This is a genomic window from Streptococcus sanguinis (assembly GCF_019929145.1).
Lineage (GTDB): Bacteria > Bacillota > Bacilli > Lactobacillales > Streptococcaceae > Streptococcus > Streptococcus sanguinis_U.
Genome location: NZ_JAHZOW010000004.1, coordinates 57,672 through 164,019, shown reverse-complemented (window position 1 = coordinate 164,019; position 106,348 = coordinate 57,672). Strand labels below are relative to the sequence as shown.

Annotated in this window: 103 protein-coding genes and 4 pseudogenes (1 of these 107 running past the window's edge); 93 read left to right on the top strand and 14 right to left on the bottom strand. The window is 44.5% G+C overall.

The genetic code is table 11. The annotated features are described in order from the left end of the window. Window positions 1–209: pseudogene (locus K1I94_RS09415) on the bottom strand (IS3 family transposase); the annotation flags it as partial. Between the two features lie 156 nt (window positions 210–365). Between K1I94_RS09415 and K1I94_RS09410 the strand changes: the two are divergent. The 11 genes from K1I94_RS09410 (at window position 366) to purH (ending at window position 14,013) form a co-directional block, all read left to right on the top strand. After that, complete coding sequence (locus tag K1I94_RS09410) at window positions 366–1,538, top strand: pyridoxal phosphate-dependent aminotransferase (protein ID WP_223315160.1); 1,173 nt, start codon at window positions 366–368, stop codon at window positions 1,536–1,538. Continuing rightward, complete coding sequence (gene recO / locus K1I94_RS09405) at window positions 1,531–2,304, top strand: DNA repair protein RecO (protein ID WP_002911323.1); 774 nt, start codon at window positions 1,531–1,533, stop codon at window positions 2,302–2,304. The genes K1I94_RS09410 and recO overlap by 8 nt, the downstream gene beginning before the upstream one ends. A 5-nt stretch (window positions 2,305–2,309) precedes the next feature. Further along, window positions 2,310–3,308, top strand: coding sequence for a phosphate acyltransferase PlsX (plsX, locus tag K1I94_RS09400; protein WP_125357220.1), 999 nt, complete (start codon window positions 2,310–2,312; stop codon window positions 3,306–3,308). A gap of 2 nt (window positions 3,309–3,310) precedes the next feature. Continuing rightward, complete coding sequence (locus K1I94_RS09395; protein ID WP_049547547.1) at window positions 3,311–3,559, top strand: acyl carrier protein; 249 nt, start codon at window positions 3,311–3,313, stop codon at window positions 3,557–3,559. Between the two features lie 153 nt (window positions 3,560–3,712). Continuing rightward, entirely contained in the window at window positions 3,713–4,420 is a 708-nt protein-coding gene (purC, locus tag K1I94_RS09390) for a phosphoribosylaminoimidazolesuccinocarboxamide synthase (RefSeq protein WP_002901941.1), read from the top strand. 19 nt (window positions 4,421–4,439) lie between these two features. Continuing rightward, window positions 4,440–8,174, top strand: coding sequence for a phosphoribosylformylglycinamidine synthase (locus K1I94_RS09385; protein ID WP_223315159.1), 3,735 nt, complete (start codon window positions 4,440–4,442; stop codon window positions 8,172–8,174). Between the two features lie 97 nt (window positions 8,175–8,271). Further along, window positions 8,272–9,711, top strand: coding sequence for an amidophosphoribosyltransferase (purF, locus tag K1I94_RS09380; protein ID WP_002901944.1), 1,440 nt, complete (start codon window positions 8,272–8,274; stop codon window positions 9,709–9,711). A 59-nt stretch (window positions 9,712–9,770) separates the two neighbouring features. Beyond that, window positions 9,771–10,793, top strand: coding sequence for a phosphoribosylformylglycinamidine cyclo-ligase (gene purM / locus K1I94_RS09375; protein WP_223315158.1), 1,023 nt, complete (start codon window positions 9,771–9,773; stop codon window positions 10,791–10,793). After that, window positions 10,790–11,341 (top strand): phosphoribosylglycinamide formyltransferase, encoded by a 552-nt coding sequence (gene purN / locus K1I94_RS09370; protein ID WP_223315157.1) that lies wholly within the window; start codon window positions 10,790–10,792, stop codon window positions 11,339–11,341. The genes purM and purN overlap by 4 nt, the downstream gene beginning before the upstream one ends. A 49-nt stretch (window positions 11,342–11,390) precedes the next feature. Beyond that, the gene (locus K1I94_RS09365) at window positions 11,391–12,473 is read left to right on the top strand and encodes a restriction endonuclease (protein WP_223315156.1); all 1,083 of its coding nucleotides are present in this window, start codon (window positions 11,391–11,393) and stop codon (window positions 12,471–12,473) included. Further along, window positions 12,466–14,013, top strand: a complete 1,548-nt coding sequence (gene purH / locus K1I94_RS09360) for a bifunctional phosphoribosylaminoimidazolecarboxamide formyltransferase/IMP cyclohydrolase (protein WP_223315155.1) — start codon at window positions 12,466–12,468, stop codon at window positions 14,011–14,013. Before K1I94_RS09365 ends, purH begins: the two co-directional genes overlap by 8 nt. A gap of 135 nt (window positions 14,014–14,148) precedes the next feature. On the opposite strand, the gene K1I94_RS09355 is transcribed toward purH, so the two are convergent. After that, window positions 14,149–16,104 carry a GBS Bsp-like repeat-containing protein gene (locus K1I94_RS09355; RefSeq protein WP_223315154.1) on the bottom strand — a complete coding sequence of 652 codons (1,956 nt, stop codon included), beginning with the start codon at window positions 16,102–16,104 and terminating at the stop codon, window positions 14,149–14,151. 150 nt (window positions 16,105–16,254) lie between these two features. Between K1I94_RS09355 and K1I94_RS09350 the strand changes: the two genes are divergently transcribed. The 13 genes and pseudogenes from K1I94_RS09350 to purB all read left to right on the top strand — a co-directional run bounded on the left by K1I94_RS09350 (window position 16,255) and on the right by purB (window position 26,840). Continuing rightward, window positions 16,255–16,515 carry a type II toxin-antitoxin system RelE family toxin gene (locus K1I94_RS09350; RefSeq protein WP_080556496.1) on the top strand — a complete coding sequence of 87 codons (261 nt, stop codon included), beginning with the start codon at window positions 16,255–16,257 and terminating at the stop codon, window positions 16,513–16,515. A gap of 139 nt (window positions 16,516–16,654) precedes the next feature. Further along, window positions 16,655–17,482 carry a sce7726 family protein gene (locus K1I94_RS09345; protein WP_002907666.1) on the top strand — a complete coding sequence of 276 codons (828 nt, stop codon included), beginning with the start codon at window positions 16,655–16,657 and terminating at the stop codon, window positions 17,480–17,482. A gap of 12 nt (window positions 17,483–17,494) precedes the next feature. Continuing rightward, window positions 17,495–18,436, top strand: a complete 942-nt coding sequence (locus tag K1I94_RS09340) for a sce7725 family protein (protein WP_002907667.1) — start codon at window positions 17,495–17,497, stop codon at window positions 18,434–18,436. A gap of 3 nt (window positions 18,437–18,439) precedes the next feature. After that, a complete protein-coding gene (locus K1I94_RS09335; RefSeq protein ID WP_002907668.1) occupies window positions 18,440–18,658 on the top strand; it encodes a hypothetical protein in 219 nt (72 codons plus the stop codon). A 62-nt stretch (window positions 18,659–18,720) separates the two neighbouring features. Further along, window positions 18,721–19,530 carry an RES domain-containing protein gene (locus tag K1I94_RS09330; RefSeq protein ID WP_223315153.1) on the top strand — a complete coding sequence of 270 codons (810 nt, stop codon included), beginning with the start codon at window positions 18,721–18,723 and terminating at the stop codon, window positions 19,528–19,530. 299 nt (window positions 19,531–19,829) lie between these two features. Beyond that, entirely contained in the window at window positions 19,830–21,092 is a 1,263-nt protein-coding gene (gene purD / locus K1I94_RS09325) for a phosphoribosylamine--glycine ligase (RefSeq protein ID WP_002907671.1), read from the top strand. A 297-nt stretch (window positions 21,093–21,389) separates the two neighbouring features. Continuing rightward, window positions 21,390–21,878, top strand: coding sequence for a 5-(carboxyamino)imidazole ribonucleotide mutase (purE, locus tag K1I94_RS09320; protein ID WP_002907672.1), 489 nt, complete (start codon window positions 21,390–21,392; stop codon window positions 21,876–21,878). Further along, complete coding sequence (gene purK / locus K1I94_RS09315) at window positions 21,865–22,956, top strand: 5-(carboxyamino)imidazole ribonucleotide synthase (protein ID WP_223315152.1); 1,092 nt, start codon at window positions 21,865–21,867, stop codon at window positions 22,954–22,956. Before purE ends, purK begins: the two co-directional genes overlap by 14 nt. 9 nt (window positions 22,957–22,965) lie before the next feature. After that, window positions 22,966–23,712 (top strand): hypothetical protein, encoded by a 747-nt coding sequence (locus K1I94_RS09310; RefSeq protein WP_032912354.1) that lies wholly within the window; start codon window positions 22,966–22,968, stop codon window positions 23,710–23,712. A gap of 46 nt (window positions 23,713–23,758) precedes the next feature. Beyond that, window positions 23,759–23,920 (top strand): annotated as a pseudogene (locus K1I94_RS09305) (phosphoribosylaminoimidazole carboxylase); the annotation flags it as partial. A gap of 3 nt (window positions 23,921–23,923) precedes the next feature. Continuing rightward, window positions 23,924–24,613, top strand: coding sequence for an aspartate/glutamate racemase family protein (locus K1I94_RS09300; protein ID WP_223315151.1), 690 nt, complete (start codon window positions 23,924–23,926; stop codon window positions 24,611–24,613). Window positions 24,614–24,665: 52 nt separating this feature from the next. Then, a complete protein-coding gene (locus tag K1I94_RS09295; RefSeq protein ID WP_223315150.1) occupies window positions 24,666–25,526 on the top strand; it encodes a hypothetical protein in 861 nt (286 codons plus the stop codon). 18 nt (window positions 25,527–25,544) lie between these two features. Further along, complete coding sequence (gene purB / locus K1I94_RS09290) at window positions 25,545–26,840, top strand: adenylosuccinate lyase (protein WP_223315149.1); 1,296 nt, start codon at window positions 25,545–25,547, stop codon at window positions 26,838–26,840. A 43-nt stretch (window positions 26,841–26,883) separates the two neighbouring features. On the opposite strand, the gene K1I94_RS09285 is transcribed toward purB, so the two are convergent. After that, window positions 26,884–27,450: an NAD(P)H-dependent oxidoreductase gene (locus K1I94_RS09285; protein WP_223315148.1), complete on the bottom strand. Its 567-nt coding sequence runs from the start codon at window positions 27,448–27,450 to the stop codon at window positions 26,884–26,886. Then, window positions 27,447–28,043: a TetR/AcrR family transcriptional regulator gene (locus K1I94_RS09280; RefSeq protein ID WP_223315147.1), complete on the bottom strand. Its 597-nt coding sequence runs from the start codon at window positions 28,041–28,043 to the stop codon at window positions 27,447–27,449. Before K1I94_RS09280 ends, K1I94_RS09285 begins: the two co-directional genes overlap by 4 nt. Window positions 28,044–28,259: 216 nt before the next feature. Here K1I94_RS09280 and dhaK point away from each other — a divergent pair, with 216 nt between their 5' ends. From dhaK to dhaM, 3 genes are read left to right on the top strand one after another with little or no spacing between them, the layout of a single operon-like run. Continuing rightward, window positions 28,260–29,249: a dihydroxyacetone kinase subunit DhaK gene (gene dhaK, locus K1I94_RS09275; protein ID WP_223315146.1), complete on the top strand. Its 990-nt coding sequence runs from the start codon at window positions 28,260–28,262 to the stop codon at window positions 29,247–29,249. A gap of 10 nt (window positions 29,250–29,259) precedes the next feature. Continuing rightward, window positions 29,260–29,838 carry a dihydroxyacetone kinase subunit DhaL gene (gene dhaL / locus K1I94_RS09270; protein WP_223315145.1) on the top strand — a complete coding sequence of 193 codons (579 nt, stop codon included), beginning with the start codon at window positions 29,260–29,262 and terminating at the stop codon, window positions 29,836–29,838. Next, window positions 29,838–30,212: a dihydroxyacetone kinase phosphoryl donor subunit DhaM gene (gene dhaM, locus K1I94_RS09265; protein WP_002898815.1), complete on the top strand. Its 375-nt coding sequence runs from the start codon at window positions 29,838–29,840 to the stop codon at window positions 30,210–30,212. The genes dhaL and dhaM overlap by 1 nt, the downstream gene beginning before the upstream one ends. Window positions 30,213–30,538: 326 nt before the next feature. On the opposite strand, the gene K1I94_RS09260 is transcribed toward dhaM, so the two are convergent. Then, entirely contained in the window at window positions 30,539–31,255 is a 717-nt protein-coding gene (locus tag K1I94_RS09260) for a GntR family transcriptional regulator (RefSeq protein WP_002907683.1), read from the bottom strand. Window positions 31,256–31,361: 106 nt separating this feature from the next. On the opposite strand from K1I94_RS09260, the gene K1I94_RS09255 reads away from it, so the two are divergent. From K1I94_RS09255 to K1I94_RS09100, 32 genes and pseudogenes are all read left to right on the top strand, one after another. Next, the gene (locus tag K1I94_RS09255; protein WP_223315144.1) at window positions 31,362–33,182 is read left to right on the top strand and encodes a glycoside hydrolase family 35 protein; all 1,821 of its coding nucleotides are present in this window, start codon (window positions 31,362–31,364) and stop codon (window positions 33,180–33,182) included. Beyond that, window positions 33,179–33,655 carry a PTS system mannose/fructose/N-acetylgalactosamine-transporter subunit IIB gene (locus K1I94_RS09250; RefSeq protein WP_002898809.1) on the top strand — a complete coding sequence of 159 codons (477 nt, stop codon included), beginning with the start codon at window positions 33,179–33,181 and terminating at the stop codon, window positions 33,653–33,655. The genes K1I94_RS09255 and K1I94_RS09250 overlap by 4 nt, the downstream gene beginning before the upstream one ends. A 25-nt stretch (window positions 33,656–33,680) precedes the next feature. Then, a complete protein-coding gene (locus K1I94_RS09245) occupies window positions 33,681–34,586 on the top strand; it encodes a PTS mannose/fructose/sorbose/N-acetylgalactosamine transporter subunit IIC (RefSeq protein WP_223315143.1) in 906 nt (301 codons plus the stop codon). Then, window positions 34,573–35,397, top strand: coding sequence for a PTS system mannose/fructose/sorbose family transporter subunit IID (locus K1I94_RS09240; RefSeq protein ID WP_002914222.1), 825 nt, complete (start codon window positions 34,573–34,575; stop codon window positions 35,395–35,397). The genes K1I94_RS09245 and K1I94_RS09240 overlap by 14 nt, the downstream gene beginning before the upstream one ends. Window positions 35,398–35,408: 11 nt before the next feature. Further along, window positions 35,409–35,813 (top strand): PTS sugar transporter subunit IIA, encoded by a 405-nt coding sequence (locus K1I94_RS09235; RefSeq protein WP_002894390.1) that lies wholly within the window; start codon window positions 35,409–35,411, stop codon window positions 35,811–35,813. A gap of 312 nt (window positions 35,814–36,125) precedes the next feature. After that, window positions 36,126–37,304, top strand: a complete 1,179-nt coding sequence (locus K1I94_RS09230) for an SIS domain-containing protein (protein WP_223315142.1) — start codon at window positions 36,126–36,128, stop codon at window positions 37,302–37,304. A gap of 14 nt (window positions 37,305–37,318) precedes the next feature. Next, the gene (gene lacD, locus K1I94_RS09225; RefSeq protein ID WP_223315141.1) at window positions 37,319–38,356 is read left to right on the top strand and encodes a tagatose-bisphosphate aldolase; all 1,038 of its coding nucleotides are present in this window, start codon (window positions 37,319–37,321) and stop codon (window positions 38,354–38,356) included. 24 nt (window positions 38,357–38,380) lie between these two features. After that, window positions 38,381–39,427 (top strand): aldose epimerase family protein, encoded by a 1,047-nt coding sequence (locus K1I94_RS09220; protein WP_223315140.1) that lies wholly within the window; start codon window positions 38,381–38,383, stop codon window positions 39,425–39,427. A 560-nt stretch (window positions 39,428–39,987) separates the two neighbouring features. Next, window positions 39,988–40,986: a Holliday junction branch migration DNA helicase RuvB gene (gene ruvB, locus K1I94_RS09215; protein ID WP_002907689.1), complete on the top strand. Its 999-nt coding sequence runs from the start codon at window positions 39,988–39,990 to the stop codon at window positions 40,984–40,986. Continuing rightward, window positions 40,983–41,552: pseudogene (locus tag K1I94_RS09210) on the top strand (nucleotidyltransferase family protein). The gene ruvB and the pseudogene K1I94_RS09210 overlap by 4 nt, the downstream one beginning before the upstream one ends. Window positions 41,553–41,827: 275 nt before the next feature. Beyond that, on the top strand, window positions 41,828–42,250 hold the full coding sequence (locus K1I94_RS09205) for a low molecular weight protein-tyrosine-phosphatase (RefSeq protein WP_223315139.1): 423 nt from the start codon (window positions 41,828–41,830) through the stop codon (window positions 42,248–42,250). Continuing rightward, window positions 42,243–42,668, top strand: a complete 426-nt coding sequence (locus tag K1I94_RS09200) for an MORN repeat-containing protein (RefSeq protein ID WP_002901981.1) — start codon at window positions 42,243–42,245, stop codon at window positions 42,666–42,668. The genes K1I94_RS09205 and K1I94_RS09200 overlap by 8 nt, the downstream gene beginning before the upstream one ends. Continuing rightward, on the top strand, window positions 42,658–44,463 hold the full coding sequence (locus K1I94_RS09195; RefSeq protein ID WP_032909467.1) for an acyltransferase family protein: 1,806 nt from the start codon (window positions 42,658–42,660) through the stop codon (window positions 44,461–44,463). Before K1I94_RS09200 ends, K1I94_RS09195 begins: the two co-directional genes overlap by 11 nt. Before the next feature lie 252 nt (window positions 44,464–44,715). Then, a pseudogene (locus K1I94_RS09190) lies at window positions 44,716–45,242 on the top strand (hypothetical protein). Between the two features lie 141 nt (window positions 45,243–45,383). Further along, complete coding sequence (locus K1I94_RS09185; RefSeq protein WP_002898791.1) at window positions 45,384–46,013, top strand: hypothetical protein; 630 nt, start codon at window positions 45,384–45,386, stop codon at window positions 46,011–46,013. Continuing rightward, a complete protein-coding gene (locus K1I94_RS09180) occupies window positions 46,010–46,627 on the top strand; it encodes a hypothetical protein (protein ID WP_223315138.1) in 618 nt (205 codons plus the stop codon). Before K1I94_RS09185 ends, K1I94_RS09180 begins: the two co-directional genes overlap by 4 nt. After that, window positions 46,624–47,250 (top strand): hypothetical protein, encoded by a 627-nt coding sequence (locus tag K1I94_RS09175; RefSeq protein WP_223315137.1) that lies wholly within the window; start codon window positions 46,624–46,626, stop codon window positions 47,248–47,250. Before K1I94_RS09180 ends, K1I94_RS09175 begins: the two co-directional genes overlap by 4 nt. Then, window positions 47,247–47,870, top strand: a complete 624-nt coding sequence (locus K1I94_RS09170) for a hypothetical protein (protein WP_223315136.1) — start codon at window positions 47,247–47,249, stop codon at window positions 47,868–47,870. Before K1I94_RS09175 ends, K1I94_RS09170 begins: the two co-directional genes overlap by 4 nt. Before the next feature lie 353 nt (window positions 47,871–48,223). Further along, window positions 48,224–50,878 (top strand): bifunctional acetaldehyde-CoA/alcohol dehydrogenase, encoded by a 2,655-nt coding sequence (adhE, locus tag K1I94_RS09165; protein ID WP_223315135.1) that lies wholly within the window; start codon window positions 48,224–48,226, stop codon window positions 50,876–50,878. 202 nt (window positions 50,879–51,080) lie between these two features. Beyond that, the gene (locus tag K1I94_RS09160; RefSeq protein ID WP_101772112.1) at window positions 51,081–51,239 is read left to right on the top strand and encodes a shikimate dehydrogenase; all 159 of its coding nucleotides are present in this window, start codon (window positions 51,081–51,083) and stop codon (window positions 51,237–51,239) included. 82 nt (window positions 51,240–51,321) lie between these two features. Then, window positions 51,322–52,002, top strand: coding sequence for a DUF6796 family protein (locus K1I94_RS09155; RefSeq protein ID WP_223315134.1), 681 nt, complete (start codon window positions 51,322–51,324; stop codon window positions 52,000–52,002). 116 nt (window positions 52,003–52,118) lie between these two features. Continuing rightward, window positions 52,119–53,108, top strand: coding sequence for an alpha/beta fold hydrolase (locus K1I94_RS09150; RefSeq protein ID WP_223315133.1), 990 nt, complete (start codon window positions 52,119–52,121; stop codon window positions 53,106–53,108). 390 nt (window positions 53,109–53,498) lie between these two features. After that, window positions 53,499–54,197 carry an N-acetylmannosamine-6-phosphate 2-epimerase gene (locus tag K1I94_RS09145; RefSeq protein WP_002894429.1) on the top strand — a complete coding sequence of 233 codons (699 nt, stop codon included), beginning with the start codon at window positions 53,499–53,501 and terminating at the stop codon, window positions 54,195–54,197. Between the two features lie 13 nt (window positions 54,198–54,210). After that, the gene (locus K1I94_RS09140; protein WP_002905742.1) at window positions 54,211–55,347 is read left to right on the top strand and encodes an ABC transporter ATP-binding protein; all 1,137 of its coding nucleotides are present in this window, start codon (window positions 54,211–54,213) and stop codon (window positions 55,345–55,347) included. 258 nt (window positions 55,348–55,605) lie between these two features. Beyond that, the gene (locus K1I94_RS09135; RefSeq protein ID WP_002922735.1) at window positions 55,606–56,925 is read left to right on the top strand and encodes an ABC transporter substrate-binding protein; all 1,320 of its coding nucleotides are present in this window, start codon (window positions 55,606–55,608) and stop codon (window positions 56,923–56,925) included. Between the two features lie 95 nt (window positions 56,926–57,020). Further along, entirely contained in the window at window positions 57,021–57,908 is an 888-nt protein-coding gene (locus K1I94_RS09130) for a carbohydrate ABC transporter permease (protein WP_032906291.1), read from the top strand. Window positions 57,909–57,924: 16 nt separating this feature from the next. Further along, window positions 57,925–58,755, top strand: coding sequence for a carbohydrate ABC transporter permease (locus K1I94_RS09125; RefSeq protein WP_002905745.1), 831 nt, complete (start codon window positions 57,925–57,927; stop codon window positions 58,753–58,755). A gap of 4 nt (window positions 58,756–58,759) precedes the next feature. Then, window positions 58,760–59,212 (top strand): YhcH/YjgK/YiaL family protein, encoded by a 453-nt coding sequence (locus K1I94_RS09120; protein ID WP_223315132.1) that lies wholly within the window; start codon window positions 58,760–58,762, stop codon window positions 59,210–59,212. A 21-nt stretch (window positions 59,213–59,233) separates the two neighbouring features. Beyond that, on the top strand, window positions 59,234–59,884 hold the full coding sequence (locus K1I94_RS09115) for a DUF624 domain-containing protein (RefSeq protein ID WP_002928728.1): 651 nt from the start codon (window positions 59,234–59,236) through the stop codon (window positions 59,882–59,884). Window positions 59,885–59,918: 34 nt separating this feature from the next. Beyond that, window positions 59,919–60,836, top strand: coding sequence for an N-acetylneuraminate lyase (locus K1I94_RS09110; protein ID WP_223315131.1), 918 nt, complete (start codon window positions 59,919–59,921; stop codon window positions 60,834–60,836). Between the two features lie 33 nt (window positions 60,837–60,869). After that, window positions 60,870–61,754, top strand: a complete 885-nt coding sequence (locus tag K1I94_RS09105; RefSeq protein ID WP_223315130.1) for an ROK family protein — start codon at window positions 60,870–60,872, stop codon at window positions 61,752–61,754. Window positions 61,755–61,799: 45 nt separating this feature from the next. Beyond that, the gene (locus tag K1I94_RS09100) at window positions 61,800–62,129 is read left to right on the top strand and encodes a DNA helicase (protein ID WP_223315129.1); all 330 of its coding nucleotides are present in this window, start codon (window positions 61,800–61,802) and stop codon (window positions 62,127–62,129) included. Window positions 62,130–62,190: 61 nt separating this feature from the next. On the opposite strand, the gene K1I94_RS09095 is transcribed toward K1I94_RS09100, so the two are convergent. Beyond that, complete coding sequence (locus tag K1I94_RS09095; RefSeq protein WP_223315128.1) at window positions 62,191–63,042, bottom strand: MurR/RpiR family transcriptional regulator; 852 nt, start codon at window positions 63,040–63,042, stop codon at window positions 62,191–62,193. A 414-nt stretch (window positions 63,043–63,456) separates the two neighbouring features. Between K1I94_RS09095 and K1I94_RS09090 the strand changes: the two genes are divergently transcribed. The 12 genes from K1I94_RS09090 (at window position 63,457) to thrC (ending at window position 76,068) form a co-directional block, all read left to right on the top strand. Next, window positions 63,457–63,780, top strand: coding sequence for a hypothetical protein (locus K1I94_RS09090; protein WP_223315127.1), 324 nt, complete (start codon window positions 63,457–63,459; stop codon window positions 63,778–63,780). Next, window positions 63,770–65,725 carry a V-type ATP synthase subunit I gene (locus K1I94_RS09085; RefSeq protein ID WP_223315126.1) on the top strand — a complete coding sequence of 652 codons (1,956 nt, stop codon included), beginning with the start codon at window positions 63,770–63,772 and terminating at the stop codon, window positions 65,723–65,725. Before K1I94_RS09090 ends, K1I94_RS09085 begins: the two co-directional genes overlap by 11 nt. Window positions 65,726–65,857: 132 nt before the next feature. Then, entirely contained in the window at window positions 65,858–66,337 is a 480-nt protein-coding gene (locus K1I94_RS09080) for a V-type ATP synthase subunit K (protein ID WP_002898768.1), read from the top strand. A 10-nt stretch (window positions 66,338–66,347) separates the two neighbouring features. Next, window positions 66,348–66,938, top strand: coding sequence for a V-type ATP synthase subunit E family protein (locus K1I94_RS09075; RefSeq protein WP_124765061.1), 591 nt, complete (start codon window positions 66,348–66,350; stop codon window positions 66,936–66,938). A gap of 10 nt (window positions 66,939–66,948) precedes the next feature. Next, window positions 66,949–67,962 carry a V-type ATPase subunit gene (locus K1I94_RS09070; protein WP_223315125.1) on the top strand — a complete coding sequence of 338 codons (1,014 nt, stop codon included), beginning with the start codon at window positions 66,949–66,951 and terminating at the stop codon, window positions 67,960–67,962. Beyond that, window positions 67,949–68,269 carry a V-type ATP synthase subunit F gene (locus tag K1I94_RS09065; protein WP_223315124.1) on the top strand — a complete coding sequence of 107 codons (321 nt, stop codon included), beginning with the start codon at window positions 67,949–67,951 and terminating at the stop codon, window positions 68,267–68,269. Before K1I94_RS09070 ends, K1I94_RS09065 begins: the two co-directional genes overlap by 14 nt. A gap of 7 nt (window positions 68,270–68,276) precedes the next feature. After that, window positions 68,277–68,972 carry a GNAT family N-acetyltransferase gene (locus tag K1I94_RS09060; RefSeq protein WP_223315123.1) on the top strand — a complete coding sequence of 232 codons (696 nt, stop codon included), beginning with the start codon at window positions 68,277–68,279 and terminating at the stop codon, window positions 68,970–68,972. A gap of 172 nt (window positions 68,973–69,144) precedes the next feature. Continuing rightward, on the top strand, window positions 69,145–70,935 hold the full coding sequence (locus K1I94_RS09055) for a V-type ATP synthase subunit A (protein WP_223315122.1): 1,791 nt from the start codon (window positions 69,145–69,147) through the stop codon (window positions 70,933–70,935). Next, a complete protein-coding gene (locus K1I94_RS09050; RefSeq protein WP_002902006.1) occupies window positions 70,922–72,316 on the top strand; it encodes a V-type ATP synthase subunit B in 1,395 nt (464 codons plus the stop codon). Before K1I94_RS09055 ends, K1I94_RS09050 begins: the two co-directional genes overlap by 14 nt. After that, window positions 72,313–72,936, top strand: coding sequence for a V-type ATP synthase subunit D (locus tag K1I94_RS09045; RefSeq protein WP_223315121.1), 624 nt, complete (start codon window positions 72,313–72,315; stop codon window positions 72,934–72,936). Before K1I94_RS09050 ends, K1I94_RS09045 begins: the two co-directional genes overlap by 4 nt. Before the next feature lie 437 nt (window positions 72,937–73,373). Further along, the gene (locus K1I94_RS09040; protein WP_223315162.1) at window positions 73,374–74,471 is read left to right on the top strand and encodes a LysM peptidoglycan-binding domain-containing protein; all 1,098 of its coding nucleotides are present in this window, start codon (window positions 73,374–73,376) and stop codon (window positions 74,469–74,471) included. 112 nt (window positions 74,472–74,583) lie between these two features. Next, window positions 74,584–76,068: a threonine synthase gene (gene thrC, locus K1I94_RS09035; RefSeq protein WP_223315120.1), complete on the top strand. Its 1,485-nt coding sequence runs from the start codon at window positions 74,584–74,586 to the stop codon at window positions 76,066–76,068. Window positions 76,069–76,111: 43 nt separating this feature from the next. Here thrC and pulA read toward each other — a convergent pair whose 3' ends face one another. Both pulA and K1I94_RS09025 read right to left on the bottom strand, forming a co-directional pair. Next, window positions 76,112–78,187 (bottom strand): type I pullulanase, encoded by a 2,076-nt coding sequence (pulA, locus tag K1I94_RS09030; RefSeq protein WP_223315119.1) that lies wholly within the window; start codon window positions 78,185–78,187, stop codon window positions 76,112–76,114. 117 nt (window positions 78,188–78,304) lie between these two features. Further along, complete coding sequence (locus K1I94_RS09025) at window positions 78,305–79,288, bottom strand: LacI family DNA-binding transcriptional regulator (RefSeq protein ID WP_002917860.1); 984 nt, start codon at window positions 79,286–79,288, stop codon at window positions 78,305–78,307. Window positions 79,289–79,723: 435 nt separating this feature from the next. On the opposite strand from K1I94_RS09025, the gene malQ reads away from it, so the two are divergent. From malQ to nrdI, 4 genes are all read left to right on the top strand, one after another. Continuing rightward, entirely contained in the window at window positions 79,724–81,235 is a 1,512-nt protein-coding gene (gene malQ, locus K1I94_RS09020; RefSeq protein ID WP_223315118.1) for a 4-alpha-glucanotransferase, read from the top strand. A 33-nt stretch (window positions 81,236–81,268) separates the two neighbouring features. Next, window positions 81,269–83,530, top strand: a complete 2,262-nt coding sequence (gene glgP, locus K1I94_RS09015) for a glycogen/starch/alpha-glucan family phosphorylase (RefSeq protein ID WP_002899305.1) — start codon at window positions 81,269–81,271, stop codon at window positions 83,528–83,530. Between the two features lie 181 nt (window positions 83,531–83,711). Further along, the gene (locus K1I94_RS09010) at window positions 83,712–84,230 is read left to right on the top strand and encodes an ABC transporter permease (RefSeq protein WP_223315117.1); all 519 of its coding nucleotides are present in this window, start codon (window positions 83,712–83,714) and stop codon (window positions 84,228–84,230) included. A gap of 62 nt (window positions 84,231–84,292) precedes the next feature. Continuing rightward, on the top strand, window positions 84,293–84,781 hold the full coding sequence (nrdI, locus tag K1I94_RS09005; protein WP_002899301.1) for a class Ib ribonucleoside-diphosphate reductase assembly flavoprotein NrdI: 489 nt from the start codon (window positions 84,293–84,295) through the stop codon (window positions 84,779–84,781). A gap of 31 nt (window positions 84,782–84,812) precedes the next feature. Here nrdI and argS read toward each other — a convergent pair whose 3' ends face one another. Then, a complete protein-coding gene (argS, locus tag K1I94_RS09000) occupies window positions 84,813–86,501 on the bottom strand; it encodes an arginine--tRNA ligase (RefSeq protein ID WP_223315116.1) in 1,689 nt (562 codons plus the stop codon). 300 nt (window positions 86,502–86,801) lie between these two features. Here argS and argR point away from each other — a divergent pair, with 300 nt between their 5' ends. Together argR and mutS are read left to right on the top strand one after the other, a co-directional pair. Then, window positions 86,802–87,239 (top strand): arginine repressor, encoded by a 438-nt coding sequence (argR, locus tag K1I94_RS08995; RefSeq protein WP_002894105.1) that lies wholly within the window; start codon window positions 86,802–86,804, stop codon window positions 87,237–87,239. A gap of 78 nt (window positions 87,240–87,317) precedes the next feature. Further along, window positions 87,318–89,867: a DNA mismatch repair protein MutS gene (gene mutS / locus K1I94_RS08990; protein WP_223315115.1), complete on the top strand. Its 2,550-nt coding sequence runs from the start codon at window positions 87,318–87,320 to the stop codon at window positions 89,865–89,867. 48 nt (window positions 89,868–89,915) lie between these two features. Here mutS and K1I94_RS08985 read toward each other — a convergent pair whose 3' ends face one another. Both K1I94_RS08985 and K1I94_RS08980 read right to left on the bottom strand, forming a co-directional pair. Next, complete coding sequence (locus tag K1I94_RS08985) at window positions 89,916–90,386, bottom strand: DUF3021 family protein (protein ID WP_223315114.1); 471 nt, start codon at window positions 90,384–90,386, stop codon at window positions 89,916–89,918. After that, on the bottom strand, window positions 90,383–90,823 hold the full coding sequence (locus K1I94_RS08980) for a LytTR family DNA-binding domain-containing protein (RefSeq protein ID WP_223315113.1): 441 nt from the start codon (window positions 90,821–90,823) through the stop codon (window positions 90,383–90,385). Before K1I94_RS08980 ends, K1I94_RS08985 begins: the two co-directional genes overlap by 4 nt. 183 nt (window positions 90,824–91,006) lie before the next feature. Here K1I94_RS08980 and mutL point away from each other — a divergent pair, with 183 nt between their 5' ends. Then, entirely contained in the window at window positions 91,007–92,950 is a 1,944-nt protein-coding gene (gene mutL, locus K1I94_RS08975; protein ID WP_223315112.1) for a DNA mismatch repair endonuclease MutL, read from the top strand. Window positions 92,951–92,985: 35 nt separating this feature from the next. Here mutL and K1I94_RS08970 read toward each other — a convergent pair whose 3' ends face one another. Together K1I94_RS08970 and K1I94_RS08965 are read right to left on the bottom strand one after the other, a co-directional pair. Further along, window positions 92,986–93,507, bottom strand: coding sequence for an RDD family protein (locus tag K1I94_RS08970; RefSeq protein ID WP_223315111.1), 522 nt, complete (start codon window positions 93,505–93,507; stop codon window positions 92,986–92,988). Beyond that, window positions 93,491–93,997, bottom strand: a complete 507-nt coding sequence (locus K1I94_RS08965; protein ID WP_223315110.1) for a helix-turn-helix domain-containing protein — start codon at window positions 93,995–93,997, stop codon at window positions 93,491–93,493. Before K1I94_RS08965 ends, K1I94_RS08970 begins: the two co-directional genes overlap by 17 nt. 169 nt (window positions 93,998–94,166) lie before the next feature. Here K1I94_RS08965 and ruvA point away from each other — a divergent pair, with 169 nt between their 5' ends. Both ruvA and K1I94_RS08955 read left to right on the top strand, forming a co-directional pair. Next, complete coding sequence (gene ruvA / locus K1I94_RS08960; RefSeq protein WP_011837647.1) at window positions 94,167–94,757, top strand: Holliday junction branch migration protein RuvA; 591 nt, start codon at window positions 94,167–94,169, stop codon at window positions 94,755–94,757. Between the two features lie 9 nt (window positions 94,758–94,766). Next, window positions 94,767–95,321: a DNA-3-methyladenine glycosylase I gene (locus tag K1I94_RS08955; RefSeq protein WP_223315109.1), complete on the top strand. Its 555-nt coding sequence runs from the start codon at window positions 94,767–94,769 to the stop codon at window positions 95,319–95,321. A gap of 186 nt (window positions 95,322–95,507) precedes the next feature. Here the strand turns inward: K1I94_RS08955 and K1I94_RS08950 are convergent, their stop codons facing one another. Continuing rightward, window positions 95,508–95,918 (bottom strand): helix-turn-helix domain-containing protein, encoded by a 411-nt coding sequence (locus K1I94_RS08950; RefSeq protein WP_223312048.1) that lies wholly within the window; start codon window positions 95,916–95,918, stop codon window positions 95,508–95,510. A gap of 270 nt (window positions 95,919–96,188) precedes the next feature. Between K1I94_RS08950 and K1I94_RS08945 the strand changes: the two genes are divergently transcribed. The 13 genes from K1I94_RS08945 to K1I94_RS08885 all read left to right on the top strand — a co-directional run. Then, window positions 96,189–97,445, top strand: a complete 1,257-nt coding sequence (locus K1I94_RS08945) for a competence/damage-inducible protein A (protein ID WP_223315108.1) — start codon at window positions 96,189–96,191, stop codon at window positions 97,443–97,445. Between the two features lie 58 nt (window positions 97,446–97,503). Continuing rightward, a complete protein-coding gene (gene recA / locus K1I94_RS08940; RefSeq protein WP_002894079.1) occupies window positions 97,504–98,652 on the top strand; it encodes a recombinase RecA in 1,149 nt (382 codons plus the stop codon). 85 nt (window positions 98,653–98,737) lie between these two features. Continuing rightward, window positions 98,738–99,136: a transcriptional regulator Spx gene (spx, locus tag K1I94_RS08935; RefSeq protein ID WP_002894078.1), complete on the top strand. Its 399-nt coding sequence runs from the start codon at window positions 98,738–98,740 to the stop codon at window positions 99,134–99,136. Between the two features lie 135 nt (window positions 99,137–99,271). Beyond that, window positions 99,272–99,844: an SP0191 family lipoprotein gene (locus K1I94_RS08930; protein ID WP_223315107.1), complete on the top strand. Its 573-nt coding sequence runs from the start codon at window positions 99,272–99,274 to the stop codon at window positions 99,842–99,844. Between the two features lie 105 nt (window positions 99,845–99,949). Next, the gene (locus K1I94_RS08925) at window positions 99,950–100,492 is read left to right on the top strand and encodes a YehR family protein (protein WP_223315106.1); all 543 of its coding nucleotides are present in this window, start codon (window positions 99,950–99,952) and stop codon (window positions 100,490–100,492) included. A 177-nt stretch (window positions 100,493–100,669) separates the two neighbouring features. Next, window positions 100,670–100,936 carry an IreB family regulatory phosphoprotein gene (locus K1I94_RS08920; protein ID WP_002894075.1) on the top strand — a complete coding sequence of 89 codons (267 nt, stop codon included), beginning with the start codon at window positions 100,670–100,672 and terminating at the stop codon, window positions 100,934–100,936. Next, a complete protein-coding gene (gene ruvX, locus K1I94_RS08915; RefSeq protein ID WP_011837635.1) occupies window positions 100,936–101,355 on the top strand; it encodes a Holliday junction resolvase RuvX in 420 nt (139 codons plus the stop codon). Before K1I94_RS08920 ends, ruvX begins: the two co-directional genes overlap by 1 nt. A gap of 24 nt (window positions 101,356–101,379) precedes the next feature. Continuing rightward, entirely contained in the window at window positions 101,380–101,691 is a 312-nt protein-coding gene (locus tag K1I94_RS08910; protein ID WP_002894073.1) for a DUF1292 domain-containing protein, read from the top strand. 181 nt (window positions 101,692–101,872) lie between these two features. Further along, window positions 101,873–103,105, top strand: a complete 1,233-nt coding sequence (locus K1I94_RS08905; RefSeq protein ID WP_223315105.1) for a bifunctional folylpolyglutamate synthase/dihydrofolate synthase — start codon at window positions 101,873–101,875, stop codon at window positions 103,103–103,105. Window positions 103,106–103,162: 57 nt separating this feature from the next. Next, window positions 103,163–103,642, top strand: coding sequence for an SP_0198 family lipoprotein (locus K1I94_RS08900; protein WP_072074743.1), 480 nt, complete (start codon window positions 103,163–103,165; stop codon window positions 103,640–103,642). Between the two features lie 193 nt (window positions 103,643–103,835). Beyond that, the gene (gene cls, locus K1I94_RS08895; RefSeq protein WP_223315104.1) at window positions 103,836–105,371 is read left to right on the top strand and encodes a cardiolipin synthase; all 1,536 of its coding nucleotides are present in this window, start codon (window positions 103,836–103,838) and stop codon (window positions 105,369–105,371) included. 176 nt (window positions 105,372–105,547) lie between these two features. Continuing rightward, window positions 105,548–105,691, top strand: coding sequence for a hypothetical protein (locus tag K1I94_RS08890; protein ID WP_002899268.1), 144 nt, complete (start codon window positions 105,548–105,550; stop codon window positions 105,689–105,691). A gap of 38 nt (window positions 105,692–105,729) precedes the next feature. Continuing rightward, window positions 105,730–106,348: the beginning of a heme transporter CcmD gene (locus K1I94_RS08885; RefSeq protein ID WP_223315103.1), read on the top strand. 929 nt of this gene lie beyond the right edge of the window; 619 of the gene's 1,548 nt are visible here — the first part of the coding sequence; its start codon is at window positions 105,730–105,732; the stop codon falls past the right edge of the window.

The window sequence follows — 106,348 nt, the reverse complement described above, 5'->3', positions numbered from 1 at the left end:
ACCTTATTGATGATTTCTTGTTTTAATTCAGGAGAGTAATAATAATTCTTTCCTTTTTTGACATTTTCTATTCCGTAACGATCAATCAATCGGATTAAGTACTTAAGATTTGAAAGGTTCATTCCATATTTTTCTGAAAGTCGCTTGAAGCTGATTCCTTGTTTTCTTAGTTCATAGATTTGAACTTTATCCTCATAAGTTAGTTTCATTTAAAAACACCCCAAAAGTTAGATTTTTCTGTCTAACTTTTGGGGTGCGGTTCAGTGCAAGCTTAGTCCTTTTTCTGCATAAGAAATCATGTAATAGCTTTTGCTATGCTTCTGCATTTATAGTATAATAGTTCTATTGAGCGGCTGGAGGTATGTATGGATTTAAGTAAGAAATTTAATAAAAACTTAGAAAAAATAGAAATTTCGCTGATTCGTCAGTTTGACCAATCAATTTCTGCTATTCCGGGAGTTCTTCGGCTAACCTTAGGGGAGCCGGACTTTACAACACCGGATCATATCAAAGAAGCAGCCAAGGCGGCGATTGATGCTAATCAAAGTCACTACACTGGTATGAGCGGTCTCTTGGAGCTGCGTCAGGCGGCCAGCAGCTTTGTGAAAGAAAAGTATAATCTGCACTATCGCCCAGAAGATGAGGTTTTGGTCACAATTGGGGCGACAGAGGCCTTGTCGGCTACGCTGACAGCCATTCTAGAAGAAGGAGACAAGGTCTTGCTGCCAGCTCCTGCTTATCCAGGCTATGAGCCTATTGTCAATCTAGTGGGGGCAGAGATTGTCGAGATTAATACAACGGCCAATAACTTTGTCCTCACTCCAGAGATGCTGGAAGCAGCTATTTTGGAGCAGGGCGAGCAGTTAAAAGCGGTCATTCTTAATTATCCAGCCAATCCGACCGGCGTGACTTATTCGCGGGAGCAGATCAAAGCTCTGGCGGATGTCCTAGGAAAATACCAAGTCTTTGTGGTCTGCGATGAGGTCTATTCTGAGCTGACCTATACAGAGCAGGGGCATGTCTCCATCGCGGAGTATCTGCCAGACCAAACCATCGTTATCAACGGCCTGTCTAAGTCTCATGCCATGACTGGCTGGCGGTTGGGCTTTATCTTTGCTCCAGCAGTTTTCACTGCACAGCTGATTAAGAGCCACCAGTATCTTGTAACAGCGGCCAATACCATGGCTCAGTTTGCCGGTATTGAAGCCCTGACAGTTGGGAAAGATGATGCGGAGCCAATGAAGGCTGAGTATATCCAGCGTCGTGATTACATCATAGAGAAAATGGCAGAGTTAGGCTTTAAGATTATCAAACCAGACGGGGCTTTTTATATCTTTGCTAAGATACCAGATGGTTATAATCAAGATTCTTTCGCCTTTCTGCAGGATTTTGCAGAGAAGAAGGCTGTGGCCTTTATCCCGGGGGCAGCTTTTGGTCAATACGGAGAAGGCTATATCCGTCTGTCCTATGCGGCTAGTATGGAGACGATTCGAGAAGCTCTGAAACGCCTCAAGGACTACATGGAGGACTATGCTTAAATCTCTAACAAGTCAAGGTCTGGTTCTCTATAACCGCAATTTCCGTGAGGATGACAAGCTGGTCAAGATCTTTACGGAACAGGCTGGTAAGCGGATGTTTTTCGTCAAGCATGCTGTTAAATCCAAGCTAGCACCCGTCATTCAGCCTTTGACTGCGGCGAACTTACTGATGAAAATCAATGATGATGGTCTTAGCTATATCGAGGACTATCAGGATGTGGTTACCTACCATCGCATCAATGAGGATTTATTCATCATGGCCTATGCCAGCTATGTGGCGGCCTTGGCAGATGCCAGTCTTCAGGACAATCAGCCGGATCCGGCGCTCTTTGCTTTTCTGCAGAAAACCCTGGAGCTGATGAATGATGGTCTGGACTATGAAGTGCTGACCAATATCTTTGAGATTCAGATTTTGTCACGTTTTGGAGTTTCGCTGAACTTCCATGACTGTGCTTTTTGTCATCGAACGGGTCTGCCTTTTGACTTCTCTTTCAAATATAGCGGAGTGCTTTGCCCTGACCATTATCACCAGGATGAAAGACGATGTCATCTGAATCCCAACCTTCTTTTTCTGCTGGACCAATTTCAGGCGGTCCGCTTTAGCGAATTGGAGACCATTTCTTTGAAGCCAGATATTAAAAAGCAGCTGCGGGATTTTATCGACCTGCTCTATGATGAATATGTCGGCATCCATCTCAAATCCAAAAAATTTATAGATTCTCTGGGGGACTGGGGAAACATTTTAAAAGATAAGAACGAGGAATAAATCTAATGAAAAAAATAGCTGTTGATGCTATGGGAGGGGACAATGCCCCTCAGGCTCTGGTGGAAGGAGCCAATCGAGCGGTACAGGAGTTTGCGGATATTGAAATTCTCCTTTATGGCGATGAAGCGAAAATCAAGCCTTATCTGACTGCTGGTGAGCGGGTCCACATCATCCACACGGAGGAAAAGATTGACTCAGATGACGAGCCGACCAAGGCCATTCGTCAGAAGAAAGAGGCTAGTATGGTGCTAGCAGCCAAGGCTGTGAAGGCAGGGGAAGCAGATGCTATGCTGTCTGCTGGAAATACTGGAGCGCTTTTGGCAGCCGGCTTCTTTATCGTAGGGCGTATCAAGAACATTGACCGACCGGGTCTCTTATCTACTATGCCAACGGTTGGCGGTCAGGGATTTGATATGCTGGATCTGGGAGCCAATGCTGAAAACACAGCCCATCATTTACACCAGTATGCGACTTTGGGTTCTTTCTATGCTGAAAATGTCCGAGGAATCAAGAAGCCGAGGGTGGGTCTCTTGAATAACGGAACAGAAAGCAGTAAGGGCGACCCTCTGCGCAAGGAAGCCTATGAGCTTTTAGCTGGGGATTCGACACTTAACTTTATCGGCAATGTAGAAGCGCGTGATTTGATGGATGATGTGGCAGATGTTGTCGTTGCAGATGGTTTTACTGGCAATGCCGTTCTGAAATCAATCGAAGGAACTGCTATCAGTATTATGGGTCAGCTGAAGAAGTCTATTTTAGGCGGTGGTTTCAAGGCTAAATTGGGAGCTTGGCTGCTCAAGGACAGCCTGCGAGGACTCAAAAATAGTCTGGACTATTCTAGTGCAGGCGGTGCAGTTCTATTCGGTTTGAAAGCGCCTGTTGTCAAAACGCATGGATCTAGCGATGCTAAGGCTGTCTATAGCACGATTCGTCAGATTCGGACCATGCTGGAAACAGATGTTGTTGGTAAATCGGTCGTTGAATTTTCAGATGTAAAGGAGTAAACATGAGCGAAAAAGAAATTTATGCAAAAATTGTCGAAATCATTCAAGAACATGACAGCAGGAAGCTGCATATCACTCCAGAACTGAGCTTGAAAGAGGAGCTGGGAGTGGACTCTGTTGATTTGATGGAATTTATCATCAATCTGGAAGAAGCTTTTGATATTGAGATTCCTGATGAGGATATGGATAACTTCAAAACAATTTCCGATGTGGTGGCTTATATCCATGAGAAACTGAAGAAGCAACATTAAAAATAAAAGATCGGTATCTTCCGGTCTTTTTTCGTATCTTGGAAAGGAAACGATTTCTTTAACTGGATACAGAAAGTTTATACGGAATTTCTTGTAAAATGTATTCAAAGATGATAAAATGAGGGTATAAAACCACGAAAGGCGAATATTAAAATGTCTAATAAGTTGTTATATTCGGGAAAAGCTAAGGATATTTTCTCTACAGATGATGAGCAAGTCATTCTGGCGCGCTACAAGGACCAGGCAACGGCCTTTAATGGAGTCAAGAAGGAGCAGATTGCTGGTAAAGGAGTGCTCAACAACCAGATTTCATCTTTTATTTTTGAGAAACTCAATGCAGCTGGTGTGGCGACGCATTTCATTGAGAAGGTTTCGGATACGGACCAGCTAAATAAAAAAGTAGAGATTATTCCTTTGGAAGTGGTGCTGCGCAACTACACAGCGGGTTCTTTTTCCAAACGTTTTGGAGTAGAAGAGGGCATCGCGCTTGAAACTCCGATTGTGGAATTTTACTACAAAAATGACGATTTGGATGATCCTTTCATCAATGACGAACATGTGAAATTCTTGAAGATTGCCAGCGACGAAGAAATTGCCTTTTTGAAAGAGGAGACTCGCCGGATCAATGAGCTCTTGTCAGACTGGTTCCGCCAAATCGGACTGAAATTGATTGATTTCAAGTTAGAGTTCGGCTTTGACAAAGATGGCAAGATTATTCTGGCAGATGAATTTTCACCAGATAATTGCCGTCTCTGGGATGCGGAAGGCCATCACATGGACAAGGATGTTTTCCGGCGTGGCCTTGGTGAACTGACAGATGTCTATCAGGTTGTTTGGGAAAAATTGCAGGCGATTAAGTAAGGGCAGGGTGTGAAAAATCATGGACAAGCGTATTTTTGTAGAGAAGAAGAGCAACTTCGGTGTGAAATCACAGAGCTTGGTGAGAGAGCTGACGCATAATCTTCAGTTGAAAACATTGTCAGATCTTCGGATGATTCAAGTTTATGATGTCTTTCATCTGGCAGAAGATTTGGTCGCTCGTGCCGAAAAGCATATTTTCTCTGAGCAGGTGACAGATAGATTGCTGACGGAGGAGGAAGTAGAGGCTGCACTTGCAGAGACAGCATTTTTTGCCATAGAAGCGCTGCCGGGTCAGTTTGACCAGCGAGCAGCCAGCTCTCAGGAGGCTCTCTTTTTGCTCGGCGCTGGGACAGATGTTCTGGTGAGAACCGCTCAGCTTTATTTGGTCAATAAAGACATCTCAGACAGCGAGTTGGCAGCAATCAAGAAATACTTGCTGAATCCAGTTGATTCACGCTTTAAAGATATTGAGCAGCCGATCCAGCTGGAGCAGTTCTCCGAGTCCGACAAGACCATTCCGGTTCTGGACTTCTTTAAGGACTATACGGAAGCGGACTTTAAAGCCTACAAGCAGGAGCATGGTCTGGCTATGGAAGTAGCAGATTTGCTCTTTATTCAGGACTATTTCAAGTCGATTGGCCGTTTCCCGACAGAGACCGAGCTCAAGGTTCTGGATACTTACTGGTCTGACCACTGTCGACATACGACCTTTGAGACGGAGTTGAAGAAGATTGATTTTTCGGCTTCTAAGTTTGAAAAGCAGCTGCAGGCTACTTATGATAAATACTTGGCTATGCGTGATGAGCTAGGACGTGGTGACAAACCGCAGACACTTATGGATATGGCGACTATTTTTGGTCGCTATGAGCGAGCCAATGGCCGTCTGGATGACATGGAAGTGTCTGATGAGATCAATGCCTGCTCAGTAGAGATTGAAGTGGATGTGGATGGTGTCAAGGAGCCTTGGCTGCTGATGTTTAAAAATGAAACCCATAACCATCCAACAGAAATTGAACCCTTTGGTGGGGCTGCGACCTGTATCGGCGGAGCCATTCGTGACCCGCTTTCTGGCCGCTCTTATGTTTATCAGGCTATGCGGATTTCAGGTGCGGGCGATATTACTCAGCCGATTGCTGAAACGCGGGCTGGCAAGCTCCCTCAGCAGGTCATTTCAAAAACTGCAGCGCACGGCTATTCTTCTTACGGGAATCAAATTGGTCTAGCAACGACCTATGTCCGTGAGTATTTCCATCCAGGCTTTGTTGCTAAGCGGATGGAGCTGGGTGCGGTTGTCGGTGCGGCTCCTAAGGAAAACGTCGTCCGTGAAAAACCAGCGGCAGGTGATGTGGTCATCTTGCTGGGAGGCAAGACGGGCCGTGATGGTGTTGGTGGAGCTACTGGCTCGTCCAAGGTACAGACAGCTGCGTCTGTGGAGACGGCTGGTGCGGAAGTACAAAAAGGAAATGCTATAGAGGAGCGCAAGATTCAGCGTCTCTTCCGCGATGGCAATGTGACTCGTCTCATCAAGAAATCCAATGACTTTGGGGCTGGCGGAGTCTGCGTAGCTATTGGTGAATTGGCAGACGGGCTGGAAATTGACCTTGACAAGGTACCGCTCAAATACCAAGGACTTAATGGTACAGAAATCGCGATTTCTGAATCGCAGGAGCGGATGGCAGTAGTGGTACGCCCAGAAGATGTGGAACAATTTATCGCTGCAGCAGCTAAGGAAAATCTGCTGGCAGTCGTTGTGGCTAAAGTGACGGAAAAGCCCAATCTGGTCATGCACTGGAACGGGGAAACCATCGTCGATATAGAGCGGAGTTTTCTGGATACCAATGGTGTGCGCGTGGTTGTGGATGCTAAGGTTGTGGATGCCCAAGAAGCATTGCCAGGGCAGACTGTGACTTCTGAAGCGACTTTAGAGCAGGACCTCAAGAACTTGCTCAGCGACCTCAATCATACCAGTCAAAAGGGGCTGCAGACTATCTTTGACAGTTCTGTTGGCCGCTCTACTGTTAATCATCCTATCGGCGGGCGCTACCAAATCACGCCGACTGAGGCTTCTGTGCAGAAACTGCCAGTTGAGCATGGCAAGACTGAGACTGTATCTGTGATGGCGCAGGGCTACAATCCTTATGTGGCAGCTTGGTCGCCTTATCATGGAGCAGCTTATGCAGTGATTGAAGCGACAGCTCGCTTGGTTGCTGCTGGTTCGGACTGGTCCAAGGCTCGCTTCTCTTATCAGGAATACTTCGAGCGGATGGACAAGCAGGCTGAGCGTTTTGGACAGCCAGTCTCTGCTCTGCTTGGTTCGATTGAAGCTCAGATTCAGCTAGGTTTGCCGTCTATTGGTGGCAAAGATTCCATGAGCGGAACCTTTGAAGAATTGACCGTACCGCCGACCTTGGTAGCTTTTGGCGTGACTACTTCTACTGCTGGGCGCATCCTGTCTCCAGAGTTTAAGGCAGCAGGAGAGTCTATCTACTATCTGTCAGGGCAGGTCCTGTCTCAGGATATTGACTTTGACTTAATCAAGAATAACTTTGAAAATTTTGCGGCCATTCAGGCCAAGTATCAGATTACAGCCGCCGCCGCTGTTAAATACGGTGGTCTGGCAGAGAGTCTGGCCTTGATGAGCTTTGGTAATCGCATCGGTGCTCAAGTGGATGTTGCTGATCTGCCTTCCATTTTGCAGGCGCAGTTGGGCGGATTTGTCTTTACAAGTCCGGAGCAGGATATTCCAGGCGCAGTGAAGATTGGTCAGACCAAACCAGACTTTACACTGATTATCAATGGTGTCCAGCTTGAGGGAGCAGGGCTTTTGGCAAGCTTTGAAGGCCGACTAGAGCCTATCTACCCAACAGAATTTAAACAAGAAACAGTTATTGAAGAAGTGCCGGCTCTTGTCTCTGATACAGTTATCAAAGCCAAAGAGACAGTGGCGGAGCCGCTGGTTTACATTCCAGTCTTCCCTGGAACCAACTCAGAATACGACTCGGCCAAAGCTTTTGAAGCAGCTGGAGCCAAGGTCAATCTAGTTCCCTTCGTTACTTTGGATGAAGCAGCTATTGTCAAGTCCGTTGACAGCATGGTTGACAACATTGACAAGGCCAATATCATCTTCTTTGCTGGCGGCTTCTCTGCTGCAGATGAGCCAGATGGGTCAGCTAAGTTTATCGTCAACATCTTGCTAAACGAGAAGGTCAAGAAAGCCATCGATGCTTTCATCGCTCGCGGCGGTCTCATCATTGGTATCTGTAATGGATTCCAGGCTCTGGTAAAATCCGGTCTTCTTCCTTATGGAAACTTTGAAGAAGCAGGAGCTAGCAGTCCAACTCTCTTTTACAATGATGCCAACCAGCACGTGGCCAAGATGGTTGAAACCCGCATTGCCAATACCAACTCGCCTTGGCTAGCTGGTGTGCAAGTGGGAGATATCCATGCCATTCCGGTTTCTCATGGTGAAGGGAAATTTGTCGTGACGGCAGAAGAATTTGCTGAGCTGCGCGATAATGGTCAGATTTGGAGTCAGTATGTAGATTTTGATGGGCAGCCAAGCATGGATAGCAAGTATAATCCAAACGGCTCTCTCTACGCTATCGAAGGGATTATGAGCAAGAACGGTCAAATCATCGGGAAGATGGGCCACTCAGAGCGTTATGAAGACGGCCTTTTCCAAAATATTCCAGGTCAGAAAGACCAGAAATTGTTTGAAAGCGCCGTTCGTTATTTCCAAGCGAGTCACGAATAAAGCTGGATTGCAAGAGCAAGCAATCAAAAAGGAGTCTGCTTGGCCTGGAAGGTCAGGTTTTCTCCCTTTTACAAGACAAAAGAATTTAGGTAAAACAATGACATACGAAGTAAAGTCACTGAATGAAGAGTGCGGTATTTTTGGAATCTGGGGTCATCCACAGGCGGCTCAGGTCACCTATTTCGGACTCCATAGTCTGCAGCACCGAGGTCAGGAAGGAGCAGGCATCCTGTCAAACGACCATGGAAAGCTCAAACGCCACCGCGATTTGGGATTGGTTGCAGAGGTCTTTAAGAACCCAGCAGATTTGGATAATCTGACAGGAGAAGCAGCCATCGGCCATGTCCGTTATGCAACGTCTGGCGGAGCCTCCATCAACAATGTCCAGCCTTTCTTCTTCAGTTTCTATGATATGCAGATGGGCTTGGCGCATAATGGCAATCTGACCAATGCCCATTCACTGAGACGGGAGTTGGAAAAGAAGGGTTCTATCTTTGCCAGCTCGTCTGATACGGAAATTCTCATGCACTTGATTCGCCATAGTAAGCAGGAAAATTTCTTAGACAAGCTCAAAGAGTCCTTGAGACGAGTTCAGGGCGGCTTTGCCTATCTCATCATGAGAGAGGACAAGCTTTACGCTGCGCTGGATCCTAATGGCTTTCGTCCTCTGTCCATCGGCCGCATGAAAAATGGGGCCTGGGTCGTTTCCAGTGAGACCTGTGCTTTTGAAGTGGTGGGTGCCGAATGGGTGCGTGACCTTGAGCCAGGGGAAATCGTGATTATCGATGATGAAGGCGTGACCTACGATAGCTATACGGCAGATACCCAGCTGGCTATTTGCTCAATGGAATATGTCTATTTTGCTCGGCCGGACAGCGTCATTCACGGGGTCAATGTCCATGCAGCCCGCAAGCGGATGGGCCGCAGACTGGCTCAGGAATTCCAGCATGAGGCAGATATCGTTGTCGGTGTGCCTAATTCTTCCCTGTCAGCGGCCTCTGGCTTTTCCGAAGAGTCTGGTCTGCCAAATGAAATGGGTCTGATTAAAAATCAATACATCCAACGGACCTTCATCCAGCCGACGCAGGAGTTGCGAGAGCAAGGAGTTCGTATGAAATTATCTGCTGTTTCCAGCATTGTCAAGGGCAAGCGCGTGGTCATGGTGGATGATTCTATCGTGCGGGGAACGACCAGCCGACGTATTGTCCAGCTCCTACGAGATGCAGGTGCTGCTGAAGTCCATGTGGCTATCGGCAGTCCAGAACTTAAATATCCATGTTTCTATGGCATTGATATTCAGAATCGACGCGAGCTCATCTCGGCTAATCATACGGTTGATGAGGTCTGTGAGATTATAGGAGCTGACAGCTTGACTTACCTGTCTCTGGAAGGTCTCATTGAATCAGTCGGTATTGAGACGGATGCTCCGAATGGCGGACTCTGTGTGGCTTACTTTGACGGTCAGTACCCAACTCCGCTCTATGATTATGAAGAGCGCTATCTGGAAAGCCTGAAGGAAAAGACGAGTTTTTATTAAAACGAGGTCAGCGGTAGTTGTCGCAATCTTTTTCAAAAATAAGAGTAAGGAAGAAAATTATGACAAATAAAAATGCATACGCTCAATCCGGTGTGGATGTTGAAGCAGGTTATGAAGTTGTTGAGCGAATCAAAAAACATGTAGCACGTACAGAGCGGGCTGGCGTCATGGGGGCGCTGGGTGGCTTTGGCGGCATGTTTGACCTGTCTCAGACTGGGGTCAAGGAGCCAGTGCTGATTTCTGGTACGGATGGGGTCGGAACCAAGCTTATGTTGGCCATTCAGTATGACAAGCACGATACCATTGGGCAGGATTGTGTAGCCATGTGTGTCAACGACATCATTGCTGCAGGAGCTGAGCCCCTTTACTTCCTAGACTATATTGCCACTGGGAAAAATGAACCAGCTAAACTCGAACAAGTTGTTGCTGGTGTAGCTGAAGGCTGCGTTCAGTCTGGGGCTGCCTTGATTGGCGGAGAAACCGCTGAAATGCCTGGCATGTACGGTGAAGATGATTATGACCTAGCTGGTTTTGCTGTCGGGGTTGCTGAAAAGTCAGAGATTATTGATGGCTCTAAAGTCGCAGAGGGCGATGTCCTTCTGGGGCTGGCTTCCAGTGGTATCCACTCAAATGGTTATTCGCTTGTCCGCCGTGTCTTTGCTGACTATACGGGTGAGGAAGAACTGCCAGAATTGGAAGGTAAGAAACTCAAGGAAGTGCTGCTTGAGCCGACTCGTATCTATGTCAAGGCTTTGCTGCCGCTGATTAAGGAAAAGCTGGTTCATGGGATTGCCCATATTACTGGTGGCGGTTTTATCGAAAATGTGCCCCGCATGTTTGCTGATGATTTGGCTGCTGAGATTGAAGAAGACAAGATTCCAGTCTTGCCGATTTTTAAAGCCTTAGAAAAATATGGTCACATCAAGCACCAAGAAATGTTTGAAATCTTCAATATGGGGTTAGGGATGATTTTGGCTGTAGCTCCTGAAAATGTGGCTCGTGTCAAAGAACTTCTTGACGAGCCTGTTTATGAAGTCGGCCGGATTGTAAAAAAAGAAAGTGAAAGTGTCCTTATCAAATGAAAAAAATTGCCGTTTTTGCTTCGGGAAATGGATCAAATTTCCAAGTGATTGCTGAGCAGTTTCCTGTTGAATTTGTCTTTTCAGACCATCGAGATGCCTATGTGCTCGAGCGGGCAGATAAGCTAGGTGTCAAAAGCTATGCCTTTGAGCTTAGAGAGTTTGACAGTAAGGTGGCTTACGAGCAAGCTATTGTAGACCTACTAAAAGCGCAGCAAATTGACTTGGTTTGCCTAGCAGGCTATATGAAAATTGTCGGGCCAACCTTATTGGCAGCTTATGAAGGCCGGATTATCAACATTCATCCAGCCTATCTACCCGAGTTTCCAGGAGCTCATGGCATTGAGGATGCTTGGAATGCTGGCGTCTCTGAGAGCGGTGTGACCATTCACTGGGTGGACTCGGGCGTTGACACTGGCAAGATCATCCAGCAAGTGCGCGTGCCGCGACTAGCTGATGATACGATTGAAAGTTTTGAAGAACGCATCCATGCCGCCGAGTATCAGCTCTATCCTCAAGTGCTGGAGAGTTTAGGAGTGGGGAGAAGGTAGTAGGTAACTTATTTGGTGGGAATTCTAATTATAGGAAGGAAAAAATATTATGAAAAAATCACAAGCCAAAGGATATTTATTAGAAATTGTATTGGCTAAGTTATTAAAAGTTAACGGATATGATTTAGTAACAAGCTCTGATAATGAAATCAGGTTCTTGGAAAGGAATGGTTTAAATGTCAAGGGAAGAGGTGGTTATCATCAATTTGACTCTTTAGGAACGTTCCGTATCACGCCACCATTTGTATATCCTATACGTTTATTTTTAGAGGCTAAATTTTATATAAATAATAAGGTTGGCATAGATAGAATTAGAATGGGAATAGGTATTCTACAAGATGTAAATACTAATTATTCCACTGTTGAGATGACAAGTGAAGAGTTAAAGCTACCTAAATATAATTATAATTATGCTATTTTTTCTACATCAGGATTTACAAATGGTGCTCAAAGATTGGCTATCGCTCATAAGATTTACTTAATGGATTTATCGTCTGGTTATTATCAATGGATTAGAGATTTTATAAATCAAATTGTAGATGAATTATTTTTCAGTTACAGTATTAGTGGCGATGATATTAGTAGTGATATTTTTAATGATTTTAAAGAAGAGTTTTCTAGTTGGATTAATAATTTAAGTTATAATCAACTTTATAGATGGTTTGATTCTGACAATCGACAATCAGTTGTGGATGAATTTGTACACCAAATGCAAAATGTTCGTAGTATTTACATAGCGAGTACAAAGAGTTCACAACTCATAGCACTTATACCTGATAATGATGATGAATTTCGTAATTCTCTACTTAGAAACCCACATCAAGAAGTAACTATTACTTGGGAGGAAAATGAGAATAATGTATGGATAATCAGACCGATTGGCAATGATAATCAATATAGTCTTACATTTCAATTACCATCAGTTATTCGAGATTATATTTTTAATAATTCAGTAAATCAATATGAGAGTGCTTATGACGAAAAAAGAAGAAGTTTTGGGATGCTATCGTTTATTGCTTATCTAGATGAGAGAAATCCTACTCTGTGTACACTAAAATTCAATGAAAACGAAACGAGACGTTTGGTAGGTCGCTATAATCAACGATTAAGATTGGAGAATAATAATGACTAAACGCGCCTTAATCAGTGTCTCAGATAAGACAGGCATTGTAGAATTTGCGAAAGAGCTGAAAGCTCTGGGCTGGGATATCATCTCAACTGGCGGTACCAAGGTGGCCCTAGACAATGAAGGAGTGGGCACCATTGCTATAGATGATGTGACTGGTTTTCCAGAGATGATGGATGGCCGTGTCAAGACCCTCCACCCAAACATTCACGGAGGCCTCTTGGCTCGTCGGGATTTGGATAGTCACTTAGAAGCAGCCAAGGACAATAAGATTGAGCTTATCGATCTTGTTGTGGTCAACCTTTACCCATTCAAGGAAACCATTCTCAAAGCAGATGTGACTTATGCTGATGCTGTGGAGAATATTGATATAGGCGGTCCATCAATGCTTCGTTCAGCAGCTAAAAATCATGCCAGCGTGACAGTTGTCGTAGATCCGGCTGATTATACTCTTGTTCTGGAAGAGTTGGCAGCAAATGGCCAAACGACCTATGAAACGCGGCAACGTTTGGCAGCTAAGGTTTTCCGTCACACAGCCGCTTACGATGCTTTAATTGCAGACTATTTCACGAATCAGGTGGGCGAAAGCAAGCCTGAAAAGCTGACCTTGACCTATGAACTCAAGCAGCCCATGCGCTACGGGGAAAACCCCCAGCAGGATGCGGATTTTTATCAGACTGCTTTGCCACTGGGCTATTCCATCGCTTCCGCTAAGCAGCTGAATGGAAAAGAGTTGTCTTTCAACAACATTCGCGATGCTGACGCGGCCATTCGGATTATTCGAGATTTCAAGGATCGGCCAACTGTTGTGGCGCTAAAACACATGAATCCTTGCGGTATTGGTCAGGCGGATGATATCGAGACAGCATGGGACTATGCCTATGAGTCTGATCCAGTTTCCATTTTTGGTGGGATTGTCGTCCTCAACCGTCAGGTAGATGCTGCGACAGCTGAGAAGATGCACGGTATTTTCCTGGAAATTATCATCGCACCGAGCTACACAGCAGAAGCGCTAGCGATTTTGACCAATAAAAAGAAAAATCTGCGGATTTTGGAGTTGGCTTTTGATGCTCAGGTAGCTTCTGGAGCTGAGAAGGAAGTGACCGGTGTTCTGGGTGGTCTCCTCGTGCAAAACCAAGATGTCATCGAGGAAAAACCAGCTGATTGGCAGGTCGTGACCAAGCGCCAGCCGAGTGAGCAGGAGCGTGTGGCTTTGGAATTTGCTTGGAAGTCCGTCAAATATGTCAAATCTAACGGTATCATCATCACCAATGATCGTCAGGTGCTGGGAGTTGGTCCCGGTCAGACCAACCGCGTGGCTTCTGTCAAGATTGCTATTGAGCAAGCCAAAGATTGCCTCGACGGTTCTGCTCTGGCTTCTGACGCCTTCTTCCCCTTTGCGGACAATATCGAAGAAATTGCGGCAGCTGGTATCAAAGCTATCATCCAGCCGGGTGGTTCTGTCCGTGATGAGGAATCCATTATTGCGGCTGACAAGCATGGCTTGACCATGATATTCACTGGCGTACGGCATTTTAGGCATTAAGAAATAGAAAAAATCCTCGGGTTAGCCGAGGATTTTTGAGTAGTCTTATACTCAATGAAATTCATGAATAAACTAAGCAGGAGCAGTCTGCTCAAAGCACTGGTTTGAAGTGGTTTTGAGGAGTGCGAAAGTTACTTATTTAGGGTAGATATAGGTCAGGCGTCCCCAGTAGGAAGCAGTTGGGTCAAACCAGCCACGGAAGTTGCTGATGTACTGCTTGCCGAGGTAGTTAGACTCTTGGATCTGGATGCGGGTATTGGATTCGACATGAGTCACAACACCGACGTGGCCGTAGCCGCCGTCATCCCAGCAGGCGATAGCGCCAACCTCAGGCTTACTGCCGGTACGGAATCCAGCTCTTCTGGCACTAGCTGCCCATTGACCGCCGTTGCCCCAGTAATTTCCTGCCCAAGGAGCTAGAGCCTTGGCTCCCCAAGTGCATTGGCCGACAGGATAAGTTGTCGCATTAGCAGCGGCATAGTTTGGCTGAATATTAGCTGATTGAACGATTGATTTCTCAACCTGATAGCTAGTTCCAGTCAGACCAGTCAGTTGTCCCGCTTTTCTACGATAGACATGGGTATGGAATAGACCGCTCCCCTTGTGTTTCTGAGTGTCTACGGTAAACTTGTATGTTCCATTGCCGACCTTATTGGCAGTATACCATTTGATATCATCTTGCCCATTGACTTCTGACCAAGTTGGCAGAATAATATCGCCATCTCCGTAGGCGTCTGTCACTGTCACCTCATAACGATTAGCCTCAGTTTTCCTGACTGCAACCTTGGCTTGAATTTGGTCGGTAGACATTGAGACTGTATCTGCTGCGTAGCTACGCTCACTGCCGTCCTTATAGGTGACATACACATGGTTGTTATAGGTTCCAGACAAAGCCTGATGATTACGGATATCAAAGGTTGCGCTGAAGGAGCCATCTCCGTTAGGCGTTGCCTTATACCATTTAAGATTGCTCTGATTGCTAGTGCTCCAAATGGGAACTTGGACAGACTTTATGGGTTTAGATAAAGCTGTTTCAGTGATTTTTACAGTATAGGTTCCTTGTTTGGGGTTGATATTTTCTATAGTAAAAAGCGGCTTTTGCTCCTCTTCAGAAGGCAATTTTCCACTATCAATTTGTGCAGTAGTCCCTGAGAGACCTGTTAAGTCTGACTTAACATAACTTTCACCGTAAAGGTGGATATTGTAAGTCCCAGTGTCGTAGTTATGCTTTCTGAGTTCCACCCGAGCGCTGTAGCTGCCATCTGGATTTTTGCTTGCTTCGTACCATTGTAAATCATCTTGCCCTTTCTTATCAGACCAAGTTGGAAGAACAATTCGATGCATGGTGTCAGGTACGTTTTTGACAGTAATTTCCATGATACCGGTCTGAGGGAAGCTGGTCTCAACATTAGGATTAGGTTTTTCTAAATTGAAAGTGGTTCCGTTTAAGCCAATCATCTTACCATCTTTATTTTCATAAGTATGAATGTGATAAGTTCCATAGCCTTTGTGATTTGAAAGTTCAAATTCAGTAATATCTTGTCCTGCATTGTACCATTTGATATCATCTTGTCCATTTTCATCAGACCAAACAGCATGTAAAATATTAGAATTTAGTTGGTCTTTGTTGCGATTAAAGTGAATTTGAGCGGTTTTCCCTAGGATATTAGAAGTGACATTAATGGCTGGTTTATCGAGAGTAAAGGTTGTTCCATTCAGCCCAATTAATTTTCCATAGAGATCAATATAGGTATGAACATGAAAGGTTCCGTAACCTGGATGGTTACTCAGGTCAATGTCAGTGTTAGTAGTTGTTGTTGACGGTGCTTCATACCATTTGATATCATCCTGTCCGTTCTCGTCAGACCAAACAGCATGTAGAATACGATGAGGTTCTTGAGCTTGGGAACGGGTATAACTAATAGAGGCTGTACGATCGTTCACAGTCACATCGACATTGCTGGCACGATCAGTAGGGCCTAGAATTTTGACTTCAGATTCAGGCGTTTCGGTCGCATGAACTGTTGAGTGGCTCGCAAAGAGACCTAGGACAGCTCCGGATAATAAAAACAGTTTTTGATATTTCTTCATAAAACTCCTTTGTGAGAATGGTTTTGGATGGGCCCACCTGTATTATTCGGAAAACTTATTTGAAAATGATAGTAAATTTGAAAAGCCCTGAATATTTTCTGTCTAAAATAGGCATAATCCACTCAAAAAGGAGAAAATAAACAGGCCATACTGAAGAAATTTACCTATGATGTAATCTATACGAAAAAGGCTTTAAAACAGTTAAAAAAACTAGATCCTTATACTCGAACTTCCATTTTGACTTGGATTGACAATCATTTGCAAGACACCGACAATCCCCGCCAGCACGGTAAAGGCCTGACCGCCAATCGCGTAGGTGAATGGCGCTATCGTGTTGGAAACTACCGCATCCTGGCCAATATCCTGGATGATGAAATCATCATTGAAGTCTTTGCGGTTGGGCATGGGTAATAGTTTTTGATAAACCTGCATTTTATGAACCATTGAAAGAAAGATTGTTAAAAGAATTGAGAATAACCACATAAGATAGTTTCTTTAGTAAGTTGAATTATGGTATAATCTTTGTAAGAAATGAGAGGAGGTAACTATAGTGAATGTTAAAACAAACTATTTATTAAATAGATTTTTTTCAAGGGCTACTATAAGTAATCTTCTTAAATATAATAAAGACGAAGTTTTTGAAAGAATATCAAAAGAAGAGACGAGTCATTTAGAAACAATCCAAAGCGTTTATCAAGAATTATCTAAAACATATCGGAACGAATATTTTTATAAGAATACTCTTTTGAATAAACGTTTATTAGGAATACATAGCGTCAATACTACAACAGCTTTAACAGAAATACCTGTCGGTAGAGCGAAACCGGATTTTATTTTAATTAATGGGAAAGCAGTTGTATATGAAATAAAAACAGAATTAGACAATTTTGACAGGCTTGAAAATCAAATCAATGAATATTATAAAGCTTTTAACCATGTTGCCATTATGACATACGAAAAGAACATTGAAACGGCAAAAAGAAAAATTGCTGAGATTAATAAACCTATTGGTCTATATATTCTACAAAAAAACGTAAAAATTAAAACAGTGATGGAACCCAAGGAATACAACAATGATTTAGATAGAGACGTTATTTTTAGTATTCTTCGGAAATACGAATACGAAAGTATTATTGAGAAGCGTTTTGGTTCCTTACCTCAAGTCTCTCAATTTGATTATTACGATGTTTGTAGGCAACTAACTGAAGATATTCCACTGGGGCGATTTTATTCAGATTTTTTAATTGAACTGAAAAAAAGGAATCCAATCAATAAGGAATTATTTACAGCAGTCCCGTACGAACTCAAATTTTTAGTGTATTTCATGAATTTTAAACCAAAAGATTATGATGCACTTGCACAATTTTTACAAAAATAGGAGGAGTAGGGTATGTACTTTCCATATCTAAGAGGTCGGCAGTATGAGCTAATAGCACTCAGAGAGTTGTTAGCCAATAATAAATTGGGCAATAATGTGATTCCAATTATTGAACCAGTGAAATTGTCCCCAACTCTAGTCAGCACTTTGGAAGCATTTGAAACGAAGAAGCAACCGTGCGCTCTCATCATGAATCCAGCGGTAGGGTCCTTTAATGAGGAATACAGCAAAAACGAGAAAAATCGAGCAAACCGCTTAGACGAAGTGATTGAGCAGAGTGAGCATTTGTACTATGCCTCACTGATGAGCAGGGGTTATCAAAAAGATGATAATTTCAAGCAGAATGATGACATGAGCAGGCAAATCATAATATGTAAAGATCCTGATGATTTAAATGGATATGAAGGTAATTATAGTACAGAACTAATAGCCTACAATCTTATTGGGGAAGACAGTAAGTTAAACAGAGAGGTAAGCGGGAGCAAAGTCAAGATTAGTGACAGATTTAAGAAAGCGCCAAGAAATGTAGATTATGCTAAAAAAACAGATGAATTTTTCTCAAAAGATCATAAATATTTTTTAAAGGAAGGGTATAAGGGGTTTTCGGATTACTCTATCGTTGGCGAGAGCTACAGTGATTCAGGATTTGCTCCTACTGCCATAGCCATTCATATCGTTTATTTTAATGAAAAACAAGATTTAAGAATTCATCATTTTGTATCTGATACAAATGAAAATTTGAGAAACCAGGCGGGTAAGTTTGAGGAGGCTCTTGAAAAGTTATTAAACGCTATTGAAGAAGGTAAAATATCACAGACAATGGCGATCAAAGAGTTTCAACGATTGTCCGATACCAAAACATATCCAGGGCTTGGCACCATTAAAAAATTAACCATGATGCATCATATTGAATTGGTTGGTAAATATCTTGATCAAATAAATGGAGACAGATAGTTAATGAAGTTTTGTCAAAAATGCTTTGCAGATGAAATTCTTAAATCTCAAGTAATCATAGCTGGAAGACAGTCTAGCTGTGATTTATGTAGTAATGCGAATGACTTTGTTTATGATACGCAGAAAGATAATTATTTAATTGATTATTTTAGTTCATTTATTTCTATTTTTTCTCCAATAGAAAAAATAGAAAATTTCCAATCTGGGCAGACACGCTATTAAAAACTGAAGTAGCAACAAATTGGAACATATTTACTACTAATGATGAGTATAATGTTTATCAAATGCTTTCAGAAATTTGTAAAGAACTGTTTGAAGAAATTCCAAACTTGTTAAACTCACCTGTTGGAGTAGATAAAATGTATGATCCTATCTATTTACAGGAGCATTCGTTATTCAGTAAGGGTTGGGAATGTTTTGTTGAAGATATTAAATATAACAACCGCTTTCATTCTAACCAGATAAATAGGGCTATTTTAGCAAAGTATTGTGAAGCTATCCAAAAGACTTATTCAGGAGGAGAACAATTCTTTAGATGTAGAATTTCAAAAGATAGAAAACAATTTGAGCCGAAAGAAATAGATGCACCTCCTAAAGGTAAATCTGCTGATGGAAGAGCGAATGCAAGAGGGATTGTGACGTTATATTTGGGTGATACAGAAAAAACAGCGATACATGAAACTAGAACAGGTTTATATGACCATGTCTGCATTGGGACTTTTGAATTAAAGTCTCCTATAATAGTTATTGATTTTAAAAAAATCAATGAAATTAGTCCCTTTCAAGATGGGATTATTGATGATATTGCCGAGTTGGCAATTAATAAAAAGCATCTAAAACAAATTGATTATGAGATGGGGAGAGTAATGAGAAAGTCTGATGATGTTTTAGATTATCTCCCAACTCAATATATAGCTGATTTTGTCAGATCTATAGTCTCAGAAGAATATCCTGAACAATATGCCTTTCAAGGAATTGAATTCCGTAGTGTTATGAATCCAGAAGGTTTCAATTTAGCTATATTCACACCAGAGTGTTTTGATGTAATTGATATAAAGACAAAACAAATAAGCCGTGTTTCATATGAATGGTAGATTTTCTACCTGAAAAAATTAACTATCTTTTGTTTGAGGAATTTTTGCTCTACTTCGCCTATCTTCATGATGAGGCGTTTTTGTTTTGTAAAGATTTCTGGAGCCGCAATCTATTTCGTTTCCCTAAAATTCATCTTATTCTCCCTATTTTTCTCATTAGAATGGAATAAAAATGGAATAAAACGAACGATTATGATATAATTTAGATAAATAATTCGTAAAAATGGCAATAATTTTTACGTGATGTGTTAGTTTGGTGCGTAAGCGCCTGTGATATTGGATATTGAGGTATCTTGGCTATGAAGCTTTTAGTTGTTGGTTCAGGCGGTCGTGAGCATGCGATTGCCAAGAAGTTATTGGAATCTCAGGGTGTGGAGCAGGTGTTTGTCGCTCCTGGAAATGATGGCATGACCTTGGATGGGTTGGATTTAGTAAACATTGGAATTTCCGAACATTCCAAACTAATCGAATTTGCCAAGGAGAATGATATTGCTTGGTCTTTTATCGGTCCGGATGATGCCCTAGCAGCTGGAATTGTAGATGATTTTAACCAAGCTGGACTCAAGGCTTTCGGCCCATCTCGTTTAGCAGCGGAGCTGGAGTGGTCCAAGGATTTTGCCAAGGAAATCATGGTTAAATACGGTGTTCCGACAGCAGCTTATGGCACATTTTCCGACTTTGAGGAAGCCAAAGCTTACATCGAAAAGCAGGGAGCACCTATCGTGGTCAAGGCGGACGGCCTAGCTCTGGGGAAGGGTGTGGTCGTCGCAGAGACCGTGGAGCAGGCAGTCGAAGCAGCTCACGATATGCTCTTGGATAATAAGTTTGGCGACAGCGGTGCACGTGTGGTGATCGAAGAGTTCCTGGACGGCGAGGAGTTCTCCCTATTTGCCTTTGTCAATGGCGACAAGTTTTACATCCTTCCGACAGCACAAGACCACAAGCGGGCCTATGATGGGGACAAGGGGCCCAATACAGGCGGTATGGGAGCCTATGCGCCAGTTCCTCACCTGCCACAAAGCGTGGTGGATCAGTCAGTTGAGACGATTATCAAGCCGGTTCTCAAAGGCATGATAGCTGAGGGCCGACCTTATCTTGGCGTGCTCTACGCTGGGCTGATTCTGACAGCCGATGGCCCCAAGGTTATCGAGTTCAACTCGCGCTTTGGCGACCCAGAGACCCAGATTATCCTGCCGCGCCTTACGTCTGATTTTGCGCAGAACATCACGGACATTTTGGACAAGAAAGAGCCTGCTATCACTTGGCTGGATGAGGGGGTGACACTTGGCGTGGTTGTCGCATCAAATGGCTACCCGCTGGACTATGAGAAAGGCCTGCCTCTGCCAGAGAAGACAGCTGGCGACATCATCACCTACTATGCTGGGGCTAAGTTTGCGGAAAATAGCAGAGCACTGCTGTCAAATGGCGGCCGAGTGTACATGCTGGTCACCACAGCAGATACCGTCTCAGCTGCGCAGGAAAAAATCTACGACCAACTAAAAAAACAGAACACAACAGGCCTCTTTTACCGAACGGATATCGGAAGCAAGGCGGTGAAATAAAACTCTTCGAAAATCTACGATTGACTGTGTTAAAGTTCCTTGAAGAACTTCAGTTCGAACTTTATCGCTTTGCCCAGTCATTCTGAGAATTTATTCGAGCATTTGCAATACTAGCGCTAGCTTAGGCGACGCAGTCGCTAAATACGATATGGTCGCCGTGGTGAAAAGACCAGAACAGTGTATGTTCTGGTCTAGGGAAAATTTGAGACTTTGGGCTCAAATTTTAGGAATGAAACCGAACGTTTGCTTCCGACCTACCACCTAAGACCATTATCAAAAAGAAAAAGGATATTAACAATGAAACCAATTATTTCCATCATCATGGGCTCCAAATCCGACTGGGCCACCATGCAAAAAACTGCCCAAGTTTTAGATCGCTTCGGTGTAGCCTACGAAAAGAAAGTCGTCTCAGCCCACCGCACGCCAGACCTCATGTTTCAGCATGCCGAAGAAGCCCGCAGTCGCGGTATCAAAGTCATTATTGCAGGTGCTGGTGGTGCCGCCCATTTGCCAGGAATGGTAGCGGCTAAAACGACTTTGCCTGTCATCGGTGTACCGGTCAAATCACGCGCGCTCAGCGGTCTGGACTCGCTTTATTCGATTGTTCAGATGCCGGGTGGTGTGCCTGTGGCGACTATGGCAATCGGTGAAGCGGGAGCGACAAACGCTGCCCTGACTGCCCTTCGGATCTTGGCCATTGAAGATCAAGGCCTAGCAGCCGCGCTAGCAGATTTTGCTGAAGAACAAGGAAAAATCGCTGAGGAGTCTACGAATGAGCTCATCTAAAACAATCGGAATCATCGGTGGCGGTCAGCTGGGACAGATGATGGCCATTTCTGCTATCTACATGGGGCATAAGGTCATCGCGCTGGATCCTGCGGCGGACTGCCCAGCCTCTCGCGTGGCAGAGATTATCGTGGCGCCTTATAACGATGTGGATGCTCTGCGTCAGCTGGCTGAGCGTTGCGATGTCCTGACCTATGAGTTTGAAAATGTCGATGCGGACGGTTTGGATGCCGTTATCAAGGATGGTCAGCTCCCTCAAGGGACGGACCTGCTCCGCATTTCTCAAAATCGGATTTTTGAAAAGGACTTTCTCTCAAACAAGGCCCAAGTCACCGTTGCACCCTACAAGGTCGTGACTTCTAGCCAAGACTTGGCGAATATCGACCTGTCGAAAAACTATGTCCTCAAGACTGCGACAGGTGGCTATGACGGACATGGACAAAAGGTTATCCGCTCGGAAGCAGACTTGGAAGAAGCCTATGCGTTAGCTGATTCAGCAGCCTGCGTTTTGGAAGAATTTGTCAACTTTGACCTTGAAATTTCTGTCATCGTGTCTGGTAATGGCAAGGACGTGACAGTTTTCCCAGTTCAGGAAAATATTCACCGCAACAACATTCTCTCTAAAACGATTGTGCCAGCTCGCATTTCAGAAAGTCTAGCTGAAAAAGCTAAAGCCATGGCAGTACGAATCGCAGAACAGCTTAACCTATCTGGAACTCTCTGTGTGGAAATGTTTGCGACAGCTGACGATATCATTGTCAACGAAATTGCACCACGTCCACACAACTCTGGCCACTACTCTATCGAAGCCTGCGACTTCTCGCAGTTTGACACCCATATTCTGGGCGTCCTTGGAGCACCATTGCCAGATATCCACCTGCATGCACCAGCTGTCATGCTCAATGTTCTCGGCCAGCATGTTGAGGCCGCTGAAAAATATGTCACAGAAAATCCAAGCGCCCACCTCCACCTGTATGGTAAAATAGAAGCGAAGCACAACCGTAAAATGGGACACGTGACTTTGTTTAGTAGTGTGCCGGATAGCGTGGTTGAGTTTGGGGAAGGGATTGATTTTTAGGAGGTTGCTTTGGAAATTTTTATTAATTATGTTGTGCCAATTCTAGAATTAATCATGTCATTTATTGGTGTTGTTTTTCTTTTCAAACCATCTACTCCATCGGTAAATATTGATATTGGTGATAAGTATTATTTTACTCAGAATATCAAAGAAAGTAATAATTCTAAATCAACAAATAATAACGATTATGCTCCTCTGATTATAGCTGTTTTGATATTTTTTGGAACTTACCTTTTTTATTCATTGGCAGGAAAGTTAATGATTTTTATAATAATGGTAATTTCTTTGATAAAAATTTTAAGATATTGGAGGTTAGGAATTGACTATAGATTTGAACTGGTTCCTCCAACAGCAAGTATTGTAGTTTTTTATCTTTTAAATTTTTTACCAACCAATGTAAAAGAATTTTGGGAAACAAATACAAAAATTGATTTTAGTAAGTTTTCTGGCTTACAATCAACCATTGAATCAATTTTAGCTCCTATGCCGGAATTTTTAAAGTTATTTACAAATTTTAAAATTGATAGAATCAGAAATATTTCAATTTTTTCTATTTTGACAATGACTTTATTTGTTTTACTTTGTGAAGGAACATCTGTATTTCAGAAAAAGGAAAATCTAAAAATATCATCTAAAAGTTTTGTAGCTTTTTATTGTATATCACTATTCATCTTACTGGGATACGCATTTTATAATATTGAACAAAATCCTGTGAGAATTGTAACAGAAATGATTATTAAATATTTAAATAATTAAGTTGTATAACACTTATATCAATAATTTCTAAGCTATTTAGATCTAATTTGCCAGCGCTGACCATGAAAAAGTAAAAGCCAAATATCAGGAATTAAAGATTCAATATCCAGACAATTATCTGGCTATCTATGATTTGCCATTGGATACAGATCTAAGTAGCTTGCCACACTATCCGTCGGTAGCGATAAGCAAGGAGGAGTTTGATTAGCCTATGAAAACTATTGGCCTGATTGGTGGTATGAGTTGGGAAAGCACCACATCTTACTACCAAATCATTAACGAAACCATCAAAAAAGAGCTGGGTGGTCTGCATTCTGCTAAAATTCTGCTTTACAGTGTTGATTTTGCAGAGATTGAGCATTATCAGGCAGTCGGAGACTGGGAGAAAAGCGGTCAACTGTTGGCAGATGTTGCTCAGCGCTTAGAGCAAGCTGGTGCGGATTTCATCGTTATTTGTACCAACACCATGCACAAGGTTGCTCCGCAGATACAAGAGCAGATTACGATTCCAATCTTGCATATTGCGCAGGCAACTGCGCATGCCTTGTTGGCTGACGGTATTCAAAAAGTCGGTCTCCTAGGGACCAAGTACACCATGACTCAAGATTTTTACAAGGAGAAATTAATAGAGTCTGGGTTAGAAGTACTGATTCCAGACCAAGCTGGCATTACAAAGGTTAATCGAATCATTTATGACGAACTCTGTCTAGGGGACATCAAAGAAAGCTCAAAGCAGACTTATCTTGCCGTTATAGATGATTTGAAAAAAGCAGGCGCTGAAGCTGTTATCTTGGGTTGTACCGAGATAGGTCTCCTCGTCAAGCAATCCGACACTGACCTGCCTCTCTACGACACAACAGTGATCCATGCAGAGAAAGCAGCGGAGTGGGCAGTAGAGTAAAATGTTGGAATGAACAATCATTAAATTTAGATTTAATTTAAAGGAGAATATAATGATACCTGAGTTATTAAAGAGCGTTGAGAATGGATATACTATTGAAACTGATGGCTTAACTATAAAAAATAATGCAATTATCACTAGAAATAATAGCATCCAAATAACAAATTTATCTATGTTAAGCAAAAATGAGTTTAAATCACCAGTTACACTACTAGATATAATCATTTTGATAGTTCTATTTATTATTGGATTAATCCCACCATTTCTAGGTTTAGTATTTTTTGGTCTGTATGCGTGGTATGTTTATAATAAACATCAAAATCATTTGAAGTCAAAATATTATATAGTGTTTAATTTGGGGTCGAGCCGGAATTATTTATTGTATTTTGAAGACGCTAAATTTAGAGATACTGTTTTTAATATTATTACTGAATCTTTTGGTAATAAAGCGGAAAATATATACATCGATATAAAAAATCAAAATATCGAGAATTATGATAGTAAAAATATCTATGAAAAGGAGGTATCTCAAACAAATGTGTCGGGCAATGATAATGTAATTGGAAATAATTTTGGTTCAGAGAATAATGTCGCAATAAAAGGTGATAATAATGTCAATTCAAGCATTATTAAAGATTCTAAAATAGGAAAATCCAGCATAGATGCTAATATTGCCTTCCCTTGGCCAGAACTTTCTCAACAGCTTCAACAGATTATTAGTAATTCTTCTGTTTTATCTGAACAAACTGTTGAAATTTTAAAGAAATTACTTGATGCGGCTAATAAAAATAATGAGACTGAGTTTACTGTAATTGTTAAAGAAAACGCAACGTTTTTTAATCAACAGTTCATTAAAGATATGGTATCAGGTACTTTAGGTAATATTATATCGTCACTACTATTAGGTAGATAAGAATCAAGGAGAAATATCATGATTAACCGTTACTCTCGCCCTGAAATGGCGAACATTTGGACTGAGGAAAATAAGTACAAGGCTTGGCTGGAGGTAGAGATTCTGGCTGATGAGGCCTGGGCTGAGCTGGGTGAGATTCCCAAGGAAGATGTGGCCTTGATTCGTGAGAAGGCAGGCTTTGACATTGACCGCATCTTGGAGATTGAGCAGGAGACGCGCCACGATGTAGTGGCTTTCACGCGGGCGGTTTCTGAGACGCTGGGTGAAGAGCGCAAGTGGGTTCACTATGGCCTGACCTCGACCGATGTGGTGGATACGGCCTACGGCTACCTCTACAAGCAGGCCAATGACATCATCCGTGAGGATCTGCGTCGCTTCACCGACATCATTGCGGAGCGGGCGCGTGAGCACAAGTTCACCATCATGATGGGACGGACCCACGGGGTTCATGCGGAGCCGACGACTTTTGGTCTTAAGCTCGCGACCTGGTACAGCGAAATGAAGCGTAACATTGAGCGTTTTGAGATTGCGGCTGCGGGTGTGGAAGCTGGGAAAATCTCTGGTGCGGTTGGGAACTTTGCCAACATTCCGCCATTTGTGGAAAGCTATGTCTGTGAGAAATTGGGCATCCGTCCACAGGAGATTTCGACCCAAGTTCTGCCACGTGATCTCCACGCTGAATATTTCTCAACTCTAGCCTTGATTGCGACGTCTATCGAGCGCATGGCGACTGAAATTCGCGGTCTGCAAAAGTCTGAGCAGCGCGAGGTCGAAGAGTTCTTTGCCAAGGGGCAAAAGGGTTCATCAGCTATGCCTCACAAACGCAATCCAATCGGATCTGAAAATATGACTGGTCTGGCCCGTGTCATTCGTGGCCACATGGTGACAGCCTTTGAGAATGTCTCTCTCTGGCATGAGCGCGACATTTCCCACTCATCTGCTGAGCGGATTATCGCACCGGACACGACCATTCTTATCGACTACATGCTCAACCGCTTTGGTAATATCGTCAAGAACCTGACCGTCTTCCAAGAAAACATGAAGCGTAACATGAACTCAACCTTTGGTCTTATCTTTAGTCAGCGGGCTATGTTGACCTTGATCGAAAAAGGCATGACGCGGGAGCAGGCTTATGATCTGGTGCAGCCAAAAACTGCCCAGTCTTGGGACAATCAAGTGGACTTCAAGCCTTTGCTCGAAGCGGATCCAGAAGTCACTTCCCGCCTGACTCAAGAAGAAATTGATGAAATCTTCAACCCAGTATACTACACCAAGCGCGTTGATGAAATCTTCAAGCGCGTGGGGCTGGATTAAACAAAAAGATAGGCACTTTGTAAGAAGCGCCTATTTCTTTACCTTAAATTTGACTAGCCAGTTGCCCGATTTTCTTGAGCATTTCTTGGCGTTGTTGGTCTGTTTTGCGTTCTACACTGTTGAGTTCAGTCAGTTTAACTGGAGAAATACCGCAAAGTTTCAGGACTTGATTTTTAAGTACCTTGCCGTAGTCTTGGACGAAAGGCAGAGCAAAACCTGGTGTGTTGTGGCTGACGATAATCCAGCCAGACTTGCCTTGCAGGTGACCTTGCATACCGACTTTCTTATAGGAGTAGGCGAAGTCAGCCGCAAAAACACGGTCGATAAAGCCTTTGAGAATGGCCGGCATACCGCTCCACCAGATAGGGAAAATGAAAATCAGATGGTCTGCCCAAGTAATCAAATCCCTGTATTTGGCCATTTCAGGGTCTTTGTGCAGGTCACGGCGTCTATGTTCTTGGTCAAAGCGCAAAATCGGATCAAAATTTTCAGCATACAAGTCCAAGGTTTTCACTTCGTGGTTCTTAGAAATGTTGCTTTGAACTTCTTTGAGAATAGCAGCATTGAAGCCAGTTGGGCTGGGGTGGGTGTAAATAATCAAGGTTTTCATGATTCTTCTCCTTTGATATAAATGTCAAGCATGTGCTCAATCGTGCTTTGGATGGCTTGAGGATCCAGGTCTTGGCCGATAGGACTGTTGGTCAGAACGGCCAGACCTGTGATAAAGCTCCAAAAGTGAAAAAGACTTTCCGCTTCGCTATTGTTAAACTTTTCCTCCTTGCGAAGCTTTAAAACGAGCTCCTTAAATTTATCAAATCCAGGCAGGTCAGACTCCAAGAGAATGGTGCCCTGCGTCACCTTCATATATTTAAAAGGGAATTTGATAAAAAGAGCTTCGAAAAAATAAGGGTAGGTCTTGGCAAAAATAATGAAATTAAGACCAAGCTGGGTCAGCTGATCACGCGCAGAACCTGTCGCATCAATATTTTCATTGATTTCCTGATTGAGAAACAGCGAAAGCTGGGTCAAAACCACCTTGAGGTAGCCTTCCTTGCTCTCAAAATGTCGATAAGGGCTGCCATGAGTCACACCGCAGGCTTTGGCAACAGTCCTGAGCGAGAGCTGCTCAATCCCATGTTTTCCGATTTCTTCAATCCCTGTTTGGATGAGCTGTTCTTTCAGCTGGGCAGTATTGCGTTTCATTCATCTCCTCCAAAAGTATACGCTGTCTACTTATCTATCTTTAGTATACGCTGTCTACTTTTTCTTGTCAACTAATTTGATGCTTTCTTCTAGTCTAGGATGTGGCGGAATTTGCTTTCGATAAGATAAAATGTTAAAATAACATTAAAATGATAGCGCTTTCTTTTTAGGGCGAATTGCTCATTTTAGAGAAACGCTGAGAAACGGAGGACACCTATGAAGAAAATTATCAATAATCCAACAGCAGTTGTGGACGAGATGCTGGACGGCTTGGCTTATATTCATAGCGATTTGGTTTATCGGGTGGAGGGCTTTGATATCATTGCTCGCAAGAGTGAGAAGACAGGCAAGGTTGGCTTGATTTCTGGCGGTGGCAGTGGTCATGAGCCTTCCCACGCTGGCTTTGTTGGAGAGGGCATGCTGTCAGCCGCTATTTGCGGAGCAGTCTTTACTTCGCCAACACCTGACCAAGTCTTGCAGGCTATCAAGGAAGCAGATGAGGGAGCTGGGGTCTTCATGGTGATCAAGAATTACTCCGGTGACATCATGAACTTTGAAATGGCTCAGGAAATGGCTGAGATGGAAGGGATTGAGGTGACTAGTGTCGTCGTAGATGACGATATCGCAGTGGAAGACAGCCTCTATACGCAAGGTCGCCGTGGAGTGGCAGGTACCATCCTTGTCCATAAGATTCTAGGGGATGCGGCGCGTGCAGGCAAATCTCTGACTGAAATCAAGGCTCTGGCTGATGAGCTAGTCAAAAATATTCACACAGTCGGCTTGGCTCTGAGCGGTGCAACCGTTCCGGAAGTCGGCAAGCCTGGTTTTGTTTTGGCTGATGATGAGATAGAGTTCGGCATTGGTATCCATGGTGAGCCCGGCTATCGCAAGGAAAAGATGCAGCCATCTAAGGACTTAGCCAATGAATTGGTCGAAAAGCTCAGTCAGTCTGTTGAGCTCAAATCTGGTAAGAAAATCGGCATTCTTATCAATGGTATGGGTGCAACACCGCTCATGGAGCAGTATGTCTTCGCGGCCGATGTAGCAAATCTTCTGGCAGATGTTGGAGTCGAAGTTGTCTATAAAAAACTGGGCAATTACATGACCTCCATTGATATGGCAGGGATTTCTCTGACCTTTATCGAGCTGGACCAGCCAGACTGGCTGACAGCTCTCAACAGTCCTGTCACGACAGCCGCTTGGTAAGGAGGTGCTTATGGACGCAGCAAGAGCAAAAAAATGGATGCAGTTGTTCAACGAGAAGATCCAGGAGCAGAAAGCCTATCTGTCTGATCTCGATACTCCTATCGGTGACGGCGATCACGGTGGCAATATGGCCAGGGGAATGGCGGCAGCAGTAGAGAGTCTAGCTGCTAAGGACTTTGCCAGTGCGGCTGAGGTTTTTCAGGCTGTTTCCATGCAACTGATTAGCAAGGTCGGCGGTGCTTCCGGACCTCTCTATGGTTCGGCCTTCATGGGCATGGCCAAGGCTGAAAAAGACGGCAAAGACTTGTCAGAAGTTATCCAAGCTGGACTGGACATGATTCAGAAGAGGGGCAAGGCTGTGCCTGGTGAGAAGACCATGGTGGATGTCTGGTCAGGAATTCCTCTTTCTCTGCAGTCCGGGGATTTGACCCATGAAAAGATTCATTCCCTAGTGGAAGCGACCAAGGATTTGAAGGCGACCAAGGGGCGGGCTTCCTATGTCGGTGAGCGCTCTATCGGTCATATTGATCCCGGTTCGGCTTCATCTGGTCTCCTCTTTGAGGCTCTTTTAGAAACGGAGGCAGGCTGATGGCAGATACTGGCATTCTTATCGTTTCTCATTCCAAAAACCTGGCCCAAGGCTTGTTTGACCTCATTTCGCAGGTGGCGGCAGATGTGGCCATCAGCTATGTGGGCGGCTTGGATGACGGCAGCATCGGGACGAGCTTTGAAGGGATTCAGGCAGCTTTAGATGCCAATGACAAGGATACTATTTTGGCCTTTTTCGATCTAGGCTCGGCTCGGATGAATCTAGAAATGGTCGCAGACTTTTCCGACAAGGAAATCATCATCAATAATGTTCCCTTGGTAGAGGGGGCCTATACGGCTGCTGCTCTTCTTCAGGCCGGGGCAGATTTGCCTAATGTTTTGCTTCAGGTCCGTGAATTAGAAATAAAGAAATAGCAGGTTTTCTAAAGACTTGATAAACGACTTCATTTGCAAAATAAGGAACATTTTATATCAAAAAGCTGGGATTGAATCCAGCTTTTTTGCTTTATCATTGTACTAATTTTCAGGGGAACAGCCAGTGTTTCTTATTTTTTCTTCTTTAAATTGATTAAAAATAGGACGAAATCATAAGTTTCGTTTACTTTTTGACAGAATTCACCTTTTAATGAACAAAAATTACTAGAATGGATTGCAAATTGGTATAGATAGACTTATAATAGATATAAGTACACAAGATGAAAGAAAAAACGACAGCCGATTAGAAGCCATCGTTTTCAATCTTAGTGGTCCCGATTGCAGGAAATGAACTTGATCTTGAAGAAGTCACCGCGTTTGTAAGTTTCGCTGTACTCTAAGATCTGTCCAGTACTTTCCAGCTGGGTAATCTTCACTTGATGAACGGTCGGGAAGTTGGTATCAACTTCCAGTACTTTCGCAACATCTTTTGGTGTTGGGAAGACAATTTCATTGGTCTCTTCAAAATGCTCATCATTCATGTGAATGTGGTAGTCAGTTTTGAAGCGGTTGTAAATGGAGCTGTAGTAGTCCATATCTGGATAGTTAGGATTGATGTACTGCTCAGGGATATAGGTTTGGTGATAGATATAGACTTTATCGCCAGTCCGTCTGATCCGGTCAATCTTATAGTAGAACTGCGTTGGTGCTAGTTCTAGCTTATCCAAGATTTTCAGGTCATTCCCGCGTTTAATGGAGAGAACAGTCACCTTATCTTTTTGGATAGGGAAGGTCTCAACGTCAGAAAATTCCACCAGCTTGTGCTTTCTTGCACGTGAAACGAAGGTTCCCTTGCCTTGCTGGCGGATGATGTAGCCATCATTGGCCAGTTCATTCAAAGCGCGGACAACGGTGATGGAGCTGACATTAAACATCTGAATCAGCTCAGCCTCTGTGTAAAACTTATCGCCATTTTCAAATTTGCCAGAAATGATTTGCTGCTTGAGCTCATCTTTGATTTGTTGGTATTTTGGAATAGCCATTTTGTTCACCTCTCTTTTTTTACTTATCTTACTTAAGATTTTAACATATTTTAAAAAAAAATGTTGACATTTATGCAAAAATTTATTATATTAATATTAATAAGAAATGAAAGCGGTTTTAAACCGAAGGGAACATCAGATGGCAAGATTCAAAATTGGTCATTCCTTCTGTTTGGATAATCGGGAGTTTAAGATTTTATCGGGAGCCATTCACTATTTTCGGGTACAGCCTGAGGACTGGTATCATTCCCTTTATAATCTCAAAGCTCTGGGCTTTAATACAGTGGAGACCTATCTTCCCTGGAATATGCACGAACCTCAAAAAGGTGTCTTTGACTTCCAAGGGATTTTAGATATTGAGGTATTTTTACAGACAGCTCAGGATTTGGGACTTTATGCCATTATCCGCCCTTCGCCTTTTATCTGCGCGGAGTGGGAGTTCGGTGGTCTGCCGGCCTGGCTGCTCAATGAAAATATGCGCATCCGCTCATCAGATGAGGCCTTTCTGCAGGCCGTAGCCAGCTATTATGACGAGCTGCTGCCGCGACTGACTCCAAGGCTTCTGGACAATGGGGGAAATATCCTCATGATGCAGGTGGAAAATGAGTACGGTTCTTATGGGGAAGACAAGGCCTACCTGAGAGCAATCAGACAGCTCATGGAAGAACGAGGTGTAACCTGCCCGCTCTTTACTTCAGACGGACCTTGGCGGGCTACCCTTCAAGCTGGTACGCTGATTGATGATGATGTCTTTGTGACAGGAAATTTCGGCTCAAAAGCAGATTACAATTTTGCCCAAATGCAGGAATTCTTTGACGAGCATGGCAAAAAGTGGCCGCTTATGTGTATGGAGTTCTGGGATGGCTGGTTCAATCGCTGGAAAGAGCCTGTCATCAAGCGAGATCCAGACGAGTTAGCTCAAGCTGTTCACGAAGTGCTCCAGCAGGGTTCAGTCAATCTCTATATGTTTCATGGCGGTACCAACTTTGGCTTTATGAACGGCTGTTCGGCCAGAGGAGTCATTGACCTGCCACAGGTAACTTCCTATGACTATGATGCTCTACTCGATGAGCGTGGCAATCCGACGGATAAGTACTATGCAGTCCAGAGGATGCTGAAAGAGCATTATCCAGAGTATCCACAGATGGAGCCGCTGGTGAAAGAGTCCTTTGAGCTAAGGGATATTCCGCTTAGTCAGAAAGTCAGCCTCTTTGAAACACTGACTGACTTGGCTCAGCCTAGCGAAAGTCTCTATCCGATGAAGATGGAAGAGTTGGGGCAGAATGTCGGCTACCTCCTCTATCGGACGTCAGCTAGCTGGGATGCTGATCAGGAAAGGCTCCGTGTCATTGACGGCCGTGACCGTATGCAGCTCTATGTGGACGGTCAGCACATTGCAACCCAGTACCAGACAGAAATCGGTCAGGACATTATGGTGGATGGCCAGAAAAAGGCGGAGCACCAGCTTGACATTCTGATGGAAAATATGGGCCGGGTCAATTATGGGCACAAACTACTGGCAGATACCCAGCAGAAGGGCATTCGTACCGGTGTCTGTAAGGACCTGCACTTCCTGCTTGACTGGCAGCATTATCCGCTTCCGCTGGACCATCCAGAAAAGATCGACTTTTCAAAAGGGTGGCAGGAAATGCAACCAGCTTTCTACGCTTTTGACTTTAAAATGAAAGCGCTTAAAGATACTTATCTGGATCTGTCCGACTTTGGCAAGGGCGTCGTCTTTGTCAATGGTGTCAGCATTGGCCGCTTCTGGAATGTCGGACCGACCTTATCGCTTTATATCCCGCACAGCCTGCTCAGAGAAGGCGACAATCGCATCATTATCTTTGAGACAGAAGGGATCTACAGCGAAACCATTCACTTAGTTAACCAACCTACATTTAAAACAATAAAGGGGGAAAATCTATGACAATAGTAGGTGCACGTATCGATGGACGTTTGATCCATGGACAGGTAGCCAATCTTTGGACTACCAAGCTCAACATTTCACGCATTATGGTGATTGACGATGAGGTAGCTGAAAATGCTATCGAAAAGAGCGGGCTCAAGCTTGCAACGCCAGCTGGCGTGAAACTCAGTGTTTTGCCGATTGCTAAGGCAGCAGAAAATATCTTGGCCGGCAAGTATGATTCGCAGCGACTCTTGATTGTTGCTCGCAAGCCAGACCGCTTCCTGCGGTTGGTCGAAGCTGGTGTTCCGCTGGAAACGCTGAACGTCGGCAATATGTCTCAGTCAGACGAAACTCGCTCTATTACTCGCTCTATCAATGTGGTAGATGCAGATGTTGAAGCCTTTCACAAGCTTCATGAAAAAGGAGTAAAACTGACAGCGCAAATGGTTCCCAACGATCCGGTTGAGGACTTCATGAAGTTATTAAAATAAGACAAAATTTTAGGAGGACATTGTTATGATACAATGGTGGCAAATTTTACTACTCACTTTGTACTCAGCTTATCAAATCTGTGATGAGTTGACCATCGTTTCGTCAGCAGGATCCCCTGTATTTGCTGGATTCATTACTGGCTTGATTATGGGTGATTTGACGACTGGTTTGTTTATTGGTGGTAGCCTGCAATTGTTCGTTCTTGGTGTAGGGACATTTGGTGGGGCTTCTCGTATTGATGCGACATCAGGTGCTGTTTTGGCGACAGCCTTTTCCGTTGCGCAAGGGTATAAGCCAGAATTAGCTATTGCGACAATCGCAGTACCGGTAGCAACTTTGTTGACTTACTTTGATATCTTAGGTCGTATGACAACGACTTACTTTGCTCACCGTGTGGATGCAGCAATTGAACGCTTTGACTATAAAGGTATTGAACGCAACTATCTCTTGGGTGCACTTCCTTGGGCTTTGTCTCGTGCCCTTCCAGTCTTTCTGGCTCTGGCATTTGGTGGAACATTTGTTGAAGCGATAGTAGATGGTGTTGCTGGTGTGAAATGGTTGGCTGCAGGTTTGACGCTGGCTGGTCGTATGTTACCAGGACTTGGATTTGCTATCTTGCTTCGTTACCTTCCAGTTAAACGTAATCTTCACTACTTAGCTCTTGGTTTTGGCTTGACGGCTATGCTGACTGTTCTTTACTCAAATATTCAAACTTTGGGTGGGGCTGTATCTAGTATTGTTGGAACTCTTCCAAAAGATGCTGCGATCACATTTGCCAACAACTTCAAAGGTTTGTCTATGATTGGTGTAGCTATCTTTGGTATCTTCCTTGCAGTACAGCATTTCAAATACAGCCAAAGAACAGTAGTTGCTGCTCCAGCTGCTAGCACAAACTCAGAAAGTGAGGAAATTGAAGATGACGAACTCTAATTATAAATTAACAAAAGAAGATTTTAAACAAATCAATAAACGCAGCTTGTTCACCTTCCAATTAGGCTGGAACTACGAGCGGATGCAAGGTTCTGGCTATCTCTATATGCTCTTGCCTCAGCTGCGCAAAATGTACGGAGATGGCACTCCAGAATTGCAAGAAATGATGAAATTGCATACGCAATTCTTCAATACATCACCTTTCTTCCACACCATTATTGCAGGTTTTGACCTAGCTATGGAAGAAAAAGACGGTGTTAAATCAAAAGATGCGGTCAATGGTATCAAGACAGGTCTTATGGGACCATTTGCTCCTCTTGGAGACTCTATCTTTGGCTCTCTTGTGCCAGCCATCATGGGATCTATCGCTGCTACCATGGCTATTGCAGGTCAGCCTTGGGGAATTTTCCTTTGGATTGCTGTAGCAGTTGCTTATGACATTTTCCGTTGGAAACAGTTAGAATTCGCCTACAAAGAAGGGGTTAATCTCATCACCAACATGCAAAGTACTTTGACAGCTCTTGTTGAAGCGGCTTCTGTATTGGGTATCTTTATGGTGGGTGGTTTGATTGCTACTATGATCAACTTTGAAGTATCCTGGGTATGGAACATCGGTGAAAAAGCTATTGATTTCCAAGACATGATGAATCTGATTTTCCCACGTTTGATTCCAGCAGTCTTTACAGGCTTTATCTTCTGGCTCTTGGGCAAGAAAGGAATGAACTCTACTAAGGCTATCTTCATTATCATTATCATGGCAGTAAGCTTCTCTGCTATCGGCTACTTCCTGCTGGGACAAGTACCAGAATAATGGAGTGATTTATGAGTAAGAAATTAGTTTTAGTCAGCCATGGTCGCTTTTGTGAAGAGCTGAAAACCACTACGGAAATGATTATGGGGCCTCAGGAGGACATCCATGCAGTAGCACTGCTTCCGGAGGAAGGTCCAGAAGACTTCGCAGCTAAATTCTTAGAAACGGTTAAAGATTTTGAGGATTACTTGGTTTTTGCGGATCTCTTGGGGGGCACTCCTTGTAATGTAGTCAGCCGCTTCATTATGGAAGGACAGGATATCGAGCTTTATGCGGGGGTCAATCTGCCCATGGTCATTGAGTTTATTAACGCTTCTTTGACTGGAGCAGAAGTCAGCTATCCATCCAAGGCAGCAGAGAATATTGTTAAGGTCAATGATGTTCTAGCAGGCCTAATGGATGATGAAGATGAATAAAAGCTTGAACAGCCACTTCTAGTTAGGTCAAGTCCTTGCGCTGTCAGCAGATGGGAGACTGATGATAGGTGAGGATTGACCACAGTGGATGATTCAAGCATACTGGTCTAAGAGGAATTTGGGAGATGCCTCTTAGCCTAGGGAAATGGATGGTTCAGCATTGCAAAATGCAGTCGCTGTCTGGTTTGAAAAAGCTTGTTAAAAGCATAGTTCAAGTCTAGCCATCGTTGCGGGGGTGGGACAGCGAGCCGAAAATCTTGGATTTTCTGGATTTCTGTCCCACTTCCCCTTTTTTTAAAATAATGGAAAGGAATGAGAAAGAGAATGTTAGATTATTCACAGGAAGAATTGCAGCGTCTGGGGGCTGACATCACAACGAGAGAAATCTATCAGCAGCCTGAGGTCTGGCAGGAAGCCTTTGAACATTACAAGGCTCAAGCCGCAGACATCGCTGCTTTTCTGAAAAAAATCGAGGACAAACATGATTACATCAAGGTCATTTTTGCCGGAGCCGGCTCATCAGCCTATGTCGGAGATACCTTGACGCCTTATTTCAGGCAGATTTATGATGAGCGCAAATGGAATTTCAACGCCATTGCAACGACAGATATTGTAGCCAATCCCTTGGTGCATCTGAAGAGAGAAGTGCCGACAGTGTTGGTTTCCTTTGCCCGCAGCGGTAATTCCCCAGAAAGTGTAGCGACTGTGGACTTGGCTAAGCAGTTGGTGGATGACTTGTACCAGATTACCATTACCTGTGCTGCCCAAGGCAAGCTGGCCCAGCAGGCTCAAGGTGATGAAAAGAATCTTTTGCTCCTGCAGCCAGAAGCTTCTAATGATGCTGGCTTTGCCATGACCTCTAGTTTTAGCTCCATGATGCTGACAGCCCTTTTGGTCTTTGACCGAGCTGAGCTAGCCCAAAAGGAAGCCAAGGTTGCGGCTCTAATTCAGCTCAGTCAAGATGTTTTAGAACGTGCTGCAGATGTGCAGCAGCTGGTTGATTTAGATTTCAGTCGGGCCATTTATCTGGGAGCAGAGCCTTTCTTTGGACTGGCGCATGAAGCCCAGCTCAAGATTTTAGAGCTGACAGCCGGCCAAATTGCAACTATGTACGAAAGTCCAGTCGGTTTCCGGCATGGGCCTAAGTCGCTGATTAACCAAGACACAGTCGTTCTGGTCTTTGGTTCGACAGATGGCTATACCAAAGCTTATGATTTGGACTTGGTGCGGGAAGTGGCTGGTGACGGGATTGTCCGCAGACTGGTCTTGCTGACTGACCGGGAGGAGCAGTTGGAAGGAGTCGAGCAAGTGGTGCTAAGTACCCAAGAGCCTCTGGGAGATAGCTATCGCATCTTCCCTTACATCGTTTACGCTCAGCTCTTTGCTCTCTTGTCCTCGCTCAAGGTCAAAAACCGTCCAGATACACCGTCTCCGACAGGCACGGTCAATCGTGTAGTACAAGGAGTTATCATTCACCCTTTTGAGGAGTAAGAGAAGGAAAAGTTATGGAGAAATTACAAATTAGCCACAAAAAAGTGAGCCATCTGAAAAAACTATCAGACGAGCAGGGGATTATCGGGGCTTTGGCCATTGACCAGCGTGGTTCGCTCAAGAAAATGCTGGCCAGCGGAGAAGATGCGCCTTCGGGTGACCAAGCTCTGGTTCAGTTCAAAGAATTAATCTCTAGTCAGCTAACGCCCTATGCCAGCTCTATCCTGCTGGATCCGGAGTTCGGTCTGCCGGCAGCTGAGCTGCGGGATGCGTCCTGTGGGCTGATAGTAGCCTATGAAAAGACTGGCTATGATGCGACAGCCGAGGGCCGCCTGCCGGACTTGCTGCCTAACTGGTCAGCTAGTCGCATCCGAGACATGGGCGCAGATGCCGTCAAGGTCTTGATTTACTATGATGTGGACGACAAACCAGAAATCAACGATATCAAGCAGGCCTGGGTTGAGCGCGTGGGCAGTGAATGCTTAGCTGAGGATATTCCCTATTTTCTGGAGATTCTGACCTATGATGCTAAGAGTGACAGTGTCTTGGATGCTAACTATGCCAAGCTTAAGCCGCATAAGGTCAACGAGGCAGTCAAGCTCTTTTCAAATCCCCGTTATCATGTAGACGTCTTAAAGGTTGAAGTGCCGGTCAATATGAACTTTGTCGAAGGCTTCACCAAAGAAGGAGTTGAGCCAGTCTACAGCGTGACGGAAGCCCGAGATTTCTTTAAAGAACAGTCAGATGCGACGCACTTGCCTTTCATCTTCCTCAGCGCTGGTGTCAGTGCCGAGCTTTTCCAAGAAACGCTGCGGCTAGCCCATGAAGCGGGCTCGCAGTTTAACGGAGTTCTGTGCGGACGGGCTACCTGGAAGGATGCAGTCTCAGTCTTCGCTCAAGAGGGAGCTGCAGCAGCTCAAGAGTGGCTGGACGAGTCAGGCCGTCAGAATATCGAGGATCTTAATCAAGTCTTGCGCCAAACAGCTGTGTCTTGGGTGGACAAGCTTGACCTGCCTTTTGAAGACAGGACTTGGCAAGTTCGTGATTTTTAACAGGATAGATAAAAGAGGTTTGGTATGAAATCTTACCGAGAATCCATTTTTGGAAAGCTGGGCGGTCAGGAGATTCTAGCTTACACTTTTGAAAACGATCAAGGTTATCGTCTAACAGTCATGAACTACGGAGCAACCGTCGTCCAGTATGTTACTCCTGATAAGGATAATCACTTTGACAATATCGTTGTCGGGTTTGATCAGTTTGAGGACTATATTGGGAACAGCCCTAAGCACGGAGCCAGCATTGGTCCAGTTGCTGGACGTATTGCTGGTGCAACATTTGATCTGAATGGTCAGACCTTTCAGCTAGAGGCCAATAATGGCTTAAACTGCAACCATAGTGGCTCCAGCGGCTGGGACAGTAGCGTTTTTGAAGTAGAGGAAGTCAGTAATGACGGACTTACCTTTTATACAGAGCGGACTGACGGAACTGGCGGCTTCCCGGGCAATCTGAAAATCTGGGTTTCCTATACCCTGACAGAGAAGGGCGAGCTGGAAATCTCTTATCAGGTACAGACTGATCAGGATACCTTGGTCAATCCGACCAACCACAGCTATTTCAACCTGTCTGGTCTTTTCAATCAGCCCATTGATGACCATATCCTGCAGCTCAATACTGGTGGTGTCTATCCTATCGCAGCTGACGGCCTTCCTGAAAAAAAGGCTGATGCAGAGCGCGACTTTGTTAAGAAGCTGACCAAGGGCGCTTCCCTTAAAGAAATTTTCGATGCGCCTGATGAGCAAATCCAGCTGGTATCTGGCTTGGATCATCCCTTTGCGTTAAAACCAAGCCGAGACCAGGCAGGCACGCTCTATCATCCAGCATCGGGCCGCCGCCTGACCATTCAGACTCAGGCTCCCTGCCTCGTGATTTATTCAGCGAATTGCGTGGATGATTCTATTCGGTTTGACGGACAGCCTATGATTCAGCATAATGGCTTGGCTCTGGAAGCTCAGGCCCTGCCGGATGCCATTCACAGTAGCCAGCAGTCAGATGTCATTCTCAAGGCCGGTCAGATTTTTACCAGCAGGACAGTGTATTTTGCTGATGTACCAGCAACTTTATAAAGAAACAATCGCGAAAGAGCACAGAAAACGGCAGTACCTCCTTCTGCCGTTTTTCTTTGTCCAGTTTTCAGAGACTATGTTTTCATAAGTGGCTAATCTTAAGCAAGGGAAAAGCCTCCACAATCAAAAGCAAAATCTTTTTTGCTAACTGAATTTTACTTTAAGTTTTTCTTAAGCTAAGGCTGCTATACTTATTTTTATCAAATGAAGCCCCCTAACTTTGTTTGATAATCCTAAACTTTTTCATAATAATCTCCCATAAAGGCCACCCAATCCGGTGGTCTTTTTTTGCTCAAATTTTAGAATAAGACGGGAAGTTTATCGGATTGTAACTCAAATGTTAAATTTTAAAGGATACGTTATACAAAGTTAAGGTTTCTTTAAGTTAGGGGCAGTATACTATGAGTATCAAATGAAGACCTCCTAACTTTATTTGATAGAAATCCTAAACTTTTTCATAATAATCTCCCATAAAGGCCACCCAATCCGGTGGTCTTTTTTTGTGTTCAGACGTTGATTAGATTTGCTTCCTCTGCTTTATTTTCTGCTATAATAGTTCTATGAGTAGAATTTTAGACAATGAATTAATGGGTGATGAGGAATTGGTGGAGCGCACCTTGCGTCCCCAGTATTTGCAGGAGTATATCGGCCAGGACAAGGTCAAGGACCAACTGAAGATTTTTATTGAAGCGGCCAAGCTGAGGGATGAGGCGCTCGACCACACCCTGCTTTTTGGCCCTCCAGGTCTGGGGAAGACGACCATGGCCTTTGTCATTGCCAATGAACTAGGCGTAAATCTCAAGCAGACTTCAGGTCCGGTGATTGAGAAATCTGGTGATTTGGTTGCGATCTTAAATGACCTTGAGCCGGGGGATGTCCTCTTCATAGATGAGATTCACCGCTTGCCAATGGCAGTAGAGGAAGTGCTTTACAGCGCTATGGAAGACTTTTACATCGACATTATGATTGGCTCGGGTGAGACCAGTCGCAGCGTCCATCTGGATTTGCCGCCTTTTACTCTGATTGGGGCGACTACTCGGGCAGGCATGCTGTCCAATCCTCTGCGGGCTCGCTTTGGGATTACCGGTCACATGGAGTATTATGAAGCTGGCGACTTGACGGAAATTGTCGAGCGGACTGCAGAGATTTTTGAGATGGATATCACCCACGAGGCTGCGAAGGAGCTGGCTATGCGTAGCCGAGGCACGCCGCGGATTGCCAACCGTTTGCTCAAACGGGTGCGGGACTACGCGCAGATTATGAGCAATGGCCTGATTGATGATAAGATAACCGACCAGGCTCTCTCCATGCTGGATGTGGACCAAGAGGGGCTGGACTACGTGGACCAGAAGATTTTGAAGACTATGATTGAGGTCTATGGTGGCGGTCCAGTAGGGCTTGGAACCCTCTCAGTCAATATTGCTGAGGAGCGTGAAACAGTGGAGGACATGTATGAGCCTTACCTGATTCAGAAAGGCTTTGTCATGCGAACTCGGACTGGGCGCGTGGCTACCCGTAAAGCTTATGAGCATCTAGGATATGAGTATATGAAGGAATGATGACAGAAAAGGAGATTTTAGACCGACTAGGTCAAGATTCAGACATCCGATCGATTTTGGAAATTATTCGTAGTCTGGAGCTCAAGGATTCTTGGCTAGCGGCTGGATGTGTGAGGAATTTTATCTGGAATATACTATCAGAGCGACCAGGTTTTGATTCAGATACGGATGTAGATGTCATTTTCTTTGATCCGAGTTATGCTGAGGCAGAGACGGTAGATCTGGAAGTCAAGCTCAAGGCAGACTGGCCACAGTATCGATGGGAGCTGAGAAATCAAGCCTATATGCACCGCCATAGTCCTGGAACAGCGCCTTATAAAAATGCTTGCGAAGCTATGAGTAAGTATCCTGAGCGCTGCACGGCTATCGGCCTGCGCTTGCTGGCAAGTGACAAACTGTAACTTTTTGCTCCCTATGGTTTGGAGGATATCTTAAACTTTCAGGTTAGACCGACTCCTCATTTTCTTGAAAATAAGGAGCGCCAGCATGTCTATTCTGAGCGTTTGGCTAAGAAGAATTGGCAGGAACGCTGGCCCCAGCTGGAATATCACTATCCTGATAAATAGGTATAAGCTAAGAGTAAAATGTTTAAGTTATTTTAAGGAAGTTTTAAGGAATGGATATTATACTATAACCAAGTTAAGAAATTAACTTAACTCCTAAAACTTTTTTCTTTTTAAAAAATAATCTCCCTACAAAAAGCCACCAAACGGTGGTTTTTTGCTATTTTCAGGCATGAGAAGGGCAGGGCTTGCCAGTTTTCAACGAGAATCAGGAAACTGTAAACGATTCAGGGCTAGTTTTTGCCATTATTTTGTTATAATAGATAGCGAGGTATTCTATGAAGAAAATTGTATTTGTATGTTTGGGCAATATCTGCCGTAGTCCGATGGCAGAATTCGTCATGAAGAGTTTAACAGACCAACTGAAAATCGAGAGCCGGGCAACTTCAAGCTGGGAGCACGGCAATCCCATTCATCGGGGAACACAGGCTATTTTTAAGAAATATGCCATTGCTTATGATAGGAACAAGACTTCTCAGCAGATTTCGGCAGCGGATTTTGGGGATTTTGACTACATCATCGGTATGGATGAAAGCAATGTCCGAGATTTGAAGCGGATGGCGCCTGAGGATTTTCAGCATAAAATTTATCAGTTTGAAGAAGAAAGTGTGCCAGATCCTTGGTACACAGGGGATTTTGACCAAACCTATGATTTGGTCTTGGCTGGCTGCAAGAAGTGGCTGGAGCGTTTGGATGGATAGGAATATGGATAAAGTAAAAGAATTTTACGCTAAATACAAGGTCTATCTGACCCGGCAGAATTTAGAACTTTTGGCTGTAACGGTCATTGTACTGTCAGCTATTCTGGTTTTTACATCGGGGATTCCTGGTAAGGGCGTTTTAACGCTGGATCAGGGGAAGATCAAGTATGACGGGACCTTGGTTCGCGGGAAGATGAACGGTCAGGGGACTATGACTTTTCAAAATGGAGACAGTTATAGCGGTCAATTTCGCAATGGCATCTTTGACGGCAAAGGAACCTTTACCTCGCAGGCTGGCTGGAAATACGAAGGGGACTTCAGCAAGGGCCAGGCCGATGGACAAGGAAAGCTAACGACAGAAGGCAATGTCGTTTATGAAGGAACGTTTAAACAAGGAATTTATCAAAATGCGCATTAAATGGTTTTCGCTCGTCAGAATCACGGGGCTGCTTCTAGTTCTGCTTTATCATTACTTCCAGGGCGTTTTCCCTGGCGGTTTTATTGGCGTGGATATCTTCTTTACCTTTTCTGGCTTCTTGATTACCGCTCTGCTTATTGACGAGTTTGCTAAGAAGAAAGAAATCGATATCCAAGGCTTTTTCAAACGGCGTTTTTATCGGATTGTACCCCCTCTGGTCTTTATGATTTTGGTCGTTATGCCCTTTACTCTCTTGATACGTAAGGATTTTGTGGCTGGGATTGGGACACAGATTGCGGCTGCTTTGGGCTTTGTGACAAACTTTTATGAAATGCTCTCAGGCGGCAGTTATGAGAGTCAGTTTGTGCCGCACATCTTGATTCACACTTGGAGTCTGGCTTTAGAAGTGCACTATTATGTTCTGTGGGGCTTGGCTGCTTGGGGCTTGGGCAAGGTTGCCAAGTCAACGGCCCGCTATCGCGGCATGATTGCGTTGGTTTCTGCAGGTCTCTTTTTGCTCAGCTTTGTATCAATGTTTGCTGGCGCTTTGACCACTAAGAATTATTCTGACATTTATTTCTCAAGTTTGACCCACATCTTTCCTTTCTTTGCAGGAAGTATCCTAGCAACCTTGTCTGGTGTCGGCCATGTCAGCAGTCGCTTCAAGATGCTGGAGGAAAAGCTGGCTCTCAAGCAAGTGCTAGGAATTATGGGGGGCAGTGCAGCTGTTTTGCTTTTGCTCAGCTTCCTACTGAAGTTTGATAATCTTTGGACCTACCTGGTAGGATTCTTGATTTCAACTATCTTGGCTTGTCTAATGATTTTGGCTGCTAGGATGCTGCATGATAAACTCCCTGATGTGAAGGAACCTAGCCTTATCAACTTTATCGCGGATACTAGCTATGGTGTTTATCTCTTCCACTGGCCATTCTATATTATCTTTACCCAGCTGATGAATAATGGTTTGGCTGTTCTCTTGACCACGCTGCTGTCTCTTACTTTTGCAGCCTTGTCTTTCTATATCTTGGAACCAACTCTTGCTGGTCGTCAGCCAGTTATCATGGGAACCAAGATGGACCTATCGTCTCTTACCAGACCAATCTTTTACAGCATGATTCCGCTGACTTTGATCATGTTCTTTATCTCGGTGACAGCACCAAAGGTCGGAGCTTTTGAGGAAAGTTTGATTGTCAATGCTCTGAATCAAGCAGATACAAAGATGCAGACGACTCGAAGTCAGGTTGATCAGTCCAAGGCGACTGAGTACAATGTGGCGGACGGGATTACCATGATTGGTGACTCGGTTGCTCTACGCTCAAGCGAACAATTGCAGCAGATCTTGCCAGGAATCGAGCTAGATACTGTCGTAAGCCGCAGTCTGAGTACAGGCTTGGAGGTCTACAAGACAGATATTGCTAATAGAGTGCTGAAGAAGCAGGTTATCCTGGCTCTTGGAACCAATTCGTCTGGTTATTCGAATGAGCTTTTGGATGAATATGTTTCTAGCCTACCTAAGGGTCATCAACTGATCCTCGTGACTCCTTATGACGGTCGCTCAGAGGGCGGTGTTTTAGCCCAGCAGCGGGAGTATGAGCTAGAATTAGCCAAAAAGTACGACTATGTCTTTGTGGCTGACTGGCATCAAACTGCTATCGAAAATCCGCAGATTTGGGAAGGAACAGACTATGTCCACTTTGGCTCAAACTCAGAGTCCATCATTGAGGGGGGAACTCTCTATGCCAATACCATTAAGCAAGCCATAGATGAAGCAAATTCTGGCAATGTGAAACCATAAATGATCAGCTCGGTTCGTCCGAGCTTTTATAGAAACCAAAAGAAAACACAGCCTTATCTAATGCTACTAACAGAGATTCGATGGGGATTCAAACTGGAAGTGCAAGGATTATCTTGATGTTGATAAATATTTCATAGTGGGTGCAGATATTAAATATGACTTGAGTTTATTGCAAGGTCATTATGGGGACAATGAAGGAGACGCTGCTATGATTCAGGATGGAATTGATGCATACAAGAAGGAGAATAAAGAATGATAACTTCAATAGTTTTTATTACTTCTCTAGTGTTACTTTTCCGTTATTTTAAAAATAGTAAATCACGGATTATTATTGCGTTATTATATAGTTTGTTTCTTATATGGTATGTTCAAGCAGTTTTGAATTACGGTAAATACACTTTGCAGCCTGGTCAAAGCATAGAGCTGAGAGCGCATCCTAATGCAGACCAACTGGGATATAGTTCTGAGTTGATTTTAAAAAAGAACGATGATAAAAAAATCAAATTAACAGGTATTGAAGTTTGGAGCGAAAAAATTCTAGAATTTACTATTATGTTAAGGAACAGTATATCTCTCAATCTATTTATGAAAATGGTGAAACGACTGATAAAAAACTATCTAATAATCAAAAAAATATTCACCTGGAGAAAGATGGAATTGTAGTTAATTATACTAATAAAAAAATCTTTGATGTTACTAAAAGTAAACCGTATAATATTACTATCACCAATATTGACGATAGACCCGCTCAATTTGAAGCCCGAGTGGTGGATAGATGAAGTCGAGTAGGAACTCGAAAAGTGAACCTTCGTGAGTGGTGCTAATAGCCGACTAAAGAAGCTTGGTACAAGTACAAAGGAAGAGATAATTAATAGGATTTTTAGGGTTGTCGAAATTATTACGGAAACTAGGTGGACAATATGCGACTATACATCAAAGGTGATTATGCTAAAAAAATAACATTTACTACTAGAGAACTAGTTTGGAAGATGTGGTTTAAAGAACGGAATGGCAAGAAAATAAGTTACTCCAACGTTGGTGATGATGAGATGCTGCAAGATGATTTTTATTTCGGAGCAGAGTTGCGCAAATGGGCTTCAGTTGATGAAAGATGGGATAAGGCTCCTTTTATAATTCCGAGCAATCCTTGGTTGTCCTTGCAATATGAAGATATTGAACTTGAATTTGAACATGCCTTTATTTCCGACGACCGCGAAAAAGGGGAGTTTCTTCGAATTGCCTCAACTCATGTAGATATTTTAATGGTTGACAAGCGCGCTTTATACGTTATGGCTATTGAAGTAGCATCTGCCATTGATGGTCAGATTAGCGAAGACGGCAAGCAAAGTTGGCTAAGTGTAGAAGAATTTAAGGAATATCACAAGGATGTTCTTTCACTGACTTATGATGAAGCTGTTGAAATCAGTTTGGAAGAATTAAAGACAATGGTACCGGTAAGAGATCCTCTATGGGAAGAGGAGGAAAGGCTTCGAGAAGAATATATCAAAATCCACGGTGAACGTGTTTATGACGATGAGGAAGATGAGTGAGACTATATCTTAAAGGCAACTACGAAACTAGTATCTATCAAGCCTGTATGGAATATCCTTTGAAAATGTGGTTCAAGGAACGTAAGGGAGTGAAAGTTGGTTTTTCTTATGCACGTGATGATGACTTCTATTTTAGTGTTAGTTTGGATAAATTTTCTTCAAATGATGAGCGTTGGGGAATGACTGATTTTAAAATAGGAGATAATCCATGGAGTTCATTTAAATATGAGTATCTAATATTGGATTGTGAAGATTCCTATGAAAGTGATGGGCGAGAAAAAGGAGACTATCTTCGAATAATCACGACTCATAAGGATATTCTAACGGTTGATAAGCGAGCTCTATATATCATGGCGATTGAAGTAGCATCTGCCATTGACGGTCAAATCAGCGAAGACGACAAAGAAACATGGCTGAGTATTGAAGAATTTAAAACGAAACATGCAGACCTGCTGAATTTGACCTGCGACGAAGCAGTCGATATTAGTTTAGAAGAGATAAAGGTTATGAAAGCCATTGACGAGCCACTCTGGGAAGAATTGGATAGGAAGCGCGAGGAGTATATCCGAATTCATGGAGAGGTAGAGTTGGACGACGATGAGGAAGATGAGTGAGAATTTATATTAAAGGTGATTACACCAAAGAAATTCCGTTTGATTATTTAGAACTAGCGAAGAGAATGTGGTTTGATACTAAAGATGGTAAGCGAGTAGATTTTTCTTATTTTGGAAATACTCGCCCATTTAAAACAGACCCAACTATTCACTTAAAATTAAATAAGTGGATACATGATAATAGATGGAATAATGTTCAGTTGAAAGAAGGGATTACCAACGAATTTGGAAGTCATGTATATGAAAATCTTGAATTAGATTTTGAAGATAATCCAGCAACAGACTATCGAGAAAAAGGAGACTGTCTACGTTTAGCTTCTACCCACCTTGAACTTCTCACTGTTGATAAACGTGCCTTCTATATTATGGCACTTGACATTGCGACTGCCATTGATGGTCAGATTAGCGAAGATGATAAAGAGAGCTGGTTAAGTGTGGAGGAATTTAAAAACCGGCATGAAGATATCCTTTCGATGAGTTATGAACAGGCTAATGAGCTGAGCCTTGAAGAAATTCCGTTTATGGATGATGTTCGAGACCCAGTTTGGGAAGAAGATGACCGCAGAAATGAGGAGTACATTAAAATCCATGGAGAGGTAGAGTTGGACGACGAGGACGAATGAAATTATATTTAAAAGGCGATTACACCAAAGAAATTCCGTTTGATTATTTAGAACTAGCGAAAAAAATGTGGTTTGAAAATTATCAAGGAGAAAGCATCCCTCTCTCCTATTCTGGTTTTCGTCAAATCAGAGATAGGAATGATATAGCCATTCATCTAAAACTAGATAAACAGGATTATGACGAACGTTGGTTGCATATTCCGATACAAGAAGGGATAAAATACCGTTTTTATTCACAAATTGATGAAGACCTAAATTTGGAATTTGAGCATGCTTATGTAACAGATTTTCGCGAAAATGGAGACTGTTTACGTTTGGCCTCTACCCACCTTGAACTGCTCACTCTTGATAAAAGAGCGTTCTATATCATGGCTATTGAGATTGCCACAATCTTTAATGGACAAATCAGTGAAGATGATAAGAAAACATGGCTAACAATCGAGGAATTCAAGGAAAAGCACGAAGATATCTTATCTCTGACCTTTGATGAAGCCAATGAGATGAGCCTGGAAGAAATTCAGACGATTGATGCTATTGACGATTCCATCTGGGAAGAGTTGGATAGAAAACGCGAAGAATATATCAAAATACATGGTGAACGTGTTTATGATGACGATTGAGATTATTAAAAATGGGAATTAAGGTTCATCTTTTATAAGTTTATAAAGTAAAGATCAGCTCGGTTCGTCCGAGCTTTTTATATTTAAATAAAGAAAGCGCTTTCATATATTATGTGAAAGTAAAAGTATGTGAAATCTCTAAAAAATAAAAAATTTTTTCACAATGACTAAAAGAATAGGCTGTAAAATAAGCGAATTTGTCATGTATTTCACAAATTAATAGAGAAAAGTTTGTGAATGTTAAGTGAAAGTGTTTACAAAAATCGTTAAATAAGTTATAATTGAATTGTGAAATATTTAACAAAGGTTGGAGTTCTTCGTCTAACCTAAGGCAAAACCATTGGAGGAATAGAATGGCTGAAAAGAAGAAAACGGTAGAACAAGAAGACAAGGCTATGGCGGCGCAAAAGCATGTCGACGAATTGGTGCAAAAAGGTCTGGTTGCACTCGAGGAAATGAGAAAGCTGAATCAGGAACAGGTGGACTACATCGTAGCCAAGGCCTCTGTAGCAGCTTTGGATGCCCATGGTGAGTTGGCTCTGCATGCTTATGAAGAAACGGGTCGCGGAGTTTTTGAAGATAAGGCAACTAAAAACCTTTTCGCCTGTGAGCACGTTGTGAATAATATGCGCCATACGAAAACTGTCGGCGTTATTCAGGAAGATGATGTGACTGGTTTAACCTTGATTGCGGAGCCAGTGGGTGTTGTCTGCGGAATTACTCCAACAACTAACCCAACTTCAACAGCTATTTTTAAGGCTTTGATTTCCTTAAAAACACGTAATCCGATTATCTTTGCTTTCCACCCATCAGCTCAAGAATCATCTGCTCATGCAGCACAAATCGTGCGTGATGCTGCGATTGCAGCGGGTGCGCCTGAAAACTGTGTACAATGGATTACTCAACCATCTATGGAAGCAACTTCTGCACTTATGAACCATGAAGGGATTGCAACAATCCTTGCGACAGGTGGTAACGCAATGGTGAAGGCAGCTTACTCATGTGGTAAGCCAGCTCTGGGGGTTGGTGCCGGAAACGTACCAGCTTATGTGGAAAAATCAGCGAATATCCGTCAAGCAGCGCACGATATCGTTATGTCTAAGTCCTTTGACAATGGTATGGTCTGTGCTTCTGAGCAAGCCGTTATCATTGACAAGGAAGTTTATGATGAATTTGTAGAAGAGTTCAAATCTTACCATACTTACTTTGTAAATAAGAAAGAAAAAGCTCTGTTGGAAGAATTCTGCTTTGGTGCTAAGGCAAACAGCAAGAACTGTGCTGGTGCTAAGCTCAATCCGGATATCGTTGGTAAGCCAGCTACTTGGATTGCAGAGCAGGCAGGCTTCAGCGTGCCAGAAGACACGAATATCTTGGCCGCAGAGTGTAAAGAAGTTGGTGAAAAGGAGCCATTGACACGTGAAAAACTGTCACCTGTCATCGCTGTGCTCAAGTCTGAATCCCGTGAAGACGGTATTGAAAAGGCCCGTCAAATGGTAGAATTCCATGGTCTTGGTCACTCAGCTGCTATCCATACAGCGGACGAAGAATTGACTAAGGAATTTGGTAAGGCTGTTCGTGCCATCCGTGTTATTTGCAACTCACCTTCTACTTTCGGCGGTATCGGGGATGTTTATAATGCCTTCCTGCCATCACTGACTTTGGGCTGTGGATCTTATGGTCGCAACTCAGTAGGTGATAACGTTAGTGCTGTGAATCTCTTGAACATCAAAAAAGTAGGAAGACGTAGAAATAATATGCAATGGATGAAACTCCCTTCAAAAACTTACTTCGAGCGTGACTCTATCCAATACCTGCAAAAATGTCGTGATGTGGAACGTGTCATGATCGTAACAGACCATGCTATGGTAGAGCTTGGTTTCCTAGATCGTATCATCGAACAACTCGATCTTCGTCGTAATAAGGTTGTTTACCAAATCTTTGCAGACGTAGAACCAGATCCAGATATCACAACTGTTGAACGTGGTACAGAGATTATGCGTACCTTCAAACCTGATACAATCATCGCGCTTGGTGGTGGTTCACCAATGGACGCAGCTAAAGTCATGTGGCTCTTCTATGAGCAACCAGAAGTGGACTTCCGTGACCTTGTGCAAAAATTCATGGATATCCGTAAACGTGCCTTCAAATTCCCGTTGCTTGGTAAGAAGACTAAGTTTATCGCAATCCCTACAACATCTGGTACAGGTTCAGAAGTGACACCATTTGCCGTTATCTCTGACAAGGCTAATAACCGTAAGTACCCAATCGCTGATTACTCTCTGACTCCAACTGTGGCCATCGTAGACCCAGCTCTGGTACTGACTGTTCCAGGATTTGTCGCAGCAGACACTGGTATGGACGTGCTGACGCACGCAACAGAAGCTTATGTATCTCAGATGGCCAGCGACTTTACTGATGGTTTGGCTCTCCAAGCTATCAAACTAGTCTTTGAAAATCTGGAAAGCTCTGTTAAGAACGCTGACTTCCACTCTCGCGAAAAGATGCACAATGCCTCTACTATCGCTGGTATGGCCTTTGCCAATGCCTTCTTGGGAATTTCCCACTCTATGGCCCATAAGATTGGTGCTCAGTTCCATACTATCCACGGTCGTACAAATGCTATCTTGTTGCCGTACGTAATCCGCTACAACGGTACACGTCCAGCTAAGACAGCGACATGGCCTAAGTACAACTACTACCGTGCGGATGAGAAATACCAAGACATCGCTCGTATGCTTGGCTTGCCAGCTTCTACTCCAGAAGAAGGTGTTGAATCATTTGCGAAAGCTGTTTATGAACTGGGAGAACGTGTCGGTATCGAAATGAACTTCAAGGCTCAAGGTATTGACGAAAAAGAATGGAAAGAACATTCACGCGAATTGGCCTTCCTTGCCTATGAAGACCAATGTTCTCCAGCCAACCCACGCCTTCCAATGGTTGACCACATGCAGGAAATCATCGAAGACGCATACTATGGCTACAAGGAACGCCCAGGACGCCGCAAATAAGGGAATAGCTTCCTCAATTAAAAATAAGACAGTCTGTCGGTCATCCCCTGCCCTTTGGTGGGGGATTTTTCTATGTATCTTAGCGAGGCAAGACCTCTGGTCGAAGCCGAGCTTAGAGACATGGATGCTGAGGAGCGGAGTGACGTGAGCGCTATGTGTCTTAACGAAACGTGTCTGTAGGACAAAGTTGAGTCATAGAGCAGTGGATGCAGTTTTGTCCGTTGGGACAAAAGCTGTACACCTTGAAGAAACACATAGCCAGGCAAGACCGTTGGTCGAAGCTGAGCTTAGAGACATTGATGCTGAGGAGCGGAGCGACGTGAGCGCTAGTTTTCTTAAGGAAAGGAGCTTGCTGGGATAAAAAGACGTAAACCTTCTGACTACTTGTGATTGAGTGAGCTTTTGTGCTAAGATAAGGGGACAATGGAAAAAAGGAGAGCAATGTGATTTTTTTATCTTTATGGGCTGGGCTGCTGAGTGGTCTTTGCTGGTTATTGGGGGATATTCTGCTGGTTGGCTTTGAGGTAGACAAGGAAAACTATGCCTCTTTTACGGAGCAGAGTCGGATTGGCAATAAGAATCTGTCTATGCTGATGCTGTCTGGCTCTGTTGGTCGGCTGCGTCTGGGCGCTCTGGTGGCTAACTTCTCAATCCCTCTTATGTTAGTCTCGCTTTATGCTCTCTTTGGTTTGACAAATAAGGGCTTGTGGGCCTATCTGTCAATAGCCTTGTTAGGAATTGGATTTGCTCTGTCGCCAGTGGCACATGTGGCCTTTTACTACGTTGGAATCATCAGCAAAAAGGCTTATAAACGAAGCAACGGACAGGTCTGCTCAGACGAAGACAGCGAGCTTATCAATGAAGCAGTCCTCTTTCTAGATATAACCTGGCGAACAGCTATCGCCCTGACCGGTCTAGGCTGGCTCGTTTACTCACTGCTAATAGTTACCGGTCAGACAATATTGCCTGCTTATCTGGGGCTGCTGACTCCTTTACCGCTGAGTCTGTTGACTATCTTACTGGTAGAAAAGCTGAGAATCGGACGCCCCTACCTTAACGGAGCCGGCCTAAACATAGGATTTAGTTTGTTCTATTTACTGCTCCTGCTTCATATAGGTTCTTAGGAGGTGAATCGGTAAAATTTCAGAAAAAACAGAAAATCTATATATTAACCTATTGAAGTTTTCCTCTTTCTATGGTATGATGAAAGAGGTTTCAAGAATCGTTGGGAGGATAAGACATGAAAAACCCTACTTTACTTAAAGAAATGTTACATTATCGCGGAAGAGATGAAATGCCCGACGATTTTGATACCTTTTGGAATAAACAAGTGGCGGAGGTGGAAGTGCCTCAGGACTACCAGTTGCTGGAAAAAGATTTTCAAATTGCATATGCGACTTGCTATGAGCTAACCTTCAAGTCTGGAAACGGTGGGCAAATCTATGCTAAGCTAGTTGTGCCTAAGTTATCAGAAAAAGTACCGGTATTGTTTCATTTTCATGGTTATATGGGGCAGGGCTGGGATTGGGCTGATATGCTGGCCTATACGGCAGCGGGCTGGGGTGTGGTGTCGATGGATGTGCGTGGTCAGTCAGGATATTCACTGGATGGTGATAGAGAAGTCCGCGGCAATACTGTTAAAGGACATATTATCCGTGGGGCTCTGGATGGACCGGATCAGCTCTTTTTCAAGGATGTCTATCTGGATGTTTACACCTTGGTCGAGCTAGTGGCTGGTTTGGACTTTGTGGATGAAAACCGTTTGTCTAGTTTTGGCGGTTCACAGGGCGGAGCCTTGGCTTTGGTAGCAGCTGCATTAAATTCTCGGATTAAGCAGACTGTAGCCATCTATCCCTTCCTTGCTGACTTTAGACGGGTTTTGGAGATTGGCAATACGAGTGAAGCCTATGATGAGCTCTTTCGTTATTTCAAATTCCATGATCCTTTTCATGAGACAGAAGAGCAGTTGTTGCAGACACTTGCTTATATTGACGTGAAAAATCTGGCCCATCGTATTAGCTGTCCAGTGCAGATGATTATTGGCCTGGAGGATGATGTTTGCTATCCTATCACGCAGTTTGCCATTTATAACCGTTTGGCTGGAGAAAAGGAGTATCATCTCCTGCCTGAATATGGGCATGAGGCTATGAATGTCCGTGTCAGCGATACTGTCTTTAACTGGCTCTGCGGAACCAAAATAAAAAAGACTTTCTCTCATTTCGGACTTTAAATCAGAGAGATAATATTCGTCCCCCCTTTGGGGCTAGGCCTTTGTCTAGCCCTTTTTACTTGCCTGAGGGAGTATAGAAATGAGAATCTTTTTAGAAGTTTGCTTGCTCTTTCATTGACTTTTCTACAAAACAGATTCCTGAAAGTACTTTCAGGAATTTCTATTTTTCTGGAAAATTCGGAAACTAAAATCTAAATCTCAAACAATATTGAAAGCGCTTTAAAAATTATTTATAATAACATTATGAAATACTCGAGTTAAAAAATGGAGTCTAGGATAAGGAAGTAAAAATATTTGTTTGCTGCCTTCTTCTCTGCTCCACCTGAGGTCCTAGGTAGTTGTTAGACTATCTGATTAGACCGATGTCTTACGAAAGGAGATTGTATATTCATGTCACAGATTTTAAAAGATGACTTGATAGCCAAGATTAAAGACGGCATCATTGTTTCTTGTCAAGCCTTGCCCCAGGAGCCGCTTTATACTGAAGCTGGAGGAGTCATTCCTCTCTTGGTCAAGGCTGCTGAGCAGGGCGGTGCTGTTGGTATTCGAGCTAATAGCGTTCGCGATATTCGGGAGATCAAGGAAGTAACTTCTCTGCCAATCATCGGAATTATCAAACGCGACTATCCGCCACAAGAGCCTTTTATCACGGCTACCATGCGGGAAGTGGATGAGTTGGCTGCTCTGGATATTGAAGTCATTGCTCTGGACTGTACCAAGCGGGAGCGCCATGATGGCTTGACAGTTGCGGATTTCATCAAGCAGGTCAAGGCCAAGTATCCTCATCAGCTATTGATGGCAGATATCAGTACCTATGAGGAAGCTGCTGCTGCTGTAGAAGCTGGTGTAGACTTTGTCGGCACGACCTTGTCGGGCTACACTTCCTACAGCCCTAAGGTTGACGGACCGGACATTGAGCTTATCCGCCGCTTGTGTCAAGCAGGCTTTGATGTTATCGCTGAAGGAAAGATTCACTATCCGAGTCAAGCCAAGCAGATACATGATTTGGGGGTAAGAGGCATTGTTGTCGGCGGAGCCATTACTCGCCCTAAAGAAATTACAGAGCGCTTTGTTGCAGGATTAAAATAAGTGAGGTAGATGAATGACAACCTTAACACTAAATAAACTATATAAAAAATATCCTAATAGTGATTTTTACTCTGTTGAAAATTTTGATTTGGATATTAAGGATAAGGAGTTTATCGTTTTTGTAGGACCTTCCGGTTGCGGGAAATCAACAACCTTGCGGATGATTGCAGGACTTGAGGATATCACAGAAGGGGAGCTCTATATTGATCAAAATCTTGTCAATGACATTGCTCCTAAAGATCGGGATATCGCCATGGTTTTCCAAAATTACGCTCTTTATCCTCACATGACTGTTTATGACAATATGGCATTCGGACTCAAGCTTCGCAAGTATGATAAGGCTGATATTGATAAAAGAGTCCAGGAAGCGGCGGAAATCCTTGGCTTGAAAGAGCTGCTGGATCGTAAACCAGCCGACTTGTCAGGTGGTCAGCGTCAGCGGGTAGCTATGGGGCGGGCGATTGTCCGTGATGCCAAAGTCTTCCTTATGGATGAGCCCTTGTCTAACTTGGATGCTAAACTGCGCGTGTCCATGCGGGCAGAAATCGCAAAAATTCACCGCCGTATCGGAGCGACGACTATCTATGTAACCCACGACCAGACCGAGGCCATGACCTTGGCTGACCGCATCGTTATCATGTCAGCTACTAAGAACGAAGCAGGAACAGGTACTATCGGCCGAATCGAGCAAATCGGTACGCCGCAGGAACTTTATAACGAGCCAGCTAATAAATTTGTGGCAGGTTTTATCGGCAGTCCAGCTATGAATTTCTTTGAAGTGAACTTAGAGGGCGATCAGCTTACAGATGGACAAGGCTTTGCTGTTGGACTTCCAGACGGTCAGCGTAAAATCCTAGAAGAAAAAGGATATCAAGGAAAGAAAGTGATACTGGGCATTCGACCAGAGGATATCTCGGCTGAGTTGATAGTAGAAGATACTTTTCCAGATAGCACTGTAGATGCTGAAGTCACCGTTTCTGAGTTGCTAGGCAGCGAGTCTGTTCTCTATTGTAAGGCTGGCGTACAAGAATTTTCAGCCAAAGTGGAAGCTTCTAACTATTTGGAGCCTGGCTCTAAGATTCGCTTTACCTTTAAGATGCCTAAGGCTCATATATTTGATTTTGATAGTCAGGAGAGAATCAAAATCTAAGAATTTTAAATAAAAATGAAAACGCTATCTATAAAAAGAGAATTATTAAAAGGGAGTGAATTTAATCGAGTTAAGGTTCTAAAAATACTTATTTACTGTTCTGAAGAAGCAGTAAAACAAGAAGGACTAACAGGTCCATGTCTGTTACCAGGTCCAATCCTTACTTGAAACTGGAAAAACAAAGACAAATAAGTCTCTCAGTTTTTGTAAAGAAAAGGACTAGATTTAAGAGAAATTCATTTTTAAGGAGAAAAGAATATGAAATTCGGAAAATTATTCGCATCGTTATTGACAGGTGCTGCAATTGTTTCTTTAGCAGCTTGTGGAAACAATGGCGGATCAGATAAAACAGCTAGCTCTGGCAGTAATTCTGGCAAAACAGAAATTACTTGGTGGGCTTTCCCAGTCTTCACACAGGAAAATGCCAACGATGGTGTTGGAACCTATGAAAAATCAATTATCGAGGCTTTTGAAAAAGCGAACCCAGATATTCACGTCAACCTAGAAACTATTGACTTTAAATCTGGTCCTGAAAAGATTACGACCGCTATTGAAGCAGGCACAGCACCAGATGTTTTGTTTGATGCACCAGGTCGGATTATTCAGTATGGGAAAAATGGTAAATTAGCTGATTTAAACGATCTCTTTACTGATGACTTTGTCAAAGATGTCAATAATGATAATATTATCCAAGCCAGCAAGGCAGGAGACAAGGCTTACATGTATCCTATCAGCTCTGCTCCATTCTATATGGCTTTCAATAAGAAAATGTTGGAAGATGCTGGTGTAGCAAATCTTGTCAAGGAAGGCTGGACAACTTCAGATTTTGAAAAAGTGCTGAAAGCTCTGAAAGATAAAGGCTATACTCCAGGTTCCCTCTTTAGTAATGGTCAAGGAGGTGACCAAGGAACTCGTGCCTTCATCGCTAATCTTTACGGCGGATCTATTACTGATGAAAAAGTTACCAAATACACAACTGACGATCCTAAGTTTGTCAAAGGACTGGAAAAAGCAGTTGGTTGGATTAACGACGGTTTGATGATGAACGGCTCTCAATATGATGGTGGAGCAGATATTCAAAACTTTGCTAACGGCCAAACATCCTACACTCTTCTTTGGGCTCCTTCTCAAAATGGTATTCAAGCACAACTTTTAGAAGCCAGCAAAGTCGATGTGGTGGAAGTACCGTTCCCATCAGAATCTGGCAAACCAGCTCTTGAATATCTTGTAAACGGATTTGCAGTCTTTAACAATAAAGATGAAAAGAAAGTAGCAGCTTCTAAGAAGTTCGTCCAATTTATCGCTGATGACAAAGAGTGGGGACCTAAGAATGTAGTTCGCACAGGTGCTTTCCCAGTTCGTACTTCATTTGGAAAACTCTATGATGATAAACGTATGGAAACCATCAGTGGCTGGACTCAGTACTATTCACCATATTACAACACGATTGATGGCTTTGCGGAAATGAGAACTCTTTGGTTCCCAATGCTCCAATCTGTATCCAATGGTGATGAAAAGGTTGAACCTGCTTTGAAGACATTTACAGAAAAAGCAAACGAAACAATTACTAAAAAATAAGCAAATGTGAAATCCTCCCCTTTTTCTGTTGACAGTTTCTAGAGGTAGAAAAAGGGGGATTTTGTTAGAAAATCTTGAAAGAGGGGTACCTCATTGTGAAAGTCAATAAAATCAGAATGAAAGAAACCCTAGTATCATACGCGTTTTTAGCTCCAATTCTGATATTTTTCACGGTATTTGTCTTGGCACCTATGATTATGGGTTTTGTTACTAGTTTTTTTAACTATACGATGACCTCCTTTACTTTTGTCGGATTTGATAATTATATTCGGATGTTTAAAGATCCGGTCTTTATGAAATCGCTGATTAATACGGTCATTATCGTGGTCGGCTCTGTGCCGATTGTAGTTCTCTTCTCTTTGTTTGTGGCTTCGCAGACTTATGAGATGAATGCTGTCTCTCGTTCCTTTTACCGTTTTGTATTCTTCCTGCCGGTTGTTACAGGGAGCGTAGCTGTGACGGTCGTATGGAAATGGATCTACGATCCGCTGTCTGGTATTTTGAACTTTGTTTTGAAGTCAGGCCATGTCATCAATCAAAATATTTCTTGGCTTGGGGATAAACATTGGGCATTGCTAGCGATTATCATTATTCTCTTAACAACTTCTGTGGGCCAGCCTATCATTCTCTATATCGCAGCAATGGGAAATATTGATAATTCTCTAGTTGAGGCTGCGCGAGTGGATGGTGCAACAGAAATGCAAGTCTTCTGGAAGATCAAATGGCCTAGCCTGCTTCCAACAACCCTTTACATTGCTATCATTACTACAATTAACTCATTCCAGTGTTTTGCCTTGATTCAGCTCTTGACATCAGGCGGACCTAATTACTCAACCAGTACGCTCATGTACTATCTGTATGAAAAAGCCTTCAAGTTATCTGAATACGGATATGCTAATACCATGGGAGTCTTTTTAGCAGTCATGATTGCCATCATCAGCTTTGCCCAATTCAAGATTCTTGGAAACGATGTAGAATACTAGAGAAAGGAGAAAGAAGATGCAAACTAAAAAAATGAACGTTTTTAAGGTGGTATCAGGCTTTGTTCTGGCCATACTAACCATCCTCTTTGTCTTTCCTTTCTATTGGATTTTGACAGGAGCTTTCAAGTCTCAACCAGCAACGATTGTCATTCCGCCAGAATGGTGGCCAAAAATGCCAACGGTTGAAAACTTCCAGCAATTGATGGTGCAAAATCCAGCCATGCAATGGATGTGGAATAGTGTTTTCATTTCGCTTGCGACCATGTTTCTGGTCTGCGCCACTTCTTCTTTGGCAGGATATGTTTTGGCCAAGAAGCGGTTCTATGGTCAACGGATTCTTTTTGCAATCTTCATTGCGGCCATGGCTTTGCCTAAGCAAGTAGTACTGGTACCACTAGTGCGTATTGTTAATTTCATGGGAATTCACGATACCTTGGCAGCAGTAATTTTACCGTTGGTTGGCTGGCCTTTCGGAGTTTTTCTAATGAAGCAGTTCAGTGAAAACATCCCGACAGAGCTTCTTGAGTCTGCTAAAATCGACGGTTGTGGCGAAATCCGGACTTTCTGGAGTGTTGCTTTCCCGATTGTCAAACCGGGCTTTGCGGCTCTAGCTATTTTCACATTTATCAATACCTGGAACGACTACTTTATGCAGCTGGTTATGTTGACATCTCGGCAGAATTTGACAATTTCTCTCGGGGTTGCGACCATGCAGGCTGAAATGGCAACCAACTATGGCCTCATTATGGCTGGAGCAGCTTTGGCTGCAGTGCCAATTGTGGCAGTCTTCCTCATCTTCCAAAAATCCTTCACACAAGGAATCACTATGGGAGCTGTTAAAGGATAGAAATATGATTTTTGATCAATTAGAGAATCTCGTTCGCTATCGAGGGATTCACAAAAATATCGATACAGCTATTGATTATCTCCTGAGTCACGATGTATCTAATCTAAATTCAGGGCGCTATGAAGTAGATGGTGATAGGGTCTTCTTCTTTTTGCAGGAAAATACTCTCAGTCAGCAGCAAGAGGAAAGCTTTGAATTTCACCAGAGATACTTGGACCTGCACTTTCTTTTGGAAGGGCATGAACTGATCCAATACGGCTGTCAGATTAGAGAAGTTCAGGAAGCCTATGATGAAGGTCGAGATATTGGTTTTGTTGTTTGCGAACAGACTTATCCGCTCTTGTTAGACGGTTTCAATTTTGCCGCTTTTTTGCCAGAAGAAGCCCACCAGCCTAATCAATTTGCTGGCAGAGAAGAGACAGTTAAAAAGTGTGTGTTTAAAGTTTTATTGGATTAATATTTAAAAAGGAGGCTAGCAATGGATAAAAGAGGTACCCGATTGATAGAGACTATTTTTGATACGGATAATTTCTTTATGCAGATTTGTGAGAAAATCCTTGATTTAGCGACAGTAAACTTGCTTTTTCTGCTGACATCTCTGCCTCTTCTAACCATCGGTATTGCGAAGCTAAGCCTCTATCAAACTCTTTTTGAAATCAAAGGCGGTCGTCGTGTAAAAGTAACGGCTGTCTATATCAAGGCCTTCCGAGAAAATTGGCAGCTGGGCTTCAAACTAGGCCTGCTGGAGCTGATGCTGTCTGCTATCAGTATTTTTGACCTCCTTCTTATCTGGGGTCAGGAGGCTCTGCCTTTTCAAATACTGAAAGTTGCCTGCTTTGCTCTTCTTATCTTTACAACAGCACTCTTTCTGTGTGTTTATCCACTGGCTGGCCGATTTGAGCAATCTCTTATAGGTGGGTTACAGACTAGTCTAGTTTTGCTCAGTCTTAACTTTCCTTGGTTTTTCCTGATGATAGCCATTCTAGTAGCAATTTTGACAGTGCTTCTTAGTTCAGGACTTCTGCTTTTACTAGGGCTATCGCTCTTTGTTTTAATCGGTTTTGCTGGATTGGCCTTCACGCAGATTACTGTTTTAGAAAAGATTTTTGCCAAATACGAAAAGCCTTAATTTATAGAAATTCTAGATTTGGAGATAAAAGAAAATGAAAAATATGACCAAATACCAAGGTGTCATTCCTGCTTTCTACGCTTGCTATGACGAGGAAGGTGAAATCAGCCCGGAGCGGACTCGCGCTTTAGTGGAATATTTCATCGCCAAGGGCGTGCAAGGTCTTTATGTCAACGGTTCTTCGGGCGAGTGTATCTATCTGAGTGTAGAAGACCGAAAACGGGTTCTAGAAGAAGTGATGAAAGTTGCTAAGGGGCGTCTGACTATCATTGCCCATGTGGCTTGCAACAATACTAAGGACAGCGTGGAGCTGGCTCGTCATGCGGAAAGTTTGGGTGTCGATGCTATTGCAGCTATTCCGCCGATTTATTTCCGTTTGCCAGAGTATTCGGTTGCCCAGTATTGGAATGACATCAGTGCGGCGGCGCCTAATACTGATTTCGTGATTTATAATATCCCTCAGCTGGCTGGTGTAGCCTTGACTCCTAGCCTTTATAAGGAAATGCTCAAGAATGAGCGCGTGATTGGTGTGAAGAACTCTTCAATGCCAGTGCAGGATATTCAGACCTTTGTAGCTCTTGGGGGAGAAGATCATGTAGTCTTTAATGGTCCAGATGAGCAATTCTTAGGTGGCCGTCTTATGGGTGCTGGAGCCGGTATTGGTGGTACATACGGAGCTATGCCAGAGCTCTTCCTCAAACTCAATCAACTGATTGCTAACAAGGAATTGGAACGGGCTAAAGAGTTGCAATATGCGATAAATGCCATCATCGGAAAATTAACCAGTGCCCGCGGCAATATGTACGCTGTTATTAAGGGTGTTTTGGAAATTAATGAAGGCTTGACCATCGGATCTGTCCGCTCTCCTCTGACACCAGTGCAGGAAAGTGATCGGCCAATTGTGGAAGAAGCTGCTCAGTTGATTAGACAAACCAAGGAGCAATTTTTATAAGCAACAGGATAAACACTAGAGAGAAGGTGTGCTATGAAACACTATGTTGCTATTGATATTGGCGGTACCAATATCAAGTATGGCTTAATCGACGAGGCGGAAACCTTGGTGGAAGCACATGAAATGCCGACGGAGGCCCACAAAGGCAGTCCGGGAATTATGCAGAAAGTTGAAGGAATTGTTGCAGCCTATTTAGAAAAAGGACCACTGGCTGGGATTTGTATTTCTTCAGCTGGCATGGTGGATCCAGACAAAGGTGAAATTTTCTATGCCGGGCCACAGATTCCGAATTACGCTGGGACCCAGTTCAAAAAAGTGCTGGAAGAAAAATTCTCCCTGCCTTGTGAGATTGAAAATGATGTCAACTGTGCTGGTCTGGCGGAGGCTATGTCAGGCAGTGGCAAGGGAGCCAAGATTGCCCTTTGTTTGACAATCGGTACAGGTATCGGAGGCTGTCTGGTCGTAGATGGTCAGGTCTTCCATGGTTTTAGTAACTCTGCTTGTGAGGTCGGTTACCTGCATCTACCAGACGGAGCCTTTCAGGATGTGGCATCTACAACTGCTTTAGTCAATTATGTGGCTGAGCTACACGGAGAAGACGCAGAGCATTGGAATGGCCGTCGGATTTTCAAAGAAGCAACTGAGGGCAATAAACTCTGTATCGAGGGCATTGATCGCATGGTTGGCTATCTGGGCCAAGGAATTGCCAATATCTGCTATGTTGTTAATCCGGAAGTTGTTATCCTAGGAGGAGGCATCATGGGACAAGAAGCTATTCTTAGACCTCGTATTCAGGCGGCTTTGCAGGAAGCTTTAGTCCCAAGCATTGCTGACAAAACCAAACTGGCCTTTGCTCATCATCAAAATACTGCGGGTATGTTTGGAGCCTACTATCATTTCAAAAATAGACAAGCTTAACCTGAGATTTTTCTCAGGTTCCTTGTCTTTCAAGAGGAAAATCAAATGACAGAAAGAAGTTTCATTCAGGAAGCTGCTCAGCTTCTAGGTTCTTTGATGGAAGATTTTCAAAAGAAGGCAATTCGGTCGAGTGATGAAATCCGCTTTTACGAGTGCTTAGTAGAAGTTTTGAGGAGTTTGGAGAAAACCAAGGCTCTGGATAATCGTATCCTCATTGCTCTTGAAAGATTTCATAAAAGTGCTAGTTTTTTAATTGGTCTTAGTAGCCTCAAACTGGATCGGTCTACTTATCAAAAGTGGCGTGCCTACGATGCTTTTTATATGGAGAAAGTTCAGCCCCAATTAGAAATCTACGGGCCAATCCTTCCCTTGTGAAAGAAAGAGGAAAACGTTAGAACCGAAAAAGAAAAACGAGTCAGAAAATCCTGATTCGTTTTTATCTTTTGTGAATATTGCGACGGTAGTAACCATTCAATTTCTGATTTTCCCAAAAGCTGTTAAAGATTTTTTCTTTCTTCTCGCGGTTAATCTCGAGGAAAAAGGCATAGATGAGGTCAATCATGAGAAGCATGGGGAATTGTGCGGAAATCCGCAGGATAAACTCAGGCTTGCTTTGAAGAGCAACAGGAACGACTTCAGTGAAGTCTTCTTGAATCTTTTCAGGCTGTCCTGTCACCAAGATGGTTTTTGCTCCCATATTTTTAGCGTCAATCAAGCTGTCAATGATGGACTGGGTCTGTCCGGATAGGGAAAATCCGATAACGAGGCAGTTCTTGTCCAGAATACTAGTTGTCCAAGCGAAGCCATCTTGGTCGGTTAGGGCTTCACAAACGACTCCCAGTCTCATGAAGCGCAGCTTCATATCACGTGCTACTAAGCCTGAGCTCCCTGTTCCAAAGAAATAAACACGGTCGGCCTCTTCTATGATTTGAGCCACTCGCTTCAGCTTTTCCTCATCTATCAGTTCTTTTGTCTGCTGGTGGATTTGGTTGTAGTTGTACAAGACATGACGGGATAAGCTGCTTTGCATATTATCCGCCTCGGTTTGCGCCTTTTGTAGGTCCTGTAAATATTGAAAGCTAAATTCCCGATAACCTTTAAAGCCGCATTTTTTGGCGAAACGGGTCAAGGCTGCTTGAGAAATGTGCAAGGTTTGAGCAACTTGCAAAGAGGATAAATCCTCTTGAATACTATTTGGATTCAAAAAATAGTGACCAATCCTCTGTTCCAAGTCGGTCATCTTGTCAAGATGGCTCTCAATGATGGCCAAGATATTCTGCTGACTCATAAAATCACTTTCTTCATGGGATAATGTTTATTAAAAGTTTAGGGCTGTTCTGGCTGGAAGGTACATTTGAAGCCACTTTTACTATTCTGCTATTCTATATTTGTCTTAGAATTTGTTTATATTATAACATAGTTATAGAGAAATAAACCGTTTGCAAGACTGAAACTTATCAAGAGTGTACAGTTGAGACTGATTTGTAAGTATTGAAATGAATCAAATCTATATGGGCTTTTTCTATCAGTTTGAGATGGCTGTTTAGCAATCTATGACTGTTTTTCTGAAAATATGTTATAATTTATGCAAGTACGAAGCTGTATTCCTGAAGATAACCTTACCAGATGGTTGGCTAGTCGGTCAGGAATGCAGATTTTAAAATCCGTTTTCAAAGGTTTTTGAAAACGAGGGGGTGAATAGATGGCCAATGAAACACTTGAAAAAATGCAGGAAATTGAAACTGCTGCAGAAGAAGTTTTGATGGGCTACAGGACGCAGGCTCAGGAGCTGCGGCAGCAGGTAGATGAAAATCTCAGGCAGCTGGCTCTGACTTATGACGATGAAACGCAGAAGCTGGCAGAGGAATTAACCGCGACTTCCCAGCAAAAGTTGGTGCTCCTGCAGCAAGACTTGGAGCAGACAATCCAGCAGAATGAGGACAAGGTTGAGGCTGCGCTGACGGACAAAAAAGCAGACTTGGCGCGAGCCATTGTAGAGAAGGTGGTAGAAGCCTATGGCCATTAGTCAAATGCGGCAGCTATCTCTGCTTCTGCCCAAGGAACTGCTGGACCAGCTTCTCTTTTACCTACAGGGCTTAGAGTCGGTTCAGATTCATGACTTGCGGCAGGAAGAGGACTGGCAGGCAGCTTTTGAGCAGGCTTTAGTCGGCCGGCCGGATCAGCAGCTATCTCAGCAGGATTTGCTCAGTCGTCAGGAGAAATTGGAACGGCTAATTGCAGAGCTGGAGCCTTTTATGCCCAAAAAGAAACTGCTGGAATCCTTAAAAGAAGAACCTTTGGAATTATCCTTTGCTGCTTTAGAGCAGGCAGGGAAGGCCCGGGATGAGGAGGCGTTGCTGGAAGGAATCAGTAAGCAGCTCAAGGTCTTACAAGAGGCCAAAGGTCAGATAGAAGCTGACCGTTTGGAAGTGGCTGCGCTGGAGAAGTGGGAGCCGCTGGAGCTAACACCGCAATCGGCTGCGACTTTCAGTCATCTGGGAGCGTTGATTGGGACGATTCCCAATACAGACGACGATGCTCTGCGCCTGACTCTGGGAGCACATCCTGACCTGAAGTTTCAGGAAGTCTTTACCGATGATACCGAGCATGGGGTTCTTATTTTTTACAAGGCAGGCTCTCTGGAAGAAGTCCGCAAAATCTTGAAAGAGTACGGCTTTAAGCCTTTTGAGTATGACCATGAGGAACTGCCTGCTGATCGGGTAGCCCAGCTCAAGGCCAATATTCGACAGCAGGAGGCTGTGGCAGAAGCTATGACAAAGAGTCTGGCAGCTTCTAAGAATGAATTGGACCAGCTCAAGGTTCAGCTGGACTATCTCTGCAATCTCTCCTCCCGCCAAGAAAGTAAAAATCAGTTAGCCAGCACGCAAAATCTGGCAGCTTTGGAAGGTTGGATCGAAAGCAATCAGGTTCAAGATCTTGAAGCTTGCTTGAAGGAGCAGTTTGGCCAGAGCATTCTCATCCAGACCAGAGAGATTAGAAAGGACGAGGAAGATAAGGTTCCGACCAAGCTAAAAAACAATGCCTTGGTGGAGCCTTTCGAGCTAGTGACGGAGATGTATTCCTTGCCTAAGTACGGTGATAAGGATCCAACCCCTGTCGTTTCCCTCTTCTATTTTGTATTCTTTGGCATGATGGTTGCCGACATTGGTTACGGCCTCTTACTCTTTGTGGGCACCAGTCTGGCGCTGCACTTCTTGCATGTCAAGCTAGGATTGGCTAAGAATCTGCGATTCTTCCGCTTGCTGGGTGTGGCAGTCATCATCTGGGGACTGGTTTATGGTTCTTTCTTTGGCTTTGAACTGCCCATCGCTCTGATTAGCACCAGCTCCGACGCCATGACGATTCTGGTTATTTCGGTCGTCTTTGGCTTTGTTACAGTGCTGGCGGGCCTCTTCCTCAGCGGTCTGAAAAATATCCGCCTCAAGGATTATGCAGAAGCTTATAATGCAGGCTTTGCTTGGGTGCTGATTTTGCTGGGGCTGCTACTCTTGGCCTTGGGAAATTTCTTCCCATCCTTGGCCTTTGCAGCAACGATTGGTCAGTGGCTGGCCATCATCAATGCTCTAGGCATACTGGCAGTGTCTATTGTCAGTGCTAAGAGCTTGGCAGGATTGGGGTCAGGTCTCTTTAATCTCTACAATGTTAGCGGCTATGTAGGAGACCTTGTCAGCTTTACACGGCTGATGGCTCTGGGACTTTCTGGGGCCAGCATTGGCTCGGCTTTTAACTTGATTGTCAGCCTCTTTCCACCTGTCGCTCGCTTTAGCATCGGCATTCTGCTCTTTATTGCCCTGCATTTGGTCAATATGTTTCTATCTTTTCTGTCTGGTTATGTGCACGGAGCGCGTTTGATTTTCGTGGAATTCTTCGGAAAATTCTACGACGGCGGTGGCAAGCCTTTCACTCCGCTCAAGCCTAGTGAGAAATACGTTCAGCAAAGCAAGAAATAAAGATTAGACACTATGGTAAGAGATGAGAAGCTCATCTTTAGAAAAACACTTTCTACAACATCAAAACAAGTATTATTCATTCAACTAGCTGTTGATTTTACGATGATTACAGCATTTTCATAGGAGTAAATCATGGAACATTTAGCATCATATTTTGGAACATACGGCGGCGCCTTTTTTGCAGGTCTGGGAGTAGCTTTGGCGGTCTTTCTCAGCGGAATGGGCTCAGCTTTGGGTGTCGGAAGCACAGGTCAGGCAGCGGCAGCCCTCTTGAAAGAGCAGCCAGAAAAATTCGCTCAAGCTTTGATTTTACAGCTTTTGCCAGGTACCCAAGGTCTCTACGGCTTTGTTATCGGGATTACCGTCTTCTTTAATATCAAGCCAGAATTGGCTCTGCAATCAGGCGTGGCTTATTTCCTAGCAGCTTTGCCAGTTGCGATTGTTGGTTACTTTTCAGCCAAGCATCAAGGACGAGTGGCGACAGCTGGTATTCAGATTCTGGCCAAGCGTCCAGAAGAGGTTATGAAAGGGGTTATCCTAGCGGCCATGGTTGAAACCTACGCTATCTTGGCCTTCGTTGTATCCTTCATCATGGTTCTGAATGTGAAGTAAGGAGGCTTTTATGTCTGACATATCAGATCTCAAAGCTTCTGTCTTGGAGCAGGCTCATGAGAAGGGACGTCTGCTTTTGGCCGAGGCTACTGAGAAAATAGAGCAGGAAGCCAAGGAGCGTGAGGCTCAGCTGGTTCGGCAAAAGCTTGGACAGCGGGAGCAGCAGCTGAAAGAAATCAGCCGGCGCAGTCAGCGTGAAATCCAGCAATTGGAAAATCAAAAACGTCAATCTACCTTGGTCATCAAGCAGCGGGTTCTCAGAGAGCTTTTTGAGGAAGCCTATGCTCAGATGGTGGCTTGGTCACCAGCTGAAGAAGAGCATTTTCTGAAGAGTGTCCTGGCTAAATACCCAGAGGAAGAGATGACACTGGTTTTCGGTGCTCTATCAGCTGAGAAATTCAGCTCCAGCCAGTTAGAAGGCTTGAAAAAGGCCTTTCCGCAAGTACACTTTTCAGACCAGTCCATAGCCGGTCAGGCAGGTTTTGTACTAAGCCAGGGACGGGTGGATGACAGTTATCTCTATCGTGACTTGCTGGACTCTGTCTGGCAGGAGGAAAGCTACCGTCTGGCTCAGGATATTTTCAAAGACCAGGCAGAATAGGAGGCGGACCATGAGTGAAACAAGCTTCTCTCAAGTCAATACAGCCATTAGTGTACAGGAGGCTTCCTTTTTGACGCCCCAGCAATATGAACAGTTGCTGCAGGCTGACGATCCTGCCAGCCGCTCTGCAATCTTGCAGGGAACGGTATATGCCATGGATGCTGAAGCTATCAAGGATCTCAATGCCATTGAGCAAGTAGTGATGAAGCATTTGTATTCCGTTTATAATTGGGCGCTTGAGATTAGTCCAAGTAAGGAGCTGGTGGAGATTTTCACGCTCCGTTATACCTACCACAATCTCAAAGTTTTTCTCAAGGGTCGGGCGACGGGTCAGTCCTTGGAGCATTTGCTGATGCCGGTGGGGACCTATTCGCTGGAGGTTTTGGAGCACTTGGTCATGGCCTTTTCGGCTGAGTATTGTCCAGATTTCATGCTGGACGAGGTGCTTGCGACCTGGCAGGAATACCAGGATTATCAGGATGTGCGCGTGCTGGAGATTGGCATGGACATGGCTTATTTCCAGCATCTCAAGCGTCTGACACAGGAGTTGGAAGATGAGAGCCTGCTGCAGCTGGTGAATCTGACTATTGATTTTTATAATGCCATCACCGTCAAGCGGGCTGTTGGTTTGGGCAAACCGCGCAGCTTTATGAGGCAGCTCCTGTCTGATGAAGGAAGTCTTTCTGCTGCCAACTGGATTGCCATGGCAGAGCAGGGAGATTTCTTGACTTGGTTTAGTCAGGTCAATCCCTGTGGTTACGATCTGGATTTGCGCTCCTATGAGGAAAAAATGCGGAACCAGACCTTGACGACAGTAGAGTTAGAATATCTAGCGGACCTCTTGCAGGCTAAGTTGCTGGCGACTGGTCAGTTTGAGACAGATGGACCTCTTCCTCTGACCCGCTATCTGTTGGGCAAGGAGCTGGAAGTCAAGAATCTGCGGCTGATTTTGACCGGTATGGACAATCAGCTGCCGGTAGAGCTTATCAGAGAAAGGATGCGACCGATTTATGGACAAGACTAGCTACAAGATTGCTGTCGTGGGGAATCGCGATACTATTCTCCCGTTTAAGCTGATTGGTTTTCAGACCTTTCCGATTAAGGAAGCTCAGGAGACGGTCAATACCCTGCGTCGGCTCGCCCGTGAAGATTTCGGCATTATCTATCTGACGGAGGATATGGCTGCAGATATTCCAGAAACTCTGGCCTACTACGACCAGCTGGAGATTCCTGCTCTTGTGCTCATTCCTACTCATAAGGGGAGCACGGGACTGGCTCTTTCGCGGATTCATGAAAATGTTGAAAAAGCTGTCGGACAAGATATATTGTGAGGTTTTTATGCGAATCAATGAACTAGGCCAACCCATTGGGGATGCTCTGCCAGATTTTCAGCCGGGGGACTTGCCCAATCTGGAGCGAATCGAAGGCCAGTATGTTATTATCGAGCGTTTGTCCAAGGATAAGCATGGGACGGATTTGTATGAAGTGTATGGTCCGGATTCTCCTGCGGATATGTGGACCTATCTCTTTCAAACTCCTGCCCAAAATCAGGCAGAATGGTCCCAAAAGCTAGAACAGATGTTGGCAGCACAGGATCGTTTTCACTATGCGATTGTGGATAAGGAGAGCGGTAAGGCTCTAGGAACTTTTGCCTTGATGAGGATTGACCGAAATAACCGCGTTATCGAAGTGGGAGCGGTGACCTATTCACCCAAGCTGAAGCGCACCAGACTGGCTACAGAAGCCCAGTACTTACTGGCACGCTATGTCTTTGAAGACCTGGAGTATCGCCGCTATGAATGGAAATGCGACTCCCTCAATCAGCCGTCAAGACGGGCAGCAGAGCGGCTTGGTTTCACTTATGAAGGTAGGTTTCGTCAGGCTATTGTCTATAAGGGGCGCAACCGAGATACGGACTGGCTGTCTATGATTGACACGGATTGGCCGGCCGTCAAGAGTCGTCTAGAAAAATGGCTAAGCCCAGACAATTTCGACGAAAAGAGCCAGCAAATAAAAGCCTTATCTGATTTTTAAAATAAAAAAACAATCCTTGCCCTAGAGCTAGCTAAGAAAGATTTCAAACTTGCGGCAAGAATCAAAAAATACTCTTTGGAAATTAAATTCAAACTAGGTCTGTATCTAACTTAGTTTGAGCTTTGATTTTCATTGAGAAACAACAAAAATCTCCCAAGAATGGAGGAAGATTGTGAGTCAAGGAAAGATTATCAAAGTTTCTGGTCCTCTGGTGCTGGCATCAGGGATGCAGGAAGCGAATATTCAGGATATCTGCCGAGTTGGCGATTTGGGGCTGATCGGTGAAATTATTGAAATGCGGCGGGACCAAGCCTCTATACAGGTTTATGAGGAAACTTCTGGCTTGGGTCCGGGAGAGCCAGTCATCACGACTGGAAGTCCTCTGTCTGTTGAACTGGGACCAGGTCTGATTTCTCAGATGTTTGACGGGATTCAGCGGCCTTTGGAGCGTTTCCAAACCATCACGGCGAGCGATTTCCTCGTCCGCGGTGTCCAATTGCCAAATCTAGATCGAGAGGCTAAGTGGGATTTTGTTCCAGGTCTGTCTGTCGGAGATGCGGTTGAGGCTGGCGATGTTCTGGGAACGGTGCAGGAGACCAATCTGGTGGAGCACCGCATCATGGTGCCAGTCGGCGTCAGTGGACGCTTGGCTAACATCTCAGCTGGCAGTTTCACTGTTGAAGAGACTGTTTACGAGATTGAGCAGGCGGACGGTTCTGTCTTTAAAGGGACTCTCATGCAAAAATGGCCGGTCCGTCGTGGGCGTCCTTTTGCTCAGAAGCTGATTCCAGTTGAGCCTTTGGTGACAGGTCAGCGGGTCATCGATACCTTCTTCCCAGTAACCAAGGGCGGAGCAGCTGCCGTACCAGGACCTTTCGGGGCTGGTAAGACTGTCGTCCAGCACCAGGTGGCTAAGTTTGCCAATGTTGATATTGTTATCTATGTCGGCTGCGGTGAGCGTGGCAATGAGATGACCGACGTACTCAATGAATTTCCAGAACTAATCGACCCAGCAACTGGCCAGTCCATCATGCAGCGGACGGTGCTGATTGCCAACACCTCCAATATGCCGGTGGCGGCTCGGGAGGCATCGATTTACACTGGGATTACGATTGCAGAATACTTCCGTGACATGGGCTATTCCGTGGCCATCATGGCGGACTCCACCTCTCGCTGGGCGGAAGCACTGCGGGAAATGTCCGGCCGTCTGGAAGAAATGCCAGGTGACGAAGGCTATCCAGCCTATCTTGGCAGCCGGATTGCTGAGTATTACGAGCGGGCTGGCCGGGTCAAAACACTCGGTTCGACTTCGCGAGAAGGCTCTATAACCGCTATCGGGGCCGTATCACCTCCAGGTGGAGATATTTCTGAGCCGGTAACGCAAAATACCCTGCGGATTGTCAAGGTTTTCTGGGGCTTAGATGCCCAGCTGGCTCAACGCCGGCATTTCCCAGCTATCAACTGGCTGAGCTCTTACTCGCTCTATCTAGACGAGGTGGGAGCCTATATCGACCAGCATGAGAAGATTGCTTGGGCTGAGAAGGTAACCAAGGCCATGAATATCCTGCAAAAGGAAAGTGAACTGCAGGAAATCGTGCGTTTGGTAGGCTTGGATTCCTTGTCTGAAAAGGACCGGCTGACCATGAATGCAGCCAAGATGATTCGTGAGGACTATTTGCAGCAGAATGCCTTTGATGATGTTGATACCTATACTTCTTTCAAAAAGCAGGTGGCTTTATTGAGCAATATCCTGACTTTCGATGCGGAGGCCAATCGTGCCTTGGAGCTTGGAGCTTATTTCCGGGAAATCATGGAAGGAACAGTGGAGCTGCGTGACCGAATTGCCCGCAGTAAGTTTATCGATGAAGACCAGTTAGAAAACATTCAGGCCCTGAGTCAGACTATCGAGGAAACCCTGCACCAGATTCTTGCCCAAGGAGGACTAGACAATGAGCGTCATTAAAGAATACCGCACCGTCAGTGAAGTCGTCGGCCCTCTAATGATTGTCGACCAAGTCGCTGGTGTGCATTTCAATGAATTGGTAGAAATCCAGCTTCATGACGGCAGCAAGCGTCAAGGGCAGGTCTTGGAAGTCCAAGAAGACAAGGCTATGGTCCAGCTTTTTGAGGGATCTAGTGGTATCAATCTGGAAAAAGCCAAGGTTCGCTTCACCGGCCGTCCACTAGAGCTGCCAGTGTCAGAAGACATGGTGGGACGGATTTTCAATGGAATGGGCAAGCCGATTGATGGCGGCCCAGCTATCCTGCCAGAAAAATATCTGGATATTGACGGTCAAGCTATCAATCCAGTAGCTCGCGATTATCCGGATGAGTTTATCCAGACTGGTATTTCAGCCATCGACCACCTCAATACCTTGGTTCGGGGACAAAAACTGCCAGTATTCTCTGGCTCTGGTCTGCCCCATAAGGAATTAGCCGCTCAAATCGCCCGTCAGGCGACCGTGCTCAACTCTGATGAAAACTTCGCCGTGGTCTTTGCGGCCATGGGGATTACCTTTGAAGAAGCCGAGTTCTTCATGAATGACCTCCGGGAGACAGGAGCCATTGACCGATCGGTGCTCTTTATCAATCTGGCTAATGACCCAGCTATCGAGCGGATTGCGACGCCGCGGATTGCCCTGACAGCAGCTGAGTACCTGGCTTATGAAAAGGACATGCACGTTCTGGTCATCATGACTGACATGACCAACTATTGTGAAGCCCTGCGGGAAGTTTCCGCAGCTCGTCGCGAGGTGCCGGGCCGCCGTGGGTATCCAGGTTACCTCTATACTAACCTGTCCACCCTCTATGAGCGGGCTGGACGTCTGGTAGGTAAGAAAGGCTCGGTGACGCAGATTCCGATCCTGTCTATGCCAGAGGATGACATTACCCATCCGATTCCAGACTTGACGGGTTATATTACGGAGGGGCAGATTATCCTTTCACGCGATCTTTACAACAGTGGCTATCGTCCGCCCATCAATGTCCTGCCTTCTCTGTCTCGTCTCAAGGACAAGGGCTCAGGTGAGGGCAAGACCAGAGGTGACCATGCCGCAACCATGAACCAGCTATTTGCCGCCTATGCGCAAGGCAAGCAGGCCAAGGAGTTGGCTGTCGTTCTGGGGGAATCCGCCCTGTCCGAAACGGACAAGCTCTATGTGCGCTTTACCGACCGCTTCGAGCAGGAATACATCAATCAAGGTTTCCAGACCAACCGAACCATCGAGGAAAGCTTGGATCTGGGCTGGGAACTCTTGTCCATCTTGCCAAGAACGGAGCTCAAGCGGATCAAGGACGATATGATTGACCAATACCTGCCGCAGACCAAGGAGGAAGAAAGATGACGCGACTCAATGTCAAGCCGACTCGGATGGAGCTGAATAACTTAAAAGCCCGTCTCAAAACGGCTGTCCGTGGGCATAAGCTGCTCAAGGATAAGCGGGATGAGCTGATGCGGCGCTTCATTGAGTCTGTCCGTGAGAATAATCAGCTCCGCCAAAAGGTCGAATCCGCTCTGGTCGGCCACCTACAGGATTTTGTCATGGCCAAGGCTCTGGAGAGCGATCTCATGGTCGAGGAGATTTTCGCTGTGCCCATGCGGGAAGTCAATCTGCATGTGGAAACAGAGAATATCATGAGTGTGCGTGTGCCCAAGATGCACGCCCATATTGACAGTCCCTACGGAGATGACGAGGGAGACGTGGTTTATAGCTATGTGGCTTCTAACAGCCAAATGGATGAAACCATTGAAAGTATGAGCGATCTGCTTCCCGACCTGTTGCGACTGGCTGAGATTGAAAAAAGCTGCCAGCTCATGGCGGATGAAATCGAGAAAACCCGCCGTCGGGTCAACGGACTAGAGTATGCTACCATCCCTGACCTCAAAGAAACCATCTACTACATCGAAATGAAGCTGGAAGAAGCCGAACGGGCCAGCCTCATCCGAATGATGAAGGTGAAATAAGATGCGTAGGCGTTAAAAAACGACTGAAAAATAGGAACTGGACGATGGATTCGATGAATCCAAGTCCAGTTCTCTTTTTTCCGAGTTTTTAGCCGTAGTTCGATTTAGCTGAACTAAGCCAGAGTAAATAGATATATTCACAGCAAAAATAGACGAAGAACCGACAGCTTCTAGGAAATCTTCTCTTTTTTGCCAAGAGCCTAGGTCAGTTTTAGTTTAGCTGAATACCAAGAGTTTAAATAGGTCCAAAAGAAAAAACAGAACCTCTCTAAATGGGGTTCTTTTGCTTACTACCATTTTTTATATGTTACAAACAAATCTCCATATTACAGGGGGCAGACAGTTCTGTTAAATAGGTCGAAAAAGACTTTTTTCTTAGAAGATTTATGGTAAGATGGATTTCGTATCATGAATGATTAGGAAGGTGTATTATGCAAATGAAAATGAATAAGAAATTACTTTTGGCTTCAACTGTTGCTTTGTCAGCATTGCCTTTGTTTACAACAAAAGCTGAGGAGCAGCCACAAAACTGGACTGCCAGAACAGTTGAGCAAATTAAAGCAGATATTACTAGTAATGAAAACCAACAAACATACACTGTTCAATATGGAGACACTTTGGGAAATATCGCTCAAGCGATGAATATTGACCTTGTTGAATTGGCTAAAATCAATCAAATTGCCAATGCAGACTTGATTTTCCCAGGTACTGTTTTGACCGTTACAACAAATGGACAAAATGAAATTGCCTCTGTAGAAATCCAAAGCTACCAAGCAGGAAATAACGCAGGATATGTAACAGAAAGTTATACAGCTGACGAGATTTTTGGTACTGAGCAAGCAGCCCCTGCGGCACCGGCTCAAGCAGCAGAAACTCCAGCTCCAGCTGTTGAGGAAGCTGTTGCGGCTCCAGCAGACCAAGCACCAGCGCCTGCTGAAGAAGCTCCTGCCCCAGTAGCAGAAGTTGCAAGTGAAGCAGCGCCAGCTGCGGAAGACAATGCTGCAGCTCCTGTAGAGGCAGCTCCACAGCCAGCAGTAGCTGCAAGTCCAGAAGCACCAGCAGAGGCAGCTCCAGAAGTGACTGAATTAGGTCAAGACCAAGTCAGTCAAGCAACTGCCGCTGTTGAGCCAACAACTTACAATGCTCCAGCTGTAACAGATGCAGCCAGCGTTGCAACCAACAACTCTGCTAATGCCGGTCTTCAGCCACAGACTGCTGCTCTGAAAGAAGAGATAGCAGCTAAATATGGAATTACAGAATTTAGTCTTTACCGCCCAGGTGATAGTGGTGACCATGGTAAAGGCTTGGCGGCTGACTTTATCGTTGGTGAGAATACTGAATTAGGAAACCAGGTCGCAGCCGATGTTACTTCTAACATGACTGAAAGAGGAATCTCTTACGTTATCTGGCAGCAACAGTTCTATGCACCATTTGAAAGCGTTTATGGACCAGCTAATACTTGGAACCAAATGCCAGATCGTGGCAGCGTAACAGAAAACCACTACGACCATGTTCACGTATCTATGAATGAATAAGATGAAAACAGGCCCAGAAATGGGCTTTTTCTTATATTCTCTGTGAAAAAGCGAGAATTTTCTGATAAATTTTGGTATAATAAAGCGAACTACAGATAAAGGATGAGAGAGAATGACCTTAGTTTATCAATCAACACGCGACGAAAAGAATAGAGTAACAGCCAGCCAGGCGATTCTGCAAGGCTTAGCAACAGACGGCGGGCTCTTTACGCCCATTACCTATCCGCAGGTCGATTTGGACTTTGCCAAGCTCAAAGATGCTTCATATCAGGAAGTAGCCAAGCTGGTTTTGTCTGCTTTTTTGGATGATTTTTCTGAAGCAGAGCTGGACAACTGTATCAATCATGCCTACGACAGCAAGTTTGATGATGCGGCGATTGCTCCCTTGGTCAAGCTGGATGGTCAGTATAATCTAGAGCTTTTCCATGGAGCGACCATTGCCTTCAAGGATATGGCTTTGTCTATCCTGCCTCATCTGATGACAACCGCAGCCAAAAAGCACGGCTTGGAAAACAAAATTGTCATTTTGACGGCGACTTCTGGCGACACAGGCAAGGCGGCTATGGCAGGCTTTGCGGACGTTCCTGGGACTGAAATTATCGTCTTTTATCCCAAAGACGGTGTCAGCAAGGTCCAAGAGCTGCAAATGACGACGCAGACAGGTGCCAATACGCATGTGGTAGCTATTGACGGCAACTTTGACGATGCCCAGACTAATGTCAAGCGCATGTTTAACGACACAGACCTACGAGCTCGTCTCTTGGAGCACAAACTGCAGTTTTCATCAGCTAATTCCATGAATATTGGCCGTTTGGTGCCGCAGATTGTCTACTATGTCTATGCCTATGCTCAGCTAGTGAAGACGGGAGAAATCACAGTAGGAGACAAGGTCAACTTTACAGTTCCGACTGGTAATTTTGGGAATATCTTGGCGGCCTACTATGCCAAGCAAATCGGTCTGCCAGTTGGCAAGCTGATCTGCGCATCAAATGAGAACAATGTCCTGACTGACTTTTTCAAGACCCAGGTGTATGACAAGAAGCGGAGCTTTAAGGTGACGACTAGCCCGTCCATGGATATTTTGGTTTCATCTAACTTGGAGCGTTTGATTTTCCATCTGTCTGGTAACAGCGCTGAGAAAACGGCTGCCCTGATGGCGGCTCTGAATGAGCATGGACAGTATGAACTGACGGACTTTGACGCTGAGATTTTAGAGCTCTTTACGGCTGACTATGCGACGGAAGAAGAAACAGCAACTGAAATCAAGCGGGTCTATCAAGCATCTGACTACATCGAAGACCCTCATACAGCCGTTGCGTCCGCTGTCTATCAAAAATACTTGGCAGAGACAGGTGATCAGCGCAAGACTGTTATCGCGTCTACCGCTAGTCCCTATAAATTCCCAGTCGTGGCTGTTGAGGCTGTGACTGGTCAAACAGGACTCAGTGACTTTGAGGCTTTGGATCAACTGCACGAACTTTCTGGCGTAGCCCTTCCACCAGCTGTGGACGGCTTAGAAACAGCACCGGTTCGTCACAAAACGACGGTCGCTGCATACCAAATGCAGGCAGCAGTCGAGGATTATTTGGGATTGTAAAAAACAAAAACATCAGCTTATTCATTGGCTGATGTTTTATAATCTATTTCAACACAATCAACTGCTTGCCAGCTAGGTTGTAACTGTCAGCTAGCGGTGCAATTGGTTTTTGGACATCAATGGCTGGATACTGGAGATGCAATCTTTGCTTGTTTTTATTTTCGTAGACAGCCTCTTGGCTGCTGAAGTTGATGACGATGGTCATGCTCGCTTTGCTGTCTTGAATTTTGTACTCCAATAGACTGTCTGTCAGCCAGTTGACCTGACAGGCTTGCTTGATAGCGGCGCTGGTCTTTAGATGCAGCAGCGGATGTGCCCTGCGAAAGGAAATCAGCTTTTTAAGAAAAGCAATATCCTCTGTGTAATGCAGGGAGCGCAGCCAGTCTAGTTTATTGATCTCGTCGGGCATATTGTAGGTGTTGTCAATCAGATTTTTAGTCCGGAAAAATTCCTGACCGCTGTGGATAAAGGGAACACCTTGAGCCAGCAGGACGAGTTGGAGAGCCAGCCGCGAATTGGCCAGCCGATCCCGCAAGGTGATAGCAGGGTTGACGATATCAAAGTAATCAAAAACCGTTGCATTGTCATGGCACTCCACATAATTAATAGCCTGCTGGGGCGCTATGAAGTGAGCCTCGCCTTTTAGTCCGACATTGGCTGTCAGGACGTTTTCAAGCTGACTGGCAGGAGTCTTGCTCTCGATTTGCCGGCCTTGAGCGATGGTCTGCTTGAGACTGTCGCGGAAATGATCGCTGAAAAATCCATAATCTGGCAGCTGGGAAGCATTGTACTGATGGGCCAATTGCTCACTTGCCAGCCCAGTATCCATCTGCCAGCCTTCGCCGTAGAGGTAGATGTTAGGATAGAGCGTCTTGAGTTCGTCAGCTATCTGCTGCATGGTTTGGATATCTAAAATCCCCATCAGATCAAAGCGGAAACCGTCAAAGCCATAGAGGCTGACCCATTGCTTGACCGACTGCTTGATATAGCGGCGGACCATGGCCTTCTCACTGGCCACATCATTGCCGCAGAAGGTTCCGTTGGTTCGGTAGCCCATATCATTGAGCCGGAAAAAATAGCCGGGCACGATTTTTTCAAAAGCATAGCTGTTGGCATCATAGACATGATTGTAGACCACATCCATGATGACGCTGATATCAGCATTGTGGAAGGCAGTAATGGCCGCCTGTAGCTCTAAGATGCGGGCATAAGGGTCTCGTGGGTCACTGGCAAAACTGCCGTCTGGGACATTATATTGGACAGGATCATAACCCCAGTTGTAGACGAGCTCTGGATGCTTTTCATCAACGCTGCCAAAGTCATAGACGGGCATGAGCTGCACATGGCTGATACCCAGCTCTTTCAGATAGTCCAGACCGAACTTCTGGCCGTGAACGACTGGAGATTCGCTCAGCGAGGCAAACTTCCCGGGATAGGAGAAGCCAATTTCTTTCTGCATAGAGAAATCGCGGACGCTCATTTCATAAATGACAGCTTCTGTCGGATTCAACTGTGTTTTTGCTCGTTTGATAGGCTTTTTAATCTTTTCTAGATTGATGACATAGCTGTTGCCCGAATTGACATCTGAGGATAGGGCGTAGGGATCATGGACTTCTACCCACTTGCCATTGATCTTATGGAGATAAGAATAGGAGGCTCCCTCTAAATCTCCCTCAATCCGGGTATGCCAGACTCCCTTATCCAGACGTTTGAGATGGTGAACCTGGTCTTTCAGATGCAGGAGGACTTTTTCAGAAATAGGTGCCCAGAGTCTGAATTCGGTGGCTTGGGGACTGTATTGAGCTCCCAAATCGTCGCCTGCATAGTCAAAAATCTCATCGAAAATAGGCTTTTTCACGATATGGCGGTACTGCAGGTCGGTATGGTTGCGGTCTTGGTCATAGACCTTGTAGGACTGCGTCAGATCAATGGGCTCATTAGCCGACACGGTGTAGATAATCCGCTCTTCCTGATTGTTGATGTTTTTGATGGTTAAAGGGCTGGAGCTGTGCTTGTCTTCCAGTGTAAAGTGGATGGAATAGGCATCAAAGCTCTTTTCCAGTTCGATAGTGATGATATTTTCGTCATCTAAATAGGCTTGAAAAATACGAAAGGCCATGTTTTTCCTCTTTCTTTGTCAGTTTCTCTTCGGGTAATTATTTTGAGTTTAGGCTCTTCCCTGAGTTGGGACAAGGCCGATATGTGAATCTTTGATAAATGAGCAAAAGCACTCGGATTAGCGAGTGCTGATGCTATGCGGAATCAGCTGGCGATAGCAGATCTGCTTGTCTTCTTTATTGTCCTTGATGATTTGGAAGAGGGTCCGGAAAGACTCTTTCCCAAGCTCAAGGGCATTGATATCGATATAAGCATCCACATCAATGCGCGGTTTGAGAGAATCAAAGGTGATAATGGGAATCTGGTAGTCCTGATCTTTGAGATAGTGCAGGGCTCCTTCTGCTACCAAGGTATCAGAGGTCACGATGGCTTCAATCTCGTCCAGCGGCAGCTCCTCCATAATCTTGTAACTGTTGTCTTCCAGAAGGAAACCGAAGGCAAATTTGATAATGCGTTCATCCAAAGGCCGTTCTGCTTCATTCAGAGCTTGCTTGTAGCCTGTGTAACGATCCTGAGAAACGACCAGCTCCTTATTCCCGGCTAGAAAGGCAATTTTCTGATAGCCCTTGTCAAGGAAATATCTGGTCGCGTCATAGCCAGCCTTGATATTGTCATTGTCCACCAGAGAGATGAAAGGTGAGACAGCTTTCCCTAAGATGAGGAAAGGGAAGTTGTTTCTAACTGCAAAGTCGACCAAAGGATCGTCCTGTTTAGAATAAAGGAAGATCAGTCCGTCAACTCGCTTGCCCAAAATCATCTGCTTCAGATTTTCCAAGCGGTGCTCTTCATCTTGCCCAGTGCTGATCTGGATGGCATAGTCATAGTCAGAAGCGATTTGAGAAATCCCCCGCAATACAGTTGGGAAGAAAGGGTTTTGATAGAAGACATCTGAGTCGTCCGGCAGGACCAAGCCGATGACCTGGCTGGATTGGCTGACCAGACTTCTGGCATTGAGGTTGGGATGATAGTCCAGCTCCTTCATAGCAGCACGGACCCGTTTTTTGGTTTCTTCACTGATGGTTGATTTGTTTTGCACGACGCGGGTCACAGTAGAGGGCGACACGCCTGCTAGTTTTGCGACTTCTTTGATAGTAACTCGCATAAAAACCTCCTAAAGGCCTGCATTTTCTGGAAATCCTTTCTATAACATCAACTATTTTAAACCCACTAGTAGAAGCACTTGCTTTCTAAGAGTCATGCAAACCTATGCCCAAAATGGCTATCATAATCAGTGATTTTGCCTAACTATTGTGGTCAAAAAAGCAAGTATAAAGCAGTTTCTCAGTAAACGCAAACGTTTTCTGTTTGTAAGAACATTTTAACACAAAAAGAGAACGCTTGCAAGAAGAGAAAAACGGTAAACAATTGGGGCAGTAGGAGAGTCCTAAAAGTGCATTATATCTATTAACCAATAAATTGAAAAAAATCTCAAAAACCCCTTGCACTAAAAAAAAAAATAGGTTATAATCAAGTCGACGCAAACGTTTGCATTAAGTAAAAATGAAAAGGCGTAGAGGAAAAATAACGAGGTGACAAAATGAAAAAACGTCAAAGCGGCGTGCTCATGCACATTTCATCCCTTCCGGGCAAGTACGGTATCGGATCTTTTGGCCAAAGTGCTTATGATTTTGTAGACTTCTTGGTTCGCACCAAGCAGCGCTATTGGCAGATTTTGCCACTGGGAACGACCAGTTATGGTGACTCTCCTTATCAGTCTTTCTCTGCTTTTGCGGGAAATACCTACTTTATCGATTTTGATATTCTGATAGAAGAAGGTTTGCTGGATGAGGCAGATGTCAAGGGAGCTGATTTCGGAGATGATCCTAGAAAAGTGGATTATGCAAAGATTTTCGATGCTCGCCGTCCAATCATGGAAAAAGCAGTAGCTCGCTTCTTGAAAGCAGGCGATCTGCCTGACTATGAGAACTTTGTGAAGCAAAATGCAGCTTGGCTGGAAGTTTTCGCTGAGTACATGGCTATCAAAGAGCATTTTGATAATCTAGCTTGGACAGAGTGGCCGGATGAAGCTATCCGCCGCCGTGAGGCTGCTAGCCTCGCTTCATACCGTGAGAAGCTGGCTGACAAGCTAACTTATCATCGTGTAACCCAGTATCTCTTCTTTAAGCAGTGGTTAAGATTAAAAGCCTATGCTAATGAACATCACATCGAGATTGTCGGAGATATGCCAATCTATGTGGCAGCTGATAGTGCTGATGTGTGGGCACAGCCGCACTTCTTTAAGACAGATGCTGTTGGCAAGCCAACTTGTGTGGCAGGCTGTCCGCCAGATGAATTTTCAGAAACTGGCCAGCTTTGGGGCAATCCTATCTATGACTGGGAAGCTATGGACAAAGATGGCTATGCTTGGTGGATTGAGCGTCTGCGTGAAAGCTTCAAGATTTACGACATTGTCCGTATCGACCACTTCCGCGGCTTTGAGTCTTACTGGGAAGTACCTGCTGGCTCAGAAACATCTGCTTCTGGTAAGTGGGTCAAAGGTCCAGACTACAAGCTCTTTGCAGCAGTTAAGGAAGCCTTGGGTGATTTGAATATCATCGCAGAAGACCTAGGCTTTATGACGGATGAAGTGATCGAACTGCGCGAGCGCACTGGTTTCCCAGGAATGAAGATCTTACAATTTGCCTTCAATCCTGACGATGAAAGCATCGACAGCCCGCATCTAGCGCCAAACAACTCAGTCATGTATACCGGAACCCATGATAACAATACTGTTCTGGGCTGGTACAAGGATGAGATTGACGACGCTACTCGCGAGTATATGGCTCAGTACACCAACCGCAAGGAGTACGAAACAGTACCTCATGCAATGCTGCGCACAATCTTTGCTTCAGTCAGCTTTATGGCCATTGCAACCATGCAAGACCTGCTGGAATTAGATAGTGCAGCACGGATGAACTATCCATCCACAATTGGTGGCAACTGGACTTGGCGGATGACAGCTGAAGAGCTGAATCCAATCGTCGAAGGTGAGCTTTACAGCTTGACTAAGACTTACCGTCGTATGAATACCGATTTAATTAACGAATAAAGAACAGCCGAATCAGGCTTGAAGGGATTAATCATGTCAAACTTACAAACTTATATCAAAAATACTTATTCAAAAAATCTTGCTGATTGCAGCAACGAAGAACTCTACCTGGCTCTTTTGAACTACACTAAATTAGCCAGCGCTCAAAAGCCAGTCAACACTGGTAAGAAAAAACTCTACTATATCTCAGCAGAGTTCCTGATTGGTAAACTCTTGTCTAACAACTTGATCAATCTTGGACTTTACGATGATGTGAAGCAAGAGTTGGCAGATGCTGGCAAGGACTTGATCGAAGTAGAAGAAGTTGAGTTGGAGCCGTCTCTGGGTAACGGAGGCTTGGGCCGTCTGGCTGCCTGCTTCCTGGACTCTATTGCGACATTGGGTCTCAATGGTGATGGTGTAGGACTGAACTACCACTTCGGTCTCTTCCAACAGGTTTTGAAAAACAACGAACAGACAACTATTCCTAACTTCTGGCTGACTGAGCAAAACTGGTTGGTTCGCTCTAGCCGCAGCTACCAAGTGCCATTTGCTCACTTCACCCTGACATCTACTCTTTATGATATTGATGTGCCTGGTTACAAGACAGAAACTAAGAACCGTCTTCGTCTCTTTGATTTGGACTCAGTGGATGCGGATATCATTACAGACGGTATTGACTTTGATAAGACAGATATTGCTCGCAACTTGACCCTCTTCCTCTATCCAGATGATAGTGACAAGCAAGGGGAATTGCTCCGTATTTTCCAGCAGTACTTTATGGTTTCAAATGGTGCTCAGCTGATTATTGACGAAGCGATTGAAAAAGGCAGCAACCTGCACGACTTGGCAGACTACGCTGTCATCCAAATCAATGATACCCACCCATCTCTGGTTATCCCAGAAATGATTCGTCTCTTGACAGAACGTGGTTTGGATCTGGATGAAGCAATTGCCATCGTACAGAAGATGACTGCTTATACGAACCACACAATTTTGGCAGAAGCTCTTGAAAAATGGCCTTTGGAATTCTTGAAAGAAGTAGTGCCGCACCTGGTGCCTATCATCAAAGAGCTTGACAAGCGAGTTAAAGCTAAATACGCAGATCCAGCAGTGCAAATCATTGATGAGGACGATCGTGTGCACATGGCGCACATGGATATCCACTACGGATACAGTGTCAATGGGGTTGCTGCTCTGCATACAGAAATCCTGAAAAACTCTGAGCTCAAGGCCTTCTACGACATTTATCCTGAAAAATTCAATAACAAGACCAACGGTATTACTTTCCGCCGCTGGCTCATGCATGCCAACCCACGCCTGTCTCATTATCTGGATGAGTTGCTGGGTCGCGACTGGCACCATGATGCAACTAAGCTCGAAGGCTTGTTGGAATTCACTGGCGCTGCAAATGTTAAAGAAAAATTGGAAGGTATCAAGGCTCACAACAAGCGTAAATTGGCTCGTCACTTGAAGGAAGCCCAAGGCGTGGAAATCAATCCAGAATCTATCTTTGATATCCAAATCAAGCGTCTGCATGAGTACAAACGCCAACAAATGAACGCTTTGTACGTTATCCACAAGTATCTGGACATCAAGGCTGGTAACATCCCTGCTCGTCCAATCACTGTCTTCTTCGGTGGTAAGGCTGCTCCTGCTTACACAATTGCACAGGACATCATCCACCTCATTCTTTGCTTGTCAGAAGTGATTGCTAATGACCCTCAAGTAGCTCCACACCTGCAAGTAGTTATGGTAGAAAACTACAATGTTACAGCGTCTAGCTTCTTGATTGCGGCGGGTGATATTTCTGAGCAGATTTCCCTAGCTTCTAAGGAAGCATCTGGTACTGGTAACATGAAGTTCATGCTTAACGGTGCTTTGACTCTTGGTACTATGGACGGAGCAAACGTTGAGATTGCAGAGCTAGTCGGCGAAGACAACATCTACATCTTCGGTGAAGATTCTGAGACTGTTATTGACCTCTACGCAAAATCTGCTTACAAGTCTAGTGAGTACTATGCACGTGAAGCTATCAAGCCATTGGTTGACTTTATCGTCAGCGATGAAGTATTAGCAGTTGGTAAAGCTGAACGCTTGGAACGTCTTTACAATGAACTGATAAGCAAGGATTGGTTCATGACCCTGCTGGATCTAGAAGACTATATCCAAGTCAAAGAGCGCATGCTGGCTGACTATGAAGACCGCGATGCTTGGATGGACAAAGTCATCGTCAATATCGCCAAAGCTGGCTTCTTCTCATCTGACCGTACTATCGCTCAATACGAAGAAGAAGTATGGCACTTGAACAGCTAATATAATTTGAATCAAAACAAAAGCCGAGACAGCAGTGTTTCGGCTTTGATTTTTTAGTCCAAGATATGAATAAAGATTTAGCTATTGTGTGGGCTTCTGAAAAGGTGTAAGCTTCTTGGTCTTGTCAGCTTTTTCTTTTCGGTGTATAATAAGTGAAAATATTTCTTTACAGGAGGCGTTCATGAAAAAGAAACCAATTTATCTTTATGTTTTGCTGGGCTTGTCAACCGTGGGAACTTTGTGGGGACTTTTTGGCAAGTTCACTTCTTCTGATGCTGGAGTGAAAAGCATTCTTAAGCAGATAGAAGAACCAGCAAAATCCCAGTATGCAACTTATTTTAGCAAGAGTGCAGAAGTGGCAAATTCGCTAGCCAATAATTTCTTTTTTTACGGGCACATCGTTCTCTTAATAGTAGCTCTTTTCTTCCTTTTTAGGAAAAATATATTTAAGGCTAATCTTATCTACATTGTCGATGTTCTTGTGGGCTTGATTTCGACAGCCTATGCTTATGTAGTATCAAAGGGAATTATAGTTTCTTCTTTTTCAGACTCAACTCTTCTTTCGGCACAGATGACGGGGTTGAATTTCTCCATCCTCCTTTCAGTAGTCATTAGCCTAATCTTCCTTTCCATCGTCATCTTTAAGCTAATCCAGCAGCAAAAAGAGGCTGAAAAAGCAGAACTAGCTGCAAAGGAATAAAATTTGACAAATAACAGATAAGTGCTTACAATTTTAAGAAGCAATATCTGTTATTTTTTAGAATGGAGAGTAAAATGACAAAGGTTTCCTTGGTTTACATCAGCTTGAGCGGCAATACAGAGAGTTTTGTCCGTCGGCTGACAGACTATTTGCTGGAGCAGCATCCAAGCCTAGAAGTAGAGAAGATTCATATCAAAGACATGGTAAAGGAAGGGCAGCCCTTTTTTGAAATGGACAATCCTTTCGTAGCTTTTCTGCCGACTTATTTGGAGGGCGGCAATGGTGTGGACAATGGTGATGTAGAAATTCTGACAACCGATGTGGGGGACTTTATTGCCTATGGTCAGAATGCCAGCAAGTGCCTGGGCGTCATTGGCAGTGGCAATCGTAACTTTAACAACCAATACTGTCTGACAGCCAAGCAATATTCAGAGCGCTTCGGATTTCCGGTTTTGGCTGATTTTGAAATGCGTGGCATGTTGGGAGACATTAAGAAGGTTGCAGGAATTATTGAGGAGCTCTATCACATTGAAAAAAACGAAAACCAGTGAGGTTTTCGTTTTTTGATGTTCTAAATCAAGCTTACATCTTTTCTGGGGCTTCTACTCCCAGCAGACGCAGAGCTTCTTTGAGGACAACAGCTGTTGAGTAGCTGAGAGCCAGACGGCTGTCACGCTCAGGGCTTTCGTCCAGAATCCGTGTGTGCGCATAGTATTTGTTAAAGGCTTGAGCCAGACTGATAGCGTATTTGGCAATCAGAGATGGCTCATAGTTATCAGCAGCACGCTTGACAACGCGACCGAAGTCTTGAAGCAGCTTGATAATTTCCCAGCTTTCTGGATCGTTCAGGCTGTACGTAGCCTCTGCATCAGGCTGGAAGTTCGCCTTGCGCAGGATAGACTGGATACGAGCATAGGCATACTGGATGTAAGGGCCTGTTTCTCCCTCGAAGGAAACCATAGCTTCCAGATCAAAGTCGTAACCATTGCGGCGGTCAGTTTTGAGGTCGTAGAACTTAACTGCTCCTACCCCAACTGCACGAGCAACAGCTTCCTTGTCTTCCAAATCTGGGTTTTTAGCTCCAATCTGGCTCTTAGCCCGGCTGATAGCTTCCAGCAGAGTTGGTTCGAGGAGGATGATGTTTCCTTTACGTGTAGACAGTTTTTGACGGTTCTTAGTCACCAGTCCGAAGTCAACGTGAATCATGTCATCGCTCCAGTCAAAGCCCATCTTTTTCAGAACGGCCTTGAGCTGTCTGAAGTGGTTGGCCTGCTCTTGACCTACAACATAGACATTTTTGACAAAGTTGTAAGTGCGAGCCCGGTAGATGGCTGTTGCGATATCCCGTGTAATGTAGAGGGTAGCGCCGTCTGATTTTTTAATCATAGCAGGCGGAAGGTTAAAGTCTTCCAAGTCTACAATGCTAGCTCCTTTTGATTCCTGCAGGAGACCCTTGTCTTCGAGGATTTGAATCCCTTCATCCATCTTGTCATTGTAGAAGGCTTCGCCGTTTAGGCTGTCAAATTCGACACCTAGGAGTTCGTAGATACGGTTGAATTCTGTCAGACTTTCATCGCGGAACCATTGCCAGAGCTCAGTTGCTTCTGGGTCGCCATCTTCCAGTTTCTTGAACCAAAGGCGGCCTTCTTCATCCAGAGATGGGTCGTTTTCAATCTCGGCATTGATACGCACGTAGAGTTTGAGGAGCTCGTCGATTGGGTTGGCTTCAACAGCTTCCTGGCTTCCCCACTTCTTATAAGCTACCATCAAGAGGCCAAACTGTTTGCCCCAGTCTCCCAAGTGGTTGATTTTGATGGTGTTGTAGCCAATCTTGCGGAAGACGTTGGAAAGAGCATCACCGATAACAGTAGAGCGCAAGTGGCCGACTGAGAAAGGCTTGGCAATGTTTGGGCTGGACAGGTCAATGGTGATATTCTGATTGTTTCCTTCGTTTTGCTGGCCGTAGTCAGCTCCGTCTTTGATGACTTCTTTGATGACTTGGCCAGAAATTTCAGCCTTGCTGAGGAAAAAGTTGACATAAGGACCAGTCGCAACGACTTTATCAAAATGCGCTGTATCAATCTTTTCAGCGATGTCAGCAGCGATGATTTGAGGAGCTTTGCGCTCAGTCTTTGCCAGAGAAAAGGCTGGGAAGGCGATATCGCCAAGTTCAGAGCTCTTTGGCTGCTCCAATAAATTTACAATAGCGTCTTGATCAAGGCTGTCAATAACCTTGGCCAATTCGCCGGCAATCAACTGTTTGTTATCCATATTTGCTCCTTTGTGTCTTTTGTTATTATTTTATCACATTTTTCAAGGAATCTTCAATTTTTTTGGGAATAATTTTTGGGCTAATAGGAATTTTTCTGATATAATAAGAGGGATAAGAACCTGTATTTATAGATGGACTTTTCATCTAAATGCTTCCTTCCCTGTTACTCTTCGTTAAAGTTTTTTGTTTATTCTCAGTATTCCTGCAAATCTTTGCCTAGATTGATGGAGAAGCAGTCTTTTGTCCGTTGAAGTGCCCTTCATGAATGCAGCTTCTAAATATTCAACAATGAGGTAAAAATGAGAAAGAATGACCGTCATCAGTTAGTCAAAACGATGATTAAGGAGGAAAAGCTAGGAACGCAAAAGGAGATTCAGGATCGTCTGGAAGCGCAAGGGATTTATGTAACACAGACTACCCTGTCGCGTGACCTCCGTGAAATCGGCCTGACCAAGGTTAAGAAGAAGGGGCTGACTTATTATGTTTTGGCGCATGAGACTGAAGAGATTGATTTTATAGAGTTTTTAGCCAAGCATGTGGAGAGTGTAGCCAGGGCAGAGTTTAGTCTGGTTCTTCGCACTGGCCTGGGAGAGGCAACAGTGCTGGCCAATGTCGTGGATAACTCGTTCGATAGCCGTATTCTGGGAACCGTTGCGGGTGCCAATACTCTTTTAGTGGTTTGCCGGGATCAGGCAGCTGCTCAGGAGATTGAGGAGCAAATACAGGAAGTGATGTAAGAGTCACAGTTTTTTCAGGAAAAATGGAGAGGTTTGAGACAGATGTCCTGACCTCGTTTGTTTTTAGAAAGGATAGAGATGGCAGTAGAAAAGTTATCGCCAGGCATGCAGCAATATTTGGATATCAAAAAGGACTATCCAGATGCTTTCTTGCTCTTTCGGATGGGGGATTTCTATGAGTTGTTTTATGATGATGCGGTCAATGCCGCGCAGATTTTAGAGATTTCTCTCACTAGCCGCAATAAAAATGCTGAAAACCCCATTCCCATGGCTGGAGTTCCCTATCATTCGGCTCAGCAGTATATTGATGTTTTGGTCGAGTCAGGTTATAAGGTAGCGATTGCGGAGCAGATGGAAGATCCCAAGGAAGCCAAGGGCGTTGTTAAGCGGGAGGTCGTTCAGGTTATCACGCCCGGGACGGTGGTGGACTCCAGTAAGCCGGACTCTGCTAATAACTTTCTGGTGGCTCTGGATTACTCAGAGGGCCTCTATGGTCTGGCTTATATGGACTTGGTGACCGGTGAGTTTCAGGTGACTAGTTTAGATGACTTTGCCCTGGTCTGCGGGGAAATCCGTAATTTGAAGGCTAGGGAAGTGGTGCTGGGCTATGCTTTGCCAGAAGCTGAGGAGCAGGTCTTGGCTGGACAGATGAATCTTTTGCTGTCCTATGTACAGACGGCCTTGGACGATGTCCAGCTGCTGGGCGAGGAACTGTCTCCTATAGAGCGTCAGGCAGCGGGGAAATTGCTAGAGTATGTGCACCAGACCCAGATGAGGGAGCTCAGCCATTTGAAGAAGGCTCAGCATTATGAAATCAAGGATTTTCTGCAAATGGATTATGCTACCAAGGCGAGTCTGGATTTGACAGAAAATGCTCGCTCGGGCAAGAAGCACGGCAGTCTTTATTGGCTGATGGACGAGACCAAGACGGCCATGGGCGGCCGTATGCTGCGCTCTTGGATCCAGCGTCCGCTGATTGATGAAGCGCGAATTAGCCAGCGACAGAATGTCGTCGAGGTTTTTCTGGATCATTTCTTTGAGCGGAGTGATTTGACGGAGAGCCTCAAGGGAGTCTACGATATCGAGCGGCTAGCTAGTCGGGTGTCTTTTGGCAAGACTAATCCCAAGGATCTGCTGCAGCTGGCAGCAACATTGGGCAATGTGCCTCAGATTAAGGCTATCTTGCAAGGAATCGGCAGCCCGCATCTAGCTCGTTTGATTGAGGGTTTGGATCCTATTCCAGAGTTGGCGGGCTTGATTAGCTCAGCTATTTCGCCGGATGCACCTCATATCATCACCGAGGGCAATATCATTCGGACCGGTTTTGATGAAACCTTGGATCAGTATCGGCTTGTGCTGAGGGAGGGGACTGGATGGATTGCAGAGCTGGAAGTTAAAGAACGTGCTAACAGCGGCATCAGCAATCTGAAGATTGATTATAATAAAAAAGATGGTTACTATTTTCATGTGACCAATTCTCAGTTGGCTCATGTGCCTAGTCATTTCTTCCGCAAGGCGACCCTGAAAAATTCTGAGCGTTTCGGAACGGAGGAGCTGGCCCGGATTGAGGGAGAGATGTTGGAGGCGCGTGAAAAATCTGCTAATTTGGAATACGAGATTTTCATGCGGATTCGCGAGGAAGCTGGCAAATACATCCAGCGCTTGCAGGCCTTGGCACAAACGCTGGCAGCTGTAGATGTCCTGCAGAGCTTTGCTGCGGTAGCAGAGCAACTACATTTGGTTCGCCCAGTCTTTACTGCAGAGCGCCGTCTGCAGATTGAAAAAGGTCGGCATGCTGTTGTGGAAAAGGTCATGGGAGCCCAGAGCTACATTCCAAATAGTATTCTGCTGGACCAGAAAACGGACATCCAGCTGATTACCGGGCCTAATATGAGCGGGAAATCAACTTATATGCGCCAGCTGGCTATCATCGTTATTATGGCACAGATGGGCTCTTATGTGCCCGCTCAGTCTGCCAGTCTGCCAATATTTGATGCGATTTTCACTCGCATCGGTGCGGCGGATGATCTGGTGTCCGGCCAGTCCACCTTTATGGTGGAGATGATGGAGGCCAATCGGGCCATTCGGCAGGCCAGCGAGCGTTCGCTCATCCTCTTTGATGAGCTGGGCCGTGGGACGGCTACTTACGATGGGATGGCGCTGGCTCAGGCTATTATCGAGCATATTCATCACTATACTGGGGCCAAGACCCTCTTTGCTACCCACTATCATGAGCTGACAGCCTTAGAGAATAGCTTGGAGCATTTGGAAAATGTCCATGTGGCAACCTTGGAAAAGGACGGACAGGTGACTTTCCTGCATAAAATTGAGCCAGGTCCGGCTGACAAGTCCTACGGAATTCATGTGGCGAAGATTGCCGGACTTCCTAAGAAATTGCTGGAGCGGGCGGATAGCATTTTGAGTCATTTGGAGAGTCAGGATACAGGACTAGGCTCAGAGCTTCCTGCTGAATCTAGACAAACACGGTCGCAAGTGGCGGAGCAGATGTCTCTTTTTGCAGAAGGGCCGGAAAATCCAGTCCTGACTGAACTACGAGACTTGGACATCTACAATATGACTCCCCTGGAAGTCATGGCGGCGGTAGCCGAGCTCAAGAAGAAGTTGTAAAAACCAAGAACAGACTTGTGAAATTAACAAGTCTGCTCTTTTTATTTCTCACGATTTTCTAGACAAACCGCTATTGATTTTTTGAATGTTGCGGTAAGTGCGGTAGTAGATGGCACCTGAAATGATTAGATAGATGAGAGTGAATTCCCCAACGGCAGTCAGTGTCAGGCTGAGTATTTTTTCTCTTGGGAAAAATCCAGCTAGGTTAGCTAAAAGTGCAAAGGTCAGAATCATCACACCATAGTGGCTGACAACGGAGCGCAGGATGCTCCAGTCTCTTTGAAAGAAGCTTCCGCTCCATCTGAAAATAGCTCCCATGATAAACCAGATAAGCATGCAGTAGAGCATGATGAGGGAAACATGGACATGCTGGATCAAAAAGAAGTGGCCGGTAGGAGAGCGAGGATGAAGCGGTAGATAAGCTGGATTGTAAAAATAAGAAACAATCATGGAGAAGAAGAGACCGATGAAAATACCTCCAATCCCTCCGAAAAAGAGTTCTTTAAGACGAGTTTTCATAATTGCAACCTTTCTTTAATGGATTTGAGATAACGGCGGGACGAGTAAGTCTGATCGCCGTTTTTCAGAAATATTTGAATCAGACCATTTGGAGTCAGCTTGAGGTGGCTGATTTGTCGGCTATTGATAATCTCCGACTGAGAAATCTGCAGAAAATAGTCCGGCAGGACCTGCAGTAACTGATAAAGAGCTTGTTGAGCTCGATAGCTGTCTTTTGCTGTTCGAACCCGAACCTGACGGTTTTCTGTATAGATTCGGTGGATTTCCTCAGCGTCTAGTAAGTAGATTTCGTCTTCTTTCTTGACATGGATCTTGTCCTCTTTATCCAGATGTTGCGCAAAGTGGACCAATTCCTGAATACTTTCAGTCATTAGTCGAGCCTCAATGCTGACGGAGTCTTCGGTGACTTGAGAATCGATTCTTAGCTTAACTTTCATAACTTCCTCCTTTCACCTTTATTAAACCGCAACTTGGCAGCGAAAACAAGCCCTTTTGACCATGTGGCAGCTATTTGTGTCTATCTGGTTTGGCTTGTGAGCAGAATGGTCGAGAAAGGCTGCCTTCTGATAGAAAGAGCCCAATGTGTTATAATAGATAGCAGAACAAATACGGAGAAAAAGATGTCAAAAATTATCGAACTTCCAGAAATTCTAGCCAATCAGATTGCGGCCGGTGAAGTCATTGAGCGGCCTAGCAGCGTGGTCAAGGAGCTAGTGGAAAATTCAATTGATGCGGGTGCAAGCCAGATTACCATCGAAATCGAGGAGGCCGGACTCAAGAGCATTCAGGTAACGGATAATGGCGAAGGCATAGACCACGAAGATGTTCCTCTGGCCCTTCGACGCCATGCTACCAGTAAAATCAAGAAGCAGGCGGATCTCTTTCGGATTCGGACATTGGGTTTCCGTGGTGAGGCCATTCCTTCCATTGCTTCTGTCTCGCGTTTTACTATTGAGACAGCGACGGAAGCCGGCCAGCACGGGACTCTGCTGGTTGCCCAGGGTGGCGAGATCGAAGAGCATGAGCCTACCAGCAGTCCGGTAGGAACGAAAATCAAGATAGAAGATCTCTTCTTTAATACTCCAGCCCGGCTCAAGTATATGAAGAGCCAGCAGGCAGAGCTTTCCCATATCGTTGATGTGATTAATCGGCTTAGTCTGGCCCATCCGGAAGTGGCTTTCACCCTTATCAGTGACGGCCGCGAAATGACACGGACTGCCGGCAGTGGTAATCTGCGTCAGGCTATTGCAGGAATCTATGGTTTGGCAACAGCTAAGAAAATGGTGGAAATCTCTGCTTCAGATCTGGACTTTGAAGTGAGTGGCTATGTCAGTTTGCCTGAGCTGACTCGTGCGAATCGGAATTATATTACCATTCTCATCAACGGCCGCTATATCAAGAATTTCCTGCTTAATCGTGCTATTTTGGACGGCTACGGCAGCAAGCTGATGGTAGGCCGCTTTCCACTAGCGGTCATCAATATTCAGATTGACCCCTATCTGGCCGATGTCAATGTCCATCCGACCAAGCAAGAGGTGAGGATTTCTAAAGAACGGGAACTCATGGCCTTGATTTCGCAAGCCATTGCGACCAGTCTCAAGGAGCAGGATCTTATCCCGGATGCTTTGGAAAATCTAGCCAAATCAACTGTTAAGCGTGCGACTAAGCCCGAACAGACCAGTCTTCCGCTGAAAGAAAATCGCCTCTACTACGATAAGGAGCAGAATGACTTCTTCCTCAAGCCACAGGTGGCAGAGCAGCAGCTATCCTTCGAAGAATCAGCGGAGCCTGTTCATGAAGCGACAGATGAAAAAGTAGAATCGCAACCGACTTCGGTCAAATTTGCAGAGAGAAAGCCAGTTAGCTATGACCAACTAGACCATCCAGAGCTAGACCAGGCCAGTCTGGAGCGGGCTGTGGATAAGTTGGAGCAGGAAGAGAAGTCAAGCTTCCCAGAGTTAGAATATTTCGGCCAGATGCATGGCACTTATCTCTTTGCTCAGGGCAAGGGTGGTCTTTACATTATTGACCAGCATGCTGCCCAAGAGCGGGTCAAGTATGAGTATTATCGGGAGAAGATTGGGGATGTGGACAATAGCCAGCAACAGCTCTTAGTGCCCTATATCTTTGAATTTCCAGCGGATGATATGCTACGAATCAAGCAGCGGATGGAGCTGCTAGAAGATGCTGGCATCTTCTTAGAGGAGTACGGAGTCAATCAGTTTATTCTCCGTGAGCATCCCATTTGGTTCAAGGAAGAGGAGATTGAGGCAGGCATCTATGAGATGTGTGATATGCTTCTCCTGACCAAGGAAGTTTCCATCAAGAAATATCGAGCAGAGCTGGCCATTATGATGAGCTGCAAACGCTCCATCAAGGCCAATCACAGTCTGGATGACTACTCTGCGCGTGACTTGCTCTTTCAGCTGTCCCAGTGTGACAATCCCTACAACTGCCCACACGGCCGACCGGTCTTAGTCAACTTTACCAAGTCGGATATGGAAAAAATGTTCCGCCGCATTCAGGAAAATCATACTAGCCTGCGGGAGTTGGGGAAATACTAAACTCTATAGAAGATCAAACAGCCCTAGTCATAGAACTAGAGCTGTTTTGAATTTTTGAGCTGAACTTGCGTTCCAGCAAGCAAATCAGCTGGATGGCGTTTGTCCTTGCGAAGTAGTCCCATCAGCAGAAAGATCAAGAAGAGAATCCCTGCTGAAGTTGACAAGAAAATTGACAGGGCATCTGCTTGATAAGCACTACGGATAGCTCCCATATGTCCCAGCTGCCAAGAGGAAAACTTGATAGCAGATCGCAAAAGGCTGTGGGAAAGGTTCCTGTGCTTGTAAACCAACTGTAAACCTGCCCAACGCTTGCCAAAACTTCCTTTTCTATAGTCTAGCCAAGCAAAGATGATAGTTAGAGGCAGGACGGAGCTAGAAAAAGCCAGAAGCTGGCTCTGGACTTCAGTGAATGCAGGAATGCCTCCTAGAACTAGATTGTAAAAGCCCATAGCTAGTAAAAAAAGAGCAATGAGGTAGCCCGAGATGAAGAGCCAGTCTCCAAGCAGCTCTTTCAGACGAGTTTTGACAGGTATGGGATTATCAGTTTTTAGTTTCATCTTGAGCACCTTCTTTCTTAGAATCCTCATCGAGGCCTATAACCTTGTCCAGATACTTTTTCTTAATCTTTAGCGCCTTGTTAATAGCTATTGCTGATGCGATTAAGAGGAAGAAGGTCAACCAGACTAGGGCAGTGAATGTTGCTGGAAAGCTAGAACCTGCGAAAAAGAGAAAGATAGCCAGAGCTGATACAAAAATATACAGAACCTGCCAAAAGCCATAAGATTTTACTTCCTTGTAGTAGCGGTTCTTTTCGTCTTCTAAGAGGACGGGTTTTATTTCTGGCTTGTCGCTGTCTTCTAAAAGCAGATAATCTGTCGTCACTTGGAAAATCTTGCTCAGTTCTACAATTTTTTCGAGTTCTGGCAGCGCTTGGCCAGACTCCCACTTAGAAATGCTCTGGCGAGAGACATTGATTTGTTCAGCCAGTTTTTCTTGTGACCAGCCTTTTTCTTTTCTTAGTTCAAATAATTTATCAGCAAGTTTCATGATCACAGCCTCCTTTTCTTTGCTAACTCTATCCTAACAGCTTTTAGTTATCTTGAGAATACAGCTTCCTGTACATTTTGTCAACCAATGGTTGCACTTCTATTTGCAGTTTCCAGACTGAAAATATGATATACTAGATAGGCAAAATGATACAAAAAGAAGGAAGATTATGTACGAATATTTTAAAGGAATCATCAGTAAAATAACAGCCAAATACATCGTATTGGAAGTCAACTCTATCGGCTATATTCTTCATGTGGCCAACCCTTATGCTTACTCAGGGCAGCTTCATCAGGAAGCTAAGGTCTATGTGCACCAGGTGGTGAGAGAAGATGCGGAGCTCCTTTACGGCTTTGCGACTGAGGAGGAGAAGCAACTCTTTCTCAGCTTGATTTCAGTCTCAGGTATTGGGCCAGTGTCTGCCCTGGCTATTATTGCGGCGGATGATAATGCTGGCTTGGTGCAGGCTATTGAGCAAAAAAACATCACCTACCTGACCAAGTTTCCTAAGATTGGTAAGAAAACAGCCCAGCAGATGGTGCTGGACTTGGAAGGCAAGGTGGTGGCGGCAGGCAGCCCAGCAGAAAGCAAGGCGCCCGTCCAGACTGCGGATAATCAGGAGCTTGAAGAAGCTATGGAAGCCATGCTGGCTCTGGGCTACAAGGCTGCTGAACTTAAGAAAATCAAGAAATTCTTTGAAGGCACGACGGATACAGCAGAAAACTATATCAAGTCTGCCCTTAAGATGTTAGTGAAATAGGAGAAAGCGATGACCAAACGCTGCGGCTGGGTAAAAATGAACAACCCCTTGTATGTAGCCTATCATGATGAGGAGTGGGGCATGCCTCTCCATAATGATCAGAAATTATTTGAATTGCTCTGCATGGAGACCTATCAGGCTGGACTTTCTTGGGAGACCATTCTGAATAAACGTCAGGCTTTTCGGGAAGCTTTTCATTTCTATGATGCCCAGAAAATTGCTCAGATGACGGATGCAGATCTGGATGGTTTGTTGGGGAATCCCGACATCATCCGTAACAAGATGAAAATTTATGCGACTAGGGCTAATGCCCAAGCTTTTTTGGCTGTTCAAAAGCAGTTTGGCTCTTTTAATGACTTTGTCTGGTCCTTTGTAGATTTCAAAACGATTGACAATCAAATTACGAACTACAAGGAAGCCCCAACAAAAACAGAGCTATCAGAAAGCATGTCCAAGGCATTGAAAAAGCAAGGCTTCAAATTTGTCGGTCCCGTTTGTGTCTATTCATTCCTAGAAGCCGCTGGCCTTATCAATGATCATGAAAATGATTGTGACTGGAAGTAGAACGATGAAAACAATAAAATCTCAGCTTATTTTTATTTCTCTATATACCATTTATTCCTAGGTAGAGGTTTGCAGTTTATTGGACAACAATGGCTGAATTATCTACTTCATCTCCTTATTATCTATGAACAAATGAAAACCTAGAAGTTCCAGACCTCTAGGTTTTTTATTATTCTCTTTATCTCCTCATTCTCCTTTCTGCATCCAAATCTTTTCCTTGATAAAGATGCGCAGTTCATAGAAGAGCATAAAGAGGGTGGAGATGAGGAAGCCAGCCATAAAGATATGGTGCAAGTAAGCGAAGGCACCAATATAAACCAAGATGGAAAAAAGGTAGAGGATGACTAAATAATGCCATTTTTTGGCCTTGCTATCTTCGATAACCTTTTTCTCCAAGCGCTCATCCTCCTTGATGAGTGTGTCCAGACTGATATCAAATTCCCGACTGATAGCGATGAGATTTCCAATATCAGGGATACCTTTTTCGCTTTCCCAGCGGGCAATGGCAGAGCGGGAAACCTTGAGCCTTTCTGCCAAAGCCTCCTGAGTGAGTTGATTTTGTTGACGAATGTCTTTGAGCACTTGTGAAATTTTCATGATGATCTCCTTTCTTCAAATAAAATTATTTAGATGATTTCCTTTTTTCATCTTTATTATAAAAATAATGAAACCATTTGCCAATAGCATTTCCCTAACAATCCAGTTATTCTGCATAACACCAGTCCTTCTTAAAAGTTTTCCACAGCATGTTGACAAGTTTGTCAAGGAGCTTGACAACTCTATTTATTTCCTGAAATGAAAATCAACTTTTTTTAGATTTTTTGTGATAAAATAAAGCCAATTCCGAATAGTAAGGTAGGAGGTTCTATGAAAGCAGAAATTATTGCTGTGGGCACCGAGATTCTGACAGGTCAGATTGTCAATACCAATGCCCAATTTTTATCTGAAAAACTGGCGAGTCTGGGGATTGATGTCTATTTTCAGACAGCAGTGGGGGACAATGAAAATCGTCTCCTCTCTGTTCTAGAAATTGCTAAAGGGCGCAGTAATCTGATTATCCTGACTGGAGGCTTGGGGCCAACAGAGGATGATTTGACCAAGCAGACCTTGGCTAAGTTCTTAGAACGTGAGCTCAATTTTGACTCACAGGCTGTGGAAAAGCTAGATCGCTTTTTTGCTAGCCGACCAGATTACGCTCGAACACCCAATAATGAGCGTCAGGCCCAGCTGGTCGAAGGCTCAACCCCTTTACCAAATGCGACCGGATTAGCTGTCGGAGGCTTGTTAGAAGTTGATGGGGTGACCTATGTAGTCCTGCCTGGCCCGCCTAGCGAGCTTAAGCCCATGGTCAATAACGAGCTGGTTCCCCTCTTATCCACAGGCCAGAAATTGTATTCACGGGTGCTGCGCTTCTTTGGTATCGGCGAGAGTCAGCTAGTGACTATTTTGTCAGAGATGATTGAGCAGCAGAGTGACCCCACCATTGCTCCTTATGCAAAGACAGGGGAAGTTACCCTGCGATTGTCCACCAAGGCCTTGAGTCAGGCAGAAGCGGATGCTAAGTTTGAGGCTGTGGAAAAGGAAATTTTGGCACATAAGACTTTTGAGGGACAGCCCTTGTCAGAGATTTTCTATGGTTATGGAGATGACAATTCCTTGGCACAGGTGGCTTTTGAGTTGCTGAAGAGTCAATGGAAGACGATTTCGGCGGCGGAGAGTCTGACAGCAGGTCTCTTTCAAGCGACCCTGGCAGATTTTGCTGGAGCCTCTTCCATTTTTTCAGGTGGCTTTGTCACCTACAGCATGGAGGAAAAGAGCCGGATGCTAGATATTCCGTTGGGAGACTTGGAGGAGCATGGAGTTGTTTCAGCTTTTACGGCAGGGAAAATGGCAGAGCAGGCTAGAAAGCTAACCGAAAGTGACCTAGCTGTCAGTTTGACAGGTGTGGCTGGCCCAGATTCACTGGAAGATCATCCAGCAGGGACCGTTTTTATCGGCTTAGCTAGTGCTTCAGGAACGGAAACTATTAAGGTCAATATTGCTGGACGCAGTCGGCGCGATGTGCGGAAAATTGCTGTTCTGCACGCCTTCAACCTAGTACGAAAAACTTTATTAAATAGCTGAATTTTGGTATAATTACAAAGATGGCCAAAAGACATTTTAGAAAAAACAGGAGAAATAAATGGCAAAGAAACAAAAAAAATTAGATGAAATCTCAAAGAAATTCGGCGATGAGCGCCAAAAAGCCTTGGATAATGCTCTTAAAAACATTGAAAAGGACTTCGGTAAGGGAGCCATTATGCGTCTGGGCGAGCGGGCAGAGCAAAAAGTTCAAGTTATGAGTTCAGGCTCTTTGGCCTTGGATATTGCCCTTGGTGCTGGTGGTTACCCTAAGGGACGGATTATTGAAATCTATGGTCCAGAGTCTTCTGGTAAGACAACCGTTGCTCTTCACGCAGTTGCTCAAGCGCAAAAAGAAGGTGGTATCGCAGCCTTTATCGATGCTGAGCATGCTTTGGATCCGTCGTACGCAGCTGCTCTGGGTGTTAATATTGATGAGTTGCTGCTGTCTCAACCTGACTCTGGGGAACAGGGACTGGAAATTGCTGGTAAGCTGATTGACTCAGGTGCGGTGGACTTGGTGGTTGTGGACTCAGTTGCAGCCCTAGTACCACGTGCGGAAATCGATGGCGATATCGGTGACAGCCATGTCGGCTTGCAGGCTCGGATGATGAGCCAGGCTATGCGCAAACTGTCTGCTTCTATCAACAAAACGAAGACGATTGCGATTTTCATTAACCAGCTGCGCGAAAAAGTTGGCGTTATGTTTGGTAATCCTGAAACAACACCAGGTGGACGTGCACTGAAGTTCTATGCTTCTGTCCGTCTGGATGTCCGTGGTAATACTCAAATCAAGGGAACTGGTGATGAAAAGGATACCAATGTTGGTAAAGAAACCAAGATTAAGGTTGTTAAAAATAAGGTAGCTCCGCCATTCAAGGAAGCCTTTGTGGAAATCATGTACGGGGAAGGTATTTCTAAGACAGGTGAGCTGATTAAGATTGCGACTGATTTGGATATCATCAAAAAAGCTGGTGCTTGGTACTCCTACAATGATGAAAAAATTGGCCAAGGTTCTGAAAATGCTAAGAAGTACTTGGCTGATCATCCAGAAGTCTTTGACGAAATTGACCGTCAGGTTCGTGTACGCTATGGTTTGATTGAAGGCGATGACTTGGCAGAAGTGGTTGGCAGCAAGGCTGAAAGCCCTGTGGAAACGATGGAAGAAGTGACTCTGGATTTGGACGATGCCATCGAAATTGAAGAGTAATTTTGCAAAATAGGTCGCAAGACCGATGGTTTTTGTGATATAATAGACTACGATATTAGTATCGTGTAGCGAAAGGAGTACTTACATGATCACAATCTATACTGTCTCAAGTTGTACTAGTTGTAAAAAAGCAAAAACCTGGCTAAACGCTCATCAATTAACTTATAAAGAACAAAATTTAGGCAAAGAAGGCATCACCAAAGAGGAACTTCTGGATATTTTAACCAAGACAGAAAATGGTATCGCGAGCATTGTTTCATCCAAAAACCGCTATGCTAAAGGTTTGGGTGTTGACATTGAGGAATTAAGTGTCAACGAAGTTCTTGACATCATCATGGAGACCCCACGTATTTTGAAAAGTCCCATTTTAGTGGATGATAAACGTCTCCAAGTTGGTTACAAAGAAGATGATATCCGTGCTTTTCTGCCTCGTTCTGTTCGCAATGTTGAAAATGCAGAAGCTCGTCTGCGGGCAGCTCTCTAATCTTTGAATATAACTGAAAGAGTCGGGAAGAGAATCTCGGCTCTTCTTTTTGTTCGGGTTGACAGCAGTCTTTAGCGACTGGATGGATTGACAAGGAACAGAACTGTGATACAATATCTCTGAGGAGGATGGAAGATGAAGAAAATATTATTAGGGCTGGGATTGAGTGTGGCACTGTTAGCAGGCTGTGGACATAAAAAGACAGAGACGAATTCAAATGGGGCTGATAAGAAAGAAATCAGCAATAATCTGCCTATCATTGATAATGCCAAGCAGCAGGAAGTGATTACTCGGATGCTTGTTTTTCCAAAGGATGAACGAGGAAACCAGCAGAGTCAGACAGTGACTTATCAGGGAGAGCATTTTAAACGCTTGGTTATTGAAAGGCTGACTGCGACTGATGATGAGATGAAAGAAGCCATCAAGCAGATGGGGCTGGAGGAAGCGCAGAAGTCGCTCAATGAGTCACTGGAGCAGGATGCAGACTATGTGCAGGCTCGTGGACTTCAAGGTTTTAGCGGCTCAGTGACAATTTTGAATGAGAACGAGCTGAAAATGACTTCCACCTATGACTTTGAGAGTTTGGATATCGAAAAAGCAGCGTCTATGCCTTATTTTCAAAATCTCAAGCTCAAAGAAATGATTAAGCTGACGCCAGAAGAATATATCAACAATCTCCTGATGAATGGAGCAGAAGAGCAGAAATAAGCTGCTCTTTTTTATTACATTTTAATGACAGAGTGACAATCAGTTTGACAGCGCCGTTTTTATAATGATATGATAAAATCAGCTCAATATTGAAGGAGATAAGACATGAGAAAATTAATTGTCTTTTTGCTGGCAGCTTTGGCAATCTTAACAGCCTGCAGTCAGCAGTCAAATAACAGTTCATCCTCACAGGGAGGAGCTGGAAAAGGAGATATTGTCACTAAGTCCTATAAAACTGAGAAGCAATTAGAACATGGAAAAGAAACCAGAATCTTAACAATCAGCTACAGCGGACAGAAGTATGATAAGGTTGTCCTGCATGTCAGCAAGGCTATTCCTGACAACATCAAGGAAGCTCTGTCAAAACAGGATGTTTCCACTGTGAAGAAGGAAATGCTGTCTTTGATCGAGGAAGCACTGGGTCTGAAAGAGGCGGTGAATATCACCGGTCTTGACTTGAAAACAGATATGACAGCGGAAGAGATTTCTCTGGAGATGACTATCGATCCGGAGAATCTAGACTACGAAGCAGCCAAAAAGCTTCCAAACTACGCGCAGCTGTTTGAGCAAATCGAGACCCTGACTCCAGAAGAATTGCTGAATAAGTTTAAGGGAAGCGACGGCGTGGAAGTGCCCGCTTCAAATTAGGAAGTTTCCATCCAGTTCTCTGAAGAGAGCTGGATTTTTGCTGGATTTCAGAGCCAGACTTCGGATAAATATTAGCTAAAGCTTATTGAAAAATTAGGGAAATTCAGGTGAATTAAATTTGTGAAAAGCCTATAATTATGCTATAATAGGGATATTATAAAGAAAGAGGGTGTAATTGTGGGATTTACAGATGAAACAGTACGTTTTAATCTTGATGATTCAAATAAAAAGGAAATTAGCGAGACTTTGACCGATGTCTACAAGTCGCTCAATGAAAAAGGATACAATCCAATCAATCAAATCGTGGGATACGTACTCAGTGGCGATCCTGCGTACGTACCTCGCTATAACAACGCCCGCAATCAAATCCGCAAATACGAGCGCGATGAGATTGTTGAGGAGTTGGTTCGTTATTATTTGAAAGGACAAGGCGTCGATCTCTAATGAGAATTATGGGATTAGATGTGGGCTCGAAAACGGTTGGGGTTGCCATTAGTGATCCTCTTGGTTTTACGGCTCAAGGACTGGAGATTATTCCGATTCATGAAGAAAAGGGCGAATTCGGCCTAGAGCGCTTGGGTGAGCTGGTGAAAGAGTATAAGGTTGATAAGTTCGTTATTGGCCTGCCTAAGAACATGAACAATACCAGCGGACCTCGGGTGGAGGCCAGTCAGGCTTATGGTCAGCGGATTGCTGAGCTATTTGGCCTGCCGGTTGACTATCAGGATGAGCGTCTGACGACGGTGGCTGCTGAGCGCATGCTGGTGGAGCAGGCGGACATTAGCCGCAGCAAGCGCAAGAAAGTCATTGATAAGCTAGCAGCGCAGCTGATTTTGCAGAATTATCTGGATCGAAATTTTTAGAAAAGAAATGAAGGAGACACTAGTATGACACATGATCATAACCATGACCACGAGCATGAAGAGCGTGAATTAATCACCTTGGTTGACGAGCAAGGGAACGAGACTTTATTTGAAATTCTTTTGACCATTGATGGTAAGGAAGAGTTTGGCAAGAATTATGTTCTTTTGATTCCGGCTAATGCGGAAGAAGATGAGAACGGTGAAGTAGAGATTCAAGCTTATTCCTTTACCGAAAATGAAGATGGCACAGAAGGTGACTTGCAGCCAATCCCAGAAGACTCAGATGCTGAATGGGATATGATTGAAGAAGTCTTCAACAGCTTTATGGAGGAGTAAGACTGGCCTAGCCTCGTTTCCAGAAATGGACAAGTGCGGGCGAGATGCTAGCTGAACTTGACAGAAGAAGGAAGTAGCCAAGGCTCGGTTATTTTCTATCTCGTATCATAAAGATTAGAAAGAGGAGCGAGTTGTAATTCAGATTTGAGTTCTGCTTCGCTGCTCTTTTTTAGGTAAAAAAATGAATGAAATTGAAGAATGGCTGAATAGCCGAATTGGTCTAAACTTTCGTTCGGGTCTAGGGCGGATGCAGCAGGCTGTAGCTCTTTTGGGAAATCCTGAGCAGAGTTTTCCAACGATTCATGTAACTGGTACAAATGGCAAAGGCTCTACTATTGCTTTCATGCGTCAGCTGTTTGCGGGGCATGGTCGCAAGACAGGGAGTTTTACCTCGCCTCATATGATTAGTATTCACGATCGGATTTGTATTAACGGTCAACCGATTGCTCCAGCTGATTTTATCCGTCTGGGTCAAGAGGTGCAAAAGATGGAGCAAGAACTGCTCAAAAGTCATGACCAGCTGTCCTATTTTGAAATTCTGACCTTGATTGCCTTTCTCTATTTCAAGGAGCAGGAAGTGGACATAGCCCTGATTGAGGTGGGAATCGGCGGACTCTTAGACACGACTAATGTCATTACGGGAGATATTGCGGTCATCAGTTCTGTGGGCTTGGACCATCAGGAGACTCTGGGAAGGAGCTTGACGGCGATAGCAGAGCAAAAGGCAGGGATTTTCAAGCCGGGGCGACCAGCGGTCATCGGGCCGCTGCCAGAGGAAGCGCGATTGGTTTGTGAACAGCGAGCTCAGGAGCTGGGAATAGAACTCTATCAGTATGGTCGTGATTTTTCTCTGACGAATCAGACTTTTTCCAATTCGACTAGGACCCTATCCAATCTTGAACTGGGACTCAAGGGAGGCTATCAGGAGGAAAATGCAGCGCTGGCTTTGCAGGCATTCTTGCTCTTCATGCAGCAGCAAGGCTGGGAAGTAGATTCTGCTAAGATTCGGATAGCCTTGCAGGAGACTCGTTGGGCAGGGCGTTTGGAAGAAGTCAGTTCAGGTATTTATCTTGATGGGGCCCATAATCTGCCTGCACTGGAAAGGTTAGTGGAGTTTATCCAGAGCCAGAATGACAAAGAGTGCTTGCTTCTTTTCGGTGCTCTCAAGCGTAAGGACTATAGCGCTATGCTGGCTTATCTGCGAGAGGCTCTGCCAAATGTTCAGTTGACGGTTACTTCCTTTTCTGATGGAGATTCCCTTGGTCAAGCTGAAGCGGAAGGCTTCTTATACATAGAGGATTATCGGCAGCTTATTCAGAATTTTCAGGAGAGACAAAACGATAATCAACTGCTTTTCATTACGGGCTCCCTCTATTTTATTGCAGAAGTCAGAGCTTATTTGACAAGTTTATAAATTGACCGCCAGAGTCTCGCTTTGGTACAATAAAGACAGAAGAAAAAGGAGAATACTATGGCAATTTCTAAAAAGTTAATGATTTCAGGTCTAACTGCTGCGGCTGTTTTGGCCTTGGCAGCCTGCGGTTCTAATCAGAACCAGACGGCACCTTCCTCTCAGTCTCAGTCAGTCGCTTCCGGTAAGCCAGCAGAGTCTTCGTCAGTAGCTAGCACGTCTAGTGCGGCCAATAATAGCTCATCTGCTTCAGCATCCTCTTCCGAGCCAGCAGCCAATGGCGAGCTGGATGGCAGCTACCAGACAAGTCATGAAGGCGATCAGCTGACCTTGCAGATTTCAGGCACCACTGGCCAGCTGACCAAGGTTGAGGCGGATGGTGAGCAGGAAATTGAACAAGTTCAGATTGATGCTACCAACCAGACCATGATCATCGGAGATGATGTCAAGCGCTATCGCATTGAGGGCAATCAGCTGACAATTGAGGATCTTTCCCAAGAGCCTTATGATGATGACACACTGGTCTTTACGAAACAATGATGAAAGAGCCCTGTCTTAATGGGGCTTTTCCTTTTATCAGTTCTAATCTTGCAGTGAAATTTAGAGGATAGCAGTATTCAAAAGAAGTGATTGGTTTTTCATTGACCAGAAATACGATTTGCATTGATATAAACATTGTTTTAAGGCGACTTTACTGATATACTAGAATATATGCAATGAGATAGGAGAGTGTATGACTTTCAGGAAATTCCGCTTATTAATGTCAAAATACGGTTTCAGCATCATTATTATGCTGCTGGAGCTAGCCTTTGTCTTTGTTGCGTTCTTCTATTTTAATGAGATTGCACCCAACTGGCTGTCAGTGGCGATGATTGTCTTCCTGTATATTGGGACCATTTTAGCGATTGTCAATCGCAATATGCCACCGGAGAGCAAGGTGACCTGGCTTTTGATTGCCGTGGTGCCGGTCTTTGGCTTTCTGCTTTATCTGATGTTTGGCGAGCGGCGGCTGTCTAAAAAAGAAATGATTCAGCTGGAAAATATGGACTCTATGAAATTTCGAGAGGACAATAGCTATGAACTCCGTGTTCAGCTGAAAAAGGAAAACAAGTCAGCCTACGGCATTATCAAATCACTGCTGAGTATGGACAATAATGCAGATGTCTATGACGGTACAGCTTCTCGCTATTTTCCTATCGGTGAGGAGATGTTTGAGGCCATGCTGGCTGATCTGCGGGCTGCTGAGAAATTCATTTTTCTGGAATTTTATATCATTGATGAAGGTCTGATGTGGGACAGTGTTCTGGAAATCTTGGTCGAAAAAGCTGCGCAGGGCGTTGAAGTCAAGCTGCTCTATGATGATATTGGCTGCATGGCCACTTTGCCGGGTGATTATACGCGTAAGCTGCGCAAGATGGGCATCGAGGCCTATAAGTTCAACAAGGTGATTCCGCGAATGACGGTATCCTACAACAATCGTGACCACCGCAAGATTTTGGTGATTGATGGTCAGGTTGGCTATACTGGCGGCATCAATCTGGCTGACGAGTATATCAATCATATCGTTCGTTTTGGTCACTGGAAAGATGGCGGTGTCCGCTTGGAAGGTCGGGCAGTCAAAGCTTTGACGCGGCTCTTTCTCATGAACTGGTACATCAACCGTGGGGAAATCACAGACTTTGACAAGTACCATCTGGAAAATAAAGCTGTCGAAGGCAAAGGGCTTTACATTCCCTATGGCAGCGGGCCTAAGCCTATTTATAAGGGTCAGGTTGGTAAAACGGTCTATCAAAATATCATCAGTCAGGCTACGGACTATGTCTACATTACCACGCCTTATCTGATCATTGACTACGACTTGACGGAGGATATCAAGAATGCTGCTATGCGGGGAGTGGATGTCCGCATCGTGACTCCTTTCATTCCGGATAAGAAGCTGATTCAGATTGTCACTCGCGGAGCCTATCCGGATCTGATGGAAGCAGGGGTTAAGATCTTTGAGTACACGCCTGGGTTTATCCACAGCAAGAATGTGGTAGCCGATGATGAATTTGCCGTGGTAGGGACGATTAACTTTGATTACCGCAGTCTGGTGCACCACTATGAAAATGCAGTCCTGATGTACCATACGGATAGTATCCCAGCTATCAAGGAAGATTTTGAAGCCATTTTTGAGGCTTCTGAAGAAATCCTTCCTGAAAATCTTGATAGCAGCTGGTATCGTCGCTTTATCAAAGAAATCATGCAGCTCTTTGCACCTATGCTCTAATACCGGTGGAGGGTAAGTTCTGCAGAAATATACAGAAAATCTGAGGCGGAAGTTTCAGATTTTTTGAATGTGCTTTTGCTAATCGTGCTGAGATGTGTTTTCCCCTTTTTGCTTTTATATAGGGATGGATTTTTGCTCTGTTTTTACGAATGTAAAAAATAAAGGAATTTTTTAAGATGACAATGGAGAAAATTTCCAGTCAGCCGCTTGCTTATGAAACGAGAGAATATCGCTGTTTTCGGGAATTGGAGGAGCTGGCTAGAAGCTATAATGCCCAAAAGAAGGGTCAAGAGAAAGCTGACAGGAGGACAGGAATTTGATATACTAGATGGGACTGATATCAAGGAGAATATTTTATATGCATGATACAACGGAAGAAAAAGTTTTAGAGGTTTCAGAGGAGCAGCTGACTAGGTCTGAAAGGTCTGAGCAAAAAATTACCAAGCCAGAGCCGACGCCCTATTTTTTGACCCTCTTATGCAGTTTGGCTATCAGCCTGCTGAGTGTGGTCAATCCTTTTTTGACCAATCTAGCAACGAATTTACAAAGTCAGAATCTCTATGCCGGCTGGGCCATGACTCAGGGGCAGGTGCCTTATTCGCAAATATATGGGACCAGTGGTCTGCTTTACTATCTGATGGCTTGGACCAGCAGTCTGGCTTTTGGTCAGCTTTTGTGGATGGTTTTTCAGACGCTGGCTCTGTGGTTGGCTGGACTTTTCCTGCACAAGACCTTGGTGCTCTTACAGCCTAAACAGGATTTATCGCGCAGCCTCCTGCTGCTCTTTTACCTGTTAGTCTTTGCCCTTGGATTTGGCGGTCTTTACTCTAGTATTTTTGTTCTGCCCTTTATTTTTTGGAATCTATCTTTCTTGGTGCGCTATCTGCAGGATTCAATCAAGGATGAAAAGTTCATTCTATATGGAGCTTTCGGAGCTCTTGCTTTTATGATTGATCCGGTTTCCAGCCTAGTCTTCT

What these genes read in the sequence shown, in the direction of transcription:
- K1I94_RS09080 (WP_002898768.1), top strand. Translation starts at nt 65,858, where the DNA reads ATGGAACATTTAGCATCATATTTTGGAACATACGGCGGCGCCTTTTTT.
- K1I94_RS09070 (WP_223315125.1), top strand. Translation starts at nt 66,949, where the DNA reads ATGAGTGAAACAAGCTTCTCTCAAGTCAATACAGCCATTAGTGTACAG.
- K1I94_RS08970 (WP_223315111.1), bottom strand. Translation starts at nt 93,507, where the DNA reads ATGAAACTAAAAACTGATAATCCCATACCTGTCAAAACTCGTCTGAAA.
- K1I94_RS09135 (WP_002922735.1), top strand. Translation starts at nt 55,606, where the DNA reads ATGAAATTCGGAAAATTATTCGCATCGTTATTGACAGGTGCTGCAATT.
- K1I94_RS09245 (WP_223315143.1), top strand. Translation starts at nt 33,681, where the DNA reads ATGATACAATGGTGGCAAATTTTACTACTCACTTTGTACTCAGCTTAT.
- ruvX (WP_011837635.1), top strand. Translation starts at nt 100,936, where the DNA reads ATGAGAATTATGGGATTAGATGTGGGCTCGAAAACGGTTGGGGTTGCC.
- K1I94_RS09110 (WP_223315131.1), top strand. Translation starts at nt 59,919, where the DNA reads ATGAAAAATATGACCAAATACCAAGGTGTCATTCCTGCTTTCTACGCT.
- K1I94_RS09050 (WP_002902006.1), top strand. Translation starts at nt 70,922, where the DNA reads ATGAGCGTCATTAAAGAATACCGCACCGTCAGTGAAGTCGTCGGCCCT.
- ruvA (WP_011837647.1), top strand. Translation starts at nt 94,167, where the DNA reads ATGTACGAATATTTTAAAGGAATCATCAGTAAAATAACAGCCAAATAC.
- K1I94_RS09295 (WP_223315150.1), top strand. Translation starts at nt 24,666, where the DNA reads ATGATACCTGAGTTATTAAAGAGCGTTGAGAATGGATATACTATTGAA.
- K1I94_RS09395 (WP_049547547.1), top strand. Translation starts at nt 3,311, where the DNA reads ATGAGCGAAAAAGAAATTTATGCAAAAATTGTCGAAATCATTCAAGAA.
- mutL (WP_223315112.1), top strand. Translation starts at nt 91,007, where the DNA reads ATGTCAAAAATTATCGAACTTCCAGAAATTCTAGCCAATCAGATTGCG.
- K1I94_RS09340 (WP_002907667.1), top strand. Translation starts at nt 17,495, where the DNA reads ATGTACTTTCCATATCTAAGAGGTCGGCAGTATGAGCTAATAGCACTC.
- K1I94_RS08925 (WP_223315106.1), top strand. Translation starts at nt 99,950, where the DNA reads ATGAGAAAATTAATTGTCTTTTTGCTGGCAGCTTTGGCAATCTTAACA.
- K1I94_RS09280 (WP_223315147.1), bottom strand. Translation starts at nt 28,043, where the DNA reads ATGAAACGCAATACTGCCCAGCTGAAAGAACAGCTCATCCAAACAGGG.
- K1I94_RS09385 (WP_223315159.1), top strand. Translation starts at nt 4,440, where the DNA reads ATGGACAAGCGTATTTTTGTAGAGAAGAAGAGCAACTTCGGTGTGAAA.
- argR (WP_002894105.1), top strand. Translation starts at nt 86,802, where the DNA reads ATGAGAAAGAATGACCGTCATCAGTTAGTCAAAACGATGATTAAGGAG.
- purK (WP_223315152.1), top strand. Translation starts at nt 21,865, where the DNA reads ATGAGCTCATCTAAAACAATCGGAATCATCGGTGGCGGTCAGCTGGGA.
- K1I94_RS09120 (WP_223315132.1), top strand. Translation starts at nt 58,760, where the DNA reads ATGATTTTTGATCAATTAGAGAATCTCGTTCGCTATCGAGGGATTCAC.
- K1I94_RS09200 (WP_002901981.1), top strand. Translation starts at nt 42,243, where the DNA reads ATGGATAGGAATATGGATAAAGTAAAAGAATTTTACGCTAAATACAAG.
- K1I94_RS09235 (WP_002894390.1), top strand. Translation starts at nt 35,409, where the DNA reads ATGAGTAAGAAATTAGTTTTAGTCAGCCATGGTCGCTTTTGTGAAGAG.
- spx (WP_002894078.1), top strand. Translation starts at nt 98,738, where the DNA reads ATGATCACAATCTATACTGTCTCAAGTTGTACTAGTTGTAAAAAAGCA.
- K1I94_RS08985 (WP_223315114.1), bottom strand. Translation starts at nt 90,386, where the DNA reads ATGAAAACTCGTCTTAAAGAACTCTTTTTCGGAGGGATTGGAGGTATT.
- K1I94_RS09025 (WP_002917860.1), bottom strand. Translation starts at nt 79,288, where the DNA reads ATGCGAGTTACTATCAAAGAAGTCGCAAAACTAGCAGGCGTGTCGCCC.
- K1I94_RS09105 (WP_223315130.1), top strand. Translation starts at nt 60,870, where the DNA reads ATGAAACACTATGTTGCTATTGATATTGGCGGTACCAATATCAAGTAT.
- K1I94_RS08905 (WP_223315105.1), top strand. Translation starts at nt 101,873, where the DNA reads ATGAATGAAATTGAAGAATGGCTGAATAGCCGAATTGGTCTAAACTTT.
- K1I94_RS09205 (WP_223315139.1), top strand. Translation starts at nt 41,828, where the DNA reads ATGAAGAAAATTGTATTTGTATGTTTGGGCAATATCTGCCGTAGTCCG.
- plsX (WP_125357220.1), top strand. Translation starts at nt 2,310, where the DNA reads ATGAAAAAAATAGCTGTTGATGCTATGGGAGGGGACAATGCCCCTCAG.
- mutS (WP_223315115.1), top strand. Translation starts at nt 87,318, where the DNA reads ATGGCAGTAGAAAAGTTATCGCCAGGCATGCAGCAATATTTGGATATC.
- purC (WP_002901941.1), top strand. Translation starts at nt 3,713, where the DNA reads ATGTCTAATAAGTTGTTATATTCGGGAAAAGCTAAGGATATTTTCTCT.
- purF (WP_002901944.1), top strand. Translation starts at nt 8,272, where the DNA reads ATGACATACGAAGTAAAGTCACTGAATGAAGAGTGCGGTATTTTTGGA.
- thrC (WP_223315120.1), top strand. Translation starts at nt 74,584, where the DNA reads ATGACCTTAGTTTATCAATCAACACGCGACGAAAAGAATAGAGTAACA.
- argS (WP_223315116.1), bottom strand. Translation starts at nt 86,501, where the DNA reads ATGGATAACAAACAGTTGATTGCCGGCGAATTGGCCAAGGTTATTGAC.
- K1I94_RS09150 (WP_223315133.1), top strand. Translation starts at nt 52,119, where the DNA reads ATGAAAAACCCTACTTTACTTAAAGAAATGTTACATTATCGCGGAAGA.
- purB (WP_223315149.1), top strand. Translation starts at nt 25,545, where the DNA reads ATGATTAACCGTTACTCTCGCCCTGAAATGGCGAACATTTGGACTGAG.
- purH (WP_223315155.1), top strand. Translation starts at nt 12,466, where the DNA reads ATGACTAAACGCGCCTTAATCAGTGTCTCAGATAAGACAGGCATTGTA.
- recO (WP_002911323.1), top strand. Translation starts at nt 1,531, where the DNA reads ATGCTTAAATCTCTAACAAGTCAAGGTCTGGTTCTCTATAACCGCAAT.
- cls (WP_223315104.1), top strand. Translation starts at nt 103,836, where the DNA reads ATGACTTTCAGGAAATTCCGCTTATTAATGTCAAAATACGGTTTCAGC.
- dhaL (WP_223315145.1), top strand. Translation starts at nt 29,260, where the DNA reads ATGGACGCAGCAAGAGCAAAAAAATGGATGCAGTTGTTCAACGAGAAG.
- K1I94_RS09140 (WP_002905742.1), top strand. Translation starts at nt 54,211, where the DNA reads ATGACAACCTTAACACTAAATAAACTATATAAAAAATATCCTAATAGT.
- K1I94_RS09115 (WP_002928728.1), top strand. Translation starts at nt 59,234, where the DNA reads ATGGATAAAAGAGGTACCCGATTGATAGAGACTATTTTTGATACGGAT.
- K1I94_RS09085 (WP_223315126.1), top strand. Translation starts at nt 63,770, where the DNA reads ATGGCCATTAGTCAAATGCGGCAGCTATCTCTGCTTCTGCCCAAGGAA.
- K1I94_RS09285 (WP_223315148.1), bottom strand. Translation starts at nt 27,450, where the DNA reads ATGAAAACCTTGATTATTTACACCCACCCCAGCCCAACTGGCTTCAAT.
- pulA (WP_223315119.1), bottom strand. Translation starts at nt 78,187, where the DNA reads ATGGCCTTTCGTATTTTTCAAGCCTATTTAGATGACGAAAATATCATC.
- K1I94_RS08965 (WP_223315110.1), bottom strand. Translation starts at nt 93,997, where the DNA reads ATGAAACTTGCTGATAAATTATTTGAACTAAGAAAAGAAAAAGGCTGG.
- ruvB (WP_002907689.1), top strand. Translation starts at nt 39,988, where the DNA reads ATGAGTAGAATTTTAGACAATGAATTAATGGGTGATGAGGAATTGGTG.
- K1I94_RS09195 (WP_032909467.1), top strand. Translation starts at nt 42,658, where the DNA reads ATGCGCATTAAATGGTTTTCGCTCGTCAGAATCACGGGGCTGCTTCTA.
- lacD (WP_223315141.1), top strand. Translation starts at nt 37,319, where the DNA reads ATGGAGAAATTACAAATTAGCCACAAAAAAGTGAGCCATCTGAAAAAA.
- K1I94_RS08980 (WP_223315113.1), bottom strand. Translation starts at nt 90,823, where the DNA reads ATGAAAGTTAAGCTAAGAATCGATTCTCAAGTCACCGAAGACTCCGTC.
- K1I94_RS09010 (WP_223315117.1), top strand. Translation starts at nt 83,712, where the DNA reads ATGAAAAAGAAACCAATTTATCTTTATGTTTTGCTGGGCTTGTCAACC.
- K1I94_RS09090 (WP_223315127.1), top strand. Translation starts at nt 63,457, where the DNA reads ATGGCCAATGAAACACTTGAAAAAATGCAGGAAATTGAAACTGCTGCA.
- purN (WP_223315157.1), top strand. Translation starts at nt 10,790, where the DNA reads ATGAAAAAAATTGCCGTTTTTGCTTCGGGAAATGGATCAAATTTCCAA.
- K1I94_RS09040 (WP_223315162.1), top strand. Translation starts at nt 73,374, where the DNA reads ATGAAAATGAATAAGAAATTACTTTTGGCTTCAACTGTTGCTTTGTCA.
- K1I94_RS09300 (WP_223315151.1), top strand. Translation starts at nt 23,924, where the DNA reads ATGAAAACTATTGGCCTGATTGGTGGTATGAGTTGGGAAAGCACCACA.
- K1I94_RS09145 (WP_002894429.1), top strand. Translation starts at nt 53,499, where the DNA reads ATGTCACAGATTTTAAAAGATGACTTGATAGCCAAGATTAAAGACGGC.
- K1I94_RS09330 (WP_223315153.1), top strand. Translation starts at nt 18,721, where the DNA reads ATGCTTTCAGAAATTTGTAAAGAACTGTTTGAAGAAATTCCAAACTTG.
- purD (WP_002907671.1), top strand. Translation starts at nt 19,830, where the DNA reads ATGAAGCTTTTAGTTGTTGGTTCAGGCGGTCGTGAGCATGCGATTGCC.
- glgP (WP_002899305.1), top strand. Translation starts at nt 81,269, where the DNA reads ATGTCAAACTTACAAACTTATATCAAAAATACTTATTCAAAAAATCTT.
- K1I94_RS09335 (WP_002907668.1), top strand. Translation starts at nt 18,440, where the DNA reads ATGAAGTTTTGTCAAAAATGCTTTGCAGATGAAATTCTTAAATCTCAA.
- K1I94_RS09170 (WP_223315136.1), top strand. Translation starts at nt 47,247, where the DNA reads ATGAAATTATATTTAAAAGGCGATTACACCAAAGAAATTCCGTTTGAT.
- K1I94_RS09095 (WP_223315128.1), bottom strand. Translation starts at nt 63,042, where the DNA reads ATGAGTCAGCAGAATATCTTGGCCATCATTGAGAGCCATCTTGACAAG.
- malQ (WP_223315118.1), top strand. Translation starts at nt 79,724, where the DNA reads ATGAAAAAACGTCAAAGCGGCGTGCTCATGCACATTTCATCCCTTCCG.
- K1I94_RS08910 (WP_002894073.1), top strand. Translation starts at nt 101,380, where the DNA reads ATGACACATGATCATAACCATGACCACGAGCATGAAGAGCGTGAATTA.
- K1I94_RS09220 (WP_223315140.1), top strand. Translation starts at nt 38,381, where the DNA reads ATGAAATCTTACCGAGAATCCATTTTTGGAAAGCTGGGCGGTCAGGAG.
- K1I94_RS09250 (WP_002898809.1), top strand. Translation starts at nt 33,179, where the DNA reads ATGACAATAGTAGGTGCACGTATCGATGGACGTTTGATCCATGGACAG.
- K1I94_RS09365 (WP_223315156.1), top strand. Translation starts at nt 11,391, where the DNA reads ATGAAAAAATCACAAGCCAAAGGATATTTATTAGAAATTGTATTGGCT.
- dhaK (WP_223315146.1), top strand. Translation starts at nt 28,260, where the DNA reads ATGAAGAAAATTATCAATAATCCAACAGCAGTTGTGGACGAGATGCTG.
- K1I94_RS08890 (WP_002899268.1), top strand. Translation starts at nt 105,548, where the DNA reads ATGACAATGGAGAAAATTTCCAGTCAGCCGCTTGCTTATGAAACGAGA.
- K1I94_RS09125 (WP_002905745.1), top strand. Translation starts at nt 57,925, where the DNA reads ATGCAAACTAAAAAAATGAACGTTTTTAAGGTGGTATCAGGCTTTGTT.
- K1I94_RS08950 (WP_223312048.1), bottom strand. Translation starts at nt 95,918, where the DNA reads ATGAAAATTTCACAAGTGCTCAAAGACATTCGTCAACAAAATCAACTC.
- K1I94_RS09185 (WP_002898791.1), top strand. Translation starts at nt 45,384, where the DNA reads ATGCGACTATACATCAAAGGTGATTATGCTAAAAAAATAACATTTACT.
- K1I94_RS08955 (WP_223315109.1), top strand. Translation starts at nt 94,767, where the DNA reads ATGACCAAACGCTGCGGCTGGGTAAAAATGAACAACCCCTTGTATGTA.
- purM (WP_223315158.1), top strand. Translation starts at nt 9,771, where the DNA reads ATGACAAATAAAAATGCATACGCTCAATCCGGTGTGGATGTTGAAGCA.
- K1I94_RS09075 (WP_124765061.1), top strand. Translation starts at nt 66,348, where the DNA reads ATGTCTGACATATCAGATCTCAAAGCTTCTGTCTTGGAGCAGGCTCAT.
- K1I94_RS09045 (WP_223315121.1), top strand. Translation starts at nt 72,313, where the DNA reads ATGACGCGACTCAATGTCAAGCCGACTCGGATGGAGCTGAATAACTTA.
- K1I94_RS08930 (WP_223315107.1), top strand. Translation starts at nt 99,272, where the DNA reads ATGAAGAAAATATTATTAGGGCTGGGATTGAGTGTGGCACTGTTAGCA.
- K1I94_RS09410 (WP_223315160.1), top strand. Translation starts at nt 366, where the DNA reads ATGGATTTAAGTAAGAAATTTAATAAAAACTTAGAAAAAATAGAAATT.
- K1I94_RS09060 (WP_223315123.1), top strand. Translation starts at nt 68,277, where the DNA reads ATGCGAATCAATGAACTAGGCCAACCCATTGGGGATGCTCTGCCAGAT.
- K1I94_RS09230 (WP_223315142.1), top strand. Translation starts at nt 36,126, where the DNA reads ATGAGAAAGAGAATGTTAGATTATTCACAGGAAGAATTGCAGCGTCTG.
- K1I94_RS09255 (WP_223315144.1), top strand. Translation starts at nt 31,362, where the DNA reads ATGAAAGCGGTTTTAAACCGAAGGGAACATCAGATGGCAAGATTCAAA.
- dhaM (WP_002898815.1), top strand. Translation starts at nt 29,838, where the DNA reads ATGGCAGATACTGGCATTCTTATCGTTTCTCATTCCAAAAACCTGGCC.
- adhE (WP_223315135.1), top strand. Translation starts at nt 48,224, where the DNA reads ATGGCTGAAAAGAAGAAAACGGTAGAACAAGAAGACAAGGCTATGGCG.
- recA (WP_002894079.1), top strand. Translation starts at nt 97,504, where the DNA reads ATGGCAAAGAAACAAAAAAAATTAGATGAAATCTCAAAGAAATTCGGC.
- K1I94_RS08900 (WP_072074743.1), top strand. Translation starts at nt 103,163, where the DNA reads ATGGCAATTTCTAAAAAGTTAATGATTTCAGGTCTAACTGCTGCGGCT.
- K1I94_RS09260 (WP_002907683.1), bottom strand. Translation starts at nt 31,255, where the DNA reads ATGGCTATTCCAAAATACCAACAAATCAAAGATGAGCTCAAGCAGCAA.
- nrdI (WP_002899301.1), top strand. Translation starts at nt 84,293, where the DNA reads ATGGAGAGTAAAATGACAAAGGTTTCCTTGGTTTACATCAGCTTGAGC.
- purE (WP_002907672.1), top strand. Translation starts at nt 21,390, where the DNA reads ATGAAACCAATTATTTCCATCATCATGGGCTCCAAATCCGACTGGGCC.
- K1I94_RS08945 (WP_223315108.1), top strand. Translation starts at nt 96,189, where the DNA reads ATGAAAGCAGAAATTATTGCTGTGGGCACCGAGATTCTGACAGGTCAG.
- K1I94_RS09355 (WP_223315154.1), bottom strand. Translation starts at nt 16,104, where the DNA reads ATGAAGAAATATCAAAAACTGTTTTTATTATCCGGAGCTGTCCTAGGT.
- K1I94_RS09065 (WP_223315124.1), top strand. Translation starts at nt 67,949, where the DNA reads ATGGACAAGACTAGCTACAAGATTGCTGTCGTGGGGAATCGCGATACT.
- K1I94_RS09100 (WP_223315129.1), top strand. Translation starts at nt 61,800, where the DNA reads ATGACAGAAAGAAGTTTCATTCAGGAAGCTGCTCAGCTTCTAGGTTCT.
- K1I94_RS09240 (WP_002914222.1), top strand. Translation starts at nt 34,573, where the DNA reads ATGACGAACTCTAATTATAAATTAACAAAAGAAGATTTTAAACAAATC.